109 protein-coding genes, 4 tRNA genes and 1 riboswitch (2 of these 114 cut by a window edge) are annotated in these 112670 nt (G+C 68.3%); of the genes, 61 read left to right on the top strand and 52 right to left on the bottom strand.

The window, feature by feature from the left end; translation table 11 throughout:
- The 9 genes from ppk1 to QSJ33_RS11500 all read left to right on the top strand — a co-directional run.
- Window positions 1-499 carry the final stretch of a polyphosphate kinase 1 gene (gene ppk1, locus QSJ33_RS11540; RefSeq protein ID WP_285726241.1) on the top strand. 1622 nt of this gene lie to the left of the window's left edge, so 499 of the gene's 2121 nt are visible here — the last part of the coding sequence; its start codon lies beyond the left edge, outside the window; its stop codon occupies window positions 497-499.
- Window positions 500-697: 198 nt separating this feature from the next.
- A complete protein-coding gene (locus tag QSJ33_RS11535) occupies window positions 698-1735 on the top strand; it encodes an Mrp/NBP35 family ATP-binding protein (RefSeq protein WP_285726238.1) in 1038 nt (345 codons plus the stop codon).
- A gap of 34 nt (window positions 1736-1769) precedes the next feature.
- Entirely contained in the window at window positions 1770-2213 is a 444-nt protein-coding gene (locus QSJ33_RS11530; RefSeq protein ID WP_285726237.1) for a PaaI family thioesterase, read from the top strand.
- Window position 2214: 1 nt separating this feature from the next.
- The gene (locus tag QSJ33_RS11525; RefSeq protein WP_285726235.1) at window positions 2215-3258 is read left to right on the top strand and encodes a potassium channel family protein; all 1044 of its coding nucleotides are present in this window, start codon (window positions 2215-2217) and stop codon (window positions 3256-3258) included.
- An 11-nt stretch (window positions 3259-3269) separates the two neighbouring features.
- Window positions 3270-5294 (top strand): cation:proton antiporter, encoded by a 2025-nt coding sequence (locus QSJ33_RS11520; RefSeq protein WP_285726232.1) that lies wholly within the window; start codon window positions 3270-3272, stop codon window positions 5292-5294.
- A gap of 74 nt (window positions 5295-5368) precedes the next feature.
- Entirely contained in the window at window positions 5369-6067 is a 699-nt protein-coding gene (locus tag QSJ33_RS11515; RefSeq protein WP_285726231.1) for a TetR/AcrR family transcriptional regulator, read from the top strand.
- Between the two features lie 10 nt (window positions 6068-6077).
- Complete coding sequence (locus QSJ33_RS11510; protein ID WP_285726229.1) at window positions 6078-7058, top strand: HlyD family secretion protein; 981 nt, start codon at window positions 6078-6080, stop codon at window positions 7056-7058.
- Between the two features lie 68 nt (window positions 7059-7126).
- Window positions 7127-8095: an ABC transporter ATP-binding protein gene (locus QSJ33_RS11505; RefSeq protein WP_285726227.1), complete on the top strand. Its 969-nt coding sequence runs from the start codon at window positions 7127-7129 to the stop codon at window positions 8093-8095.
- Complete coding sequence (locus tag QSJ33_RS11500) at window positions 8092-9204, top strand: ABC transporter permease (RefSeq protein ID WP_285726225.1); 1113 nt, start codon at window positions 8092-8094, stop codon at window positions 9202-9204. The genes QSJ33_RS11505 and QSJ33_RS11500 overlap by 4 nt, the downstream gene beginning before the upstream one ends.
- Here QSJ33_RS11500 and QSJ33_RS11495 read toward each other — a convergent pair.
- Entirely contained in the window at window positions 9188-9754 is a 567-nt protein-coding gene (locus QSJ33_RS11495) for a hypothetical protein (RefSeq protein ID WP_285726223.1), read from the bottom strand. The genes QSJ33_RS11500 and QSJ33_RS11495 overlap by 17 nt on opposite strands.
- 123 nt (window positions 9755-9877) lie before the next feature.
- Between QSJ33_RS11495 and QSJ33_RS11490 the strand changes: the two genes are divergently transcribed.
- Both QSJ33_RS11490 and QSJ33_RS11485 read left to right on the top strand, forming a co-directional pair.
- Window positions 9878-10936 carry a prephenate dehydrogenase/arogenate dehydrogenase family protein gene (locus tag QSJ33_RS11490; protein WP_285726221.1) on the top strand — a complete coding sequence of 353 codons (1059 nt, stop codon included), beginning with the start codon at window positions 9878-9880 and terminating at the stop codon, window positions 10934-10936.
- A 76-nt stretch (window positions 10937-11012) separates the two neighbouring features.
- A complete protein-coding gene (locus QSJ33_RS11485) occupies window positions 11013-11348 on the top strand; it encodes a carboxymuconolactone decarboxylase family protein (RefSeq protein ID WP_285726219.1) in 336 nt (111 codons plus the stop codon).
- Window positions 11349-11355: 7 nt separating this feature from the next.
- Here the strand turns inward: QSJ33_RS11485 and QSJ33_RS11480 are convergent, their stop codons facing one another.
- From QSJ33_RS11480 to QSJ33_RS11455, 6 genes are all read right to left on the bottom strand, one after another.
- Window positions 11356-12054 (bottom strand): DUF2461 domain-containing protein, encoded by a 699-nt coding sequence (locus tag QSJ33_RS11480; protein ID WP_285726217.1) that lies wholly within the window; start codon window positions 12052-12054, stop codon window positions 11356-11358.
- 113 nt (window positions 12055-12167) lie between these two features.
- Complete coding sequence (locus QSJ33_RS11475; RefSeq protein WP_285726215.1) at window positions 12168-12746, bottom strand: Fe-Mn family superoxide dismutase; 579 nt, start codon at window positions 12744-12746, stop codon at window positions 12168-12170.
- A 97-nt stretch (window positions 12747-12843) separates the two neighbouring features.
- Window positions 12844-13287 (bottom strand): Dps family protein, encoded by a 444-nt coding sequence (locus QSJ33_RS11470; RefSeq protein ID WP_285726213.1) that lies wholly within the window; start codon window positions 13285-13287, stop codon window positions 12844-12846.
- 9 nt (window positions 13288-13296) lie between these two features.
- Window positions 13297-13845, bottom strand: a complete 549-nt coding sequence (locus QSJ33_RS11465; protein WP_285726211.1) for a DUF3501 family protein — start codon at window positions 13843-13845, stop codon at window positions 13297-13299.
- A gap of 8 nt (window positions 13846-13853) precedes the next feature.
- Window positions 13854-14330, bottom strand: coding sequence for a rubrerythrin family protein (locus tag QSJ33_RS11460; RefSeq protein ID WP_285726209.1), 477 nt, complete (start codon window positions 14328-14330; stop codon window positions 13854-13856).
- 139 nt (window positions 14331-14469) lie between these two features.
- The gene (locus QSJ33_RS11455) at window positions 14470-14934 is read right to left on the bottom strand and encodes a GNAT family N-acetyltransferase (RefSeq protein ID WP_285726207.1); all 465 of its coding nucleotides are present in this window, start codon (window positions 14932-14934) and stop codon (window positions 14470-14472) included.
- 110 nt (window positions 14935-15044) lie between these two features.
- Here QSJ33_RS11455 and QSJ33_RS11450 point away from each other — a divergent pair, with 110 nt between their 5' ends.
- The 3 genes from QSJ33_RS11450 to QSJ33_RS11440 are packed head-to-tail and all read left to right on the top strand — an operon-like array spanning window position 15045 to window position 16415.
- The gene (locus QSJ33_RS11450) at window positions 15045-15233 is read left to right on the top strand and encodes a hypothetical protein (RefSeq protein ID WP_285726205.1); all 189 of its coding nucleotides are present in this window, start codon (window positions 15045-15047) and stop codon (window positions 15231-15233) included.
- 37 nt (window positions 15234-15270) lie between these two features.
- Window positions 15271-15720 (top strand): CidA/LrgA family protein, encoded by a 450-nt coding sequence (locus tag QSJ33_RS11445; protein ID WP_285726203.1) that lies wholly within the window; start codon window positions 15271-15273, stop codon window positions 15718-15720.
- Window positions 15717-16415, top strand: a complete 699-nt coding sequence (locus QSJ33_RS11440) for an LrgB family protein (protein WP_285726201.1) — start codon at window positions 15717-15719, stop codon at window positions 16413-16415. Before QSJ33_RS11445 ends, QSJ33_RS11440 begins: the two co-directional genes overlap by 4 nt.
- 2 nt (window positions 16416-16417) lie before the next feature.
- On the opposite strand, the gene QSJ33_RS11435 is transcribed toward QSJ33_RS11440, so the two are convergent.
- The 13 genes from QSJ33_RS11435 to QSJ33_RS11375 all read right to left on the bottom strand — a co-directional run bounded on the left by QSJ33_RS11435 (window position 16418) and on the right by QSJ33_RS11375 (window position 25289).
- The gene (locus QSJ33_RS11435; RefSeq protein ID WP_285726199.1) at window positions 16418-17176 is read right to left on the bottom strand and encodes a YdcF family protein; all 759 of its coding nucleotides are present in this window, start codon (window positions 17174-17176) and stop codon (window positions 16418-16420) included.
- Window positions 17173-18054: a class A beta-lactamase gene (bla, locus tag QSJ33_RS11430; RefSeq protein ID WP_285726198.1), complete on the bottom strand. Its 882-nt coding sequence runs from the start codon at window positions 18052-18054 to the stop codon at window positions 17173-17175. Before bla ends, QSJ33_RS11435 begins: the two co-directional genes overlap by 4 nt.
- Window positions 18055-18110: 56 nt before the next feature.
- Window positions 18111-18293, bottom strand: a complete 183-nt coding sequence (locus QSJ33_RS11425; RefSeq protein ID WP_285726196.1) for a hypothetical protein — start codon at window positions 18291-18293, stop codon at window positions 18111-18113.
- A 51-nt stretch (window positions 18294-18344) separates the two neighbouring features.
- On the bottom strand, window positions 18345-18821 hold the full coding sequence (locus tag QSJ33_RS11420; protein ID WP_285726194.1) for a YaiI/YqxD family protein: 477 nt from the start codon (window positions 18819-18821) through the stop codon (window positions 18345-18347).
- On the bottom strand, window positions 18818-19348 hold the full coding sequence (locus QSJ33_RS11415; RefSeq protein ID WP_285726192.1) for an NADPH-dependent FMN reductase: 531 nt from the start codon (window positions 19346-19348) through the stop codon (window positions 18818-18820). Before QSJ33_RS11415 ends, QSJ33_RS11420 begins: the two co-directional genes overlap by 4 nt.
- Before the next feature lie 106 nt (window positions 19349-19454).
- Window positions 19455-19802 (bottom strand): GIY-YIG nuclease family protein, encoded by a 348-nt coding sequence (locus QSJ33_RS11410; protein WP_285726190.1) that lies wholly within the window; start codon window positions 19800-19802, stop codon window positions 19455-19457.
- Window positions 19795-20403, bottom strand: a complete 609-nt coding sequence (locus QSJ33_RS11405; RefSeq protein WP_285726188.1) for a DUF2239 family protein — start codon at window positions 20401-20403, stop codon at window positions 19795-19797. Before QSJ33_RS11405 ends, QSJ33_RS11410 begins: the two co-directional genes overlap by 8 nt.
- A 117-nt stretch (window positions 20404-20520) precedes the next feature.
- Window positions 20521-20907 carry a DoxX family protein gene (locus QSJ33_RS11400; RefSeq protein ID WP_285726186.1) on the bottom strand — a complete coding sequence of 129 codons (387 nt, stop codon included), beginning with the start codon at window positions 20905-20907 and terminating at the stop codon, window positions 20521-20523.
- A 90-nt stretch (window positions 20908-20997) separates the two neighbouring features.
- Window positions 20998-21309, bottom strand: a complete 312-nt coding sequence (locus QSJ33_RS11395; protein WP_285726184.1) for a YciI-like protein — start codon at window positions 21307-21309, stop codon at window positions 20998-21000.
- 183 nt (window positions 21310-21492) lie between these two features.
- On the bottom strand, window positions 21493-21813 hold the full coding sequence (locus QSJ33_RS11390; protein ID WP_285726182.1) for a hypothetical protein: 321 nt from the start codon (window positions 21811-21813) through the stop codon (window positions 21493-21495).
- Window positions 21814-21932: 119 nt separating this feature from the next.
- Window positions 21933-23906 (bottom strand): fibronectin type III domain-containing protein, encoded by a 1974-nt coding sequence (locus QSJ33_RS11385; RefSeq protein ID WP_285726180.1) that lies wholly within the window; start codon window positions 23904-23906, stop codon window positions 21933-21935.
- Between the two features lie 83 nt (window positions 23907-23989).
- Window positions 23990-24553, bottom strand: coding sequence for a GTP cyclohydrolase I (gene folE / locus QSJ33_RS11380; protein WP_285726178.1), 564 nt, complete (start codon window positions 24551-24553; stop codon window positions 23990-23992).
- A gap of 58 nt (window positions 24554-24611) precedes the next feature.
- The gene (locus QSJ33_RS11375) at window positions 24612-25289 is read right to left on the bottom strand and encodes a hypothetical protein (RefSeq protein WP_285726176.1); all 678 of its coding nucleotides are present in this window, start codon (window positions 25287-25289) and stop codon (window positions 24612-24614) included.
- A gap of 334 nt (window positions 25290-25623) precedes the next feature.
- Here QSJ33_RS11375 and QSJ33_RS11370 point away from each other — a divergent pair, with 334 nt between their 5' ends.
- The 3 genes from QSJ33_RS11370 (at window position 25624) to QSJ33_RS11360 (ending at window position 30207) form a co-directional block, all read left to right on the top strand.
- Window positions 25624-27834 carry an IPT/TIG domain-containing protein gene (locus QSJ33_RS11370; protein WP_285726174.1) on the top strand — a complete coding sequence of 737 codons (2211 nt, stop codon included), beginning with the start codon at window positions 25624-25626 and terminating at the stop codon, window positions 27832-27834.
- A 45-nt stretch (window positions 27835-27879) separates the two neighbouring features.
- Entirely contained in the window at window positions 27880-28917 is a 1038-nt protein-coding gene (gene purM, locus QSJ33_RS11365) for a phosphoribosylformylglycinamidine cyclo-ligase (protein WP_285726172.1), read from the top strand.
- 168 nt (window positions 28918-29085) lie between these two features.
- Complete coding sequence (locus QSJ33_RS11360; RefSeq protein WP_285726170.1) at window positions 29086-30207, top strand: acyltransferase family protein; 1122 nt, start codon at window positions 29086-29088, stop codon at window positions 30205-30207.
- Here QSJ33_RS11360 and QSJ33_RS11355 read toward each other — a convergent pair.
- Complete coding sequence (locus QSJ33_RS11355; RefSeq protein WP_285726167.1) at window positions 30180-31625, bottom strand: helix-turn-helix domain-containing protein; 1446 nt, start codon at window positions 31623-31625, stop codon at window positions 30180-30182. The two genes, QSJ33_RS11360 and QSJ33_RS11355, sit on opposite strands and share 28 nt — an antisense overlap.
- Window positions 31626-31766: 141 nt before the next feature.
- Here QSJ33_RS11355 and aceB point away from each other — a divergent pair, with 141 nt between their 5' ends.
- Entirely contained in the window at window positions 31767-33410 is a 1644-nt protein-coding gene (aceB, locus tag QSJ33_RS11350; protein ID WP_285726165.1) for a malate synthase A, read from the top strand.
- Window positions 33407-34684 (top strand): isocitrate lyase, encoded by a 1278-nt coding sequence (gene aceA, locus QSJ33_RS11345; protein ID WP_285726163.1) that lies wholly within the window; start codon window positions 33407-33409, stop codon window positions 34682-34684. The genes aceB and aceA overlap by 4 nt, the downstream gene beginning before the upstream one ends.
- A 61-nt stretch (window positions 34685-34745) precedes the next feature.
- On the opposite strand, the gene QSJ33_RS11340 is transcribed toward aceA, so the two are convergent.
- Window positions 34746-35633 carry a dienelactone hydrolase family protein gene (locus tag QSJ33_RS11340; protein WP_285726160.1) on the bottom strand — a complete coding sequence of 296 codons (888 nt, stop codon included), beginning with the start codon at window positions 35631-35633 and terminating at the stop codon, window positions 34746-34748.
- A gap of 93 nt (window positions 35634-35726) precedes the next feature.
- Here QSJ33_RS11340 and frr point away from each other — a divergent pair, with 93 nt between their 5' ends.
- The 36 genes from frr (at window position 35727) to QSJ33_RS11160 (ending at window position 73181) form a co-directional block, all read left to right on the top strand.
- The gene (frr, locus tag QSJ33_RS11335) at window positions 35727-36296 is read left to right on the top strand and encodes a ribosome recycling factor (RefSeq protein ID WP_285726158.1); all 570 of its coding nucleotides are present in this window, start codon (window positions 35727-35729) and stop codon (window positions 36294-36296) included.
- A gap of 444 nt (window positions 36297-36740) precedes the next feature.
- The gene (locus tag QSJ33_RS11330; RefSeq protein WP_285726156.1) at window positions 36741-37469 is read left to right on the top strand and encodes a hypothetical protein; all 729 of its coding nucleotides are present in this window, start codon (window positions 36741-36743) and stop codon (window positions 37467-37469) included.
- Between the two features lie 70 nt (window positions 37470-37539).
- Complete coding sequence (locus tag QSJ33_RS11325; RefSeq protein ID WP_285726154.1) at window positions 37540-38319, top strand: TSUP family transporter; 780 nt, start codon at window positions 37540-37542, stop codon at window positions 38317-38319.
- A 19-nt stretch (window positions 38320-38338) separates the two neighbouring features.
- Complete coding sequence (locus QSJ33_RS11320; protein ID WP_285726153.1) at window positions 38339-38629, top strand: hypothetical protein; 291 nt, start codon at window positions 38339-38341, stop codon at window positions 38627-38629.
- 142 nt (window positions 38630-38771) lie between these two features.
- A complete protein-coding gene (locus tag QSJ33_RS11315; RefSeq protein WP_285726151.1) occupies window positions 38772-40115 on the top strand; it encodes an OmpP1/FadL family transporter in 1344 nt (447 codons plus the stop codon).
- Between the two features lies 1 nt (window position 40116).
- Complete coding sequence (rlmB, locus tag QSJ33_RS11310; protein ID WP_285726149.1) at window positions 40117-40851, top strand: 23S rRNA (guanosine(2251)-2'-O)-methyltransferase RlmB; 735 nt, start codon at window positions 40117-40119, stop codon at window positions 40849-40851.
- A 181-nt stretch (window positions 40852-41032) separates the two neighbouring features.
- Window positions 41033-41119: transfer RNA gene (locus QSJ33_RS11305), tRNA-Tyr, on the top strand.
- 45 nt (window positions 41120-41164) lie between these two features.
- Window positions 41165-41240, top strand: a tRNA-Gly gene (locus QSJ33_RS11300).
- A 60-nt stretch (window positions 41241-41300) separates the two neighbouring features.
- Window positions 41301-41375, top strand: a tRNA-Thr gene (locus QSJ33_RS11295).
- 53 nt (window positions 41376-41428) lie between these two features.
- Complete coding sequence (gene tuf, locus QSJ33_RS11290) at window positions 41429-42622, top strand: elongation factor Tu (RefSeq protein WP_285726147.1); 1194 nt, start codon at window positions 41429-41431, stop codon at window positions 42620-42622.
- Between the two features lie 34 nt (window positions 42623-42656).
- Complete coding sequence (rpmG, locus tag QSJ33_RS11285; RefSeq protein WP_285726145.1) at window positions 42657-42806, top strand: 50S ribosomal protein L33; 150 nt, start codon at window positions 42657-42659, stop codon at window positions 42804-42806.
- Between the two features lie 58 nt (window positions 42807-42864).
- A tRNA-Trp gene (locus tag QSJ33_RS11280) sits at window positions 42865-42940 on the top strand.
- Window positions 42941-43007: 67 nt separating this feature from the next.
- Complete coding sequence (gene secE / locus QSJ33_RS11275) at window positions 43008-43199, top strand: preprotein translocase subunit SecE (protein WP_285726143.1); 192 nt, start codon at window positions 43008-43010, stop codon at window positions 43197-43199.
- A gap of 11 nt (window positions 43200-43210) precedes the next feature.
- On the top strand, window positions 43211-43843 hold the full coding sequence (nusG, locus tag QSJ33_RS11270) for a transcription termination/antitermination protein NusG (protein WP_285726141.1): 633 nt from the start codon (window positions 43211-43213) through the stop codon (window positions 43841-43843).
- A 240-nt stretch (window positions 43844-44083) separates the two neighbouring features.
- Window positions 44084-44515: a 50S ribosomal protein L11 gene (gene rplK, locus QSJ33_RS11265; protein ID WP_285726139.1), complete on the top strand. Its 432-nt coding sequence runs from the start codon at window positions 44084-44086 to the stop codon at window positions 44513-44515.
- 121 nt (window positions 44516-44636) lie between these two features.
- On the top strand, window positions 44637-45329 hold the full coding sequence (gene rplA / locus QSJ33_RS11260; protein ID WP_285726137.1) for a 50S ribosomal protein L1: 693 nt from the start codon (window positions 44637-44639) through the stop codon (window positions 45327-45329).
- 10 nt (window positions 45330-45339) lie between these two features.
- Window positions 45340-45828: a 50S ribosomal protein L10 gene (rplJ, locus tag QSJ33_RS11255; RefSeq protein ID WP_285726135.1), complete on the top strand. Its 489-nt coding sequence runs from the start codon at window positions 45340-45342 to the stop codon at window positions 45826-45828.
- 54 nt (window positions 45829-45882) lie between these two features.
- Complete coding sequence (gene rplL / locus QSJ33_RS11250) at window positions 45883-46260, top strand: 50S ribosomal protein L7/L12 (protein WP_285726133.1); 378 nt, start codon at window positions 45883-45885, stop codon at window positions 46258-46260.
- Between the two features lie 312 nt (window positions 46261-46572).
- Entirely contained in the window at window positions 46573-50967 is a 4395-nt protein-coding gene (gene rpoB / locus QSJ33_RS11245) for a DNA-directed RNA polymerase subunit beta (protein ID WP_285726130.1), read from the top strand.
- 37 nt (window positions 50968-51004) lie between these two features.
- Entirely contained in the window at window positions 51005-55225 is a 4221-nt protein-coding gene (rpoC, locus tag QSJ33_RS11240; protein WP_285726128.1) for a DNA-directed RNA polymerase subunit beta', read from the top strand.
- A 112-nt stretch (window positions 55226-55337) separates the two neighbouring features.
- A complete protein-coding gene (locus QSJ33_RS11235; RefSeq protein WP_285726126.1) occupies window positions 55338-56324 on the top strand; it encodes a GumC domain-containing protein in 987 nt (328 codons plus the stop codon).
- A gap of 37 nt (window positions 56325-56361) precedes the next feature.
- The gene (gene gmd / locus QSJ33_RS11230; RefSeq protein ID WP_285726125.1) at window positions 56362-57408 is read left to right on the top strand and encodes a GDP-mannose 4,6-dehydratase; all 1047 of its coding nucleotides are present in this window, start codon (window positions 56362-56364) and stop codon (window positions 57406-57408) included.
- A gap of 81 nt (window positions 57409-57489) precedes the next feature.
- Window positions 57490-58443, top strand: a complete 954-nt coding sequence (locus tag QSJ33_RS11225; RefSeq protein WP_285726123.1) for a GDP-L-fucose synthase family protein — start codon at window positions 57490-57492, stop codon at window positions 58441-58443.
- 367 nt (window positions 58444-58810) lie between these two features.
- Window positions 58811-60244, top strand: a complete 1434-nt coding sequence (locus tag QSJ33_RS11220) for an O-antigen ligase family protein (protein ID WP_285726121.1) — start codon at window positions 58811-58813, stop codon at window positions 60242-60244.
- Window positions 60245-60407: 163 nt separating this feature from the next.
- Window positions 60408-61940, top strand: coding sequence for a lipopolysaccharide biosynthesis protein (locus QSJ33_RS11215; RefSeq protein WP_285726119.1), 1533 nt, complete (start codon window positions 60408-60410; stop codon window positions 61938-61940).
- A complete protein-coding gene (locus QSJ33_RS11210) occupies window positions 61937-62602 on the top strand; it encodes an acyltransferase (protein ID WP_285726116.1) in 666 nt (221 codons plus the stop codon). Before QSJ33_RS11215 ends, QSJ33_RS11210 begins: the two co-directional genes overlap by 4 nt.
- 198 nt (window positions 62603-62800) lie before the next feature.
- The gene (locus tag QSJ33_RS11205) at window positions 62801-63607 is read left to right on the top strand and encodes a class I SAM-dependent methyltransferase (protein ID WP_285726114.1); all 807 of its coding nucleotides are present in this window, start codon (window positions 62801-62803) and stop codon (window positions 63605-63607) included.
- Between the two features lies 1 nt (window position 63608).
- Window positions 63609-64592, top strand: a complete 984-nt coding sequence (locus QSJ33_RS11200; protein WP_285726112.1) for a glycosyltransferase family 2 protein — start codon at window positions 63609-63611, stop codon at window positions 64590-64592.
- Between the two features lie 29 nt (window positions 64593-64621).
- Window positions 64622-65521 carry a glycosyltransferase gene (locus QSJ33_RS11195; RefSeq protein ID WP_420801397.1) on the top strand — a complete coding sequence of 300 codons (900 nt, stop codon included), beginning with the start codon at window positions 64622-64624 and terminating at the stop codon, window positions 65519-65521.
- Window positions 65521-66354, top strand: coding sequence for a methyltransferase, TIGR04325 family (locus QSJ33_RS11190; RefSeq protein WP_285726107.1), 834 nt, complete (start codon window positions 65521-65523; stop codon window positions 66352-66354). The genes QSJ33_RS11195 and QSJ33_RS11190 overlap by 1 nt, the downstream gene beginning before the upstream one ends.
- Window positions 66351-67367, top strand: coding sequence for a glycosyltransferase family protein (locus QSJ33_RS11185; RefSeq protein ID WP_285726105.1), 1017 nt, complete (start codon window positions 66351-66353; stop codon window positions 67365-67367). Before QSJ33_RS11190 ends, QSJ33_RS11185 begins: the two co-directional genes overlap by 4 nt.
- A gap of 128 nt (window positions 67368-67495) precedes the next feature.
- A riboswitch (S-adenosyl-L-homocysteine riboswitch) is annotated at window positions 67496-67579 on the top strand.
- A 144-nt stretch (window positions 67580-67723) separates the two neighbouring features.
- A complete protein-coding gene (locus tag QSJ33_RS11180; protein ID WP_285726103.1) occupies window positions 67724-68635 on the top strand; it encodes a PfkB family carbohydrate kinase in 912 nt (303 codons plus the stop codon).
- A 29-nt stretch (window positions 68636-68664) separates the two neighbouring features.
- Window positions 68665-69804, top strand: a complete 1140-nt coding sequence (metK, locus tag QSJ33_RS11175; RefSeq protein WP_285726102.1) for a methionine adenosyltransferase — start codon at window positions 68665-68667, stop codon at window positions 69802-69804.
- A gap of 162 nt (window positions 69805-69966) precedes the next feature.
- Entirely contained in the window at window positions 69967-71151 is a 1185-nt protein-coding gene (locus tag QSJ33_RS11170) for a trans-sulfuration enzyme family protein (RefSeq protein ID WP_285726100.1), read from the top strand.
- Window positions 71152-71632: 481 nt separating this feature from the next.
- Window positions 71633-72073, top strand: a complete 441-nt coding sequence (locus tag QSJ33_RS11165; RefSeq protein WP_285726098.1) for a sugar 3,4-ketoisomerase — start codon at window positions 71633-71635, stop codon at window positions 72071-72073.
- Window positions 72066-73181 (top strand): DegT/DnrJ/EryC1/StrS family aminotransferase, encoded by a 1116-nt coding sequence (locus QSJ33_RS11160; protein ID WP_285726096.1) that lies wholly within the window; start codon window positions 72066-72068, stop codon window positions 73179-73181. Before QSJ33_RS11165 ends, QSJ33_RS11160 begins: the two co-directional genes overlap by 8 nt.
- A gap of 34 nt (window positions 73182-73215) precedes the next feature.
- Here QSJ33_RS11160 and QSJ33_RS11155 read toward each other — a convergent pair whose 3' ends face one another.
- Complete coding sequence (locus QSJ33_RS11155) at window positions 73216-73998, bottom strand: class I SAM-dependent methyltransferase (RefSeq protein ID WP_285726094.1); 783 nt, start codon at window positions 73996-73998, stop codon at window positions 73216-73218.
- A gap of 198 nt (window positions 73999-74196) precedes the next feature.
- Between QSJ33_RS11155 and QSJ33_RS11150 the strand changes: the two genes are divergently transcribed.
- Window positions 74197-74949, top strand: coding sequence for a WecB/TagA/CpsF family glycosyltransferase (locus QSJ33_RS11150; RefSeq protein ID WP_285726092.1), 753 nt, complete (start codon window positions 74197-74199; stop codon window positions 74947-74949).
- 120 nt (window positions 74950-75069) lie between these two features.
- On the opposite strand, the gene QSJ33_RS11145 is transcribed toward QSJ33_RS11150, so the two are convergent.
- Both QSJ33_RS11145 and pnp read right to left on the bottom strand, forming a co-directional pair.
- A complete protein-coding gene (locus tag QSJ33_RS11145) occupies window positions 75070-75861 on the bottom strand; it encodes a sugar transferase (protein ID WP_285726090.1) in 792 nt (263 codons plus the stop codon).
- 181 nt (window positions 75862-76042) lie between these two features.
- Entirely contained in the window at window positions 76043-78217 is a 2175-nt protein-coding gene (gene pnp, locus QSJ33_RS11140) for a polyribonucleotide nucleotidyltransferase (RefSeq protein WP_285726088.1), read from the bottom strand.
- Between the two features lie 621 nt (window positions 78218-78838).
- Here pnp and QSJ33_RS11135 point away from each other — a divergent pair.
- The 5 genes from QSJ33_RS11135 (at window position 78839) to QSJ33_RS11115 (ending at window position 84454) form a co-directional block, all read left to right on the top strand.
- Window positions 78839-79918, top strand: coding sequence for a glycosyltransferase family 4 protein (locus QSJ33_RS11135; RefSeq protein ID WP_285726085.1), 1080 nt, complete (start codon window positions 78839-78841; stop codon window positions 79916-79918).
- 124 nt (window positions 79919-80042) lie between these two features.
- A complete protein-coding gene (locus QSJ33_RS11130) occupies window positions 80043-82769 on the top strand; it encodes a polysaccharide biosynthesis/export family protein (RefSeq protein ID WP_285726083.1) in 2727 nt (908 codons plus the stop codon).
- Window positions 82770-82929: 160 nt separating this feature from the next.
- Entirely contained in the window at window positions 82930-83277 is a 348-nt protein-coding gene (gene queD, locus QSJ33_RS11125; protein ID WP_285726082.1) for a 6-carboxytetrahydropterin synthase QueD, read from the top strand.
- Window positions 83277-83777, top strand: a complete 501-nt coding sequence (locus tag QSJ33_RS11120) for a hypothetical protein (RefSeq protein WP_285726080.1) — start codon at window positions 83277-83279, stop codon at window positions 83775-83777. Before queD ends, QSJ33_RS11120 begins: the two co-directional genes overlap by 1 nt.
- Window positions 83774-84454: an HAD family hydrolase gene (locus QSJ33_RS11115; protein WP_285726078.1), complete on the top strand. Its 681-nt coding sequence runs from the start codon at window positions 83774-83776 to the stop codon at window positions 84452-84454. Before QSJ33_RS11120 ends, QSJ33_RS11115 begins: the two co-directional genes overlap by 4 nt.
- Window positions 84455-84507: 53 nt before the next feature.
- On the opposite strand, the gene rfbB is transcribed toward QSJ33_RS11115, so the two are convergent.
- From rfbB to lnt, 27 genes are all read right to left on the bottom strand, one after another.
- Window positions 84508-85479 (bottom strand): dTDP-glucose 4,6-dehydratase, encoded by a 972-nt coding sequence (gene rfbB, locus QSJ33_RS11110; RefSeq protein WP_285726076.1) that lies wholly within the window; start codon window positions 85477-85479, stop codon window positions 84508-84510.
- The gene (gene rfbD, locus QSJ33_RS11105) at window positions 85479-86327 is read right to left on the bottom strand and encodes a dTDP-4-dehydrorhamnose reductase (protein WP_285726074.1); all 849 of its coding nucleotides are present in this window, start codon (window positions 86325-86327) and stop codon (window positions 85479-85481) included. Before rfbD ends, rfbB begins: the two co-directional genes overlap by 1 nt.
- Window positions 86324-86827 (bottom strand): dTDP-4-dehydrorhamnose 3,5-epimerase family protein, encoded by a 504-nt coding sequence (locus QSJ33_RS11100; protein WP_285726072.1) that lies wholly within the window; start codon window positions 86825-86827, stop codon window positions 86324-86326. Before QSJ33_RS11100 ends, rfbD begins: the two co-directional genes overlap by 4 nt.
- A gap of 2 nt (window positions 86828-86829) precedes the next feature.
- Window positions 86830-87573, bottom strand: a complete 744-nt coding sequence (locus QSJ33_RS11095; RefSeq protein ID WP_285726070.1) for a sugar phosphate nucleotidyltransferase — start codon at window positions 87571-87573, stop codon at window positions 86830-86832.
- 344 nt (window positions 87574-87917) lie between these two features.
- Window positions 87918-89456, bottom strand: a complete 1539-nt coding sequence (locus tag QSJ33_RS11090; protein WP_285726068.1) for an Rne/Rng family ribonuclease — start codon at window positions 89454-89456, stop codon at window positions 87918-87920.
- A gap of 232 nt (window positions 89457-89688) precedes the next feature.
- Window positions 89689-90087, bottom strand: coding sequence for an aspartate 1-decarboxylase (panD, locus tag QSJ33_RS11085; RefSeq protein WP_285726066.1), 399 nt, complete (start codon window positions 90085-90087; stop codon window positions 89689-89691).
- A gap of 97 nt (window positions 90088-90184) precedes the next feature.
- A complete protein-coding gene (locus QSJ33_RS11080; RefSeq protein WP_285726064.1) occupies window positions 90185-90724 on the bottom strand; it encodes a hypothetical protein in 540 nt (179 codons plus the stop codon).
- Between the two features lie 30 nt (window positions 90725-90754).
- A complete protein-coding gene (locus QSJ33_RS11075; protein WP_285726062.1) occupies window positions 90755-91117 on the bottom strand; it encodes a hypothetical protein in 363 nt (120 codons plus the stop codon).
- Between the two features lie 95 nt (window positions 91118-91212).
- Window positions 91213-92103, bottom strand: a complete 891-nt coding sequence (gene panC / locus QSJ33_RS11070) for a pantoate--beta-alanine ligase (RefSeq protein WP_285726060.1) — start codon at window positions 92101-92103, stop codon at window positions 91213-91215.
- 53 nt (window positions 92104-92156) lie between these two features.
- Window positions 92157-93020 carry a 3-methyl-2-oxobutanoate hydroxymethyltransferase gene (panB, locus tag QSJ33_RS11065; protein ID WP_285726058.1) on the bottom strand — a complete coding sequence of 288 codons (864 nt, stop codon included), beginning with the start codon at window positions 93018-93020 and terminating at the stop codon, window positions 92157-92159.
- 176 nt (window positions 93021-93196) lie between these two features.
- Complete coding sequence (locus QSJ33_RS11060; protein ID WP_285726056.1) at window positions 93197-96649, bottom strand: ATP-binding protein; 3453 nt, start codon at window positions 96647-96649, stop codon at window positions 93197-93199.
- A gap of 84 nt (window positions 96650-96733) precedes the next feature.
- Complete coding sequence (locus QSJ33_RS11055) at window positions 96734-97630, bottom strand: protoheme IX farnesyltransferase (RefSeq protein WP_285726054.1); 897 nt, start codon at window positions 97628-97630, stop codon at window positions 96734-96736.
- A gap of 19 nt (window positions 97631-97649) precedes the next feature.
- Complete coding sequence (coxB, locus tag QSJ33_RS11050) at window positions 97650-98600, bottom strand: cytochrome c oxidase subunit II (protein ID WP_285726052.1); 951 nt, start codon at window positions 98598-98600, stop codon at window positions 97650-97652.
- A 9-nt stretch (window positions 98601-98609) separates the two neighbouring features.
- Complete coding sequence (locus tag QSJ33_RS11045) at window positions 98610-98924, bottom strand: cytochrome C oxidase subunit IV family protein (protein WP_285726050.1); 315 nt, start codon at window positions 98922-98924, stop codon at window positions 98610-98612.
- Window positions 98925-98934: 10 nt separating this feature from the next.
- The gene (locus QSJ33_RS11040) at window positions 98935-99552 is read right to left on the bottom strand and encodes a cytochrome c oxidase subunit 3 family protein (RefSeq protein ID WP_285726048.1); all 618 of its coding nucleotides are present in this window, start codon (window positions 99550-99552) and stop codon (window positions 98935-98937) included.
- Window positions 99549-101171, bottom strand: a complete 1623-nt coding sequence (locus QSJ33_RS11035; protein WP_285726046.1) for a cytochrome c oxidase subunit I — start codon at window positions 101169-101171, stop codon at window positions 99549-99551. The genes QSJ33_RS11040 and QSJ33_RS11035 overlap by 4 nt, the downstream gene beginning before the upstream one ends.
- Entirely contained in the window at window positions 101168-101998 is an 831-nt protein-coding gene (locus tag QSJ33_RS11030) for an SCO family protein (RefSeq protein ID WP_285726044.1), read from the bottom strand. The genes QSJ33_RS11035 and QSJ33_RS11030 overlap by 4 nt, the downstream gene beginning before the upstream one ends.
- Window positions 101999-102008: 10 nt before the next feature.
- Window positions 102009-102899: a c-type cytochrome gene (locus tag QSJ33_RS11025; protein WP_285726042.1), complete on the bottom strand. Its 891-nt coding sequence runs from the start codon at window positions 102897-102899 to the stop codon at window positions 102009-102011.
- On the bottom strand, window positions 102896-104047 hold the full coding sequence (locus QSJ33_RS11020) for a hypothetical protein (protein ID WP_285726040.1): 1152 nt from the start codon (window positions 104045-104047) through the stop codon (window positions 102896-102898). Before QSJ33_RS11020 ends, QSJ33_RS11025 begins: the two co-directional genes overlap by 4 nt.
- On the bottom strand, window positions 104044-105192 hold the full coding sequence (locus QSJ33_RS11015; RefSeq protein WP_285726038.1) for a quinol:electron acceptor oxidoreductase subunit ActD: 1149 nt from the start codon (window positions 105190-105192) through the stop codon (window positions 104044-104046). The genes QSJ33_RS11020 and QSJ33_RS11015 overlap by 4 nt, the downstream gene beginning before the upstream one ends.
- On the bottom strand, window positions 105185-106588 hold the full coding sequence (gene nrfD, locus QSJ33_RS11010) for an NrfD/PsrC family molybdoenzyme membrane anchor subunit (RefSeq protein WP_285726036.1): 1404 nt from the start codon (window positions 106586-106588) through the stop codon (window positions 105185-105187). Before nrfD ends, QSJ33_RS11015 begins: the two co-directional genes overlap by 8 nt.
- The gene (locus QSJ33_RS11005) at window positions 106578-109589 is read right to left on the bottom strand and encodes a TAT-variant-translocated molybdopterin oxidoreductase (protein WP_285726034.1); all 3012 of its coding nucleotides are present in this window, start codon (window positions 109587-109589) and stop codon (window positions 106578-106580) included. The genes nrfD and QSJ33_RS11005 overlap by 11 nt, the downstream gene beginning before the upstream one ends.
- Before the next feature lie 4 nt (window positions 109590-109593).
- Complete coding sequence (locus QSJ33_RS11000) at window positions 109594-109788, bottom strand: hypothetical protein (protein WP_285726031.1); 195 nt, start codon at window positions 109786-109788, stop codon at window positions 109594-109596.
- A 28-nt stretch (window positions 109789-109816) separates the two neighbouring features.
- Window positions 109817-110380, bottom strand: a complete 564-nt coding sequence (locus QSJ33_RS10995; protein ID WP_285726029.1) for a cytochrome c3 family protein — start codon at window positions 110378-110380, stop codon at window positions 109817-109819.
- A 454-nt stretch (window positions 110381-110834) separates the two neighbouring features.
- A complete protein-coding gene (locus QSJ33_RS10990; protein ID WP_285726027.1) occupies window positions 110835-111458 on the bottom strand; it encodes a Maf family protein in 624 nt (207 codons plus the stop codon).
- Window positions 111455-111955, bottom strand: coding sequence for a GNAT family N-acetyltransferase (locus tag QSJ33_RS10985; protein WP_285726025.1), 501 nt, complete (start codon window positions 111953-111955; stop codon window positions 111455-111457). The genes QSJ33_RS10990 and QSJ33_RS10985 overlap by 4 nt, the downstream gene beginning before the upstream one ends.
- Window positions 111955-112670, bottom strand: partial view of an apolipoprotein N-acyltransferase gene (lnt, locus tag QSJ33_RS10980; protein WP_285726024.1) — the end only. It continues 787 nt past the right edge of the window; the window shows 716 of its 1503 coding nt (coding positions 788-1503); its start codon lies off the right edge, out of view; the stop codon is at window positions 111955-111957. Before lnt ends, QSJ33_RS10985 begins: the two co-directional genes overlap by 1 nt.

Genomic DNA, 112670 nt, shown 5'->3' with positions numbered 1-112670 from the left:
GAACGCCCTGGTGGAGCCCCAGATCATCCAGCTGCTCTACGAGGCCAGCCGCGCGGGCGTGAAGGTGGACCTCATCGTCCGGGGCACCTGCTGCCTGCGTCCCGGCGTCCGGGGCCTCTCGGAGAACATCCGGGCCCTCTCCATCCTGGACCGCTTCCTGGAGCACGCCCGCATCTACCACTTCGCCAACGACGGCCAGCCGGAGACCCTCCTGGCCAGCGCCGACCTCATGCCCCGCAACCTGGACCACCGGGTGGAGCTGGCCTTCCCCCTGGCCGATCCCGTGCTGGCGGCCCAGGTGGTGGAGATGCTGGAGCTGCAGCTCCACGACACCCTCAAGGGCCGGGTGCTGGGGCCGGAGGGCGACGTGCTGCGGCGGGGCCTCGACGACCAGGATCCCCCCCTGCGCAGCCAGCTGCGGATCTACGAGCACACCCTCCTGGCCAGCGGCGTGGGGGCCGTCACCCGGAAGCTGCCGCCCCTGCCGCCGGAGGCCTGAGACCCGGAACGACAAAGGCCCCCCACGAAGGACACCAAGGGCCCTCCGGGCGCACCAAGTCCGCAAAGGGCCGACCGCAGGGTCATCCAGGCCTGCCTTCGTGTCCTTGCGCCTTCTCTTCGCGCCCTTCGTGGTGATCCTTAGGCGCCTGTTCCGACGCCCATCCCCCCGTGGCACACTGGGGGGCTGGAGAGCCGCATGAGCCCGAAGATCAGCCGCGCCGCCCTGTTCGATGTCCTCAACAGCTACCAGGTGCCCGGCACCAGCGCCACGCTGGTGGCGCTGAAGGCGGTGAAGGGCATCGACGTGAACGAGGGCCGGGTCACCGTCATGCTCCAGATGGTGGATGCCTACCAGGACCGGGAGCAGGTCATGAAGCAGGCCCTGGAGGAGCTCATCCTCAACCAGGCCGGCGTCGAGGCCGTGGATGTGGAGATCGCCTGGGAGAAGACCGCCTCGGTGGAGTTCAAGAACCTCATCCCGGGCATCAAGCGCTGTGTGGTGGTGGGCTCGGGCAAGGGGGGCGTGGGCAAGAGCACCGTCACCGCCAACCTCGCCATCGCCATGGCCCAGCGGGGGCTCAAGGTGGGCCTGCTGGATTCGGACATCTACGGCCCCTCCATCCCCATGATGCTGGGCTTGAAGGACTCGCCCCTGGGCACGCCGGACGGCCAGATCATGCCCCTGGAGAAGTTCGGGGTGCGGGTCATGTCCATGGGCCTCCTCATCGAGGAGGACCGGCCCGTCATCTGGCGCGGCGCCATGCTCAACAAGGCCCTCCAGCAGTTCCTGAAGGACGTGGCCTGGGGCGACCTGGACGTGCTCTTCATCGACCTGCCCCCCGGCACCGGCGACACCCAGCTCACGCTCATCCAGAACGCCCAGGTGGACGGCGCCGTCATCGTCAGCACCCCCCAGGACGTGGCCTTCCTCGACGCCAAGAAGGCCATCGGGATGTTCGGCACGGTGAAGGTGCCCGTGGTGGGCATCATCGAGAACATGAGCAGCTTCATCTGCCCCGGCTGCGGCCAGGAGACCCAGATCTTCGGCCACGGCGGCGTGCGCGACGCGGCCACCCGCATGAAGCTCCCCTTCCTGGGCGAAGTCCCCATCGACCTGGCGATCCGGGAGGGCGGGGACAGCGGCCAGCCGCTGGTGGCCGCCCATCCCGACAGCCCCCAGACCAAGGTCTTCCAGGACATGGCGAAGGCCCTCCAGGGGCAGCTCGGGCTCTGATCCCGCGCCGGGCGGCGGCCCGCTACACTGGAGCATGGCCAAGCCCCAGATCCCCGAGACACTCGCTCCGGATCTCCTGGAGCGGCTGCGTGCGCGGTTCCACCCCTGGCCGCTGATCAAGGACTGGGGACTGACCATCGAATCCGTGGCGCCGGGCGTGGCCACCATGCGCCTGCCCTCCACGCCCGCGGTGGTCAACGGCTCCCGGGGGAACATCAACGGTGGCGTGCTGGCCACCATGGCGGACATGGTCTCCGCCCTGGCCCTGAGCACCGCCTTCGACGGGGCCATGCCCTTCGCCACCTCCGACCTCCACATCCGCTACCTGGAGCCGGCCCGCGGCGAGGTGACCGGCGAGGCCCAGGTCGTCCGGCTCTCCAACCGCGGGGCGGTGCTGGAGTGCCGGCTGTCCTGCGGCGGCCAGCCCGTGTCGCTCTGCACGGCCTACTTCGCCATCAAGCCCGGCCTCGGGGGCTGACGTGGGCTTGTCGAAACCCTTCCCCCCCGGGCCGGCCGAGCAGGACGGCCCCCTCCGGCGCCTGCGGAACGCCCTGCTCCTGCTCTTCGCCGTGCTGCTGGCGGGGGCCGTGGGCTACCACCTGCTGGCCCACCTCAATCCCCTCGACAGCTTCTACATGGCCATCACCACCTTGTTCACGGTGGGTTTCCGGGAGATGGGCGAGGTCAACACCTGGACCAAGCTGTTCACGATCTTCTACCTCGTCACCGGCCTCGGCGTGGCCACCTACGCCCTGTCCAACCTCACGGCCCTCCTCCTGGAGGGGGATCTCCGGGGCTACTTGATGGAGCGCCGCATGGAAAAGCGCCTGGACGAACTCAAGGACCACATCATCGTCTGCGGCTTCGGCAAGATGGGCTTCCAGGCCGCCTGGGAGCTGAAGAAGGCCGGCGTCCCCTTCGTCATCATCGAGCAGGACGAGACCAAGGGCCGCAGCCCCCGCTTCGCCGGCGAACTCATCCTCTACGGCAACGCCATGGAGGAGCTCATCCTCGAACGCGCGGGCATCCGGCGGGCCCGGGGCCTCATCACGGCGCTGACCACGGACGCGGACAACGTGCTGGTCACCCTCACCGTGAAGCAGATCCGCCCCGACCTGCCCGTGGTGGCCCGCAGCGCCAAGCTGGGCACCGAACGCCAGCTCCGGGCCGCCGGGGCCGACCACATCGTGAGCCCCTACGAGATCGGGGGCCGCCGCATGGCCGCCCTGCTGCTCACGCCCGAGATGATGAACTTCTTCGACGTGGTGCTCCAGCAGCAGCAGCTGGAGCTGGGCCTGGAGCGCATCGCCATCGCCCGGGGCTCCGCCCTGGTGGGGCAGACCCTCCGAGAGGCCCGCCTGCGCCACGCCACCGGCTCGCTCCTGGTGGGCCTGGTGCATCCCGGTGCCGGCCTGCAGTTCAACCCCTCCGGCGACGAGCGCTTCCAGGCCGGGGACGAGCTGCTGGTGATGGGCCCCGCCGATGCCCTGGAGACCCTCACCCGCCTGGCCCAGGGCGCCTGAGGATCGACGGCATGGAAGCCCATCCCCGGCTCCTCGTGGACCTGGCGGTGGTGCTGGGGGTGGCCTCGCTCACCTCCGTGCTCTTCCAGCGCCTCCGCCTCCCGGCGGTGCTGGGCTACCTCCTGGCGGGCATGATCGTGGGACCCCACGTGCCCGTGCCCCTCGTGGCGGATCTGGCCAACGTGCGCATCATGGGCGAGCTGGGCGTCATCCTGCTCATGTTCTCCATCGGCCTGGAGTTCAGCCTCCAGCGCCTCTTCCGGGCCGGCCCCACGGCCCTCCTGGTGGGCACCCTGCAGGTGGGCACGCTCCTGGTGGCGGGCTTCCTGGTGGCCCGTCTCCTGGGCTGGTCTCCCCTGGAGAGCGCCTTCTTCGGGGCCAGCCTCTCCATCGCCTCGACCATGATCCTGGCGAAGCTTTTCGACGAGCGGGACATCCGCGGCCCGCTGAAGGAGACCGTGCTGGGCGTCCTGCTGGTGGAGGACCTCCACGCGGTGCTCCTCCTGGCGGGCCTCACGGCCGCCGCCTCCCTGGGCGGCCCCAGCCTGGGGACCATCGGGGGCACGCTTCTCCGGCTGGCCGCCTTCCTGGCCCTGCTGCTGGCGGCGGGGCGTTGGCTGGTGCCGCCCGCCGTCCGCTGGGTGGCGGACCACGCCCGCAGCGAGGTGCTGCTGGTGGTCTCTGCGGGGCTCTGCTTCGGCCTGGCCCAGCTCGCGGCCTGGGCGGGCTTCTCGGTGGCCATGGGGGCCTTCGTGGCGGGGATGCTGGTGTGCGAATCCGGCCGGAGCCGCAACGTCGAGCACCTGATCCACCCCCTGCGCGACCTCTTCGCGGCCATGTTCTTCGTGGCCGTGGGCATGCTCATGGAACCGGCGGTCATCCTCCGCGACTGGCCGCTGGTGCTGCTGTTCACGGGCCTGGTGATCACCCTCAACGCCCTCTCGGTCACCCTCGGTGCCACCCTGGCGGGCCTGCCGCCGGGCCTGGGCCTGCGCTCGGGCCTGGCCCTGGGCCAGGTGGGGGAGTTCGGCTTCATCCTCCTGGGGGCCGGCACGGCCCTGGGGGTGGTGGACCCCTCCCGGTACGCCCTGCTGGCGGCGGTCTGCGTGGCCACGGCCCTGACCACGCCGGCCCTGCTCTCCGCCGGAGAACCCGCCGCCGAGGCCCTGGAACGCCGGCTCACGGGTCCCCTGCGCACCTACCTGACCCTCTACCAGTCCTGGGCCCGCACCCTGAAGACCCCGGCCCTCCGCAAGGCCCCCGGCGCCGGGGTCCGGCGGGCCTTCCTCCACCTGCTCCTGGACGGAGGCGGCCTGGGGGCCATGGCGGTCCTGGCCCCCCGCCTCCTCCGCTCCGGCACGGGCTGGCTGGAGGGGCACGGGGCCTTCAGCCACGCCCTGGCCCAGGGGATCGTGCTCCTGGCGGCGGCGGGGGTGGCCGCCCTCCTCCTCCGTCGGATCCTCCTCTGGAGCCGGATCCTGGCCGAGTCCCTCCTGGACCTGCCGGGAGCCGGGGCCCTGGGGACCCGACCCGTCCTGCGCCGGGCCTTCCGGGGCGGTCTCCGGGCCGCGGCCCTGCTCCTGGCGGGCCTGCCCGTGCTGGCCGCGATCCAGGCCCTGTTGCCCCTGGCCTCCCTGGGGGCCCTCGCCGTGTTCCTCCTGCTGGCCCTGCCCCTCCTGCTCTGGCGCCGGGCGCAGCGCCTCCAGCGGGAACTGGAGGCGGGCCCCGAGTGGATGGCCGAGGGCGCCCGGGATCCCTGGGAGGCGCCCCCGGCGTCGGGACCTGCCGTGGTCGAGGGGGGCTGGCGCACCCTGCGGGTCGGCCCCCGGTGTCCCTCCATGGGGCGGAGCCTGGGGGAACTCGACCTCGCAGGCCAGGCCGGGGTGGTCCTGGTCGCCCTGCTGCGGGACGGCCGCCTCCTGGAGCCCCTGCCCGAGGCCCGGCTGGAGGTGGGCGATCTGCTCGCCCTCAGCGGCTCGACGGCAGCCCTGGGAACCGTCGAACGGATCCTGGGGGCCTCGCCCCCCGTCGGTTGATCCGGGCGGCCACAGGCCGCTTGACAGAAGCAGCCTTCGAATTAACTATTTGGTTTAACTGTTTGGTTGAACCGGTGGCCACCTCCCTTTCCGCCCGTCCCGATGATGCCCGCGGCGCCCTCCTCCGGGCGGCCATCGCCGAGTTCGCGGCCCGGGGCGAGGCCGGGGCGAGGACGGACGCCATCGCCCGGGCCGCCGGCGTCAACAAGGCCCTGCTGCACTACTACTTCGGCACCAAGCAGGCCCTCTACGCCGCGGCCCTGGACGCCATCCTCGCGGGCCTGAAGGAGCACTACCTGGGGATCCTGGAGGGGCCGGGGACCGCGGGCCAACGCATGCTCCGTTACGTGCTGGCGAACTTCGACCGCATGGCCGGTTCCCGCGACTACGCACGGGTCCTGGGCCACGAGATGATGCGGGCCCGGGCCGGAGAGTCGGCGAGCGTCCCCCGCATGGTGCAGGCGTACTTCGGCCCCCTGAATGCCGTGGTCTGCCGGACCCTCGACGAGGGCGTGCGCAGCGGCGAGTTCCGGGCGCTGGACCCGGGCCAGACCGCTCTGTCGCTCACCGGCGCCAACGTCTTCTACTTCCTCTCCGCCCCGGTCTTCACCGAGCTCACGGGGCGCGATCCCCGCGATCCGGAGATGCTGGCCCGGCGGCGCGTGGCCATCCTCGACCTCGCCGCGTCCGTCCTCTTCGCAGACCGGGAGGCCGGACAGGGCACCGCCCGGGCCGTCCTGGACGAACCCGCCGGCACCCACCCCGAACCCTGAGGCCCCTCCCGTGAATCCCCGCACCCGCATCTTCGTCCTGCTCGGCGTCCTCACCCTCGGGGCCCTGGGCTACTACCTCTTCTCCACGAACCGCGCGACGGACCTGGTGCTCATGGGCACCGTGGATGCCAACGTGGTGACGGTGAGCCCGGTCATCGCCGGCCGCATCGTCCACCTCGCGGTGCAGGAAGGCCAGGACGTGAAGGCCGGCGACCTGGTGGCCGTGCTGGACAGCGCCGAGCTGGCCTCGGCCCGGGACGCCGCCTCGGCCCAGGCCCTCAGCAGCCAGGGCGACACCGCCGGGGCCGCGGCCAGTGCCCGGGCCACGCTGAGCGCCTCCCGGGCGGCCCTGGCGGAGGCGGTCGCCAACCGCACCAACCAGGAGGCCCTCACCGGCCGCACGGTGTCCCTCGCGGCCACGGGCGTGGCCAGCGCCCAGGACCGGGATGCCGCCGTGGAGGCCCTCAAGGCCGCCCGGGCCCGGGAGCAGGCCGCGAAGGACCAGGTGGCCGCGGCCGAGGCCGCCCTGCGGGCCGCGCAGGCCCGGACCCTCCAGGCCGCCGCCGCCCGGGCCCAGACTGCCCAGGCGGAGACCCGGGTGGGCTACACCCGCGTGCTGGCGCCGGTCTCCGGCAAGGTGACGGTGCTGGCCGCCCGGGAGGGCGAGGTGGTGAATGCCGGCGGCGCCATCGCCACGATCACCGACCTGTCCCAGACCTGGGTCTACGCCGGCGTCCCGGAAACCCAGGCCGACGCCCTGCAAGTGGGCGACGCCGTGGCGGTGCGCATGCCCAGCGGGGCGCGGGTGGAGGGTCGGCTGATCGTGAAGTCGGCGGAGGGCGACTTCGCCACCCAGCGGGATGTCAGCCGCATCAAGCGCGACATCAAGACCGTCCGCCTGAAGCTGCTCATCCCGAACCCCGGGGAGCGGTACGTGCCGGGGATGACCGCGGAGGTGCTCATCCCCCGGGCGAAGCTGGTGCGCCCGTGAGCGGAGCGCGGCCACGACCCTCCGGAGCCGGCAGTCCGTCACCGGTGGCCATCCAGGTGGAGCGCATCGTGAAGCGCTTCGGCGACTTCACCGCGGTTAAGGGCGTGAGCTTCCAGGTGGCGGACGGCGAGGTCTTCGGCCTGCTTGGGCCCAACGGGGCGGGGAAGAGCACGCTCATCCGCATGATGACCACCCTCATCCCCATCACCGAGGGCCGGGCGTTCATCGACGGCCACGACGTGGCGGAGGAGCCCGACGCCGCGCGGCGGTGCATGGGCGTGATCCCCCAGGCCCTCACCAGCGACATTAACCTCACGGTGGAGGAGAACCTCTCCATCTACGCCAAGCTCTACGGCGTGCCCAGGGAGGCGCGGAAGCGGGCCATCGACGAGCTGCTGGAGGCCGTGGACCTGACGAAGTGGCGGGACGCCGAGACCCGCACGCTCTCCGGGGGCATGCGCCGGCGGCTGGAGATCGCCCGGGGCCTGGTGCACAGCCCGCGGATCTTCTTCCTGGACGAGCCCACGACGGGGCTGGATCCCGTCTCCCGTGTGGCGGTGTGGGAGATGCTCGGGAAGCTCAAGGCCCAGCGCGGCCTCACCATCCTCATCACGACCCACTACATGGACGAGGCGGACCGGCTCTGCGACCGCATTGCCATCGTGGACCACGGCGAGCTGGTGGCCCTGGACACCCCGGCGGCCCTCAAGCGCAGCGTGCCCGGCAACAACGTCATCGAGGTGCAGTTCCAGGCGCCGCCGGAGGATCTGCACGGACGCCTGGCTGCCCTCCCGGGCGTCACCAGCGTCCAGGACGAGGGCGCCGCCATGTTCCGCGTGCTCAGCACGGACGGTTCGCGCACCACCACCGACCTGGTGGAGACGGCCGTGCGGATGGGCGTCGAGATCAAGTCCCTCAGCGTGCAGAACACCACCCTGGACGATGTCTTCGTCCACTACACGGGGCGCCAGCTTCGGGACGAGGCGGTGAAGGCGCCCCTGTTCGTCATGCCGCCGCGCCCGGGGATGCAGCCATGAGCCGGATGCTCGCCATCATCGAGCGGGAGCTCCGCAAGTTCTTCCGCTCCCCCGCCCTCATGCTCGCGGCCATGGTCTTCCCCCTGGTGCAGCTCGTCATCCTCGGCAACGCCTTCGGCGGCAAGATCACCGGGGCCCGCATGGGGGTGGTGGACTACGACGGCGGGCCCCAGGCCCTCCGCGTGTGGGAGGCCTTCGATGCCATCGGCTCCAACGCGCGGACCTTCCAGGCCATCCGGTACGCCAGCGACAAGCAGGCCCAGGAGGACGTGCGGACCGGGCGCATCGATGCCGCGGTCGTCATCCCGCCCCAGTTCTCCCGGCGCGTCCTGGCCGGCGAGGACCCGCGGATCGGGCTGGTGGTGGACAACTCCGACCAGTTCCTCAGCAGCAGCCTCGAGGCCAAGCTGCAGGAGCTCACCACGGCCCTGAACCAGCCGCAGGTCCCGCCGCGCGTCACCCGGGCCATCAGCCTGGACCTGGTGGAGCTCTACCCCTTCATCGACTACATGAAGTACCTGCTGCCGGGCTCCATCACGCTGGCCATGTTCGTTTCCGTGATGATCGGCGGCGGCCTGCTCTACATCGACGACAAGGCCCGGGGCGTCCACGAGGGCTTCCTCGTCACCCCCATCACCAAGCTGGAGCTGGTCTTCGGGCTGGTGGCCTCCGGGGCCATCAAGGCCGTCATGGCGGGGCTCGTCATCACCGTCCTGGGGTCCCTCATCTCGGGGCTGGGCGTGATCTTCCAGCCGGCGATCCTGGCCCAGCTCCTGCTGATGATCGCGGCCACGTCCTTCGCCTTCAACGCGATGATGTTCCTGATGATGGTGCGCATCGAGGACCCGCTGGTGCCCCGGGCCATGTTCGGCATCCTCAACACCCTGCTCTTCTTCCCCAGCGGGGCCATCTACCCCATCCACGCCTTCCCGGGCTGGCTGCGGGCCCTGGCCACCGTGGACCCCTTCACCTACGCCGTGCACGGCTTCAAGGCGATCCTGCTCAAGGAGGCGGGGTTCCAGGCCATCGTGCCGGACCTCCTCTTCCTGGTCGCCATCGGGGCCCTCACCCTGACCCTGGCCACGCGCCTCTTCAAGCGGACGCTCTAGCCAGGTCCTGCAGGGTCCGGGCGGCCCGCTTGCACTGGGGGGCGTTCCGGACCGTCCGGGCCTCCCGGTGGCGGTCGAGGGCCGTCCGCACGGCGGCCGCGGCCGGTTCGGGGCAGGGGGGTCCCAGCAGGGGCGCGAAGGCGGCCTCCAGGTCCGGCATCTCGGACCAGCGCCCGCCGTCCGCCGCGAACCAGGCTCGCAGGCTGGCCAGGGCCGCCGACCGGCGATGGCGGGCCGGGCCCTGGGGCAGGAGGTCGCCCAGCAGCTCCTGGGCGTCCAGGGCCGCCCGGGCCGCAGGACGCCCACCGGCGTCCAGGCGCAGGAAGCAGAGATCCAGGTCATCCAGGTCCGAGGGCGGGATCCGCTTGGCCAGGGTGTCCCGCCGCGCGGCCCAGGCCTCCTTGGCATGGCGGAGCCGGCCCTCCAGCCGGGCGGTCCGCCCCTCCACCACGCACTCGGTGACGCCCTCGAGGGCATCCACGAGGACTTCCGCGGGGGTCGGCGCCGGGGGGGCGGCCAGCAGGGCCGCGGGCAGGAGCAGGAGGGCCATGACGGGCTCCGGACGGTCGGACAGCAGGGGTACCGCGGGAAGGGCGGAACCGTTTAGGGGAAATGCATCGCCACGCGAGGGTGTCTGGATAGAATCCGGAATCCCCTTGCTCCAGGAGGCCCCATGCGCGTCGGCATCCTCGGCTTCGGACGCTTCGGCCGCGCCCTGGGGGACCTCCTGGCGGAGGCCGGCCATGCGCATCTGGCCCTCGACCCCGCCGCGGCCATCCCGGAGGGCCGGCGGGCCCGGGACCTGGCGGACCTAGCCGCCCGCAGCGAGGCCCTGGCCCTGGCGGTGCCCATCCCGGCCTTCGGCGCGGCCCTGGCCGCGCTGCGGCCCCACCTGCGCCCCGACCACACCGTCTTCGATGTGGGCAGCGTGAAGGTGGGCCCCTGCCGCCTCCTGGAGGACCAGCTGGGGGCCGAAGTGCCCCACGCCGGCACCCACCCGCTCTTCGGCCCCGTGAGCCTGGCCCGGGCGGAGCGGCCCCTGCGGGTGGTGCTGTGCCCGTCGCCCCGCCACCCGGCGGCGGCCGAGCGGGTGCGCGGCCTGTTCCGGAGCCTGGGCTGCGAGGTGCTGGACCAGAGCCCGGAGGACCACGATCGGGTGATGGCCCAGACCCACGCCCTCACCTTCTTCCTGGCCAAGGGCCTGCTCCAGGTGGGGGCCGGGGCGGAGCTGCCCTTCACGCCCCCCTCCTTCCACGCCGTGGCCCGAACCCTGGAGTCGGTACGGGAGGACGCCGGCCACCTCTTCGCCGCGCTCCAGAACGAGAACCCTTTCGCCGCCGGGGCCCGGGCCGCCTTCCTGGAGGCCCTCCAGGCCATCCACCGCAGCCTGGCGGAAGCCGCGGTCGGGGGGGAAGGGGCGGCCGAGGCCCTGGCCATCCCGGACCTGGGGGCCCGGTCCCCGGCCCTCCAGGCGGTCCGCGACCACCTCGACGCCCTGGACCGGGAGCTGGTGGACCTCCTGGCCCGCCGCACCGAGCTGGTGCTGCGGGCGGGGCGGGCCAAGGCCGACCTGGGGCTCCCGGTCCACGATCCGGCCCGGGAGGCCGCCCAGATCCGGGTCCGCCGAGCCTGGGCCGAGGCGGCGGGCCTGGATCCCCAGGGCATGGAGGAGGTCTTCCGGGCCGTGCTCCGGGCCTCCCGCAGCGCCCAGGGGCGCCCCCCGGGGCCTTGACGCACGGCACTCCCGGCCGGGGCTAGAGTGGACGGAACCCGGACCCTCCGGGTCCACCCTCCGCCAAGGAACGCCCGTGACCGCCCAGCCCGAATCCACCTCCGCCCCGGCTCCCGTGGGCCTCGACGACATCACCCTCCACCTCATCGCCCTGGGCGCCGCCGTGGCCGCCAACGCCGACCGCGCCTTCCGGGCCCATCACGCCCAGCTCACGGCCCTGGGGGCCTCCAGCGAGGACATGATCCAGGCCGTGAACATCGCGCTGCGCGTGAAGGGGGATCCCCACCAGCAGATGCTCAGCCTCGCCGAGGAGAGCCTCGTGAAGGGCGGCGGCTGCTGCGACGGCGGCTGCGCCTGCGAGGCCGCCGGGGGCCAGAAGGGCGACTGCGGCGACGACTGCGCGACCTGCTGAGCCGAATTCAGAACGGCAGGTCCAGGGCCTTGCAGAGGAAGCGGACCAGGGGCGCCGCCGCCCGCAGGGCCTCGGCCAGCCGGGCGGGGAAGTCCGGGGCCAGGACCTCCGCATCCGTGAAGGCCGTGGCCGCGTAGAAGTCCTTGAACTTGAGGTCCTCCGCGCAGGGATGGCCGGGGTCGAAGCCCTGGGGCACCCGCATCAGGGCCTCGCCCTCGATCTCCAGGGTGGCCCGGAGCTTCTTCCAGGCCGCGGATCGCGCCACGATGGCCTGCCGCACCTTGAAGAGGGCCTCGGGCTCGGGATGCCACAGCCCGCCGCCCCCGAAGCAGCCGCCGGGCTTGAGGTGGAGGTAGAACCCCGGGCCGTGGACGCCCCCGGCCTCGGCCGCGCGGTGCCGGAAGTTCACGCCCAGGTGCGTCTTGTAGGGGCTCTTGTCGCGGCTGAAGCGCGTGTCGCGGTAGATACGGAAGAGCGAGCCGCCCGCCGGCCGGGGATCGGCCTCCACGTGCCGGCTGATGGCGGCCAGCGGCCCGCCGAAGCCCCCGATGAGCCGCAGCACCGGGTCCCGGGCCTCGGCCTCGTACCGTGCCTTGTTCGCCTGGAACCAGTCCCGGTCGTTGTGCGCCTTCAGGTCCTTCAGGAACCGGAAGAGGCCGGGGCCCAGGGGGTTCTCGAACTCGGAGGACATCGCCTTCTTTGCCACCTGGACCTCCCGGATGCGCGCCTCCAGGGTAGGACAGAGAGGCAAAGGACGGGCCCCCAGCGGGGGCCCAACCACGAGCGCGCGTTGAGAGGCGCCGAGACGCCCGCGCCCTCTTACTTTCCGAAGCGCTTGCTGACTTCGCTCCACTTGATGTTCTCGACGAAACTGTCGAGGTACTTCGCGCGGGCGGTGCCGTAGTCGACCATGAACGCGTGCTCCCAGCTGTCCAGCACCAGGAGCAGGTCCTGCTCGATGGGCAGGCCCAGGTGGTGCTCGGCCACGAAGTAGGTGTGGAGCTTGCCGTCGCGGCGGTTGCGGGTGAGCAGGGCCCAGCCGGGGCCGCCCATGGCGGTGGCCTTCAGGTCGGCGATGACCTTGTCCTTGCCGCCCGCGGCGTCCAGGGCGGCCTTCAGGCCGGCGCTGATCTCGCTGTCCGCGCCCAGGTTCTCGAAGTAGAGCTCGTGCAGGAAGGAGCCGTTGAAGGCCACGGCCTCGCGGCGCTTCAGCTCGCTGTACTCGTTGTAGGAGTAGTTGGGCTTGGTGTTGTCCGCCGTGGCCAGCTTCTCCTCGATCTCGTTCAGCTTGGCGATGTAGCCCTTGTAGAGGCCGAAGTGCTGGTCCAGCTGCGAATCGCTGAGCCCCTTGAGGGCGCCGCCCTTCAGGTGGTCGTAGTTCTTCACGGGGTAGGCCATGGTCATCTCCTTGGCCGCGCCGGGCGCGGATGAGTAGTTTACCGAAAAAGTCGGGAATCAGAAAAAAGAGGCATGCATCCCCTATCCTGGACCGGGTTCAGGCGAGCATCTCCCGCAGGAACCAGGCCTCCTTCTGGTGGACCTGCACGAAGCGGGTGAGCAGGTCGGCGGTGCCGGGGTCGCCGGCGCCGTTGGCCAGTTCGATGCCCTCGTGCATGAGCGAGATGACGCGCTCCTCGTTGTCCAGGGCCTCCTTCAGCATGGCCTCGGGATCCAGGCGTGCGGCCGGATCGGAGACGGGGGCCTTCGTCTGCGCGGCCATCTGGGCCGGGGCGTGGAGGGGCACGCCGCCCAGCATGCGGATCCGCTCCGCCAGCTCGTCCACGGTGCCGTCGGCGGCGTTGTAGAGGTCCTCGAAGCGCAGGTGGTAGTCCCGGAAGTGGGGGCCGGTGACGGTCCAGTGGTAGCGCTTCGCGTTGAAGGACAGGACGAAGGCCGTGGCGAGTTCGGCGTTCAGGTGGTCGATGACGGTGCGGCTCATGGTGGCTCCTCAGGAAGGCCAGGCGGTCCAGGCGGCGGGCGCGGGCCAGCGGCCGGACACGGCGGCGTGGTTGGAGACGAGGGCGGCGATGCGGCAGCCGTCCGGGATCAGGTAGCGGAGCGCCAGCACGGCGGGGAGGCGGTCGTCGGGGCCGGCGGCCCCGCGGTCCACCACGGGGGCGACCCGGCTGCCGTCCGAGAGTTCCAGCCGCAGCTGGTCGGGGAAGCGCTGGAGGGCCGCCAGCCTGGCGTCCCGCACGGCCTCAGGGAAGCCCAGGAAGAGCGTGGCGACGAGGCTCTGGCCGCCGGGCTCGCGTTGGGGCGCCAGCACAGCGAAGGAGGCCCGGGCCTCGGCGAGGTCCTCCGCGGGGGCGGAATCCAGGGTCAGGCCTTCGGCCCAGAGGGTCTCCACGACCTGATCCTCCACGCTCTCGGCGGTCTCGGGCTGGAAGGTGATGCCCTCCGCCAGGTCCAGCCGCAGGGACGCCTGGCGGTCCAGGAAGGCCTGGCGGGCCGTGTGGCGGGCACGCTCGGTGGCGGGGTCGAAGGCCATGACCATGGGATGCCTCACACGTGCTGGGCGATGTCGGCGGAGGGCTCGCCGAGTCCCGTGGCCTTCGCGCCGGCCTGCAGCTTCTCGAGGGCCTGCTGGAAGCGGCCCGCGTGGAAGCGCTCCACCTTGGCCAGGGTCTCGAACCAGGCGGCGATCTCGGCGTAGCCCTCCTCCCGGGCCAGGCGGGTGAACTCGGGATACATGTCCGTGTACTCGTAGGTCTCGCCGGCCACGGCGGACTTCAGGTTGGTGAGGGTGTCGCCCAGGGGCAGGCCCGTGGCGGGGTCGCCGGCCTTGTCGGCCAGGAACATGAGGTGCTTCAGGGCGTGGCCGGTCTCGCCGTCGGCGCTGTGCCTGAAGAGGTCGGCGACCTCCTTGAGGCCCTCCTTCTCGGCCACCTGGGCCATCCAGGTGTAGCGGCGGTTCGCCTGGGACTCGCCCGCGAAGGCGGCCTTGAGGTTCTCGAAGGTCTTGGACTGGGTGAAGGTCATGGGGGGCTCCTTGGGCCGGACGGTCGGCGACAAGGTAGAGCCATGTCCATGCCAAAGCAACAACCTTATTTTCAACTGTATTTACAGTTGACCTGAACGCCGCGTTCCCCGGCGGTTCCCGACCGGCCGAGAGGGCTTTTCACGACCGGTCGGGAGCGGGCTGCGCCAGGTCCTTCCGGAACACCACCTGCCGCTTGGCCTCCTCGAAGCCCAGCTTCCGGTAGAAGCGGTGGGTGGCATCGCGGGTGACATTCGAGCGCACCCGCAGGCGTCCCAGCCCCCGCTCCCGGGCCCAGGCCTCCGCCGCCGCCACCAGGGCCGCGCCGATCCCGCGGCTGCGCAGGGACTCGTCCACCACCAGGCCCACCAGCTCCGCCTGCTCGCCGGCCTCCAGGCTGAGGCCACGTCCGACCTGGGCCCAGCCCACGACCTGGTCCCCCAGCTCGGCCACCAGCACCGCCTGGGCATTCTCCGCCGCGAGCTGGTAGAGGCGGGCCCGGATGATCCGCGGGGAGGTGGGGTAGCCCAGCTGGTCCGTGAGGAGGGCCAGGCGATCGACATCGCCCGGCAGGGCGGGGCGGATGCGGCAGGACTCGGGCGACACGGAACCTCCGGGGCGGTGGATCCATCATCGCCTTGGCGGGGGGCCGGGCGCGAACCGATCCTTGGGATCGGCGGGCGGGATGTCCCCGCCCCGCCGACGGGGATCCCTCCATGGAACTCACCCTCACGCACCAGGAAGCGGAGCTGCTGCACGACCTGCTGGACCGGGCCCTCCTGGACCTGCGCCAGGAGATCCAGCACACCGACCGCAAGGCCTTCAAGGCCAGCCTCAAGACCGAAGCAGCGCAGATCCAGGCGATGCTCGACCGACTGCCCATCGTCGCCGCACCGCACGCCTGAGCCCATCGGCCCAGAACGCCTCCGCTAGGCTGGAGGCGTGACCGAGCCTGCCGATCCGTCCTCCGGCCCACCCCGCGCCGAGCCTGCCGCCCTGGCCCTGGTCCTGCACCCGGGCCTGCGGGGGCTGGCCCAGGTGGCGGGACTGGCCGCCCTCTGGTGGGCCTCGGACGGGGCCATGCGCGCCCTTCGGCTGCCGGTCCCCGGCAGCGTGGCGGGCCTGGCCGTGCTGGTGCTCCTGCTTCGGAAGGGCTGGCTGCCCCTTTCCTGGGTGGCCGAGGGCGCCGGCTGGCTGCTGGCGGAGATGCTGCTGTTCTTCATCCCCGCGGTGGTGGCCGTGGTGCAGTACCCCGCCGTGATCCTCAAGGAGGGCTGGCAGCTCCTGCTGGTGATCCTCCTGGGCACCGTGGGCGTCATGGTGGGCACGGCCCTGGTGGTGGAGCGGGCCGTGCGGCTGGAACAGCGGCTCCGGCGGCGGGAGGGGCCTTGAGCCGTCTCCCGGCCGGCCTGCCCGCCCTCCTCTGCCTCCTGGCCACCCTGGCCGCCTACCTGGGCGCCAAGCGCCTCTACGCCCGCCTGGGCCGCTGGTGGAGCGCCCCCCTGGTGCTGGCGCCGGCGCTGCTGATCGCCGTGCTCCTGCTGGCGCGGATCCCCTACGCCACCTACTTCGCGGATACGCGGTGGCTGCTGTGGCTTCTGGGCCCCGCCACCGTGGCCTTCGGCGTGCCCATCCACGAGCACCGGGCCCTCATCCGCCGCCACGCCCTGGCCCTGGCGGCCGGCGTCGCGGCCGGCGTGGGCCTGGGCCTGCTCACCAGCTGGGGCCTGGCCCGCCTCTTCCACCTGGACCAGGCCCTCTCCCGCAGCCTGCTCACCCGTTCCGTGTCCACGCCCTTCGCCCTGGCCGCGGCCCCGCGCCTGGGCGGCACGCCGGACCTGGCGGCCCTCTTCGTGGTGGTCACCGGCGTGTGCGGCATGGTGCTGGGCGAGGCCGTGCTGGCCCTCCTGCCCCTGCGCTCGCGCCTGGCCCGGGGCGCCCTCTTCGGTGCCGCGGCCCACGCCGCCGGCAGCGCCAAGGCCCGGGAGATCGGCGCGGAGGAGGGCGCCGTCGCCAGCCTCACCATGATCCTCTCGGGCATCACGCTGGTGCTGCTGGCGCCCTTGCTGTCGCGGTGGCTGGGCTGAAGTCAGCGCCCCAGGCGCCGCCCCAGCCATTCCCAGCAGGCCCGCTGGATGTCGAGGAACCCCTCCTGCTGGGGCACCAGCAGCTGCAGCTGGAAGGGGTGGGGCCGGCCCCGCCAGTCGGCGCCCAGGGGCGTGGCGTCGAGGCCCGCCCGCCTGGCCAGGGCCAGGGCCCGGGGCAGGTGCCAGGCGGAGCTCACCAGCCCCACGCGCTGCCAGCCGTGGCGGAGCTGGAGGCGGCGGTCGGCGAGGATCTCGTCCCGGGTGTTCCAGCAGGGTTCGTCCACCACGAGGATCGCGCTGTCGGGCACGCCGAGCCCCCGCCACAGGGCGCGGGTCTCCTGGCCCAGGTCCCGCGGGCTGCCCAGGCTGTCGCGGCTCCGGCCGCCGGCCACCAGCAGGCGCGCCTTCCCCGCGTGCCAGAGCCGGGCGGCCAGGACGATGCGGTCGCCCGAGAGGTTCGCCTGGGCCCCGCCGAAGGGATCCTGCTGGCTGCCGCCGCCCAGGACGCACACCGCGTCGAAGGGCGCCAGGGCGGCCACGTCCACGGCGGGCACGCCCGCCTCCAGCCGCGCCATGAGGGCACTGCCCAGGTACACGTTCCCGGCCAGCGCGTAGCCCGCCGCCACCAGGAGGAAGAGGACGGCCGGGAGCCGCTGCCTCCGGAGGAGGCAGAGCGCGGCGCTCGCCAGGAGGAACAGCCAAAGCAGGCCCGCGGGCATCCCCAGGAGGCCCACAGTCTTCTCCAGGGCGAGGCCGCTCACTTCCCCTCCCGGAAGGCCTCGGCCACGATCCGGCCCACGTCGGCCAGCACGGCGTCGATCGCCTCGTCCGAGGCATCGGTCTGGGTGAGGTAGGCCGCCACCAGGATGGGCGGGCGTCCGGGCGGCCGCAGGATGGCCACGTCGTTGGTGCTTCCCCGGGGCCCCGTGCCGGTCTTGTCACCCACGATCCAGGTGCCCGGAACCCCGGCCCGCAGGCGCGTGCGGCCCGTGGTGCAGGCGACCATCCAGTCCTCGAGCCGATGGCGGGATCCGGGCTTCAGCGCCGAGCCCAGCAGCATGCTCCGCAGCGAGATCACCATGGCTTCCGGCGTGGTGGTGTCCCGGGGATCGCCCGGGATGCCCTCGTTCAGGGTCGGTTCCGTGCGGTCGAGGCGAGTGGACGGATCCCCCAGGGACCGGGCGAAGGCGGTGACCGCCGGAGGGCCGCCAAAGGTGCCGAGGAGGAGGTTCGCCGCGGTGTTGTCGCTGACCTCGACGGCCGCCGCGCAGAGGTCCCCGACGGTCATTCCTCCCTCGCCCACCCGGGCCTGGGCAACGGGGGCGTAGGGCAGGAGATCGGCCTTCCCGAAGGGAATGCGCCGGGCGAGGCGGGTCTCTCCCCGGTCCACGCGGGCCAGCACGGCTCCGGCCAGCAGGATTTTGAACGTGCTGCACATGGGGAAGCGCTCGCCGGCGCGGCGGGCCAGGCGGCGGCCCGAGCCCGTGTCCAGCGCGGCCACGCCCAGGCGCCCGCCGATGCGGGCCTCCAGGGCCGCGAGCCGGGCTTCGGACCCGGAGCTGCGGTCCGGTCCGGGGGCTGCGGCCCGCAGGGGCAGGATCAGAAGGACGGCGGCGAGACAGCGGGCCAATGGGACCAAGGGGACTCCGGGCGGGGCTTCCCTTCTACCACGGGGCCCGGACCCGGCGCGCGGGCCTACTCCTGGGTGGGGCTGCCCTCGGGGGCCTCGGCGTCCAGCTCGGCGCCCGTCTCGGGTTCCGCCTCGTCCTCCCCGCCGGCCTTCTTCAGGGCCTTCTTCTGCAGCTTCTCTTCCTTCTTCTTCTGGCGCGCCAGGTCCTTCTGCCGCCGCTCGAAGTTGTAGTTGGGCTTTTTGGGCATGGCGCGTCCGATCAGGTGAGAGCGCGAAGCGGGTCCGGCCCTGCCTGGATTCTACCGTCTCCCGCGCCGGATGGCCTGCACCAGGTCGTCGAGGCGCTGCAGGAAGGTGCTGCGGTCCCGCGCCGTGAAGGGCGGAGGCCCGCCCCCCATCTCGCCCATGGCCCGCAGGTGGGCCATCAGCTCACGGCCGGCCAGGGCGTCACCGATGCTGTCCGGCGAGTAGACGCGGCCCTTGGCGTCCAGGGCCCGGGCCCCCTTCTCCAGGCAGCGGGCCGCCAGGGGGATGTCCGAGGTCACGGCGATGTCCGTGGGTCCGATCTGCGCGACGATCCAGTCGTCGGCCCCGTCGAACTGGCCCCGCGCCACGGTCACCGCCTCGAAGCGCGGGTTGCGGGGGATGCGGAGGGGAGCGTTGGCCACCAGGACCACCCGCAGCCCCAGCCGGGTGGCCACGCGGAAGATCTCCTCCTTCACGGGGCAGGCGTCCGCGTCCACGAAGATGCAGATGGCGGGTTCCGCCCCGCTCATGGCGTCCCCGCCGTCACCAGGGCCGCCAGGGCCCGCCGCACGGCGTCGACCTGGGCGGGGTCGGCCAGGCGGCCCTCCCCGTCGAAGCTGGCGCGGGCCAGGGTGAGGCCGAGGGACGCCTCCGGCACCACGCGGGCCGACATCACCGCCAGGGTGTGGGCCAGGGATTCCCGGGCCCTGGCGCCGCCCTCCAGGGAGGGCGAGGCGCTCCAGGCCGCGGCGGGCTTGTCCACGCAGGCCCCGGAGGAGACCACCCACTCCAGCAGGTTCTTCAGGACGGCGGGCATGGCGTGGATGTACTCCGGCGTGCAGACCAGCAGGGCATCCGCGGTCCGGATACGGTCCCGCAGGTCCGCCACGGGCTCCGGAGGGGGCTCCGTGTCCCGCTCGGGGCTGAAGTGGGGCAGGTCGTCCAGGCGCTCCCAGAATTCGATGACGTGGTTCGGCGCCAGCCGCGCGGCCTCCCGCAGCAGGCGGGTGTTCACGGAATCGGCCCGGAGGCTGCCGGAGAGGGCGAGGACCCGCATCAGAGCCCGCCCTCCACCGGGGCCGTGCCTGGAGCGACGACCGGATCACGACGCATGGGATCTCCCTGGGACCCTCCCATTCCAGCACGGCCAGGGCCCGGGGGGCTCACCGGCCGCCGCCCCCGGCCTCCGCGAGCAGCCGGGCCCACTCGGCCTGCCGGGCCTTGAGGGTCTCCTTCAGCACCAGCGGGCTCATGGCCTCCTCGAGCACCTCCAGGATCACATACTCGAAGGCGGCCTCCCCCTCGCGGGCCCAGGCCGCCTGCAGGCCCCGGTCGAGGTGCCGGCCGGCCTGGAGCGCATGCCAGAGCCCATTCCGGGTGGTGTCGAGGTCCTGGGCCGCGCCGGCCCAGGCGCGGCCGGAGGCGGTGTGCCGGACCGCGTAGATGCCGGGGCGCGGCCGGCGCTCCTTGTAGGCCCGCAGCGCCGCCTTGCGGTCGAAGGGTTCAGGCATGGGGCTCCTCCGCCTCCGAGGGGAAGGCCGGCGTCGCCAGGCGCAGCGCATGCGCCCGCACATCGGCGGGCCAGGGCGCGAGGCTCGACGCGAAGGCCTCCCGGTCGCCGGCGAACAGGGCGCGCAGCGCCTCCTCGTAGCCCGGCTCGTCGCCGCCCAGGGCGGACATGAACCGGTAGGCGGCCTCCTGCGCCTCCCGGCGCCGGTCCTGCCCGCGGCCCGCCTGCCGGGCCTGCTCGACGAGCCTGCGCAGGGCCACGGAGGCGCCGCCGGGCTGTGCGTTCAGCCATTCCCAATGCCGGGGCAGGAGGGTGACCTCCCGCGCGACCACCCCGAGCTTCGGGCGCCCCCGGCCCCGCGGGACCGCGGCCCCGCCCGTTTCCGCGGGGGAGGGAAGGAGCCGCGCCGCCACGTCCTCGGCCGTGCCCCGCAGGTCGAGCTCGATCACCCGGCCGGTGGCGTCGTCGAAGGTCAGGAGCGGGGCGGAGGTCCCCCGGTCGTGGACCGCCTTCACGGCGAGGGTCACCTCCGGCAGGGGCCCGGAGGCGAGGCGCTGGGGCCCCTGGAAGGCCGTGCAGGGCCTGGTGCGGTCTTCCTCCATGTCGGTCGCCTCCGTCGGATCGAACGGAGGTAATTTATCCGGATAAAATCATCCCGTCAATTGCATCCGGGTGAAATCATGGCCTTGATCCGGCGCCTGTCCGCCCGTCCGCGAGGCTCAGTCGGCCCGGTCCAGGCACCACTGGACGCCGCCCCGGCAGGCCACGAAGAGGAAGAGGAAGGCGTAGACCAGCGCCATCTCGCCCTGGTTCAGGGCCGGCCAGAACTGGGTCCCGAAGGCGAACTTCCAGTGGAACTGGACGTAGGCCACCGCCATGGTGCCGCTGCACAGGAGGGCCGCCCAGCGCGTCTGCAGGCCCAGCAGGATGGCCAGGCCGCCCACCAGCTCGATGAGGCCGCCGATCCACAGCTGGGAGCCCAGGGCGACGTGCATCGGCATCTGCCAGCCCGTGAGGATCTGCAGGCCGTGGAAGCCGAACAGGAAGCCCGTGACGATCCGCAGCAGGGCATAGGTGGGGTCCGAGAACCGAGCGAGGGCCTTCATCGTCTCCTCCGGGATGGTTGTGCCGACAGTTTGCACCGGCCGGCCCGGAAGGGAAGGCCACGTGTGGGCACCGCCACCGAAGACCCGGTCCTACATGTGGGTGTGGGGGTGGGTCGTGGCGCCTGCCTCCATGCCCACCTCGGTCACCCAGGGGCGCACCTGCCAGTGGCGCACCAGGCCGTGGAGGACATAGGGGTCCGACGCGGCGAACCGCGAGGCCGGCGCGGCCGAATCGCCCTGGAAGAGGAACACCGCCTGGTCCACGGGATCCGCCAGGGTGCCGCCCATCACCAGATCCCCCCGGAGGTGGGCCTCCCGGGCCAGGGCCAGATGCTCCTGGCGGTACTGCTCCCGGCGCTCCACATAGCCCGGGCCGAGTTCATATCTCAGAAGGTAGTACATGGCGCCCCCTTCCCGAAGAACCCGCCTGTTGATGGGAAACATAGGCCTTCGAGGCAGATCCGCCGGGGCGGGGGAGGCGAAATGTTGAGAAGGGCTGGATAAAAAACGACGCGGCCTTGCGGGGCCCCGAGCCGATCCGGAGCGCCGCGAACCTCGATCCGGGGGGGGCGGCCTCCCTCGGGGTCAGGCCTTGTCCTTGGCGCCCTTCGGGGCGGCCTTCGCGGCCTTCTTCCGGCGTTCGGGCTTCCGGGCCGGGGGCTGCGCGGCCTGGTCGAAGAGGCCCTCCAGGCGGATGGCCTTGGCCGACGTGTCCTTGGCCTTGTGGATCTCCCGGAGCACCGAGGCCACCAGGTCCAGGTCCGCCCCGTCGCCCTTCAGCAGCTCCTGGAAGGCCGCGGACTTCAGCGCCTCCAGCCGCTTCGACGACCGCTTCCCCGCCGCCCAGGTGAGCAGCTTGGAGAACAGCTCGTAGCCGAGCTTCAGTTCGGAGGTGGGCAGGGGCATGGGAGCAGCGTAGCGGAAGCCGGTGGTCAGGGCTTGTCCATCCCGGCCCTCACCTGCGCCTGGAGGGTGACTTGGCGGGCCTGGTGGAGGGACTGGTCCGAATGCCCGGGTGGGCCTGTCTACTCGTGCAGGTCCATCAGGTCCGTGGTGTAGACGGAGGGCTTCACGAGGATGTGCAGGTGGTTGGCGCTGTCGAAAGCGGCCTTGAACCAGGGGTAGCTCAGGTTGGTGACGGGCAGGAGGGTTTCGATCCAGCCCTGGGGGGTCTGGGTGTAGAGGCGGAGGTCGGTGGTCGTGGCGAAGACCACGACGGCCCGGGTCCCGTCCGGGGAGAGGGCCACGGAGCCCTGGGGGAAGCCGTTGTGGGCGAAGGAAGCGAGGAGGACGGGTGTCTGCCAGGTGCCGTTCACCTTCTGGACCGCATAGACCACATCGTGCAGCGGGTTGTTCGGGTCCATCACCTGGTAGAAGGACCAGGCCGTGTTCGCGTCGGCCCACACCGCGTCCTCGAAGGCGTAGCCCCCGCCCCAGGGGCGCGTGTCCGGCAGGGGCTGGTAGGCCCAGGTGCCGTCCGCGTTCCGGCTGTACTCGCGGGTGTTGGTCCAGGTGGGGACGAGCACATGGGGAGTGTCGGCGGCATCCAGGAACAGGCGGGGGTTCCCGTTGTAGGTATCCGAAGTGCCCGCCGCCGCGAGGGGCTCCAGGACCCAGGCGCCGGACACCTTGTGCGTGTAGGTCAGGCCCGGGATGATCCCGCCCGTGCCCGTGTCCATGAGCACCTGGGGAGTGCCCGCCTTGTCCAGGCAGAAGGCTGGAGGGGTGCTGCCGCTGGCCGTCATCGCCAGGGCGATCTCGGTGTGCCAGGCGAGGCCATCGGACCAGGCGTGGGTCAGGTCGATGGAGGTGGCCGTGGACGTCAGGTAGAGGGCATGGGGCAGGGACTGGCCATCCAGCGCCAGGAAGCTCCCGGGGTTGGCAAAGAGCACGTTGGTGGGAGCCCAGGTGGTCCAGGTGCCCCAGGCCGCGGGGAAGACGGTGAAGGGCGTGGTCGTGCCCAAGGCCCAGAGGCCGCTGGGGGAGAGCGCGGCCGTGTTGACCTGGGCGCTGGCGCCCGCCAAGGGGGAGATGGACAGGAGGGGGGAGCCGGCCGCATTGGCCGGGACGCCCAGGACCGTCGGGCCCGTGGTGGTGTTCTGGCCATCCGAGACGTTGATCCCGTAGGTGTAGAACCCCATGGGCACCTGGGTGTCCTGGTAGGAGGTCGCCGAGGCGGGCAGGGTGGCCAGGATGCCCGAGCCCCCGGGAGGCGCGGGGCTCCGGGTGATCTGGATCTGGGTGGCGGTCTGGCTGTGGTTGATCCAGGTGAGGTTCACCGCGGCGGGGAGGGCCTGGGCCGCGAAGGCGGTCGGGGCCAAGGGCGGGATGGCGACCCGGGAGGTCGGTCCCGCCACGGCGCTGGCGAGGTCGCCGCGCCAGGCCGTGACCCGGTAGAGGTAGCCCTGGACCTCGGACACGTCCGTGTCGACGTACTGGGAGGCCATGGGGTTCCCCAGGAGCAGGCTCGTCCAGGGCCCGGTGGGATTGCCCGAGGGGTCGCAGAGGGCCCGTTCGAGGACGTAGTGATCCGCCAGCTGGGAGGGAGTGCCCCAGGTGACCAGCACCCCCCCGTCGGCCGGGACGAAGCCGGCGCTCAGGGCGGTCGGCGCATCCAGGGGGAGCTGGATCGCGGCCACATTGGAAGCGGCCCCCTCGAGGCCATTGCGCACGACGAACATGCGGAAATCGAGGGGCTGGAGTTCCGGCGGCGGGGTGGAGAAGGTCAGGGTCCCACGCGTCACGCTGCTGGGGATGAGGGTCGTGTTGATCTGCGAGAACAGGCCGGTGCCGATCCGGCCTTCGAGGTTGAAGCCATCGAAGGTCCCGGCGGGTGGAACCCAGGTGAGGGTGACCTGGAGCAGGATGGGATCGTAGGACGCGCTGAGCTGGACGGGTCCGGGCCCGGCCTGGACAGGGGGCGCAGCGGATCCGCTCCCCCCGCAGGCAGACAACAGCGCCAGGCAGCAGGCCAGGCCCAGGCCCCAGATCCGATTCATGATTGACCTCGCAGGTGAGCAGCGGAGGCCAGCTTACCCGCGTCAAGGGTCCTTTGATCTGGAGGGCCCCGAACGGGCCCGGATCACCCCCTGAACGGGGGCGGCGGGTTCTGGGCCCAGGTCCCCCCCAGCAGGGTGGTCCGCACGGGGACGCCGGGGGTCTTCACGCCGCGGTGGGCCATGCAGGTGTGGACGGCCACGAGCTGGACGCCCCAGGCGGCGGGGCGGAGGTGGGTCTCCAGGGCCTCGGCGATCTGCTGGGCCATGCGCTCCTGCACCTGCAGGCGCCAGGCGTAGGCCTGCACCACGCGCACGAGCTTGCTGAGGCCCACGGTGCCTCCTTCGCCGGGCAGGTAGCCCACGGTGGCGTGGCCCTCGAAGGGGGCGAGGTGGTGCTCGCAGGTGCTCACGAAGGGGATGCGCTCCAGGATGACGGGCACGGGGGCCAGGACACCGGGCAGGGGCCTCAGGTCGGCGGCGGGATCCATGGCGTAGCCCGCCAGGCGCTCGCTCCAGAACTCCGCCACCCGGGAGGGCGTGTCCGCCAGCTCGGGGCTGGCGGGATCCTGGCCCAGGCTCAGGAGCAGGGCTCGGACCGCGGCCTCGGCGGCAGGACGGTCGACCTTCGGGAGGGGGGGCGTGGCCATGGTCCGGACAGTCTACATCCGCGTGGCTCCCCTTCCCGCCCGGAGCTGCCGGCGGGGCTCAGGCCAGCAGGTCCATCCCGGCGGCGGTGGGGGCGGCGGGGACCGCCCGGTAGGCCTGGATCACCTGGGGGGCCTGGGTCTGGAGGAGGCGGGCGAAGTCCTCGGGGCCGGGTCGGCCGGGCTGGGGCTGCAGGTTCGGCAGGCGGGGCACGGCGGCGGCATCCCGCACCAGGGTGGCCCCCAGGTCGGCGGCGTTGAAGGCCGGGGCCCCCAGGGGGTTGACGCCCGCCCCGAAGCGGAGGGCCGTCAGGAGGGCGAAGTCCGCGCTGGCGCCGGTCTCGACGGGGGTCGTGGTCGTCAGGGCCTCCGTGGCCGTGGCGGCCGCGGCCGTGGCGGGGATGGGAGTGGCGGTGCCCGACTCGGCCGGGGCGGCCGTGGCGCTGGAGGCGGTCGTCGTGGCCTGGGCGGGGGTCAGGGCCGCCGCCAGGGCGCTGGTGAAGCTCTGGATGGAATCGGTGGCCGGGATCGCCGGCACCGCTTGGGCTGCCGCCGCCTGGAGGGTGGACTGGACCGCCGATTGGAGCAGGGGCCAGCCCTGGGCCAGGGCCTGGAGCTGGCTCTGGGCCGCCACGCCCGGCGCCTCCGGGGTGGGGGCCTGGGGCTTGGGAATCGCCAGGGGAAGCCTGGGGACATTCAGGAGGGCCGATCCGAGGGCCTCGACGCGGAGAGGATCCATGGCTCCCCCAAGCATAGGCCTTTTCCAGGCGGGGTCCGGTCCTCCGGGCCGACGCCGATTCCGGCCAACTTCGGGGGCGTTCGGGGCATCCAAGGACGAGGAGGCCCCCATGCCCATGGTCCATCCTGCGCCGCGGACCTCCCGGAAGGTGATGCTGGGGGTCTGGATCGCGACCGCGACGGGCTTCCTGATCTGGGTGCTGCTGGGCTGAGGCCCGGGGGCCGACCCGACCCGGGGCTCCGCTGAACCGGCGCATGGCCGGGGCCGCCGCTGGAACGGATACTGAGGCACGGGCGGGCGGGCTCCGGGCCTTCCCCGATGGCCGAGGTGCGTCATGGGTCCTGGGCGTGGCAGGGGCCTCCGCAGGTACCGGTGGGCGCCAGCGGTGACGCTCCTGGCCCTGCTCCTGGGCCTGATGTGCCAGGCCTGCGGCGGCGGGGGTGGCGGCGGTCCGGCCCCCCTTCCGGCGCCCACCCTCGCGAGCTTCAGCCCGACCTCGGGCGTGGTCGGCTCCGCCGTCACCCTCACGGGCACGGCCCTCTCGGGAACGACCCGGGTGGCCTTCGGCGGGGTGCCGGCCACGGCCTATGCCGTGCGGAGCGACACCCAGGTGCAGGCCACGGTGCCCCCCGGCGCGACCACCGGGCCCATCGCCCTCACCACGGCGGGCGGCACCGCCACCACGGCCACGGCCTTCACGGTGGCCGTGTCGCCAACGCCCACGCTCACGGCCTTCAGCCCCCCGTCGGGCCCCCCGGGCACCGCCGTGGCGCTGGCGGGCTCCGGCTTCCTGGGGGCGTCGGCGGTGACCTTCGGCGGGGTGGCGGCGGCCTTCACCGTGGTCGACGACACCCGGATGGACGCCACCGTTCCCGCCGGGGCGGTCACGGGTCCGGTGGCCGTCACCACCCCCGGGGGCACGGCCACCGGCGCCGCGGTCTTCACGGTGACGGCCACGCCCACCCTGGACCTCAGCATCGAGGGCCTCTACCTCACCCAGGGCACCCAGACCTACCCGGCGACGGTCGGCCTGGTGGCGAACCGCAGCGCCTGGGTGCGGGTCTTCGCGAAGGCCAACGAGGCGAACGCCGCGCAGCCCTCGGTGCGCGTGACCTTCCAGACCGGCAGCGCGGTCCACACCCTCGACATCCCCGCCAGCGCGACGGCCGTGCCCACCCGCATCAACGAGCCGGACGCCGCCGCCTCCTGGAACGCCGCCGTGCCCGCGAGCTGGATCCAGCCCGGCCTGACCGTGCTGGCCCAGGTGGATCCCGGCGGGGTCTACCCGGAGGCGGACCGCACCAACAACCGGTTCCCCCCCGGCGGCACCCCCCTGGCGCTGGCCGTGGAATCGCTGACCGCCTGGCGGATCCGCCTCCTGCCCGTCACCACGGGGGATGGCCGCACGGGGGCGGTCGACGCCAGCTCCGTGGCCTCCTACCTGACCCTGGCCCGGCGCATCCATCCCGTTCCGGATGCCCTCGACGCGGACGTGGGGCCGCCCCTGACGAGCTCCGTGGGCGTCCTCACCAGCGACGCCACCGCCTGGAGCACGGTGCTGGACGAGGTGACGGCCCGGTGGAACGCGGACGGGCAGCCCGCCCACTACTTCGGCGTGGTGAACCCCGCCTACAGCTCGGGCATCGCCGGCCTGGGCTGGGTGAAGCAGGCCGTGGCCCTCGGCTGGGACAAGTCCGCCAGCCGGGCCGGGGTGCTGGCCCACGAGGTGGGGCACAACTTCGGCCGGTTGCACGCGCCCTGCGGGGCCGTGACGGACGCGGACCCCAGCTACCCCACCACCGGCGACTACGCGGGGGGCCACCTCGGCGTGACAGGGTGGGATGCCACCGCCAGCACCCCGGCACCCAAGGCCGCCGCGGCCTACGCGGACATCATGGGCTACTGCGATCCGGACTGGGTGAGCGACTACACGTACAAGGGCGTCCTCCTCTACCGGAAGGTCTACCCGCTGCAGGCGGTCCCGGCCCCGGCGATCGAGGGCCTGCTGGTGTGGGGCCACCTGGAGGGGGACCGGATGGTGCTGCAGCCGCTGATCCCGGTGAAGGCCCCGCCGGCGCCGCCCGCCCCCGGCCCCTTCCGCTGGGAGGCCCGGGATGCCGCCGGCGCGCTGCGTCTCGCGGCGGACTTCCAGGCCCAGGAGGTGGCGGACGCCCCGGGCGGGAGGCTGCGGAGCTTCAGCTTCATCGTCCCGCTGGGCGCCGTGGCCCCCGGGGACCTGGCGAGCGTCCACGTGCTGGAGGGGGGCGTCGAGCGGGCCCGGAGCGTCCGTCCGGCCGCCCTGCCCCTGCGGGCGGGGGCGCCCGAGGCCCCCGTGCAGGTCACGGACGAGCGGGGTGCCGTGGCGCTGGTCTGGGATGGGGCCCGCCATCCCCTGGTGGTGGTGCGGGACGCCGCCACGGGCGAGCTCCTGGGCTTCCAGCGGGGCGGGGCCGGCCGGGTCTGGACGGACCGCCGGGACCTGGAGTTCCTGGCCTGTGACGGGGTGCAGGTCCAGGGGGTTCGCTGGATGCGGCCTTCGCAGTAGGAATGCCCCGGCCTTGATGCGAAAATGGCGGATTCGGGGGGTGCCATGAGCGAGGCCAAGGTCACGTACGCGTCCAGCGGGGTGGACATCAGCCGCCAGGACGACGCGCTGCGCCGGATCAAGCCCCTCGTGAAGGCCACGAAGACCCCCGGGGTCCGCAGCGACCTCGGCCTCTTCGGCGGCCTCTTCGACGCCCGCTTCCCCGAGGCCAGGCCCATCCTCGTGAGCAGCATGGACGGCGTGGGCACCAAGACCAAGGTGGCCGGCCGGGCCGGCATCTGGGACACGGTGGGCCAGGACCTGGTGAACCACTGCATCAACGACATCCTGGTCCAGGGCGCCCGGCCCCTGTTCTTCCTGGACTACGTGGCCGCCCAGCGCCTGGAGCCGGGCACCGTCGAGCAGATCGTGAAGGGCATGGCCGAGGCCTGCAAGGCCGGGAGCTGTGCCCTCATCGGTGGCGAGATGGCCGAGATGCCGGGCGTCTACGCCGAGGGCGAGGTGGACGTGGCCGGCACCATCGTGGGCGTGGTGGACGAGGACCACCTGCTGCCGCGCCTGGACGCCATGGCCGCGGGCGACGTGCTGATCGGCCTGCCCAGCTCGGGCCTCCACACCAACGGCTACTCCCTGGCCCGCAAGGTCTGCTTCGAGCTGGAGAAGCTGGGCGTGGACGACCCCCTGCCGGGCACGGGCCGGACCGTGGCCCAGGCCCTGCTGGCCGTCCACCGCAGCTACCTGGCCCCAGTGCTGCCCCTGGTGCAGGCCGACAAGCTGGTGGCCATGGCCCACATCACGGGCGGCGGCCTCACGGACAACCTGCCCCGGGTGCTGCCGAAGCACCTGGATGCCGTCATCGACACGGCGAGCTGGGAGATCCCGGCCCTCTTCCGCTTCCTCATGGAGAAGGGCGGCCTGGCCCTCGACGACGCCCGCCAGGCCCTGAACCTGGGCGTGGGCATGGTGCTCGTGGCCAAGGCCGACCAGGCCCCGGCCGTGCTCGATGCCCTCCACGAGGCCGAGGAGCCCGCGTGGGTGCTGGGCGAGCTCGCCGCCGGGACCGGCGTGGTGAAGTACCGCTGATTTTTTTAACCGCGAATGGCGCGAATCGCCCTCCGGGCGCGCGAACGGGGATTGGCCGGGCAGCAGCGCGCTCTTGATTCGCGTTCCTTCGCGTCCTTCGCGGTTTCTTTCTTGGGTTGGAAGGTGAGCCCGTATGCTGGTCGGAGTCCCAATCCACCAGGGGGTTCCGTGTCCGAGCCGTCCGTGAAGGCGCCCGCCCGCCTGGGCTTGCTGGACCCGCTGCGGGGTCTGTTGGCCGTGTGCGTGGCGGTGTACCACCTGGGCGTGTGGTTCAACATCTCGGAGTCCGGCGGCGGGGCCAACATCGCCATGGCCCGGCTGGGCAACTACAGCGTGTCGGGCTTCTTCGTGCTGAGCGGCTTCCTGCTCTTCCGCACGGCACCCTGGGAGCGGCTGCGCCGCGAGGGGCTGGGCCGCTTCTGGCTGCGCCGGTTCCTCCGGCTGGCCCCGATCTTCTACCTGGCCTGCGCCCTGAACCTGGCCTTCCGCCTGGGGATGGGCCCCGAGCCGACCGGACTCCGCATCCTGCAGAACGCCACGCTCCTCTTCGGCCTCATCCAGCCCAACCTCGCCCTGGTGACCGGGGGCTGGTACGTGGGGCTGGTGGCCCTGCTCTACATCGCCTACCCGGCCCTGGCCTGGCTGCGGGCGAAGGGCGGGCTCCCCTTCCTGGCAGCCCTGGCCCTGGGGCTCTGGCTCTGGAGCCTGCCGACCACCCTCCACGGGGTCATGGGCCAGCCCCTCTGGAACCGCTTCCACACCTACGTCCTGGCGCCCAACCAGGTCTTCCTCCTGGCCTGGGGCGGGCTGCTGGCGGGCCTGCATGCGGATGCCAAGCGGCGGTTGCCGGCCGCCCGGGCCCTGCTCCTGGCCCTGCCCCTCCTCTGGATCCTGGTGAAGCCCACGCCCCAGTTCTTCGACCACCTGGCGGCCCTCACGGGCTGGGGCCGCTACCGCTACCTCCTGGTCGTCACGGGCCTGGTGGCCCTGGCGGCCTTCAGCCGCAACCTGGGGCCGGACACATTCCCGCCAGGGCCCCGCGGACGGGCCCTGGCCGGCCTGACTGCGGGGCTCTCGCGGCTGGGGGACTGGAGCTACGGGCTCTACCTGCTGCACCCGTTCACCTATCGCCTGGTGGCGCCGCACCTGGGCGGCCTGCCCGGGTTCGCCTCGGCCCTGCTGCTGGCCGTGGCCGCCGCGGCCCTGGCGCACCGCTGGATCGAGGAGCCGCTGGGGAAGCTGGGGCGGGGCGAACGCCCGCCTCAGGCGCCGGACTCGATCCGCGCGTAGAAGCTGGTGCGGCGGAGGTTCTCCTCCACCTTGAGGGCCTGCTGGAGGGGCGGGAAGGCCCGCTGTTCGCAGTCGGTGCGCTCGCAGAGGCGGCAGGTGACGCCGATGGGCACGGGGGGCTGGTCCAGGCGCACGCCGTCGGCATAGACCAGCTCCTTGGCGTGCCCCATGTCGCAGCCCAGCCCCAGGGCCTGGGTGGCGTGCTGGCCCCGGTAGCCGCCCGTGTCCTTCTGGATGGTCCGGGCGATGCAGAAGTACTTCCGGCCGTCAGGCATGACGCTCACCTGGGTGCGGACCAGGCCCGGCGTGAGGAAGGCGGCATGGGCGTTCCAGCGGGGGCAGGCGCCTGAGAACCGGGCGAAGCGGATGCCCGTGGCGGAAAAGCTCTTGGAGATGTTCCCGGCGATGTCGATGCGGAGGAAGTGGAAGGGCACGCCCTCGGCGCCGGGCCGGCGGAGGGTGGTGAGCCGGTGGCAGACCTGCTCGAAGCTGGCCTGGAAGCGCCGGCCCAGGATCTCGATGTCGTAGCGTTCGGCCTTCGTCGCCTGGAGGAAGCGCTCGTACGGCATGAGCACGGCCCCTGCGAAGTAGTTGGCCAGGGCCACCCGGGCCAGGGCCCGGCTGCTGGACATGCGGAGCAGGGGATGGTCCGCCAGGGCGTCCAGCAGGGCACTGTGGTCCAGCAGGGCCAGCTGGTGGGCCAGCTGGAAGGCCCGGCTGCGGAGGGGCAGCAGCTCCGAGAGGCTGATGAGCCGGCGCTCCGGGTCGTAGCGGCGGAGGAGGCCCGGGCCGTCCGCCGCCCGGTGGACCCGCACCTTCAGGCCCCGGGCCTCCACGGCGGCCACCAGGCCGGGATAGAGGGCGTCCGGGTTCAGGTGCCCCTCGGCCCAGAGGGACTCGGCGGCGGTCTCCAGGTCGGGGAAGTGGTTCATGGCCTGCTGGATGAAGTCGTTGACCTCCTCCGAGGGCAGGCGGGTGGCCTCGGGATCGAAGCCCTGGCCGTCGCTGAGGCGGGCGGACAGGCTCTCCAGGCCCTCCTGGGCGTGCTGGTAGGCGCGGTAGAGCTCGAAGACCCCCCGGGCCAGCTGGGGGCTGTTCTGGACCAGCTCCCGCACTTCCTGGGCCTGGAGGCCGAGGGGCTCGAAGAGCGGATCCCCGAAGGCCTCCAGCAGGTCCTCCGCCAGCCGCTGGTCCTGCTCGGGGGCCAGGGCCTTCAGGTCCAGATGGAACTGCTGGGCCAGGCGGATGAGCAGGGGGGCCGTGAGGGGCCGCTTGTTGCCCTCGATGAGGTTCAGGTAGCTGGGGCTGATGCCCAGGGATTCGGCCAGCTGCACCTGGCTGAGCCCCTCCTGGCGACGGAGGAGGCGGATCTTGGCGCCCAGGCGGGCGGCGGGCTTGGCGGGAGCGGCGGCGGGCATAGAATCCCCTTTTACATGAATTGACAAGATGTGACGAACAAATTGACTGAAATATTCAGATTAACCCCAATCAAACCAGCTACTCATTGCTCGAGTGAATTGTAGGTCAATCTTTGACATCAGGCCACCCGGAGGCAACCCATGTCCACACCTCTTTTCCCCGCAGGCGTCGAATGGGACGGCCCCCTGGGTCCCCGCGACGACGGCTTCGGGCCGGAAGATGCGGCCCTCCTGAACCCCGCGGCCCTGGCCTTCGTGACGGGCCTGGTCCGCGCCTTCCGGGCCCCCCTGGACATCCTGCTCGCCGAGCGCCGGGAACGTCAGCGCCGCTTCGACGCGGGGGAGCGGCCCCGCTTCCTGCCGGCGGGGCATCCCGCCCGCTCCGGCGACTGGCAGGTGGCCCCGGCCCCGGCGGACCTCCTGGACCGCCGGGTGGAGATCACGGGCCCCCCGGAACCGAAGATGCTCGTCAACGCCCTCAACAGCGGCGCGAAGGTCTACATGGCGGACTTCGAGGACAGCCTCGCGCCGCTGCCCGCGAACCTGCTGGAGGGCCAGGCCGCCCTGCACGCCGCCGTCCGCCGCCGGCTCTGCTTCCAGGATGCCGCCAGCGGGAAGGGCTACGCCCTGAAGGACCGCACGGCGGTGCTCATGGTGCGGCCCCGGGGCCTCCACCTGGAGGAGCGCCACCTGCGGGTGGACGGTCGCCCGGTGCCCGCCTGCCTCTTCGATGCGGGGCTCTTCCTCTTCCACAACGCCCGGGAGCTGGTGGCGCGGGGGACCGGCCCCTACCTCTACCTGCCCAAGCTGGAGGACCCCGCGGAGGCCCGCTGGTGGAACGAGGTGCTGCTCCTGGCCCAGGCGGCCCTGGGCCTGCCCGAGGGCACCGTGCGGGTGACCCTGCTCATCGAGACCCTGCCGGCGGCCTTCCAGATGGAGGGCCTCCTCTACGAGCTCCGCCAGCACGCCACGGGCCTGAACCTGGGCCGCTGGGACTACATCTTCAGCTTCATCAAGACCCTCCGCGCCGACGCCTCGGCCCTGCTGCCGGACCGCGCCCAGATCGCCATGACCCAGCCCTTCCTGCGGGCCTACGCCCGGCGCCTGGTGCAGGTCTGCCACCGCCGGGGCGCCCACGCCATGGGCGGCATGAGCGCCTTCATCCCCGTGAAGACCGATCCGGCGGCCCATGCCCGGGCCATGGCCCAGGTGCAGGCGGACAAGCTCCGGGAGGTGCAGGACGGCTGCGACGGCACCTGGGTGGCCCACCCCGGCCTGGTGGCCGAGGCCCAGGCGGTCTTCGACGCCCACATGCCGGAGGCGAACCAGCTGCCCCGCATCCCCGAGGGCGAGGTGGCCGAGGCCGACCTGCTGCGCATCCCCGAAGGCACCCGCACCGTGGCCGGCCTGCGCCACAACCTGCGCGTGGGCCTCCGCTACCTGGAGGCCTGGCTCCGGGGCCAGGGCTGTGTGCCCCTGGACCACCTCATGGAGGACGCCGCCACGGCGGAGATCTGCCGCATGCAGGTCTGGCAGTGGCTCCACCACGAGGCCGTGCTGGACGACGGGGAGCGCCTCTCGCCCTCCCTCTTCCACATGTGGATCCAGGAGGCCCTGGCGCAGATTCGGGCCGAAGTGGGCCTGGACGCCTTCCTGGACGGCCGCTACGGCGACGCCGCCGACCTCTTCGAGACCCTCCTGCTGGACCCCGATCCCGCGCCCTTCCTCACCCTCCCGGCCTACGGCCGCCTGCTCCAACCCTTCATCCTCGAGGTGACCGCATGAACGCGCCGCTCTTTCCCGTCCCCCCCATCGACGACGACTTCCTCGCCACGCGGTGGGCCGGCATCACGCGCCCCTACGGCCCCGACCAGGTGCGTCGCCTGCGCGGCAGCGTGCGCATCGAGCACACCCTGGCCCAGCTGGGCGCCCGCAAGCTCTGGCGCCTGATCCACGGCGAGGGCTACGTGCATTCCCTGGGCGCCCTCAGCGGCGGGCAGGCGGTGCAGATGGCCAAGGCGGGCCTCAAGGCCATCTACTGCTCCGGCTGGCAGGTGGCGGCGGACGCCAACCTCTCGGGCCAGACCTACCCCGACCAGAGCCTCTACCCCGCCAACTCGGTGCCGGCCCTGGTGAAGCGCCTGAATGCCGCCCTCCTGCGGGCGGACCAGATCGACAGCGCCGAGGGCACCCCCACCCGCGACTGGATGCTGCCCATCGTTGCGGACGCCGAGGCGGGCTTCGGCGGGCCCCTGAACGCCTTCGAGCTGATGAAGGGCATGATCGAGGCCGGCGCCGCGGGCGTGCACTTCGAGGACCAGCTCTCCAGCGAGAAGAAGTGCGGCCACCTGGGCGGCAAGGTGCTCATCCCCACGGGCCACTTCATCCGCACCCTCGTGGCCGCCCGCCTGGCGGCGGACGTGCTGGACGTGCCCACCCTCGTCATCGCCCGCACGGACGCCGATTCCGCCCGCCTCATCACCTCCGACGTGGACGAGCGGGACCGGCCCTTCCTCACGGGCGAGCGCACGCCCGAGGGCTTCCACCGCATCACCGGCGGCGTGGACATGGCCATCGCCCGGGCGAAGGCCTACGCGCCCTACGCGGACCTCATCTGGTGCGAGACCTCGACGCCGGACCTGGAGGAGGCGCGGAGGTTCGCCGAGGGCGTCCACGCCGAGTTCCCCGGCAAGCTGCTGGCCTACAACTGCTCGCCCTCCTTCAACTGGAAGAAGAAGCTCTCGGACGCCGAGATCGCGGGCTTCCAGCAGGAGCTCGCGGCCCTGGGCTACAAGTACCAGTTCGTGACCCTGGCGGGCTTCCACAGCCTGAACCACGGGATGTTCGAGCTGGCCCGCGCCTACCGCGACGAGGGCATGGCCGCCTATTCCCGCCTGCAGGAGGCCGAGTTCGCCTCCGAGGCCGCCGGCTACACGGCCACGAAGCACCAGCGCGAGGTGGGCACCGGCTACTTCGACGAGGTGGCCCAGGCCGTCAGCGGCGGGTTGGCCTCCACCCTGGCCCTGGCGGGCTCCACTGAGGCCCAGCAGTTCCACTAGCCCCGTCCGTACACCGAGAGGCCGCCCGCTCGGGCGGCCTCTCCGCGTACCGGGGATGGGGCTACTTGGCGGCCGCGGCGGCCTTCTTCTCGGCGAGGGTCTTCTCGTTGATGACGGTCTTGCCGTCGGTGGGCTTGCCCTCGGCCTTCTTCCCGGCGGGGGCGAGGCGCTGGCCGATGTGGTGGTAGGTCAGGTACTCGCCGAAGAAGACAGCCATGGTGTCCGTGCGGTCCTTGAAGAAATCGAAGCCGTGGGCCTTGCCTTCGCTGGCCAGGACCTCCACGCCGGGCAGGCCCTTGATGGCCTGGGCGTTGTCGAAGGCGCCCTTGTCGTCCGCGGCGGCCAGCACCAGCACGGAGGCCTGGCCCTTGAGGATGGCGGCCTTGAGGTCGGCCGAGGCCTGGTCCCCGAAGGCCGGGTTGCCGGCGGGGCTGAGGCTCAGCACGGCCACGGGATGCACCTTGGGTTCGGCGAGGAGCACGGAGAAGGCCCCCACGCTGGCCCCGGCCAGGCCGAGGCGCCGGCCGTCCACACCCGGCTGCTTGCGCGCCCACTCGGCGGCCTGGGCGAGATCGGCGGGGATCTTGTCGAAGCCCACCGCCTTGGCGGAGGCCGCGAAGTCGTCGGTGACCTTCACCTCGGCACCGTCCTTCTGGGTGCTGGCGCCGTGGCCGCGGAGGTCCAGGGCCAGGGTGCCGATGCCGCGGGCGTGGAGCTTCTCGGTCAGGGGCGCCCACCCGGAGCGGTCCGAATGGAACTGGTGGGCCAGGATCACCACGGGCACCTTGCCCTTGGCGGGCGGCAGGGCCAGGGTGCCCTTCAGCACGAAGCCGTCGGCGGTGGTGAGGGTCATCTCCGTCGCGGAGGGATCCGAGATCCGGGTCGCAGCCTGGGCCGGGGCGGCCAGGGCCACGAGGGCGAGGGGGACCATCAGGCGGGAAGGGCGCATGGGGACCTCTGGGCTTGGGTGCCACACTGTATCACGCCTAGCCAATGGACTTTGGACGGTATAAAAGAGAGCTTCCAGACTTCCGAGGTACCCATGCCCGCCATCGACACCATCCTCCAGGAAACCAAGCGCCGGATGCACGGCTCCCTCGACGCGCTCAAGAAGGAGATGGCCACCATCCGCACCGGCCGGGCCAACGCGAGCCTCCTGGACAACGTCCACGTGGAGTACTACGGATCCATGGTGCCCCTCAACCAGATGGGCACGGTGTCCGTGCCGGAGTCCGGGATGCTGGTGGTGACCCCCTTCGACAAGAGCGCCATCAAGGCCGTGGAGACCGCCATCCTCAAGTCCGAACTGGGCATCAATCCGTCCAACGACGGCAACGTGATCCGGCTCCCCATCCCCATGCTCACGGAGGAGCGCCGCAGGGAGCTGGTGAAGGTGCTGCACCGGCTGGGCGAGGAGATCAAGACCGGCATCCGCAACATCCGGCGGGACGCCAACGAGGACATCAAGAAGCTGGAGAAGGACAAGGAGGTCCATCTCTCCGAGGACGCCGCCAAGAAGGCCCTGGACGACATCCAGAAGCTCACGGACGCCCACATCAAGGACGTGGACGAGGCCCTCAAGCACAAGGAAGCGGAGATCCTCAAGGTCTGACCCCGCCGGGTGGCGGAGCGCGCTGCAGTGCAGCGCGCGGAGCCGGGACCCGGCGAGGGTCAGAGTCACGTCGGGGTGGGACGGATCCGCATGCGTGGCCGCGCTGCAGTGCAGCGCGCGGAGCCGGGACCGCGAACCGGATGCGGGTCGCGAGTGGACCGTCCGGGGGACGGTCCCGAGCGGGGGACCCGCACCGGTGAGCATCACCTGGGGTGGAGAATGGCCTCGCGAGTGGACCGTCCGGGGGACGGTCCCGAGCGGGGGACCCGCACCGGTGAGCATCACCTGGGGTGTAGAATGGCCTCGCGAGTGGACCGTCCGGGGGACCCGCACCGGTGAGCATCACCTGGGGTGGAGAATGGCCTCGCAAGTGGACCGCCCCCGCAGGTTGCCGACTTGTCCAGGCCCGGCCAAGATGGGGCAAACCCTCTCCCGCAGGCCTCCATGCGCCCTTCTGTCCGCCTCCTTCCCGCCCTGGTGTTCGGCCTCCTGGCCGGCTGTGTCCGGCCGCCGGAGCCCAACCCGCAGCTCCAGCCCGTGCAACCGGTGGACCGCTGGCTGCGGGGGAAGGCCTACCTGAAGGAGGCGCAGGGCGGGCTGGAGGTGCGGGCGGCCTTCGAGGAGGCCGGCCCGGGCGCCCTCCTGTTCGACGTGGTGGTGGCCAACCGCGGGACCGCGCCCGTGCTCGTGGCGCCGGAACGCTTCCAGTGCGTGCTGGGCGACCTGCCCGAGGGCTCCCTGGCGCCGCGGGAGTATGCCGCGGTGGATCCGGAGGTGATGATCCAGCAGCTCGGGCGGGCCAGCGCCGCGGAGCAGGCGGCGAAGGGGACCACCAGCGCCTTCCGGGGGCTCTTCCTCCTGGCGGACCTGGGGGACGCCCTCTCGGCCAGCACCCAGCGGAGCGCCCGGGAGCAGCGGGAGGTGCGCCAGGAGAGCCGGGAGACCACCCGCGACCTGGATGCGGCGGACCGGCAATCGGACGCGCGCCTCTCGGGACTCGAGGGCCAGCGGCGCCACTGGGAGGAGGACTGCGTGCGGAAGACCACCCTGGACCCCGGCTACGGCCTGCGGGGGAAGGTGGTGTTCCACCTCGATGCGCGGCGGGCCGGCAAGGTCGCGCTCCGGCTCCCCCTGGGCCCGCAGACCTTCCAGTTCGATTTCCGCCCCCGGTAGGGCTTGCTAGGATGCCCTAGGTCGGCCGTACGGAATCCGGGCCCGACGCCTGCTTCCGAGGTCCGATCCCATGCCGTCCCTGCCCGCCCTGCTCCTCCTCATGCTCGCCGCGCTGCTGGCGGGCTTCATCGATGCGGTGGTGGGGGGCGGGGGGCTCATCACGGTGCCGGCCCTCCTGCTGGGCTTGCCCGCGGGCACGCCGCTGCCCACGCTGCTGGGCACCAACAAGGTGGTGGCCGTGACCGGCACCACCCTGGCGGCGGGCAAGTTCGTCCGGGCCAGGGCCCTGGACTGGCGGGAGATGGTGCTGCCCGTGCTGGCCTCGGGGCTGGGCTCCGCCGGCGGCGTCTGGCTCACCTACCACATGCACGCCGATTTCCTGCGGCCCCTCATGCTGGGGCTCCTGGTGGCCATGCTGGCCTTCACGCTCCTCCGGCCCGACCTGGGGAGCCTCCATGCGCCCCGCTTCGGCCTGGCCCACCAGCGGGGGCTGGCGGCGCTGATCAGCGTGTGCCTGGGCTTCTATGACGGATTCTTCGGGCCGGGCACGGGCTCGGTGCTGATCTTCCTCTTCGTGGCGGTGCTGGGGTTCGACTTCCTGCGGTCCTCGGCCCTGGCCAAGGCCGTGAACTGGGCCTCCAACATCACCGCCATGGGCCTCTTCGTCCTGCGGGGCAGCTGGCTGCCGACCGTGGCCCTCAGCATGGCCGTGGCCAACGGCGCCGGGGGCTACCTGGGCGCCCACGTGGCCCTCACCCGGGGCAGCCGGTGGGTCCGGGCGGTGTTCATCGCCGTGGTGGGGGCCCTCATCCTCCGGCTGGGCTGGCAAGTCCTTCGCGGGACCGCCTGACCGGGTATCCTGGACCCCCATGCCCGCCCCCCGTCCGCGTCCCTTCGGCTGGGACCTCCTCCTCCGAGCCGTGCGATTCTTCTACCTGCTCTGGGGTGGGATGCTGCTGTCCACCCTCGCGTTCTACGGGCGGCTGCGGCTGCCCGCGGTGTTCTGGCACTGGCCCGACCTCTGCCGGGTGGTGGTGGGCCCCTGGGGCCGGGCCCTGGCCCTGGGGCTGGGGCTGGTGATGTGCCTGGCGGCCCTGGCGGAGGTCTGGGAACTGGTGGACCGCCTCCTCGTGCGGGTCATGGGCGAATCCGACCACTGAGCCGGTCCGCTGAAAACCAGCTTGGTATCCCGATCCCTTTTGGCGATGCTGGGGGGATGGCCGTGAACCCTTCCCGGGTTCGGGCCATTCAACGAACGTGGCTTCGAAAGGCGGTGGTATGAGGCAGGGGATCCGAGGTGTGATGGGGGCGGGACTGGCGATGGGCCTGGTGGCCCTGCCGGCGGCGGCCCAGGGTGTGGCCCTGGCGGCTTCCGATCCCGTGGGCATCGCCCGCAGCGGGGTCCAGGTGGCCTACGGCTACAGCCTGGAGGCCGCGAGCCTCAACCCGGCCCTCTTGGCCTCGCTCAAGGAATCCCGGGCGGCCTACCTGGCGGCGGGCATGGAGCTGCAGGACGCCCAGGTGAGCCTCGAGTCGAACCAGAAGACCTGGTACAGCTCGGACCGGAACCGGGGCCTCGCGGGCTTCGGCGCGGCCTTCCGCGTGGCGCCGGCCCTCACGCTGGGGCTGAAGCTGGACACCCCCTTCCAGCGCCACGGCCAGTTCGCTCCCGATGCGCCCAACCGCTTCATGGGCGACGCCCTCGACCTCTCCGGACGCCGGCTGGAGGCCCAGGCGGCGTGGGCCATCACGCCCGGGTTCTCCTTCGGCATCGGCCTGGGCGCCACCCACCTCCGCTTCGAGTCCGGCTCGGTGGTCCGTCTCGGCGTGCCGCTGGATCCCACCCAACCCACCTCGGCCACCAACCCCGTGAGCGGCGTCGTGGAGCAGGGCGTCGGGCAGAGCGGATCGAAGACACTGCCCAGCTACAGCCTGGGATTCCGGTGGGCCCTCAGCCCCCGGTGGACCCTCGGGCTCGTCCACCAGTCGGGCTACAAGACGGACCTGGATCTCTCCGCCAGCCTCCGCGGCGGCATGCTCGGCCTCTACGCCAACGACGGCATGAGCGCGCCCCTGCTGGGCACCGCCACCCGCGCCGCCGCCCTGCTGGGGCTGACCACGGCCGGGGCGGGGAACGGCCGGCTGGAGCTGCCCTCCACGACCACCTTCGGCGCGCGCCAGCGGGTCAATTCCCTGATCACCTGGGAGGGCGACCTGCGGTGGACCGCGGCCGGCCTCCAGGTGCCGGGCTTCGCCCAGGTCGGGACGCCCTCCGGCATCGTCACCCCGCCGGCCACCATCGCCCGGAGCAAGGGGCACCTGGGCGGCGGCCTCTCCGCGGAGGTCGAGCTGGGCAAGTTCTGGACCCTGCGCGCCGGCGCCTTCGTGGACCAGGCTTCCGTGGACGAGGCCCTGGTCGAGCCGCTCGTGGGCGGCTCGCGCCAGGCCAGCTTCTCCCTGGGCGCCGGCTACCGGGTGTGGGGCGGCGAGGTGAGCCTCGGCTACCAGTTCCGCCAGGCGAAGGACCAGGACGTCACCAGCCTCGACGGCGTCTGGAGCGCCGCGGGCTTCCGCGCCACAGGCAGCCGCACCCGCGTGGAGGGCATGGGACACCTGTTCGCCATCGGGTTCAAGCGGAGCTTCTAGGATGCTCTTCCTGGGGCCCCACGCCTGCGAGGAGGCCCTGTCGCGGGGCGAACTGCACACCCTCTGGATCGCGCCGGCCGCCTGGGGGCGCGTGGCGCGGCTCGTCTCCGCGGCCCGCGAGGCGGGCGTGGTGCTCCGCCGCGAACCCATGGAGGCGCTGGACCGGAGGGCCCAGGGCCAGCGGCACCAGGGCGTGCTGGGCGAAGGCGGGGCCTTCGCCTACACGGCCTTCGAGGACCTGGCCGGAGCCCTGCGTGCCCGGGGGGAGGCCGCGCTGGTGCTGGCGCTCGACGGCGTGACGGACCCCCACAACCTGGGCGCCATCCTGCGCTCTGCGGCGGGCGCGGGCGTGGACGGCGTGATCCTGCCCGAGCGCCGTTCCGCCGCGGTGAACGAGACGGTCATCCGCGCCAGCGCCGGCACCGCGGGCCGCGTACCCGTCTGCCGCGTCGTGAACCTGGGCCGCGCCCTCGACGACCTGAAGGAGGCCGGAGCCTGGATCTACGGACTCGCCGCGGGCGAAGGGAGCCGGAGCTACCTCGACGAGCCCTTCGATCGCGCGACCGTGCTGGTGATGGGCGCCGAGGGCGAGGGCCTGCACCTCAAGATCCAGGAGCGCTGCGACGGGCTGCTGCACATCCCGATGCCCGGCGGCATCGAGAGCCTGAACGTCTCCGCCGCGGCGGCAGTGGCCCTTTTCCGGGTGCTGGCCCGCCGAGGACCCCATGGGGCCTGAACTTTTCCCTTGTGAGGCCCATGGGGGCGTGATACCTTTCGAGTTCCCTGTCAGGAGAGCCCTGCCTCGCAGTGCCCCCTGACCCGGAGCCCCGACAGGGGTTCCGGATGGTCGCCACGCCGGTTCGCCGGCCGGCGCCCGGACAGCGTTGACAAGCCCCCCTGGGGCACTGGCAAGCAATGCCGAGATGGCCGAGTGGTTAATGGCAGCAGACTGTAAATCTGCCGGGCACCGCCCTACGGAGGTTCGAATCCTTCTCTCGGCACCAGTCAGCCGGTCCTCCGGCGGCTGGACCCCGTCCGGGGCGTTCCACGCGGGAATAGCTCAGTTGGTAGAGCGTCAGCCTTCCAAGCTGAATGTCGCGGGTTCGAACCCCGTTTCCCGCTCCAACCTTCCGTCCTTCCGGCGGCAAGGCCCCACCCCGCCGCAGTCTGGCGGGAAGGTTCAAGGCCCACATAGCTCAGCGGTAGAGCACTTCCTTGGTAAGGAAGAGGTCACCGGTTCAAGCCCGGTTGTGGGCTCCACCCTTTGCACCGTTCAACCCCCATTCTTCTCTCTCACCCCTCAGGAGGTTTCCGTGGCCAAAGAGAAATTTGATCGTTCGAAGCCGCACGTCAACATCGGCACCATCGGCCACGTGGACCATGGCAAGACCACGCTGACCGCCGCGATCACCTTCGTGCTCGCGAAGAAGTTCGGCGGCGAGACCAAGTCCTACGACCAGATCGACTCCGCGCCCGAGGAGAAGGCCCGTGGGATCACGATCAACACCGCCCACGTCGAGTACCAGACCGAGAAGCGCCACTATGCCCACGTGGACTGCCCCGGTCACGCCGACTACGTGAAGAACATGATCACCGGCGCGGCCCAGATGGACGGCGCGATCCTCGTGGTGGCCGCCACCGACGGTCCCATGCCTCAGACCCGCGAGCACATCCTGCTGGCCCGCCAGGTGGGCGTGCCCTACATCGTGGTGTTCATGAACAAGGTGGACATCGCCGACCCCGAGCTCACCGAGCTGGTCGAGATGGAGATCCGCGACCTGCTGTCCTCCTACCAGTACCCCGGCGACGAGATCCCCATCATCAAGGGTTCCGCCCGTCTGGCCCTGGACCACGCCGACACCCCGGACCATCCGGACTGCGCCTGCATCCATGAGCTCATGGCCGCGGTGGACGCCTACATCCCCGATCCCGTCCGCGCCATCGACAAGCCCTTCATCATGCCCGTCGAGGACGTGTTCACGATCACCGGCCGCGGCACCGTGGTGACCGGCCGCATCGAGCAGGGCATCGTGCGGGTGGGCGAGGAAGTCGAGATCATCGGCCTCAAGGACACCGTGAAGAAGGTCGTCACCGGCGTCGAGATGTTCCGCAAGTCCCTGGACCAGGGTCAGGCCGGCGACAACGCGGGCATCCTGCTCCGCGGCGTGGAGCGCAAGGATGTGGAGCGCGGCCAGGTGCTCGCCAAGCCCGGCAGCATCACCCCCCACACCAAGTTCAACGCCCAGGTGTACGTGCTGACCAAGGAAGAGGGCGGCCGCCACACCCCCTTCTTCAACAAGTACCGCCCCCAGTTCTACTTCCGCACCACGGACGTGACGGGCTCCATCGAGCTCGAGGCCGGCCGCGAGATGGTCATGCCCGGTGACAACGTCACCCTGACCGTCGAGCTGATCCAGCCCATCGCCATGGACAAGGGCCTGAAGTTCGCCATCCGCGAAGGCGGCCGCACCGTCGGTGCGGGCAACGTGGGCGAGATCCTGGCCTAGGCCAGGACCCGCCCTCCCGAAGAGGAGGTCCCCGATGCGCGAGATCGTTCACCTGCAGTGCCAGGACTGCAAGCGCAAGAACTACAGCACGACCAAGAACAAGAAGACCACCACCGGCAAGCTCGAGTTCAACAAGTTCTGCCGGTTCTGTGGTGGTGTGAAGGTGCACCGCGAGGCCAAGTAGCCTCCGGTCCCGAGGAGGCCGCCCGGACCGCACCCAGCGGAACCCGGGCGGCCGCCACAGGGGAGTAGCTCAGCTGGTAGAGCAGCGGACTCCAAATCCGCAGGTCGCGGGTTCGAACCCTGTCTCCCCTGCCATTCCGGCCCCGGCGCAATCGCTCGGGGCCAGGTTTTTCAAGAACGGACACCATCCGAGGGGTTCAGCGTGATCGGAGCCATCAAGCAGCAGGCCAGGGACCTCAAGGCCGAGCTCGACCGTGTTGACTGGCCCAGCAGGGACAAGGTGATGTCCTCCACCTGGATCGTGGTGGCGATCTCGGTCTTCGTGGGGGTGTTCCTCTGGGCCGCCGATTGGGTCCTGGCCCGGGGTTTCGCCCTCTTCTTCCCCCGCCACTGAAGGAGGCCGCCATGACCGATCTCGTGAGCACGCCCCAGGCTTCCGCGGACCCGATCCAGGGCCGTGAGCTGAAGTGGTTCATCATCCACACCTACTCCGGCTACGAGGCCAAGGTGATGGAGCACCTCCGCCAGCGCATCAAGATGGAGGAGCGGGACGGCAGCTTCGGGGACATCCAGATCCCCGAGGAGACCTACGAGGAGATGAAGGTCGACGCCAAGTCCGGCCGCAAGGAGCGCGTCGTCAAGAAGCGCAAGTCCTTCCCCGGCTACCTCCTGGTGCAGATCCAGGTGGAGCGCAAGCCCGACGGCTCCGTGGAGATGGCGGACGCCGACTGGCACCTCGTGCGCAACACCCCGAAGGTCACCAGCTTCGTGGGGGCCAACAAGAAGCGGCCCACGCCCCTGACGGACGAGGAGGTCCGCCAGATCATGCACCACACCGAGGAGACCCAGGAGAAGCCCAAGCCCAAGTACCACTTCGAGAAGGGCGAGAAGGTCCGCATCATCGACGGACCCTTCGCCAACTTCGAGGGCGACGTGGAGGAGATCCACGAGGAGCGCTCCACCATCAAGGTCATGGTCACGGTCTTCGGCCGCTCCACGCCGGTGGAACTGGACTTCATTCAGGTCGAAAAACGGTAGTGCTGTCCGGGGGACCGCGCTGCGCGCTACACCCCCGGAGCCCCCGCGCCCTCATCCGGCGGAGCCGGACTCGGGCTTTTGCAATCCACTTAAGCTTTTTCTGCCCTTTTTTGTTAGACTTTTCAGTCCCGGTCCCTTCCGACCGGGACCTTTTCAACCCGGCTGGGCGGTCCTGAGGATCCCCACCCACCAAGGCGGCCGTTGCCGGCGATTGCCGGAATCCACCGCGGGAGCACACCCATGGCAAAGAAGATCACCGGCTACATCAAGCTGCAGTTGCCCGCGGGCGAGGCCACCCCGGCCCCTCCCGTCGGTCCCGCGCTCGGCCAGCACGGCGTGAACATCATGGAGTTCGTGAAGCAGTTCAACGCGAAGTCCGTGGGCGCGGTGGAGAAGGGCACCACCCTCCCCGTCGTCATCACCGTCTACGCCGACCGCAGCTTCAGCTTCATTCTGAAGACCCCGCCCGCCGCCGTGCTGATCAAGAAGAAGATCGGCCTGGACAAGGGTTCCGCCACGCCCAACAAGCAGAAGGTCGGCAAGATCACCAAGGCCCAGCTCGCCGAGATCGCCAAGGTGAAGATGCCCGACCTCACCGCCGGCAGCCTCGAGGCCGCCGTCCGTTCCATCGCCGGCTCCGCCCGTTCCATGGGCGTCGAAGTCGTCGATTAGGCCCCTCGCGTGGGTTCCGGCCCACGCGCGAAGTTCGCACCACCTGTTGGAGAGCCGCGCCGTGCGGCGATCCCGGCCACCGCGACCGTCATCGCGGGAGATCGTTCGAGTAGGAGCCAATATGGCAAAACCTGGAAAGAAGTACCGGGCTGCCGCGGCCAAGATCGAAGATCGCCCCTACGAGCTCAAGGACGCCCTCAGCGTGATCAAGGACTCGGCCTTCGCCAAGTTCGACGAGACCGTTGAAGTGCACATGAGGCTCGGCGTCGACCCCCGCCACGCGGACCAGATGGTCCGTGGCACCATCGTGCTGCCCCACGGAACGGGCAAGACGATGCGGGTGGCGGTCATCGCGGGTGGCGAGAAGGTCAAGGAAGCGGAAGCCGCCGGCGCCGAGATCGTGGGCGGGGATGACCTGGTGGAGAAGATCGCCGCCGGGTTCCTCGACTTCGATGCTCTGGTGGCGACCCCCGACATGATGAAGGGCGTCGGCCGCCTGGGCAAGGTGCTGGGTCCCCGCGGGCTCATGCCCAACCCCAAGACCGGCACCGTGACCTTCGACGTGGCCAAGGCCATCAAGGAGATCAAGGCGGGCAAGGTGGAATACCGCGTCGACAAGACCGGCATCATCCATGCCCCCGTCGGCAAGCTGTCCTTCGGCGTCGAGAAGCTGGAGGAGAATGCGAAGGCCCTCATCGACGCCGTGCACAAGGCCAAGCCTTCCACGGCGAAGGGAAAATACGTGAAGACGATGTACATCGCCTCCACGATGGGTCCCTCCGTCTCCCTGTCCACCGCCGGCGTCGAGAAGTAGGAGGCCGACCATGGAAAAGAACCAGAAGATCGCTGAAGTCGCCGAGCTCAAGGAGACCTTCGCCACCGCCACCTCGGCCGTGGTGATCGAATTCAAGGGCCTCGTCGTCGAGAAGGACACCGCCTTCCGCAAGAGCGTCCGCGAGAGCAGGGCCCAGTACCGGGTCGGCAAGAACACGCTGCTCCGCCTCGCCGTCAAGGACACCACGTTCGCGCCGCTCGGAACCTCCTTCAAGGGCAACAGCGCCGTGGCCACCACGCACGACGATGTCGTCGCGCTGGCCAAGGCCGTCAACGGCTTCCTGAAGGACAACCCGGCCGCCGTCTTCAAGGCCGGCATCATGGACGGCAAGCAGATCAGCGCCCAGGAGCTCCAGGCCCTGGCCGAGCTGCCGAGCCGCGACGTCCTCATCGCCAAGCTGCTCTACCTCATGAAGTACCCGATCTCCGGGCTCGCGGTCGCCCTCGAGGGCATCCGCAAGCAGAAGGCCGGCGAGTAGCACCGCATTCCAACCCCGAAACCCGAAACCCGTTTACGCATGCAGGAGGCCAACATGGCTCTCACCGCCGATCAGCTCATCGCTGAAATCGAAACCATGACCGTCCTCGACCTGGCCAACCTGGTCAAGGCCCTCGAGGAGCGCTTCGGCGTCTCCGCCGCCGCCATGGCCGCTCCCGCCGCTGGCGGCGCTGCCCCGGCCGCCGCTGCCGAAGAGCAGACCGAGTTCAACGTCATCCTCGCGGATGCCGGTGCCAACAAGCTGAACGTCATCAAGGCGGTCCGCGAAGTGGTCGCCGGTCTCGGCCTGAAGGAGGCCAAGGACCTGGTCGACGGCGCTCCCAAGGCCGTAAAGGAGGGCGTCGCCAAGGACGAGGCCCAGAAGATCAAGGAAAAGCTCGAGGCCGCTGGCGCCAAGGTCGAGATCAAGTAGCCTTATTCCAGTATTAACGCAAAGCGCGGGGTGTCTCGTACACCTTGCGCTTTGCGGTTTCGTCTCGTACTGGTACGATTATTCCTTCCGCCTGGCCCTCCAGGTGGGATCTCTGCCTCGCAAAAGGCCCCCGGTTGCGAACACCCCTCCGCAGCAGCACCGACATCGCCACTGGGCCCCTCCATCCGCCAACCGGCGGTGGGGCGGCCATCGGCGCGTACCGGGGCCTCCACGCCTGAATCCCTTCTCCGGGGCCGCGGCTCCGGAGCGCGCAGTTCTTGAGGGTTCCGCCTACTTCATCTGGAGCGAACCATGAGTGTTCAGCAGAACATCTACCGCCAGCGCCACGACTTCTCGAAGATCCGCTCCCTGGTACCCATCCCGAACCTGATCGACATCCAGAAGCGGAGCTACGACGAATTCCTCCAGATGAACCTGCTCCACAGCGAGCGGGACCCCCGCGGCCTCAAGGCCGTGTTCGAATCCATGTTCCCCGTGCACAACGGGAAGAATCCCGACGGCTCCGACGCCACCCTCGAGGTCGAGTTCCTCGACTACACCGTGGGCCACTGGGCCTGCAAGTGCGAGAAGTACCTGGGGCTCGAGCACCTCCGCACCCAGTGCAAGCAGTGCGGGCACAGCATCGTCTCGGACCACCCGAAGGATCCGACGGTGGACTGCCCCAAGTGCGGCACCCGGAACAAGAACGCCGCCACCATCTGCGACGTCTGCCAGGAACCCGTGTCCATGAAGCAGAAGATGGGCATGGACGAGTGCGTGGAGCGTGGCGCCACCATGGCAGCCCCGCTGAAGATCCGGGTGCGGCTGAACCAGTTCGACCGGGACGACAAGGGCAACCGCCGCTTCAAGCAGAGCCAGGATTCCGAGGTCTACTTCGGCGACCTGCCGATCATGACCGACCGCGGCACGTTCATCATCAACGGCACCGAGCGCGTGATCGTGAGCCAGCTGCACCGCAGCCCCGGCGTGTTCTTCAGCATCGCGCCGGACAAGAGCCTCTACAGCGCCCAGATCATCCCCTACCGCGGCTCCTGGATCGAGTTCGAGCTGGACTCCAAGGGCCTGCTCTACGCCCGCATCGACCGCAAGCGCAAGTTCCTCGGCGCCACCTTCATGCGTGCCCTGGGCCTCTTCAGCGAGGACCTCAGCGCCAACGAGGCCATGCTCCGCCACTTCTACACGCCGGCCACCTTCTTCCTGAAGAAGGGCAAGCTGAGCGTCGCCCCCGGCGAGTTGCTCGTCGGCAAGAAGCTCGGCGAGCCGGTGAAGCACCCGAAGACCAAGGAAGAGATCATCGGGAAGGACAAGAAGATCAGCCGGCGCCTCCTCGAGCAGGTCGAGAAGGCCGGCATCAAGGACGTGCCCGTGGAGCGGGAGATGCTCGACGGCGCCGTCCTGCTGCAGGACGTGGTGAACATGGAGACCGGCGAGGTCCTCATGGAGGCCAACGAGCCCTTCCTCCAGACGCACCTGGAGATGTTCCTCGCGAACAACATCCCCTCCTTCGACGTCTTCTTCCCCGAGAACGACGCCACCGGCAAGGTCTTCTCCGAGACGCTGGCGAAGGACCACACGGAGGACAGCGAGGAGGCCGCCAAGGAGCTCTTCAAGAAGATCCGTCCCGGCGAGCCCGCCACGATGGAATCCAGCAAGAAGCTGCTCTACGGCATGTTCTTCGACCCCCAGAAGTACGACCTCAGCAAGGTGGGTCGGCACAAGATCAATGCCAAGCTGAGCCTCAACACCGACCTGGACTTCCGCACCCTGGGCACGGACGACTTCGTGGCCACCGTGCACTACCTCCTGCGCCTGAAGAAGTACGACACCACCCGGCAGGAGGTGAACGAGATCGCCCCCGTCCGCGCCGACGACATCGACCACCTGGGGAACCGGCGCGTCCGGTCCGTGGGCGAGCTCCTGGAGAACGGCTTCCGCGTGGGTCTGGTGCGCGTGCAGCGGGCCATCAAGGAGAAGTTCAGCATCGCGCAGGATCCCAACAGCCCCCTGCAGGCCCACGACCTGATCAACAGCAAGCCGGTCATCGCGGCCATGAAGGAGTTCTTCGGCTCCAGCCAGCTCTCCCAGTTCATGGACCAGACGAACCCGCTGTCCGAGATCACCCACAAGCGCCGCCTCTCCGCCCTCGGGCCCGGCGGCCTCAGCCGCGACCGCGCCGGCTTCGAGGTGCGCGACGTGCACACCTCGCACTACGGCCGCATCTGCCCCATCGAGACGCCGGAAGGCCCGAACATCGGCCTCATCTCCTCGCTCTCCTGCTACGCCCGCATCAACGAGTTCGGCTTCATCGAGAGCCCCTACCTGAAGGTGGAGAACGGCCGCATCGTCAACTTCGCCAAGGTCACCAGCGTGGGCGACTCGAAGTTCGAGTACATGCAGGTGGTCCGCCTGGACGAGCTGGAGGCGGAGAACAAGAAGCTCGCCAAGGCCGGCAAGCGCCCCGCCAAGATCGAGATGCACGCCTTCTACCTCTCCGCGTGGGAGGAGGACGAGCACGTCATCGCCCAGGCCAACGTCCGGGTGGACGACCAGGGCATGATCCAGGACGAGGACGTGACCGCCCGCGTGGCCGGGGAGACCAAGATCGTGCCCCGCGAGAAGGTCACGCTCATGGACGTCAGCCCGAAGCAGGTGGTCTCCGTGGCCGCCAGCCTCATCCCCTTCCTCGAGAACGACGACGCCAACCGCGCCCTCATGGGCGCCAACATGCAGCGCCAGGCCGTGCCCCTGATCCGCACCGAGGCCCCCATCGTGGGCACCGGCATGGAGTACGTGGCGGCCAAGGATTCCGGCGCCTGCGTGGTCTGCCGCCGTTCGGGCATCGTGGAGACCGTGGATGCGAACCGCATCGTGGTCCGCGTCGAGGATGATCCCGACACCGAGGGCATCGAGTCCGGCGTGGACATCTACACGCTCGTGAAGTTCGCCCGCAGCAACCAGAACACCTGCCTCAACCAGAACCCCCTCGTGAAGAAGGGCGAGTACGTCACCGAGGGCCAGATCCTCGCGGACGGCCCCTGCACCGACCACGGCGAGCTGGCCCTGGGCCGCAACCTGGTCGTGGCCTACATGCCTTGGCGCGGCTACAACTTCGAGGACGCGATCCTGATCTCCGAGCGCGTGGTGAAGGAGGATCTCTACACCACGATCCACATCGAGGAGTTCGAGGTCCACGCCCGCGACACGAAGCTGGGGCCCGAGGAGATCACCCGCGACATCCCCCAGGTGCGCGAGGAGGCCCTCAAGAACCTCGACGACAGCGGCATCATCCGCATCGGCGCCACCGTGCGCCACGGCGACATCCTCGTGGGCAAGGTCACCCCCAAGGGCGAGACCATCCTCTCCCCCGAGGAGAAGCTGCTCCGCGCCATCTTCGGCGAGAAGGCCAGCGACGTGAAGGACGCCAGCCTCACGGTGCCCCCGGGCATCGAGGGCACGGTGGTGGACGTCAAGGTCTTCACCCGCAAGGGCCAGGAGAAGGATCTCCGCACCCAGCAGATCGAGCGCGACCAGATCTCCAAGTGGGAGAAGGATCTCTCCGACGAGGAGCGCATCATCCGCGCCGAGGCCAAGAAGAAGATCGTGGCCCTGCTGAAGGGCAAGGAGCTCTCCGAGACCCTCACGGACGACAAGGGCCAGAAGGAGCTGCTGCCCAAGGGCAAGAAGCTCACCCAGAACATGCTGGAGGCCGTGCCCTACCACCGCTTCCGCCAGGTGTCCGTGGCCGCCGGCAAGGCCCGCCTCGAGCAGCAGGTGCTGGACATCCTCGACAAGACCGAGAGCCAGCTGAAGGTCCTGCGCGACATCCTGAACGAGCGCATGGAGCGGCTGCTGAAGGGCGACGAGCTCATGCCCGGCGTCCTCAAGACCGTGAAGTGCTACGTGGCCGTGAAGCGCAAGCTGCAGGTCGGCGACAAGATGGCCGGCCGCCACGGCAACAAGGGTGTGGTGAGCCGGATCCTCCCTGTGGAGGACATGCCCTACCTGCCCGACGGCCGACCGGTGGACATCGTTCTGAACCCCCTCGGCGTGCCTTCCCGTATGAACATCGGCCAGGTGCTCGAGTGCCACCTCGGCTGGGCCGGCAAGACCCTCGGCGTCCACTTCTCCACGCCGGTCTTCGACGGCGCCCGCGAGGCGGACATCAAGGGCTTCCTCACCCAGGCCTGGGAGAAGAACCACAAGCTGGGCCCCGACGTCACCGGCAAGACCATGCTGTTCGACGGCATGACCGGCGAGGCCTTCGAGCAGCCCGTGAACGTGGGCTGCGTCTACATGCTCAAGCTGCACCACCTCGTCGACAACAAGATCCACGCCCGGAGCATTGGACCCTACTCGCTCATCACGCAGCAGCCCCTGGGCGGCAAGGCCCAGTTCGGCGGCCAGCGCTTCGGCGAGATGGAAGTCTGGGCCCTCGAGGCCTACGGCGCAGCCCATGTGCTGCAGGAACTGCTCACCTACAAGTCCGACGACATGCACGGCCGGACCCAGATCTACCAGGCCATCATCAAGGGCGAGACCATCAAGGATCCCGGCCTCCCCGAGAGCTTCAACGTGGTGCGCAAGGAGCTCAACGCCCTGTGCATCGACGTGGAGATGCTGACCCGCGAGGAACTGGACCCGCTGCTCATGTCCGCCGAGCCCGAGGCCTTCACCATCGAGGGCTGAGCCCTTTCCTGCGAACCGAGACGAGAGAGAGGCCCCCATGTTCCAAGAACCCCAGAACATCAACGCCTATGAGTGCATCCGCGTCACCCTGGCCAGTCCGGACAAGATCCGGTCCTGGTCCCGGGGCGAGGTCACCAAGCCGGAGACCATCAACTACCGCAGCCTGAAGCCCGAGCGCGACGGCCTGTTCTGCGCCCGCATCTTCGGCCCCGTCAACGACTGGGAATGCCTCTGCGGGAAGTACAAGCGCCAGAAGTTCAAGGGCGTCATCTGCGACAAGTGCGGCGTCGAGGTCACCAAGAAGTCCGTGCGCCGCGAGCGCATGGGCCACATCCAGCTGGCCTCCCCGGTCAGCCACGTGTGGTTCTTCAAGGGCGTCCCCAGCCGCATCGGCTACCTGCTCGACATCCCCCTGAAGGATCTCGAGCGCGTCCTCTACTTCGAGGCCTACGCCGTCACCGAGTCCGGCGAGACCAGCCTGAAGGAAGGCGAGATCCTCAACGAGGACAAGTTCCGCGAGTGCCGCAGCCTGTACGGCGAGGGCTTCAAGGCCCAGATGGGCGCCGAGGCCATCAAGGAGCTGCTCAAGCACGTGGACGTGGAGGCCCTGGCCATCCAGCTGCGCCATGACATGAAGGTCGAGGCCTCCAGCCAGAAGCGCAGCAAGATCGCCAAGCGCCTCAAGGTGGCCGAGTCCTTCCAGCGCTCGGGCAACAAGCCCGAGTGGATGATCCTCGACGTGATGCCCGTGCTGCCCCCCGAGCTGCGCCCCCTGGTGCCCCTCGACGGCGGCCGCTTCGCCACCTCCGACCTGAACGACCTCTACCGCCGCGTCATCAACCGCAACAACCGCCTCAAGAAGCTCCTGGAGCTCAAGGCCCCCGACGTCATCGTGCGCAACGAGAAGCGCATGCTGCAGGAGGCCGCGGACGCCCTCTTCGAGAACGGCAAGCGCGGCCGCCTCCTCCGCGGCGTCAGCAACCGCCCCCTGAAGTCCCTCAGCGACGCCCTCAAGGGCAAGCAGGGCCGGTTCCGCCAGAACCTGCTCGGCAAGCGCGTGGACTACTCGGGCCGCTCCGTCATCGTGGTGGGTCCCGACCTCAAGCTGCACCAGTGCGGCCTGCCCAAGAAGATGGCGCTCGAGCTCTTCAAGCCCTTCATCTTCAACCGGCTCGAGCACAAGGGCTACGCCGCCACCATCCGCCAGGCCAAGGAGATGGTGGAGGAGGGCCGCTCCGAGGTGTGGGACGTCCTGGAAGAGGTGATCAAGGACCACCCGGTCCTCCTCAACCGCGCGCCCACCCTGCATCGCCTGGGCATCCAGGCCTTCCAGCCGGTCCTGGTGGAAGGCAAGGCCATTCGCCTCCATCCCCTCGTCTGCACCGCCTTCAACGCGGACTTCGACGGCGACCAGATGGCGGTGCACGTGCCCCTCAGCCCCATGGCCCAGATCGAGGCCAAGGTGCTGATGATGTCCACCCAGAACATCCTCAACCCCGCCAACGGCCGCCCGAACGTGGTGCCCAGCCAGGACATCGTGCTCGGCGGCTACTACCTGACCAAGAAGCGCATCGGCCGCAAGGGCGAGGGCATGGTCTTCGCCAACGTCAACGACGTGGTGGCGGCCCACGGGTCGGGCGTGGTGGACACCCACGCCATCATCCAGATCCGCTACACCGGCGAATGGGTGGACACCGAGGCCTGGCACGCGAAGGATCCCAAGAAGAACTCCGAGCAGGAAGTCTTCGAGTGCCCCGCCGAGACCGTCCACAGCCAGCTCAAGACCACCACCGTGGGCCGCGTGCTCTTCAACCGCGCGCTTCCTGACGAGGTGCCCTTCGTCAACGGCCTGCTCAAGAAGGAGGGCCTGCTCTCCCTCGTGAACCGCGCCTACAAGCTGAACGGCCCCGAGGTCACCATCCGCATGCTGGACGCCATGAAGGACACCGGCTTCCAGTGGGCCATGCGGGCCGGCGTGTCGGTGGGCATCGACGACCTGGTCGTGCCCGACACCAAGGGCAAGCTGCTCAAGGGCGCCAGCGACGAGGTGCGCGCCATCGAGAAGGAGGCCTACGAGGGCCGCCTGGACGCCTCCACGCGCTACAACCGCATCCTGGAAGTCTGGTCGAAGACCAGCGACCAGGTGGCCAGCGACATGATGAAGGAGCTGGAGAAGCGGAACGAGAACGACAAGTTCCTGAACTCCATCTACATCCTGGCCGACTCCGGCGCCCGCGGTTCCAAGACGCAGATCCGCCAGGTGGCCGGCATGCGCGGCCTCATGGCCAAGCCCAGCGGCGACATCATCGAGACGCCCATCACCGCGAACTTCAAGGAAGGCCTCTCGGTGTTGCAGTACTTCATCTCGACCCACGGCGCCCGCAAGGGCCTCGCGGACACCGCGCTGAAGACGGCCGACTCCGGCTACCTCACCCGCAAGCTGGTGGACGTGGCCCAGGACGTCATCGTCAACGAGGATGACTGCGAGACCATCAGCGGCATCGAGGTCGAGGCCATCGTCAACAGCGACGGCACCATCCGCGCCCGCCTCCGCGACCGCATCATGGGCCGCGTGGTGCTCGAGGACGTCGTCGATCCCTACTCTCACGAGGTCATCGCCGCTTCCGGCACCCTCATCGGCGAGGAGCTGGCCTTCAAGATCGAGACCAGCGGCATCACCAAGGTCAAGATCCGCTCGGCCCTCACCTGCGAGGCCCGGCGCGGCATCTGCGCCAAGTGCTACGGCCTGAACCTCAGCACCGGCCGCCTGGTGGATCTCGGCGAGGCCGTGGGCGTCATCGCCGCGCAGTCCATCGGCGAGCCCGGCACGCAGCTCACCATGCGGACCTTCCACGTGGGCGGCGCCGCGAGCCGGACCTCCGAGAAGAGCACCCACGAGGCCCAGATCGCGGGCATCGTGAAGTACGAGGGCCTGAAGGACAAGACCGTCGTCAACCGCAAGGGCGAGACCGTGGCCCTCACCCGCAACGGCTACCTCCTGGTGACCGACGCGGACGGCAACGAGCGCGAGCGCTACAAGATCACCTCCGGCGCCATCCTGCGCGTGAAGGACAAGGAGAAGGTCGAGCCCCGCACGGTGCTCGCCGAGTGGGACCCGTACAACGACGTGGTGCTCACCGAGGTGGGCGGCGTGGCGGACTTCAAGGAGTTCGAGCTCAACGTCTCCTACCAGGAAGAGAAGGATCCGATCTCCGGCAACTTCCGCAAGAAGGTCATCGATCCCACCGACGACAAGATCCACCCCCACATCAACATCAAGGGGGACAACCACAAGGTCCTCAAGCGCTACAACATCCCCACCGGCGCCTACATCGAGGTGGAGGAGGGCCAGGACCTGCTGCCCGGCGACGTGGTCGCCAAGACCCCGCGCCAGCAGGCCAAGACCTCCGACATCACGGGCGGCCTGCCGCGCGTCACGGAGCTCTTCGAGGGCCGCAAGCCCAAGGACCCCGCCATCATCAGCGAGGTCACCGGCATCGTGAAGTACGGCAACCGCGTCCGCGGCAACCAGAAGGTCACCGTGGAGTCCGAGGCCGGGGACAAGGGCGAATACCTGATCCCGCGCGGGAAGCACATCCAGGTGCAGGACGGCGATGAGATCCGCGCCGGCGAGAAGCTCACCGAAGGCGCCGTCAGCCCCCACGACCTCCTCAAGGTCCAGGGCGACCGGGCCCTCCAGGCCTTCCTCGTCAACGAGGTCCAGGAAGTCTACCGGGCCCAGGGCGTGACGATCAACGACAAGCACATCGAGGTGATCATCCGCCAGATGATGCGCTGGGTCCTCGTCACCGACGTGGGCGACACCCCGATGATCGTCGAGGAGAAGGTGGACAAGCACCGCTTCAAGGAGATCAACGAGCAGGCCCTCAAGGACGGCGGCAACCCCGCCACCTGCGAGCCCCTGCTGCTCGGCATCACCAAGGCCGCGCTGACCTCCGAGAGCTTCATCTCCGCCGCCAGCTTCCAGGAGACCACCCGCGTCCTCACCGAGGCCGCCCTGGAAGGCCGCGTGGACTACCTCCGCGGCCTGAAGGAGAACGTCATCCTGGGCCGGCTCATCCCCGCCGGCACCGGCATGGCCCACTACCGCAACCTGGAGATCGAGGAGGGCGAGTACCCCGAGCCCACCCTCAACGAGTTCCAGACCGGCGAGGACTTCGACGACGAATACGCCCGCATGGCCCAGCACGTCGAGGAACTCCAGGGCATGAGCGAAGTCGACGGCGAGGATATCTAGGGTTTTTCCTTGCAGAACACTGGAAGGGCGGGCCTGGTCCCGCCCTTTTTGTGCCAACGGTTACACCGTGGAGACTGCGAATCCTGTCCAGGTTCTGGTAGCCTAGTCGCTTATGTCCGATGCCCGCGAAGCCCCACCAGCCCTGGATCTCAAGGCCAGCCTGAAGCGGCCCCTGAAGGTGGCCCTGGCCGTCGGCGTGGCCACCGCCCTGATCACCCTCTTCATGCCGAACTACTACCGTTCCGAGGCCCGGCTGCTGCCCGTGGATGCCAAGGGAGTCGGCGGCCTCGGCAACCTGGCGGCGGCTGCGGCGGCCTTCGGGGTGAGCGTGCCGGGGGGCGAGGGCACCGACGCCAATTTCGTGGATGTGGTGAACAGCCGCTGGCTGCGGGAGCAGCTGATCCGGACGGAATTCCAGTACCACCTCCGCACCTGGCGGTTTGGCGGAGAACAGCTTCGCAAGGGCACCCTGTACGAATACCTGAAGGCCACGAATATGGATCGCGCGGTCAAGGATCTCAATCCCATCCTGTCCGCCTCTCGCGATATCAAGTCCAAGATCATCACCATCAGCGCGGAAACCAAATCCCCCGAGCTGTCCCAGGCGATCGTCCAGCGGGCCCAGCAGCTCCTGGATGACTTCAACCTCCAGAAGACCCACACCCGGGGGGGCGAGAAGGCCGCCTTCGCTGAGGCCCGTCTTCAGGAGGCCCGCCGGCGCCAGGACGAGGCCGAGACGGCCCTTCGCCGGTTCCTCGAGGCCAACCGCAACTACCAGACCAGCGCCGATCCCGGCGTCCGCCTCGAAGGCAGTCGCCTCGAGGCCGAGTTCCGCCTCCGCCAGCAGCTGGTCACCACCCTCGCCCTCAACCGCGAGCAGGCCCTGCTGGAGGAGAAGAACGACATCCCCATCCTGAACGTGCTGGACCCCGGCAACCTGCCCATCGACAAGAACCGGCCGACCCGGTCCACCATTGTGCTTCTCGTCATGGTGCTGGCGGGCGCCGGGACTTGGATCTGGATGAACTGGGAATGGGTTCGGTCCCGGGTGCTGGAAACGGACGAGACAGTGCCTCCCACCCCCGAGGCGGGCTCTTGAAAGGGCCGGTTCCCCGGAACCTGGCGATAGGAGAATTATGAGTACCAAACCCATCGCGCTCATCACCGGTGTGACCGGCCAGGATGGAAGCTATCTGACTGAGCTGTTGCTGTCCAAGGGCTACACCGTCCACGGGATCATCCGGCGCTCCTCGCTGTTCAACACCGACCGCATCGATCACCTGTATGTGGATCCGCACCAGCATCCGAACCTCTTCCTGCACTACGGGGATCTGTCGGATGCAGGCGCGCTGCGGGATGTGCTGGAGGACATCCAGCCAGACGAGATCTACAACCTCGGCGCCCAGAGCCATGTGCGCGTCAGCTTCGACCAGCCCGAATACACAGTCGATGTGGTGGCCGTGGGGGTGATCCGATTGCTGGAAGCCATTCGGAGCTACCAGAAGCACAGTGGCCGGAGCGTCCGGTACTACCAGGCCGGCAGCTCCGAGATGTTCGGCAGTGCCAAGCCCCGCCAGCACGAGGACACCCGCTTTCAGCCACGCAGCCCCTACGCCTGCGCCAAGGTCTATGCCCACTACCAGGTGATCAACCACCGGGAAAGCTACGGCCTCTTCGCCTGCAATGGCATCCTCTTCAACCACGAGAGTCCCCGCCGCGGCGAGACCTTCGTCACCCGCAAGATCACCCGCGCGGCCACCCGCATCAAGCTGGGCCTGCAGGACAAGCTCTTTCTCGGCAACCTGGATGCCAAGCGGGACTGGGGCTTCGCGGGCGACTACGTGGAAGCCATGTGGCGCATGCTTCAGCAGGACGCTCCGGACGACTACGTCGTGGCCACGGGCGAAAGCATCAGCATCCGCGACTTCCTGGACCTGGTGTTCGGCCGCCTGGACCTGGACTGGCAGCGGTACGTCGAGATCGATCCCCGCTACTTCCGCCCCGCCGAGGTGGATCACCTGGAGGGCGATCCCGCCAAGTCCCGCAAGCGGCTGGGCTGGGAACCCAGGACCGATATCCGGACCCTGGCTGCCATGATGGTGGATTCAGATCTCAGGCTGGCGGAAAAAGAGGTGGTTCTTCGGGCAGCCGGGCATGGCGGGACCTCGAGGGTGGGGTTCTAGGCGGGTTCGGAACCGTGTCGGAGGGCCCATCAGACGGGAACGATGGCGCGCTCCTTCCAGGAAGGCAAAGGGGGAGGCGGCTTGGAACGCGATTCGAGAATCTTCATCGCCGGGGCGCGGGGGCTGGTCGGGTCCGCGGTGGTCCGGCGCCTGCGGCAGGAGGGGTACGACAACCTCCTCGCACCCACCCGGGATCAACTGGATCTGACCCGCCAGTCGGCGGTCGATGCCTTTTTCGAGCGCGAACGGCCCGACTACGTCTTCCTGGTGGCCGGGAAGGTGGGGGGGATCCACGCCAACAGCACCTATCCTGCCGATTTCATCCGGGACAACCTCCTGATCCAGGCGCTGGTCATTGATGCGGCCCACCGGTTCGGGGCCCGAAAGCTCCTGGATCTGGGGTCTTCCTGCATCTATCCCAGGCTGGCCCCCCAGCCCATGACTGAGGACTGCCTGCTGACCAGCGCCCTGGAGCCCACCAACGAGTGGTATGCCATCGCCAAGATCGCGGGGCTCAAGATGTGCCAGGCCTTCCACCGGCAGTACGGCTTCAGGGCCATCAGCCTGATGCCCACGAACCTCTACGGGCCCGGGGACAACTTCGACCTGAAGAACTCCCATGTGCTGCCCGCCATGCTGCGGAAGTTCCATGACGCGAAGGCATCGGGGGCTTCCGAAGTGGTGCTGTGGGGGACCGGCTCGCCCAGGCGGGAGTTCCTCTACGTCGACGACTTGGCCGATGCCTGCCTGTTCGCCATGCAGACCTACGAGGGCGAACAACTCCTCAACGTGGGGACGGGGGAGGACCTGGCCATCCGGGAACTCGCCGAACGGGTGGCCGAGGTGACCGGCTTCACGGGCCGCATTACCTGGGATTCATCCATGCCTGATGGCACCCCCCGGAAGCTGCTGGACGTTTCACGCATTCACGCGCTGGGGTGGAAGGCGAAGACTGACCTTCCTGACGGAATTCGTCTTACCTACCAATGGTTTCTCGAAAATAAGACAAACATTTCCAGCAATATTGTTAGCTAAGGAATGATTACCCATCTCTTCCTTTGGGTTCCAAGAGTGGGCTGACTGCGTCGTTCGATGATCTTTGAACCTGTTGGTATGCCACACTGCGATCAATTAATAATCACGTGAGTAGGAAGTGGACGCCGGAAGGATGCGAACCAAAAAAGGGCATGGCAGTCTCGGGTCCATTAGATGGTGAGCTCATCCTCAAACACTCTCACCCCAGAGGTGTCCTCCGGTAGCCGTCGCGATCTGACTCAATTGCAACTGGGTATCCCTGAACTTGATAGGCCAAGGAACAGTGAGTATGGAATAGCTAGACCTTTAGGGCGCCAGGAATGGATGGTGAGGTTGAAAACAATCTCATGAATGAAGATGAAGGAAAATGAACAAAGAACTGATCAGTCATCAACTTTCCCACCCACTCACCCTGGGAGGAGGGGCCTTTCATTTGTCTCAACCAGAAAGCCGGAACAGGAATGTTGGTTCTTCAGTTATAAGGGAGAATCAAATCTTTCTAAAGCTGGTTGGGCTATTAAAATTAATTTTATTATTGTTGGTGGTTATTTCCTTCTCAACAGACATCAGACTTTCTAGTGGATTGTCGGTCGATCCCAACGCTCGACCTACCTTTCAACTATTTGAATTTTTCGCAATTCCATTATTTTTTATTTTAATGGCAGAGTGGCTGATCGAACAAAAACGGAGCAAATTGTTTCTAAAGACAGATTTATTGTTTTTGTCGTTTGTAGTATGGGCATCATTGATATCCTGGAATGCGTATGATCCCTACCATGCACTTTCTCGCGCCAAGGATTTCTTCTTGGCGTGGGTCCTCTTTGCCTCGGTACGAGGCCTAAACTCGGATCAGTTACGCAAGGTGATGGTGCTTGTAATGATCCTGGCTGTCGGATGGTCTCTTTTTGGCGCCATGCAAATGCTGCAATTGGATCCTTGGTTTGGCAGCGATTTTGGGAAATTATTTAAAATTGCAGTTAGCTGGAAAACGGTCGTAAACCCGATTACGGGTGAAATGAAGGACTCGGCCTTTGCGCAAGGAATCTATCTTTATCCACAGGACTTTACCTACTACATATTGATGCCATTGTTTCTATTTGCCGGCTTGGCTAAGCGAAATAGGAGGTGGATCCCTCTTTTTATATTGGTTTTGGCGGCAATGGTGGGCAGTGGGTCAAAAACATTTTATGTAATGGTGTTGTTATACTTTATGTGGGCTGCACTTAGGCGATTAAAGATTCAAAGTCTGCCGGCGATCCTTATGTGCGCGACTGCTGTTGTATCGGCACTTGTTGTTGGGACTTTCGCATTAAACCCTGAATATTATATGGAGGCGATAGGTACATTGGTCTGGCGTTTCGAGCAGTGGTCAGACACAATAAATATGTTATTTCATGCTCCATATGTGTTTATTAGTGGTCATGGCACGGAGTATTTGCAACAAAATTTTTCAAGATTTAATTATCCTAACCCGCACAATGCATGTCTATATTTTCTGATTGAATATGGCGTTATTGGCTTCTTTCTGATGGCTTGTTTTATGTGGTTTAGTTTGAGAGGGTGTCATTCTCGACTTCGGGTACTACCGGCTGGCGCTAAGGATACTCAAGGGACTTCATGGATCACTGGACTAGAGCCTATGATGTATTCCGGCTTATTGTTCACACTGGCGATGGCCATACTTGACGATTATTTTGTTCAAACACAGTTAACTGCGTTATTTATGTTTTACTTGGGAGTGTTGTCAGGTCTACTTTGGAGGGTGCGGGTGAATGCCCCACGGTATATGGAGAATCCCTAAAGCAAAAATGCTGAGTTGACGGTAAATATTTAAATAATAATATCTTTACATTGGTGATAATATTTTTATAAAATGACTAAAGATTATAGTTCGAACTTAATAAAGTCGGCTGAGGAATGAGTGTAATTTGTGTTTACAGTTTTTGTTCTCTAGATGGGATGTTATGAGGAATCGCCTTGCATCAGGCCAAAATTTGGGATCTAACAGTGGCTCAAGCGAAGGAGCGCGTAAATCAATATCAAATAATGTAAAAGCTGTTGTGCTTCAAGTTATATTCAATGGTGTGCTTGTCTTTATCTTGTATCGATATCTGTATTATAAACTCGGTGTTGAACAGATTGGCATCTGGTCCCTGGTGCTCGCGACTACCTCGATTTCACGATTCGGCGATATGGGGTTGTCGGCCGGGGTGGTCCGGTTCGTTGCCCAGGCCTTGGGGCAGAACGATGGCAAGCGTGCCGCCGACATCATCCAGACGGTGGTCCTGACCATCGGGGTCAGCATGGCCGTCCTGCTGCTGGCCGGGTATCCTCTGTTCACCCGGGCCCTCCATTACGTCATGCCCGCGCGCAGCCTGCCTGTGGCGGTGTCGATCCTGCCTTATGCGTTGGCTTCCCTGTGGTCCCTTCTGGTGGTGGGCGTACTCAGCGGGGGGCTCGATGGGTGCATGCGGATGGACCTGCGGGGCCTCCTGATGGGGGGCTCTTCGGTGGTCTATCTGGGGTTCACGGTCCTGCTGGTTCCCAGGATGGGGCTGCGGGGAGTGGCCCTGGCCCAACTCATTCAGACAGCTGGTCTGGCGGTGATCATGTGGGGAGTGCTCAGGCGCCAATTGCCTGATTTGCCCTGGGTTCCCTGGCGTTGGCAGTATCGCGTGATCCGGCAGATGTTCAGCTACGGGGCCAATTACCAGGTGATCACCTTCGCCGGCATGTTGTTCGATCCGGTGGTGAAGGGGCTGATCAGCCGGTTCGCCGGGCTGGGAGCGCTGGGTTATTTCGAAATGGCGAACAAACTCATCTCGCAGGGACGTTCCATCATCGTCGAGGCCACCCGGGTGCTTGTCCCGGCCATGGCCGCCCTCCAGGAGCGGGATCTGGACCAGGCCACGGAACTGTTCGTCAGGTCCCATCGGCTGACGTTCTATGTGTCGGCGGTCTTCTACGGTCTGCTGGGCGTGGGGCTCACGGTGGCCAACCTTCTCTGGATCGGGCACGCCGAAGTCCTGTTCGTGCAATTCGGGCTTCTGATGAACCTGGGGTGGTACGTCAATACGATCATGAAGCCGGCCTATTTCGCCAACATGGGGTCGGGGGACCTGAAATCGAACGTCGTCAGCCATCTGATCGTCCTCTTCCTCACCCCCATCCTGGGGGCAGGACTTGGCTTCTACTTTTCCGGCCTCGGAGTGGCAATGGGGACCGCGATCAGCCTGATCCTAGGGAGCCTGTACGTGCTGGTGTCGTACTTCCATCACGCAGGATTGAACTGGCGGAAGAACCTGATCCCGAAGGGGATGACCCTCCTTTTCCTGTCGAGTCTGGGCTTGCCGGTGCTGTCAAACCTTGGAGTGGGACAATCGGAAGGGTTGGCGAGGGCAGCCATCTTCGCGGGGCTGGGCTGCCTGCCTCTCCTGGTCCTGGCCTGGGTGAATCCGGAGCGGTCTCTGCTTTTCCGAAGAGGGGAGCCGACATGAACATCGGGTGGATCAAGGCCTTGAGGTTTTCAGAAATCAGGTATGACCAGTGGCGCCGATCGGTCGGGGCCTTGCCCCAGGAGGACATGGACCGCCTTCGGAGGCGAGAGCGCATGCACCGGGCCCTGACCTTCCTGCGTGCGATGGTCAGGCTCCCCATCTCCATCCTGAGGGGCGTCGGCCACGGGGTGGCGATCCTCGACGAATTCGACAGGCTGCATTTCTCCCCGCTTCGAAAGGTCAGGCGTGGCATGGACTGTGTCATCGACCGCCAAACCTGGCTGGTGAACGGCCACAGCATCCGGATGGGGGACTTCGTCAAGTTGAGTGCCTTCTCGACCATCATGGCGGGAGAGAAGGCCAAGGTCGAGATCGGGGCCAACACGATCATCGGGCCGGGCGTGGTGATCGTGGCCTTCAACCACGGCACGGAACCGAATGGGATCCCGATGCGCTATCAGGACTACAAGGACGAGGAATCCAATTCGATCGTGATCGGCGCCGACGTCTGGATCGGGGCGAATGTGGTGGTGCTCCCCGGCTCACGGATCGGAGATGGCAGCATCATCGGAGCCGGGACCGTCCTCAAGGGCACCCTTCCGCCGGGCACACTGGCCTATGGCGAGACCAAGGACCGATTGCGGATGGTCCCCCGACGTTGAGGCCGCAACCGGCCCCTGCGGTGCCCGCCCCAAAACGCTTCACTAGGACGGAAATCGGACATGACCCCACAACCATCATGCAGGATTTGCGGAAGTGCCTACGGGAAACGCGAGGCCATCGGCCCATTGACCGATCGACGGAAGGGTCTGGAAGGTTCCTGGAGGCTCCGGCCTTGCGGCGTCTGCCATGCGATCGGGATGGATCCCCTTCCCACAGACGAGGAACTCTCGAGCTACTACGCCTCCTATGACCAGGACGAGCGGGTCGACCTCTCCCGGAAGTGGACCTCCGGGTATCCCCGGCTCAGGAAGGCCTTTCATTGGCTGAGCGGTGACGTCGATCCGAGAGACTTCGTGAAGGTCCCGGCCGGGGCTCGGGTGCTGGATTACGGCTGTGGCCATGCCGGCTACCTGCGGGACTTTCATGATCGCGGCGTGTCCATCACGGGAGCCGAGATCGCGGGTCATCTGGTCGCGGCCTGTCGCGAGGCCGGGTTCGACGTGCGGAAAGTGGAGGGATTCACCGAGATACCCTTTGCCGATGGAGAATTCGACATCGTCTATCTGATGCAGGTGTTCGAGCACCTGAGGGATCCCCATCAGTTCATGGAAGAACTGGCGAGAATCCTGAAGCCCGGGGGCAGTCTCTACCTTGCGCTGCCCAATGCAGCGAGTGCGTGGAGGAAGGTGTTCGGTCAGAACTGGGTGAGTGGCTGGTTCGCCCCCTTCCATCTCTTCCACTACGATCGGCAGGCCCTGGCCAGCCTCGCCCGTCAGCACCAGTTCCAGGTGGTCGAAGGTTGGTCCCGCACACCGTCCTCCTGGTTCCGCCTGAACCTCAAAGCCTGGGTCCATGCGGATGACAACCGCGTGGACTGGCGCAGGAGCTGGCTGGACAACCGGTTTGTGGCTTTTCCCCTGATGCTGCTGTTGCGCCTGATCGAGATCCCCCTTCGGGAGCGGGACTGCCTGGTCCTCCACCTGAGGAAGAACGGCGATTCCTGAGATGGAACGTGATGAGATCGAAACCAACCGTGCCGCGAAGGCGGGTCATCTCCCGGGGGGACGCGCCTTGAACCCGAAGGTGGCCGTCCTGTTGACCTGCCACAACCGCCGGGAAAAGACCCTGGCGGGTCTCCGGGCCTTGCTGGAGCCCGCGCCTTCTTGTGCGCCGGACCTGTCGGTCATCCTCGTCGACGATGGCAGTACGGACGGGACTGCCGAAGCCGTCGGGGAGGCTTTCCCCGGGGTGAAAATCCTGCGGGGCGACGGGGCGCTCTACTGGGCCGGCGGCATGCGCCTGGCCATGGCCGAGGCCGATCGCGAGGGTGCGGATCTGCTGGTCTGGCTGAACGACGACACGATCCTGTTCCCGGGGGCCCTGGACCGGTTGCTGCAGGCATGGAAGGAAACGGATCGATCCGGGGTGAAGCCCATCCTGGTCGGCGCGACCTGCGACCGTGACCGGCAGCGCACCACCTACGGCGGTGTCCGTCGCGGACCAAGCTGGCGGCGCCTGAAGTTCTCCACGCTGTCTGTTCCCGAGGCTGGACCCTGCCTCTGCGACACGATGAACGGCAACTGCACCCTGATCCCCATGGAACATGTCCGTCGGCTCGGAGGCATTCATCCGGTCTACCGGCATGCCCTGGGGGATTTCGATTTCGGGTTGAGGGCCACGGCTGCGGGTATCCCGGTGCTGCTGATCCCCGGATGGGTTGGGACCTGCGACTGGAACAGCCCGGCTCATTCCATGCACGACAGCAGCCTTCCGGTGCTCCGGCGTTGGCGACTGGCCATGGGGATCAAGGGCCTTCCCCCGCGGCAATGGTGGCATTTCGTCCGCACCCATGGGGGGGCCCTTTCACCCCTGTTCTTTGTCTGGCCCTATGTCCGTCTGTTGAGTTCGGGCGCCTGGGCGGATCTTCGCCATGGGCTCGGGAGACTCACGAACGGCACCAGGCGGCACCCTCCTGTGGATGAGTCATGACGAAGTGTGAATACCGAGATTCCCTGATCATGGACCCCGCGCCCATCGCCCTGTTCTGCTTCAACCGGCCCGCCCACCTGCGGCGGGTGCTCGAAGCCCTCCGGGCCAATGCCCTGGCTTCCGCCTCCACGCTCTACGTGTTCTGCGACGGCCCCCGGCGCGCCGAGGACGAAGCGCTCGTCTCGGAGGTCCGCCAGGTGGCCCATGCGGCCGCGGGTTTCGCCAGGGTGGAAGTCCGGTGCTCGGCGGTGAATCTGGGACTGGCGGGCTCCATCATCTCCGGGGTGACCGAGGTGGTCGCGCGGCATGGCCGGATCATCGTGCTCGAAGATGATCTGGTCACCTCTCCGTTCTTCCTGACCTACATGAACGAGGCCCTGCGGGAGTACGAGCCGGTCGATGCGGTGGCGAGCATCCATGGCTACCTGTATCCCATCTCCCGTCCGCTTCCGGAGACCTTCTTCCTGCGGGGGGCCGACTGCTGGGGGTGGGCGACCTGGGCCAGGGCCTGGTCCCAGTTCGAGGCCGATGGCTCGAAGCTCCTCCGGCGGCTGGATGAATCCGGCGAAGGGAAGGCGTTCGACTACGGGGGGACCTACCCCTATCGAAGGATGCTGGAGGACCAGATCGCGGGACGCAACGATTCCTGGGCGATCCGCTGGCATGCTTCCGTGTTCCTGAACCATGGCCTGACGCTCTACCCCGGACGCAGCCTGGTGTTGAACATCGGGAACGATGCCACCGGAACCCACTCCAGGAGGACCCGTTCCTTTGATGGGGGGCTCTCCTCCTCCCCGATCCGGGTCGAGCCCGTGCCGGTCACGGCTTGCCTGGAAGCCGAGCAGGCGTTTTCCGATTTCTTCCGGGGCCAACGGGGGGGCCTGCTGAAGCGCCTGGCGAGGCATGTCCTCGGGCGATGGGGGTCGTGATGCGGGCCTGGATCAAGCAATACATCCCCCCGGTACTGCTTCCCTCTCTCCGGAGGATCGCTTCCGAGGGGGTCTGGTTCACCGGGCAGTACGCCACCTGGCCGGAGGCCTCCGCGCGCGCGGAAGGGTATGACTCCGGCAGCATTCTGGAGCGCGTCAGCCACGCCACCGAAAAAGTCGCGGCGGGTGAAGCGGCCTGCGAGCGGGATTCCTTCCTGTTCCCCCGGATGATCTTCCCCTTTCCGATCCTGTCGGTGCTCCTCCGAGCGGCAATCGAGGGTGGAGGAAGGCTGTCAGTGCTGGATTTCGGCGGTTCACTCGGCAGCACCTTCCGCCAGTGCGCCTCCTTCCTGGAGGGGGTCCAGGTGGATTGGCGGGTGGTGGAACAGTCTCATTTCGTCGAACGCGGCAAGGCCCGGTTCGAGACTGAGGCCCTCCGTTTCTACCCTTCGATCGACGAGGCGGTCGCGGCTGGGCCTGTGGACGTCATTCTCCTTTCGAGCGTGCTCCAGTATCTGGAACGGCCGATGGAAATCCTGGGGAACCTGGAGGCGGTTCCATCGCGGTTCCTGCTGATGGACCGGACGCCCTTCAGCGACCGGAAGGACGATTTCCTGGTCGTCCAGCACGTGTCCCCTCGGCTCTATCCAGCAAGCTACCCGTGCTGGGTGTTCTCCCGGGAAAGGATGATCGGCTATTTTTCGAGGCGCTGGGGAAGGCCCGAGGAATTCGAAACGGAGGAGGGGCAGGTCCGTGGCGGAAGGACGCCGATCGTGTTCCGGGGCTGCTTCATCCGGCGGGCGATGAGCAAGGCTGGCGAGGATGGCGTATGAATGCGATTGAAACTGGCCGTCCGGCGACGATCCGGACAGAGCACTTCGTAACCCTTTTCGATCACAAGTTTCTCCCTTATGGCGTGGCCCTGTATTCCTCGCTTGGGGAGCACGTGCCGGACTTCGTGTTGTGGATCCTGTGCATGGATGCGGAGGTGGAGGATTCGCTGAAGCGGCTCGAGCTCCCCAATGTTCGGCTCATCCCTCTGCGGGAAGTCGAAACCGAAGGCCTTCGCGCGGTGAAGGCGGGCCGGTCCCGAGGGGAGTATTGCTGGACCCTGACGCCGTTCACCCCGTCCTTTGTTTTCGCGCGGGATCCTGGGGTCGAGCGGGTGACCTACCTGGATGCGGACCTCTTCTTTTTCTCGAGTCCGAAGCCGCTGTTCGACGAATTCGAAGCCAGCGGCGCGCAGGTACTCATCACCGACCACGGCTTCGCACCGGAGTACGACACCTCAGAAAAATACGGGAAGTACTGCGTGCAGTTCATGACCTTCCGGAATTCGCCGGGTGGGCGGCGGGTCCTGGACTGGTGGCAGGCGCGCTGTCTGGAATGGTGCTTCGATCGGGTCGAGGAAGGGAAATTCGGTGACCAGAAATACCTGGACGACTGGTCCGTGCGGTTCGCACAGGAAGTACATGTCCTGGCCCAGAAGGAACTGGCCTTGGCCCCCTGGAATGCGCGGATGTTCCTGGAGGGGAAAGGGGAAGCACGGACTCCGACCTTTTTCCACTTCCACCGGTTTCGCATCGTCACGCCCAACCAGATGATGGTCTACCGGGGATATCGGGTCGGGATGGAAGCAGAGCGTCTGTACGAGCGGTATGTCGAACGGATGACGGAGGCCCTGTCGCTGCTCGCCAAGGTTGGCATTCCGGTTCCCGTGCTTCCGCTGGGCAGGAACGCGCTCGAAAGGGCCAAGCGACTCATCCTCTTCCTGATGAGAAGCATCCGATTCCACCCCTTTCAACTCGACCCTGGAACCACCGCCCTGCCGCCGAGGAAGGACTGAAGGCTGGCTCATCTTTCCTTGCATGCCTGCCTAAATGGTCTATTCACCATGCTTAAGAATTCATCCCGGATGCGGAGGGATTGGGCCTGGATCGTGATCGTTGGGCCAAATTCTTCTGATACCATTCCCTTTCCGAGGAGCGTTGCGAGGCAACCCGGTTGCCCCAGGCTCGGAGCCGGCTGATCCGGAAGCTACAACGGCGCTCACCCGACAAATCAAACGGATTTGAATGGGTGAGTGGAGGGGGTCTGCCGTTCCGTCCGTTTCCGCCCCCATTCCCGTGCTCCTGCCCCAACCTTGGATCGCGAGTCGGGGCGCTTCTTGAACCTGCCCTCTTTCTGCCTCTCGGAGCCGCCATGAGCCTGCTCGTCGTAGGAAGCGTCGCCTTCGATGACCTGGCGACACCCTTTGGTTGCCGGGAGAACATCCTGGGAGGTTCCGCCAGCTATTTTTCCCTGAGTGCCAGCCACTTCCGGCCTGTCGAGATCGTGGCGGTGGTGGGGCAGGATTTCGGGCCCGAACACTTCAAGGTCTTCGAAGGCCGTCCCATCGGGCTGGATGGGCTCGTCCAGATGCCTGGGCAGAGTTTCCGGTGGAAGGGGACCTACGGCCAGGATCTCAATGAGGCCCAGACCCTCGAGACCCATCTCAATGTCTTCGCAGGGTTCCGCCCCGTGCTCCCGGAAGGGTGCCGGACGGCTTCCTTCCTGTTCCTGGGCAACATCGACCCCACCCTCCAGCTGGACGTGGTGCGGCAGATGGCCCAGCGTCCCCAATGGATTGCCCTGGACACCATGAATTTCTGGATCGAGGGCTCCCATGACGCCCTGCTGGACGTCCTGAAGACCATCGACATCCTGCTGGTGAACGAGTCCGAAGCACGCAGCCTCAGCGGCGAGCGGAACCTGGTGAAGGCCTACCGGAAGATCCGGGCTCTGGGACCGCGCATCCTGGTGGTCAAGCGGGGCGAACACGGTGTCTCGCTGTTCACGCCCGAAGGCTATTTCATGGCTCCAGCATTCCCCCTGGAAGAGGTTCAGGATCCCACCGGTGCCGGAGATACCTTCGCGGGCGGTTTCCTGGGCTACCTGGCTTCCGCGCAGACCTTCGATCTTCAGAGCTTGAAGCGAGCTGCGCTCGCCGGCACTGTCATGGCCAGTTTCACAGTGGAGGCCTTCGGCACCGCCCGTCTGCAAGAGCTGACCTCCGAGAGCATCCAGGAACGCATGCGCCTGTTCTCGGACATGATTCACGTCTCTCACCACTAATCCTCAACGATTCAAACGGAGAAAGCACGATGAAGACCGGCAAGCACCTCTTCACCTCTGAAAGCGTCACCGAGGGCCATCCCGACAAGATGGCCGACCAGATCTCTGATGCGGTCCTCGACGCCGCCCTCAAGGACGACTCCCATAGCCGCGTGGCCTGCGAGACCCTCCTGACGACGGGCCTGGTGCTCGTTGCCGGCGAGATCACGACCGATACCTACATCCCGGTGGCCCAGCTGGTGCGGGATGTGGTCCGCGACATCGGCTACGACCACCACGACAAGGGATTCGACTTCAACACCTGCGCCGTGATGGCCACCATCGACCGGCAGAGCCCGGACATCGCCATGGGAGTCGACACGGGCGGGGCCGGGGACCAGGGCCTCATGTTCGGCTACGCCTGCCGCGAGACACCCGAGCTGATGCCCGCCCCCATCCACTACGCCCACCTACTCACCCGGAGGCTGTCCGAGGTCCGCAAGAACGGCCAGCTCCCCTGGCTCCGGCCCGACGGGAAGTCCCAGATCACCGTGGAGTTCGACGGGGACCGGGTGCGCCGCATCCACACCGTCGTGATCTCCACCCAGCACGACGAGCACATCACCAACGCCACCATCCGGGATTGCGTCCTGAAGGACGTGATCAAGGCGGCCCTCCCGGCCGACCTGCTGGATGACCACACCATCTATCACGTGAACCCCACGGGGCGCTTCGTGGTGGGCGGGCCCATGGGGGACACGGGCCTCACGGGCCGGAAGATCATCGTCGACACCTACGGGGGCAGCGGCCACCACGGCGGCGGCGCCTTCTCGGGGAAGGATCCCAGCAAGGTGGACCGCAGCGCAGCCTACATGGGCCGCTACATCGCCAAGAATATCGTAGCCGCGGGCCTGGCGGACCGCTGCGAGATCCAGCTGGCCTACGCCATCGGCGTGGCCGAGCCTGTGTCCATTGCGGTGGACACCTTCGGCACGGGGCAGGTCTCGGACGAGGCCATCGTGAAGGCCGTGCGCGAAGTCTTCAGCTGCACGCCCCGGGCCATGATCGAGGCCCTGGACCTGCGCCGTCCCATCTACCGCGCCACGGCGGCCTACGGCCACTTCGGCCGCGACGAGTTCAGCTGGGAGCGCACGGACAAGGCAGCCGCCCTCAAGGCCGCCGCGAAGTAGATCAAAGTGGTTGGAACCAGGGCGAGGCGAGCCTTACCGGCCTCACCCTGGTTCCTCCCCTCCCCGATCATTGGAGCGGTATCGAAGGGCTGGCGCCTGACCGCGGACCGGGCCATTTCCCGAAACCATGAACACCCACATCACGTGGGCTATGGAGCAACCATGGACACCCGCAATAAAGGCTTCAACACCAAGCTCGTCCACGCGGGCATCGCTGAGGATGCGCATGGCAGCGTGGTGACACCCATCTACCAGACGTCCACCTTCGCCTTCCGCAATGCCCAGCAGGGCGCGAACCGCTTCGCGGGCACGGAGGACGGTTACATCTACACCCGCATCGGCAATCCCACCACGGCTGCGCTCGAGGAGAACGTCGCCCAGCTCGAGAACGGCTTCGGCGCCACCGCCATGGCCAGCGGCATGGGAGCTGTCAGCACCGTGTACCTCGCCCTGCTCAGCGCCGGCGATCACATGGTGAGCACCGACAGCGTGTACGGCCCCAGCCGCGGCCTCATGGAGAAGCACATGAGCCGGTTCGGCGTCGAGTCCACCTACGTGGACACCTCGGATCTGGAGAACCTCCGCAAGGCCATGAAGCCGAACACCAGGCTGGTCTACGTGGAATCCCCCTCCAACCCCGCCATGTCAGTCACCGACATCGCCGGTGCGGCGGCGATCGCCCACGCGGCCGGGGCCCTGTTGGTGGTGGACAACACCTTCGCCAGCCCCCACCTGCAGAAGCCCCTGGATCTGGGCGCGGACCTGGTGCTGCACTCCGTCACCAAGTTCATCAACGGCCACGCCGATATCGTGGGCGGCATTGTGGTATCGAAGACCGAGGCCCTGCACAAGCAGATCCGCAGCATGCTCGTGAACCTTGGCGCGAACATGGACCCCCACCAGTCGTACCTGGTGAGCCGCGGGCTTAAGACCCTGGCCCTCCGCGTGGAGCGGGCCGAGGAGAACGCCCGGAAAGTCGCCCCCTGGCTGGAGGCCCATCCCCAGGTGGCCTGGGTCCGCTACATCGGCCTCCCCAGCCATCCCCAGCATGACCTCGCGAAGCGCCAGATGACGGGCTTCGGCTCCATGATCGCCTTCGAGCTCAAGGGCGGCCTGGAGGCGGGCCGCCTCGTCATGGACAACGTCCAGCTGGCCGGGCTGGCCGTGTCCCTGGGCGGCGTAGAAACCCTCGTCAGCCACCCCGCGTCCATGACTCACGCCAGCATGGCCCGGGAGAACCGCCTCGCGGCTGGCATCTCGGACGGACTGGTGCGCCTCTCCGTGGGCATCGAGGATGTAGAGGATATCCTCACCGACCTGGACCAGGCCCTTGGGCGCATCGGATAGGACCAACTGACTGATCCAGCCGCATTGTGGCGCGGCGAACACCGCAGGGGATCCGCCGTGCTTACCTCCCCGGCTGCGAGGTGGGCGAGGGCGGCAATATGATCCTGGATGTTGGTCATCGTATGAATAGAGGTTTAAGAGGGGAATCGAGCACATGGGAACTGCCGGGCCGGGGGGGACGGCGGCTCGCCTGTTCCCTCGGACAGCGCCAGGTGCGCAGTACATGTGTCGGATTGGAAAGCCATTTCTGTTCCATCGATTGGCCGGTATCGAGGACCATTCGCCGGCACGATCGACACAGGTCAGGAGAAATTGACCTCCATCAAGGAAGAGTCCAGGGATGATTGAAGGTTATGAGACCCATGAGCTACCTGTTTGCGAAGTGGCCCCCCTGGGCTCGAAGGGTCGATTGCAGCGGGGCCTCGCCGGAGAGGTGGACGGATCCTCCGGTTAAGCCCAGCAGGCCTGAATACAAGTTCGAATGCCGTTGGTGAAACCGGAGAATCCAGTGTCCTTGGACCAGTGTCAGCTCATTGAGTTCCCTCAGATTCGGGACCCCAGGGGGGCCCTCACCTTCCTCGAGTGGAACCGGCAGGTGCCCTTCGAGGTGAAGCGGATCTTCTACATCTACGACGTGCCCGAGGGACACGGCCGTGGCGCGCATGCCCACCACGATCTCCACCAGATGCTGATCTGCCTCTCAGGAGGACTCACTGTGCATCTGGATGACGGACGGTCCAAACGAGCCGTATGCCTCGACAAACCCTGGCAGGGGCTGCACATCCCTCCCCGCATTTGGGCCGCCGAGGACAGCTTCCTGAAGAACACGATCTACATGGTGCTCGCGAGCGATACCTACAAACCTGAGAGCTACATCCACGATTACCAGGCATTCCTGGAGACGGTGAGGACCCATGACTGAGCAGATCCCGTTCCTGAGTGTCGGTTCGACCTACACGGAGCTTCAGCCAGAGCTGGATGCGGCCATTCAGAGGGTGCTCCAGAGCGGATGGTACCTGCTGGGCGGGGAGTTGAAGGCGTTCGAGGACGAATATGCCCAGTTCACCGAAAGCCAGCACTGTGTGGGGGTGGCCAACGGTCTCGAGGCTCTGGTCCTCGCGCTGAAGGCCGTGGGAGTCGAACCGGGACAGGAGGTCCTGGTTCCTGCCAACACCTACATCGCGACCTGGTTGGCCGTGTCCTATGTGGGGGCCACCCCGGTCCCCGTGGAACCCGTTCCCGGCACCTGGAACCTTGACCCGGGGCGCCTGGAAGAGGCTCTGACCCCGAAAACCGTGGCGGTCCTCCCGGTCCACCTCTTCGGCCAGCCTGCTGACCTGGATCCGATCCTGGGCTGGGCGAAGGCCCATGGGCTCAAGGTGGTCGAGGACGCGGCCCAGGCGCATGGCGCACGGTACCGGAATCGTCGGATCGGCGCCCACGCAGACGCGGTGGCCTGGAGCTTCTACCCGGGCAAGAACCTCGGCTGTTTTGGGGATGGCGGTGCCGTCACCACAGATGATGCAGGGGTCGCCGACCGGATCCGGGTACTTCGGAACTACGGAAGCCGGCAGAAGTACTACAACGAAGTGAAAGGCCACAATTCCAGGCTGGACGAGATCCAGGCAGCTGTCCTGCGCGTGAAACTCCGGCACCTGGACGCCTGGAATGCGAGACGGAAGGCCTTGGCGGCACGGTATTTTTCAGGGCTGCAGGGGCTTCCGGGACTGGGGCTCCCTGGTCTGCAGGCCGGGGCCGAACACGCCTGGCACCTGTTTGTTGTGGACCATCCCCGGCGTGACGAGCTCCAGACCTGTCTGGCTGCGGAGGGGATCCAGACCCTGGTGCACTATCCCATCCCGCCTCACCTTAGCGAAGCCTATGCTTCGGATGGATCCTGGAAGGCCTTTCCCATCACGGAGGCCGCAGCCGAGTCCCACCTCAGCCTGCCCATCGGGCCGCACTTGACCGAGTCGGAAGTGGATCGGGTGGTGTCGGTGATCAGAGACTGGTGTCACGGTACGGGCTGACACAGGGCCTTATCCTATCCTGGGCCAGGCCTAGCTAGGCCTGCACTTCTGGCGCCTTGCGGCAGAGGATGACATTGTTGAGATACAACTCCGGCCCCTTGGGCAGGATGAGGTCGAGCAGCAGGACCACGATATTCATGGGAAGAAAGATAAGCGGGGCGATCAGGAAGTTCAGCCTCCCTTTTCTGGGAAGAAGGTAGTGAAAAACATAGTTCTGAAATAATTGCGTCAGCGTCAGAAGGTAGGATCCGGTCCGTTGATGCTGGATAATCTCGAATCCGTGGCCTTCGAGCAGGAAGACTAAGCCGAACGAGGAGTACCGGGCGAAGTCGTGAGGAACCTCGTGCTCTCCCCAGCAGAAGGGAACCGTCACCAGGAGGTGCCCACCGGGCTTCAATACCCGCTGAATTTCATTCAAGACTTGATCCAAGTTGAAGATGTGCTCAAAAGTCTCGAACGAAACCACCCAATCGTAGGATCCATTCGCGAAGGGAAGGCTCTTCCCGTCATAAAAGTAATCTATCCGGCTTCGATGATGGTTATGGCCGCTGATTTCTAGATCACAACCGATATAGGCCGATACATTTGGAAAGAGGGTCTCGTAGGGCTTGGATCCGCACCCCACATCGAGCAGGGTCCCCTGCGCGGAACTGGACAACAACTTGATCGCGTTGTGGAGTCGCCGTCGCGTGATGTGGTAGGGATTGATGAAGAACCCAAGCAGCGAGGCATCAAACATGGCCCCACGCAGGTAATCCAGGAGTGGGCGGCGGAGTAATCCTCCCGGGGACGAAGCAGGTTTCTGGGCAAGCCGCATGGACTTCTCCAACATGTTTCTGGATGTAACAAGGTCGAGACGGGCAAAAGGCCACTGTCATGATTTGCGGAGTTTCGGAATTCGGAACGCGAGATAAGGTGATGGATTGATCTTCAATTGAGAGTCAGGGATCACTAGAGCTTATGGTAACCTCTGTGGGCAGGGATTTGCTCCAATAAAGGTATGTTTGGGGAATTGATGATATCCAATCGCATTCTTGGTATGAGGGTCGATCCCGTCACCCTTGAAGAAACGATAAATCACATTCTTGCCTGGGCGGTCGAGAGACAAGGCCGGATGGTGTGTGCTGCGGATGTGCACTTGGTCATGCGCCACCGCGATGAAGCAGATTTTCGAGAAACAATGACCCAGGCTGACCTGGTGACCCCAGATGGAATGCCTCTGGTCTGGCTCCTTCGTCGACAAGGATTTCCCGGTCAGGAGAGGGTCTGCGGTCCAGACCTCACCCTTGAGCTCTGTGGTGTTGCGGCTGAAAAAGAAATTCCAGTGGGCTTCTATGGGGGGCGGCCTGAAGTGCTTCAGGCACTTGTCTCTAATCTTCGGTCCCAATTTCCATCGTTAATGGTGGCCTATTCGTACAGCCCTCCCTTCCGACCACTTACGGCAGCGGAAGACGAGGCGGAAACGATTGCCATCAATGAAGCAGGAGTACGACTACTCTTTGTCGGATTAGGGTGCCCGAAACAAGAGAGGTGGATGGCCGCACACAAAGGACAGATCTCCACCGTGATGCTTGGCGTGGGGGCGGCCTTTGATTTCCATGCAGGGAGCATCAGGCGTGCTCCCTCATGGGTGCAGCGGATCGGTCTGGAGTGGCTCTTCCGGGTGGGGGCTGATCCCAAGCGACTGGCAAAACGAGCATTCCAGTACTATCCAAGATTCATTTGGCATGTAATGACGGAGGGATTAAAACGAACTGGCAACCGCTAACCGACTAGGTTGTCGGGGGAGTCCGGTTTTCTCAAACTCATAAATGGCCAAGCAGATGTGCAAGTCGATAGCCAGGGCCTTCCGATGATGGAATTCTAAGGGTGCTCGTTAGGAAGACTTTCAGAGTCCTTTCCCTTGGAGGATTACCTTAATTCCTCTTCCAATGATGCCCAAGTCAAGCCACAGCAGGCCAAGGGCAGAGGATTTGAGATACCTATCGATGTATTCGTACTCATAAACAGGGTTCCCCATCTCCGGGGTGCCCTTGTTGATGTGGCCGAGCCCTAGGAGGCCGCCCTTGATGAGGAAGCGGGTCACGTTCCCTTGCTGGCGGTCCCGCTCATAGTGATGCACGGCCAAGGGGCGGGGCCCGATAATACTCATGTCACCCCGCAGGATGTTGTAGAACTGCGGCAGTTCGTCCAGGTAGAACTTCTTCACTATATGCCCGACATGGGTCCGGCTGTCGGGGGTCCATTCTGCCGAAAAAGCATGCCAGTCGCCGCGCTTGGCACCCTCCGCGTCGATGTATTTCACCTTGATTAGGCGAATTTTGTACTTTGGGAAAACCTTGCCACCGCTCACGGCGTTGTAGCTGAAGAACAAGGGGCCCCTGTTCTCCGGAATCAGCCAGCCCTCGATCACGTAGGCGATTTTGAGGGCAACCAGGATGGGAGAGGCGAATAGCAATAGAACGGATGCAATGATTTTATCGAAGAGAACCTTCAACAGACGAGTCTTCAAGGGCGTTTCAAGAGCGAAGATGTGGCTGTATTTCACCTTGATAGCTTCATCCGGAGGTCGATACGGGAAGGCTTCCTTGGGTTCGGACGGGGCGGTTTGAGTGGTGGTCATGCCGTTTCTAGCCTCAATGATTTGGTTCAGCGCAAACGGGACAAGGGGCTGTTCCATGGTTCCGTGAACCGTCCGTTATCGCAAGCCAAGAGCTGCTGGAACTCCTGCCGACCAAAGGGATGTGATCGGCAGGCCCCGCTTTTCGGGCCTTTTCGGGGGGGATTACGCACCAAGACCTTGGCGGCTTCACAGGTCGAAGTGCCAAGGCCTTGGAAGGGTCGCCTGAAGGGGATGGGGGCTACCGCCGGGGCCTTGGCCGCCGCTCGCGGCGGGGCTCTTCGCCGCCTTCGGCGGCGGGCTCGTCCTCCATGCCTTCGGGCTTGGGGATGAGGACCTTGCGGCTGAGCTTGATCTTGCCGCTCTTCTCGTCGATGCCGATGCACTTGACCATGACTTCCTGGCCCTCGCTCAGCTCGTCCGCGGGATCCTTCACGCGGTGGTGGGCCATCTCGCTGACGTGCAGGAGGCCGTCCAGGCCGGGGAGGATGGTGACGAAGGCGCCGAACTCGACGACCTTGGCGACGCGGCCCAGGTAGGTCTTGCCAACCTCGGCGGTCTGGATGAGGTCGCCGATCATCTTGAGGGCGATCTGCAGCTTCTCCTGGGTGGGGCCGGCGACCTGGCAGAGGCCGTCGTCGTCGATGTTCACTTCGCAGCCGCTCACCTCGATGATGTTGCGGATGGTGGCGCCGCCCTTGCCGATGACGTCGCGGATCTTCTCCTTGGGGAGCTGGATGCTGTGCATCTGGGGGGCGTTGCTGGCGTAGGCGCTGCGGGGGGCGGCTAGCACCTTGCCCATCTCGTGGAGCAGGTGCAGGCGGCCGGCCTTGGCCTGGTCGAGGGCCTTGGTGAGGATCTCGGTGGTGATGCCGCCGATCTTGATGTCCATCTGGAGGGCGGTGATGCCCTTCTCGGTGCCGGCGACCTTGAAGTCCATGTCGCCGTAGTGGTCCTCCTGGCCGGCGATGTCGGTGAGCACCACGAACTTGTCGCCGTCACTCACCAGTCCCATGGCCACGCCCGCCACGGGGGCCTTCAGCTTGATGCCGGCGTCCATCATGGCGAGGGTGCCGCCGCAGATGGTGGCCATGCTGCTGGAGCCGTTGCTCTCGGTGATGTCACTCACCACGCGGACGGTGTAGGGGTTCTCCTCGGCGGGGGGCAGCACGGCGAAGAGGGACCGCTCGGCCAGCATGCCGTGGCCGATCTCGCGCCGGCCGGGCCCGCGGTTGGGCTTGCACTCGCCCACGCTGTAGCCGGGGAAGTTGTAGTGGAGGTAGAACTTCTTCTTGTACTCCTCCTCGAGGCCATCGATGATCTGGATGTTGTTGATGGTGCCGAGGGTGGTGGTGACCAGGGCCTGGGTCTCGCCGCGGGTGAAGAGGCAGCTGCCGTGGGCGGCGGGCAGGACGCCCACCTCGATGTTGAGGGGGCGGATCTGGTCGAACTTGCGGCCGTCGAGGCGCACGCCCTGCTTGAGGATGGCGTTGCGGAAGAGGGTCTCCTTCAGCTCGTCGAAGCAGGCGACCACGTCCTTCTTCAGCTCGGGCTTCTCCGCCGTGAACTGGGCCACGGCCTCCTTCTTGAGGAGGTCGATGGCCTTGTAGCTCTCGATCTTCACCTTCATGGTGAGGGCCGCGAAGAGCTTCTCGGCGTAGGCGGCGGCGACCTCCTTGTAGAGCTCCTCGTTGCGGGCGGCCTTGGCGGCGGCCACCTTGGGCCTGCCGACCTTGGCCTGGAGTTCCTGCTGGAGCTTCACCAGGACCTTGACCTGCTCATGGCCGAAGGCCAGGGCCTTCACCATGTCGGCCTCGACCACTTCCTGGGCGCCGCACTCGACCATCACCAGGGCGTCGGCGGTGCCGGCCACCAGCAGGTCCAGGTCGCTCTCGGCGCGCTGGTCCACCGTGGGGTTCACCACGAGCTGGCCGTTCACGCGGCCCACGCGGACGCCGCCCACGGGGTTCACGAAGGGGATCTCGCTGATGATGAGGGCCGCGGAGGCGCCCACCATGGCCAGGGTCTCCGGGGCGTGCTGGCCGTCGTAGCTGATCACCTGGGCGGTGATCATGGTGTCGCCGTTGTAGCCCTCCTCGAAGAGGGGGCGCAGGGGCCGGTCGATGAGGCGGGAGGTGAGGGTCTCCTTGGTGGTGGGACGGCCCTCGCGCTTGAACCAGCCACCGGGGATCTTGCCCGCGGCGTAGACGGCCTCGCGGTAGTCCACGGTGAGGGGGAAGAAGTCGATGCCCTCGCGGGGCGTGCCGTAGCACACGGCCACGAGGACCATGGTGTCGCCCTGGCGGACGATGACGGCGCCATGGGCCTGCTTGGCGATGCGGCCCGTCTCGAGGGAGATGGGCGTGCCGCCCAGGTCCACGGAGATCGTGGTGGGGTTGAACTTCAGTGCATTCATGGAGGCTCCTGGGCCACGCGGGCCCTTGCGGCTCCCCCCGAACCCGGGGCGCTCGGCCCGGGGCTCCTGCGATCGCTCCATGAAACCCTACCCTGGAACCCTCGAAGGGGTGGGAGCTGGGCTTCCTGCAGAGGTCGCCGCCGAGGGGGAGCAGGTGAAAATCGGCAGGTTTGAGGATACCACCCCGGGCGCCGAAAAGGCGGGAACGCAGTCGGTCCAGGCCGGACGATCCGTCCGACCGGACCTTCAACCCCTCTCTTTGCAGCTGGTCAGATGGGAAGGGAACGGAACGACCGTTCGGAGGTGGATTTGCCACCGTTCGGCCGTCTCCAGGGGGCTCCGGGGCCCACAGGCCTCACGATGAATGCCGATCGCGCGACCGTCCCCCGGGGTCGCGAGCCGCCCTTCCTGCAAGCCCGTTGAAACCCCCGCATCGACAAGGCCTGGAGCCGAGATCGCAGCCCCCGGAGTTCCTGGTAAGAACCGAATTCCACCAGGGCCGGTTCCGAAATTTAACCTTGCCGTTCCACGTGATTTATAGGATATTGCTAACCTCTGTTCGGCAGCTGGGCCCCGATTCTTGCCATGGCTGTCTGCAATTTGTCGTTTGTTGAGGCTGTTGTGCATTCGACCTGGATCCAGGGCATTGTCGGTTTCGCGGTGGGAATGGGCCTGTCCCTGGGACTGATGGCCCTGGCACCCCGGCTGGGCTGGGTGGACCATCCCGACGAGGGTCGGAAGCGTCACCGTCGTCCCACGGCCCGGACCGGGGGGGTGGCCCTGTGGGGCGTGCTCGTGCTCGCCCAGGTCCTGGGCTGGCTGCCCTGGCCCATGCACACCTTCGACTGGCTGGGGATCCATGCCATGGCCCTGGTGGGGGCCCTGGATGACCGCTTCAACCTCCGGGCGCGGTACAAGGCCATCGTGGGGCTGGCCGTGGCGACCCTGCTGGCGGGCCATGCCGCCCTGCTCCTCGCCGGCACCACCTCCCAGGTGGAGTTCCTGGATCTACCGATCCCCAGCCGCCCACTGCTGCTCTTCCCCTTCCTGTTCGCCTGGTTCTGGAGCATCCCCCAGGCCTACAACCTCATCGACGGGATCAACGGCCTGTCCATGGGCTTCGGGCTGCTGGTCCTGGGCGCCCTGGGCTGGCACCAGGGGGCCCAGCCCGCCGTGCTCTGGGGCGGCCTGCTGGCGGTGCTGATGCTGAACTTCCCGAAGGCGAAGCACTTCCTCGGGGACTGCGGCGCCCTGATGCTGGGCACCCTCTTCGCCACCCTCAGCGTGAAGCTGATGGTGGCCCGCGACGCGGATCTGCCGGCCTGGGTCTTTGCCTATCCCATCGTGGACGTGAGCCTCGTGGTGGCCATCCGCCGCTGGAAGGGACAGCCCCTCGGCGTCGCGGATCGCAGCCACCTCCACCACTGGATGATGGACCGGTTCCACCAGCGGTCCTGGGCGGCGACGCCCATCCTCCTGGCCTTCGCGCTCCTGCCCATGGTGCGGGTGGCGGACTTCCCCGGGGCCCGCGTGATCTCCCTGTTCGGGGTGGCCATGCTCGGGCTCCTGGCCCTCAAGGCCTTCATCGACCGCATCCTGCCGGAGGCCCAGGCGGTGCCGGCGGCCCAGGTCCGGCGGGAGATCCCCTTCATGGCCAGCGCCGCCAGCCGGGAGCCGTCGGGCACCCACCGCATGCCCTGAAGCTCGGGCATACTCTCCCGGGGGAGGAAGGTCGATGGGCCTGCCTCGGGCACGGCCGGCCCCCGGCCCGGAAAGGAAAGATTCGATGAGGCATGTCGTTCGGAAGCTCGGTCTGGCAGGTCTGGTGGCGACGGCACTCGCCGGCCAGGTGCCCCAGGGGATGGACCTCCAGGCGTTGAAGCAGATGGCCACCTCCCAGGGCGTCACGGGGGCCACGGAGGCGGTGCCCGCCTCCCGGACGACGCTGCCCGCCGCGACGGCCCCGGATCGCATGGACGAGGCCCGTCGCCGGGAGGAGGACCGCCTGGACCAGGAGATCCGGGCCATGAAGCGTCGCGAGAAGGGGCCCCGCCGCTTCGCCGCCGACCTGTTCGAGATCCGCCAGGTCGGCACCGCCGCCACGGACGGGGGCATCGCGGAGGACTACGTGCTGGGGACCGGCGACCAGCTGGCCCTGAACGTCTTCGGCAGCGCCACCTTCGAAGTCCCGGCCCAGGTGGACGGCCGCGGCGAGATCGTCATCCCCAAGGTGGGCACGGTCAAGGTCGGGGGCCTGACCCTGGCCCAGGCCAAGCGGGCGGTGCAGGGCACCGTCAGCCGCAACTTCTCCCGCACCAGCGTGGACCTCCAGGTGGTGAAGCTCCGGGAGGTGCGGGTCTTCGTCATGGGCGAGGTCTACAAGCCGGGCAGCTACCTCGTGTCGAGCCTCAGCTCCCTGATCAACGTGCTGGGCCTGGCGGGCGGCCCCACCGCGGCCGGCAGCTACCGGGACATCCGGGTGATGCGGGGGGGGCGGGCCGTGACCCACTTCGACCTCTACCCCTTCCGGGCGGAGGGCCTGGGCAATCCCAATGTGGCCCTGCAGAGCGGGGACACCGTCTTCGTGCCCCTGGCCCAGAACCAGATCGTCCTCGAGGGCGCCTTCCAGCGGGTGGTGGCCCAGCCGGGGGACGCCACGAAGAAGGCCGAGGCCGACGAGGCCAACGCGGATCCCCTCAAGGCCCAGCGCGACCGGCTCCGCCGGGAGATGAAGGCCATCGAGGCCCGGCTCGCCCCGGCCCAGGTGGCGCCGGCGGTCCAGGAATCCGAGACCGCCGGACGGGAGGCGATCCCCCGCACGGCCGTGCAGGCGCCGGCCCCGGAGCTTTCCCTCACCGAGCGGGCCAACCTGGAGGACCGTCTCCTCTTCCTCAAGCGGCAGCTGGCGGCCCTGCAGGACGCCCCGCCTGACGATCACCGGCTCCGGCTGGATCCCGAGACGGGTCTGCCCTATCCCGCCCAGGACCCCCTCACCCCGGACTGGCTGCGTCGCTGGGACCAGCAGGGCGTGGCCCCCATGATGCAGTTCGAGATGCGCGCCGGCGAATCGGCGGCCGACGCCCTGCGGTTCGCGGGCGGGTTCGCGCCCGAGGCCGGCCCGGGCACCCTGACGCTGCGCCGCCGGACCGCCGCCGGCGTGATCACCGGGGAGGACGTGCCGGTGACCGGGGCTGCCGCCGTGATCCTCCAGCGGGGCGACGTGCTGTCGGCCCTCCCCCAGCGGGAGCGCACCGGGGCCGTGGTGCAGGTGGTCGGCTGGGCCCGGGTGCCGGGCTTCTACGCCCGCACCCAGGGCCTGCGGGTGGGCGACCTGCTCAAGCGCGAAGCCCAGGTGCTTCCGGACACCTACCGGGCCCGCGGGGAGGTGGTGCGGACCCAGGTGGACGGCACCACCCAGTACTTCTCCTTCGACGTGGACAAGGCCCTGGCCGGGGATCCGGCCCAGGACCTCGTGCTGGAGGACCGGGACCGCGTGGAGCTCTACCGCGTGGAGGACCTGCGCATCCCGATGATGGTGAAGGTCCTGGGACCGGTCACCCGTCCCGGCACCTTCGCCTTCCACGAGGGCATGCGGGCCTCGGACCTGATCTTCCGGGCCGGTGTGCCGCTGAAGTCCGCGGACCGCCTGGTGGCCGAGCTGGCCCGCAGCAGGGACGGCAAGCCCAGCGAGGTGATCCACCTGGACCTGACGAAGCTGCTGTCCACCGAGACCGCCAGCCCCGTGGCCCTGGTGGACGACACCGTGAATCCCCGGTTGCGGCCCGACGACCAGATCAGCCTCTTCGAGAAGCCGGACTTCAAGGTGCACCGCACGGTGCGCATCAGCGGCCAGGTGGCGCGGCCCGGCTCCTACGCCCTCGACACGGACCGGCCGACCCTCAGCGACCTGCTGAAGCGGGCCGGGGGGCTCACGCCCGACGCCATGCCCCAGGCGGGCATCTTCCTGCGCCGCATGAGCACCGCGGACGCCAGCCTCCAGCGGGCGGCGGAGGAATCCGGCCTCTCGGGTGCCGATCCCACGGCCAAGGGCATCAACGAGATCCTGGAGCGGCTCAACGAGACCAAGCGCCAGCCCAACACGGGCCAGCTGCTCAAGAACCCCGTGCTCCACGGCCTCCTGGCCGGGAACCTGAACCGCATGGTGGTGGACTTCGGCGCCGCGCTGAAGGGCGATGCCCAGGCGGACGTGGAGCTTGAGGACGGGGACGAGGTCATCATCCCCCGGGCCACGGACGGCGCCTACGTGGTGGGCGAGACCGCCAGCCCCTTCGCCACCTACAAGGTGCATCCGGGCATGAAGGTCTCCGACATGCTCAAGCTGGCGGGCGGGATCACGCGCAACGCGGACACCTGGAACATACGCCTGCTGAAGGCCAACGGCCGCATCGTGGACAGCTGGGTGATGAAGCAGCCCGTGGGCCCCGGCGACACCGTGCTGGTGCCCCAGCGCTTCCGCCGCGACACCAGCTGGCAGGAGAACCTCCAGGCCCTGACGCCCATCGCCCTGATCCTGAACGCCATCAAGCTCTGACGTCCCCCATGAGCGCCGCCCGTCCGGCTGGCCGCGGATGCCCATCCGCTGGCCGGCCGGGACCGGCCGTCGACGGGTGCCGCGGCCGGCCCTGGAGGAGCGCGGGCTGGAGTACACTGGAGGGCCCCGCGCCGCGGGGCCTTTTCATACGGACGTCCCGATGATCCTGCGCAAGGAATACTGGTTCGAAGCGGCCCACTTCATCTACAACCACCCGGGGAAGTGCCGGAACCTGCACGGCCACAGCTACAAGCTCTTCGTCTCCGTGGAGGGCACGCCGGACGTGGCCACGGGCATGATCATCGACTTCGACGACCTCTCGAAGGTGGTGGTGGAGAAGGTCATCGGGCGGCTGGACCACCGCTTCCTCAACGACCTGATTCCCCTCTCCACGGCGGAGAACATCGCCGTGTGGATCTGGGAGCAGCTGAAGCCGGACCTGCCGCAGCTCTGCCAGGTGGAGGTCTTCGAGACCACCGACAACTGCGTGATCTACCGGGGGGCCTGATGCGACGCTGGCTGGCGCTGGTCCCGGTCCTCCTGCTGGCGGGCTGCGACGCCCTGAACCCCGCGCTCCAGTACCAGGAGGCGGCTCGCCAGCTGCGCTTCAGCCTGGACCGGGTGGAGCCGCAGCTGGAGCTGGCCTACCCCCTGGAGCGTTCCCGCCTCCGGCTGCGCCTCGACCTGGGCGTGGACAACCCCACGGACGTGCGCCTGCGGACCCGGCGGGTGGCCGGGGACCTGCACCTCCTGGCCCAGGGCGGGGACCATGCCCTGGGTACCGTGGCCTTCCCCGAGGGGATGGACCTCGCCCCGAAGGGCCGCAGCACCCTGAGGGCCGAGCTGAGCTTCGGCTACGGCGACCTCAAGGCTGCCTGGGGCCCCCTGTCCGGAGCCGTGCTCCACCGCGAATCCGCCACCTGGACCCTGGCCGGGGAGGCCCGTTTCGAGGTGCTGGGCCTCGAGTTCGGCGTCCCCTTCCGGACCCGCACGTCGAGCGGGTCGTGATCCGGGCGGTCGTCTTCGATCTCTGGAACACCCTGGTCTACAGCCCCGGGGGCAGCCCATTCCAGCGCCTGAAGCCCCTCCTGCGGCCTGAGCAGGCGGTCCGGCACGCCGAGCTGATGCGGGACGGCATGGCGCGGCCCTACGGCTCCGTGGCGGCCTTCCTGGCGGCCTGGCGGGACCGGATCGCCCTGGACCCGGACCAGGAGGCGGCCATGGCCCAGTCCTTCCTGGAATCCGGCGATCAGGCGCTGTGCTTCCCCGGCGCCTCCGAGGCCGTGGAAGGCACCCGGGGCCTGGCGCGGGTGGCCCTCCTGTCCAACACCCAGGACTTCGGGCTGGAATTGCTCGACCGCCTGGGCATCAACGCCCGCATCCGCACGCGGATCCTCAGCGCCGACCTGGGCGCCCTCAAGCCCGAGCCCGCCGCCTTCGAGGCCGTGCAGCAGCGCCTGGGACTCTTCCCGGGCAACCTGGCCATGGTGGGCGACAGCTGGACCGACGACGTGGAAGGCGCCCTGGCCGCCGGCTGGACCGCCATCTGGGTGAACCGCGACGGCAGGCCCCGGCCGAACCATGATCCCGACGCCCCCCTCTACGAGGTAAGCAGCCTGGACGTCGTCCCGCAGCTCATCGGGGACCTCCAGGCGGGCATGCGCTGCCCTACCTGCCTGGGGTGATCCTGGGTTTGAGAAATCTGCAGGCGAGGTGTCTTCGCGATTCAGGTAATTGGTCAGGCTAGGTACCAACGCACCGTGTTTTGGAGCCCTTCAGGGAAGGTGATATCTGGTTTCCAGCCCAGCATTGCCTGGATTCTAGTCGCATCGATGGCGTACCGCCGGTCATGCCCGGCCCGGTCCTTCACGAAGGTGAGGAGCTTGCGGCTGGTGCCTTCGGGGCGGCCGAGGTGGGTGTCCACGGTGTCGCAGAGGAGGTGGAGCAGGTCGAGGTTCTTCCACTCGTTGTCGCCGCCCACGCAGTAGGTCTCGCCGGCGACGCCCTTCTCCATGACCAGCTCCAGGGCGGCGCAGTGGTCCTCCACGTAGAGCCAGTCCCGCACGTTCTGGCCGTCCCCGTAGACCGGGATGGGTTCGCCCTTGGCCATGCGCGAGATGGCCAGGGGGATGAGCTTCTCGGGATGCTGGCGGGGGCCGTAGTTGTTGGAGCAGTTGGTGGTGACCGTGTTGAGCCCGTAGGTGTGGTGGTAGGCCCGGACCAGGTGGTCGCTGCCGGCCTTGCTGGCGCTGTACGGGCTGTTGGGGGCGTAGGCCATGGCCTCGTGGAACTTCCCCGTCTCGCCGAGCGAGCCGTACACCTCGTCCGTGCTGATGTGGAGGAAGCGGCCGTCCTTCTGCCCGGCCCAGGCCTGCCGCGCGGCCTCCAGCATGGCAAAGGTGCCCAGGACGTTCGTCTGGATGAAGGCCGCGGGCCCGGTGATGCTGCGGTCCACGTGGCTCTCCGCCGCCAGGTGGAACACCTTCCGGATGCCGTGCCGCTCGATCAGGTGGCGGGCCAGCTCCAGGTTCTGGACGTCCCCGACGACCAGCTCCACACCCTCGAGGCCGTCGATCTGGGTGCGGTCGGCGGCGTAGGTGAGCTTGTCGAGGACCACGATGCGGTCCTGGGGATGGGTGCGGTGCCAGCGGTGCACCAGGTTGCTGCCGATGAAGCCGGCGCCGCCGGTGATGAGGATGGTCTCGGACATCAGGCTTCCCCAGTGAGTTCGGGATGGGCGAGCACTTCGGCCAAAGCCTCGTGCCAGTGGGGCATGAGGTCGGGGCCCAGGCTCCGGCGGCGGGCGCCGTCGAGGACGGAGTAGGCGGGACGCTTGGCAGGGGTGGGGTAGTCGGCGGTGCTGCAGGGGCTGAGATTCGCGGCGATCCCCTTGGCCTCGAAGATCGCTTTGGCGAAGCCGTGCCAGGTGGTCTCGCCGGCGCAGGTGGTGTGGACGAGGCCCTGCCAGCCCTCCTCCGCGGCCACCTTGAGCTGGCGGGCCAGGGCCCGGCAGGTGGTGGGGGCGCCCCGCTGGTCGTCCACCACCCGGAGGTTCCGGCCCTGGGCCGCGGCGTTCAGCATGGTGGCCAGGAAGTTCTTCCCCCAGGCATCGTAGAGCCAGCTGGTGCGGGCGATGAGGTGCCGGCTACACCGGGCCGCCTGGCGCTCGCCCTCCAGCTTGGTGCGGCCGTACACCGACACTGGGTTCGTGGCGTCGTCCTCCCGGTAGGGGCGGGTGCCCGTGCCGTCGAAGACGTAGTCGGTGCTCACCTGGACCAGCAGGGCCTTCTGCGCCTCGCAGGCCTCCGCCAGCCAGCCCACCGCCGTGGCGTTGATCAGCTGCGCCAGCTCCGCCTCAGACTCACAGCGGTCCACCTGGGTGAAGGCCCCGCAGTTGAGGACCACCTCGGGGTGGACGCTGGCCACCACCTCGCGGATGGCCTCCTCCCTGGACAGGTCCAGGATCGATTCCTCGGGGAGGACCAACTCGTGAGCCGTCCAGGTCCGCCGGATGGCAAGGGCCAGCTGCCCCGAGGCGCCGGTGACGAGGGCTTTCATGCCAGGTGCGCCCTTCGTGCCTTTTCGTCCAGGACGAAGGGATTCTCTGGGTCGTCCTCGTGGCGGATCTCGTCGATGGGCTGCTGCTTGCCCTGCCCCATGAAGAGCCGGTCGGGGCAGTTGATCACGAAGCCGGGCTCATGGCTGATGCAGCGGTAGCAGTGCACCACGCCCTTGGGGATGAGGACGGAGCCGGGGTTGTTCGCGCCCATGGCCACTTCCATGCGATTCCGGTAGGTCGGGCTCTCCGGCCGGTTGTCCCAGAGGGTAAGCTTGAAGTCCCCGGGGCCCACCCAGCAGAAGAGGTCGGCCTGGTCCACGTGCTCGTGAGGCCCACGAAGGATTCCAGGCAGCGACAAACTTACGTAGGACATTTCGGGCCGGAACCAACTCGGAAGATCGTCGTTACGGAAAATTTCGGCTAACCAGCCACGTTCGTCAATAAATTTTCTTATGGTCCTGATGTCGACGCCTTCAATGGGACCCTTTGTGAATTCCATATCTAGCTCCTTCCCCGGGCCTGGGCGAAAGGTACAGGCTCCTTGTTCGCCAGATCGTTGGCCAAGGCTAGGCTGGAGAAAGTACCAGCGTCGGTCCACCATCCGTGGAAGGTCCCGAAGCTCAGCTCACCCCTGGCAATGTAGGCATTGTTCACATCCGTAATTTCCATTTCGCCACGCCCTGAAGGCTTCACTGTCCGAATGATGTCAAACACTGCCGCATCGTAAAAGTAGATGCCAGTGACAGAAAGATTGGACTTGGGGTTCTTTGGCTTCTCCTCGATGCCCAGTACGCGACCTTCTTTCACCTCGGCTACGCCATAGCGCTGCGGATCTTCCACTGGTTTAAGCATGATGCGGGAGCCCTTCCCTTGCTTCTCGAAGGCCTCCACCTCCGGTCGCAATCGATCTTGAAATATATTGTCGCCAAGGATCACGCAGATTGAAGATCCGCCAGCGAAGTTTTCCGCAAGTCCCAATGCCTGGGCGATCCCGCCTGCCTCATCCTGCACCTTGTAGGTGAAACGACAGCCAAAATCACTTCCGGAGCCCATCAGGGCCACTACATCACCCATGTGCTCGGTCCCAGTCACAATCAGGATCTCCTCGATGCCAGCCTCCCGGAGCTTCCACAGCGGGTGCCAGATCATGGGGGCCTGACCTACAGGCAGCAGATGCTTGTTCGTCACCTTTGTTAGTGGGAAGAGACGAGATCCTGTTCCTCCCGCCAAAACGATCCCCTTCATGGATGGCTCCTAAGGTGTAAGTCCGGAGAACCTGACTGGTGTTCTATCCGGATCAGTATGGGTATTGTGAAGAATATTATAGATAACCACCAGGTTAATCGGCGCAGGTGCATTCTGTGCACTGCGGCAATAAAGCTTCAGACTCCGAAATGTGGTGGTGAATAGAAAGAATAATGGCGAATCCATCTCGGATCCATGGTGGTTATTCTCCTTGTTTTCAATTCTGCTGGAACACACCGCATTCACGGGCACTAGCCAGTATCCAGGTGTCCTTTTCGATTCCATGGAATGGGTAGGGCTGGTGGGTTGGAGCCCCGAATTTTTGGATTAGTTGGTGTTAGCTCTCACGCGGAGGCGCTGTCCTGTTCGCTGAGGTCGAGGTCGAGGACCACGGCTTGGCGGGGGGCATCGGCCCGCTCGATCCACTGCACCCGGGCGCCGAGGAGGCGGGCCAGCTGGAGGAGGCCTTCGCGGGCCTCGCTGTGCAGGCTCGCCGCCAGCTCGGGATGGAGGGTGAGGCGCACGTCGGCGCCGCGGAGGCGGTCGCCCTGGCGCACGAGCTCGCGGTAGGCGCGGAGCAGGGCGGTCTCGGGGCTGACCAGGCGGCCGGTGCCGCTGCAGGCGGGGCAGGGCTGGGTGAGCTGGCGCTCGAGGGAGGGTCCCGTGCGCTTCCGGGTCATCTCCACGAGCCCGAACTCGGAGATCCCCCCGGCGCGGGCATGGTTGCGGTCCCGCTTCAGCTCTTCCTGGAGCCGCGCCAGCACCGTGTCCCGGTGGGCCGGGTCCACCATGTCGATGAAGTCGATGACGACGATGCCGCCCAGGTTCCGCAGGCGGAGCTGGCGGACGATCTCGGGGACGGCCTCCAGGTTGGCGAGGAACACGGTCTCCTCGAGATCCTTCTTCCCCACGAACTTGCCGGTGTTCACGTCCACGCTGACCAGGGCCTCGGTCTGGTTCAGCACGATGGAGCCCCCGTGCTTGAGGAAGACCTTGGGCTGCCGGGCGGCCTCGATCTCGGCCTCGATGCCGAAGGCGTCGAAGATGGGCAGGTCGGAGGCGAAGCGCTTCACGCGGTTGGCCCACTCGGGATGCAGCTTCTCCACGAAGCCCACGACCTCGCGGTGGACGGCGGCGTCGTCCACCCAGAAGCTGGCCACCTCCTCGCGGAAGATGTCGCGGAGCACCTTCTGCAGCAGGCGCAGGTCCTGCCAGACCAGGCGCGGGGCCTGGAGGGGCGCGGCCTTGGCCTGGATCTCCTCCCACATTTGGCGGAGGAAGGTCACGTCGCCGACGAGGTCCTCGTCCCGCTCCCCGATGGCGGCGGTGCGGACGATGAAGCCCTCGCCCGGCAGGGCGTGGCTCCGGATGAGCTCCCGCAGGCGATCGCGCTCCTCGGGATCGGTGATCTTCCGGGAGATGCCGATGTGCTCGATCCCGGGCATGAACACCAGGAAGCGGCCCGGGAAGCTGAGGTGGCGGGACAGGCGGGGCCCCTTGGAGCCGATGGGGTCCTTCACCACCTGGACCAGCGTCTCCTCGCCCTCCTTCAGGGGCGGCAGGGGCGCGGGGGCGGGCGGCAGGTCCTCCACGGCGCCCTCCTCGCCGGCCTCCCCCTCGTCCTCGGGGGCGAGGTCCGCGGCCAGGCGCTGGGACACGGGATCGTCCAGGTAGAGGAAGCCGTCCTTGGCCCCCCCGATGTTGACGAAGGCGCTCTGCATGCCGGGCAGGAGCTTGGCCACCCGGCCCTTGTACACGTCGCCCACCTGGCTCTTGTTCATCGTCCGCTCGACGAACAGCTCGCAGAGCTGGCCGTTCTCAAGCAGGGCGATGCGCGTCTCCAGGGGGGTCGCATTGACCACCAGGGACTTGCGGACTTCCATGGAACCAACCTTTCAGAACCGTGCGCGGAGGCGTCCTGCCTTCCTCGCGGGCCCCGGGGCCGTACCAGGCCGCAGGGGGATGCTTCTTTTCTACCATACCCTTTGGATGCCGGCCCGGGGGCCAAAGGTTCCGGTTCCGGTGTCAATCTCGGAGAGGCACGGAGACTGGATTGGCGGGATTAACTGAATGATTCAAAAGATTTAAAAAAACTCCGGGAACCCTCGCCCGGTTTCAGTCCGGGAAGGCGTGGGTGCAGAGGGGGGTGCGCTCCTGGGTGCGGCGCTCGGTGATGCGGTTGCGCTCGTCCACGAACACCACCTTCGGGGCGTTGGCCTCGCTCTCCTCGGCGGTCATCCAGCCGTAGGCGGCGATGATCACCAGGTCGCCCTTCTGCACCAGGTGGGCGGCGGCCCCGTTGATGCCGACCTCACCCGACCCAGGCGTCCCCGGGATGACGTAGGTGGCCAGGCGCGACCCATTGGTCACGTCGTAGATGTCCACCTTCTCGTTCTCCAGGAAGCCGGCGGCTTCGATGAGCAGCGGGTCCAGGGTGATGGATCCCACGTAATCCACATCGGCCCGGGTCACCGTGGCGCGATGGATCTTGCCGAGCAGGAAGTGACGCAGCATGCTCCCTCCGGTCCAGGCTCCCTCCGGAGTCCCGGCCAACGGACAAGCATGGCGCCAGGTGAACCCTGGGTCCAGCCTCGATTTTTTACGAGCAGGCCTAGTTGAACAGCACGACGTGGAGGTTGATGCCGACCCCCACGTGGGGCGGCGGCACCGGGGGGGGCGCCAGGGGGAGGCCGAAGGCCCCCTCGATGTCGATCCGCGCCTGGGGATCTGTGATCCGGCGCAGCAGCCACCGGCCATCCACGAAGACGTAGCAGCGGGAGGGATCCCCGGGGATCAGGGCCACGTAGCGCCGCTCGCGGGGACGCCAGTAGCCGGCCATCCAGGGGGGCGCCAGGTAGCGTCCGGGGTGGCGCCGGTCCTCGTACCGGTAGCGCTCCGGCCGCCGCCCTTCCCAGCCATGTTCCCGGCGGTCTTCGCGGCGATCCTCCCGACGGTCCTCCCGGCGATCGTCCCGGCGATCGTCCCGACGGTCCTCGCGACGATCATCCCGGCGATCTTCGCGGCGATCGTCCCGCCGCTCATGGCGGTCCTGCCAATCCCCACCCCGGTGATCGTCGGACCGGGCCAGGGCGACCGCGCCCTGGGCCAGCAGGGCGAGGATCAGGGTGGAGCTGAAGAGGCGCATGGACATGGGGCGTGACTCCGAAGGGAAGGGACGGGGCTAGTTGAACAGCACCACGTGGAGGTCCACCCCCACCCTGGGCAGGGGGATCGGCGGCGGGGCGGCGGGCCGCTGGAGGGAATCCCTGACCTCGGCCTGGAGGCTGAGGCTGAATCCCGTCCGGAGCTCCCAGCGGCCGTCGATGAGGAAGTAGGCCCGGTCCTGGTGGCGCGGATCGATGGCGATGTAGGGCCGCTCGGGGACCCGGGGGCCGAACTTCTTCGCCAGCCCCGGGGGCAGCCCGCCCTTCTTGGCCAGGCCGGGGGGCATGCCCCCCTTCTTGGCGAGGCCCGGCGGCATGCCGTGGCCGTGGCCCTGGGGGGTCGCCAGGGCAGCGAGGGTGAGCAGGGCCGGCACGAGCATGGAGCCTCCCGGGGGGTCTCCGTCCAGGCTAGGCCCTCCCGGCCGGGACGTCCATGCACCGAAAGGTCTACGGGGGCGGTACCCCCTCGAGGGAATCAGCTCTTCTGGGGGCTCAGGCTGACGTTCAGGCCCGCCTCCTCGGGGGAGGGCGCCAGGATGACGTTGTCGATGAGCCGGGTGTCGCCCACGTAGGCGGCCACACAGAGGGCGACGGTGCGGTTCACGACGCCCTTCAGGGGCTCCAGGGTCTGGGCGTCCACCAGCTCGAGGTACTGGACCTTGTCCACCTTGGCCAGCGGGGCCTTGGCCAGCTCGATCAGCTTGGCGGTCCGGCGCTCGCCGCCCTCGAAGGCCTCCCGGGCTGCCAGGAGCCCCTCGCTGAGGGCCAGGGCGCGCTTCCGGCCGGCCGGGTCCAGGTAGGTGTTCCGGCTGCTGAGGGCCAAGCCGTCGGCCTCCCGCACCGTGGGGACCACCACCACGTCCACGGGCAGGTTGAGGTCCCGGACCATGCGGCGGATCACCACCGCCTGCTGGTAGTCCTTCTGGCCGAAGAAGGCCAGGTCAGGCTGGACGATGTTGAAGAGCTTGGCCACCACCGTGGCCACGCCCCGGAAGTGCCCGGGCCGGAACTTCCCGCAGAGGGGCTCGGCCAGGCTGCCGGGCTCCACGTGGGTCTGGAAGCCCGTGGGGTAGATCTCGGCCACTTCGGGAAGGAAGAGCACCGAGGCGCCCGTCTCCAGGCAGAGGCTCTGGTCCCGCTCCAGGTCCCGGGGGTAGCTGGCCAGGTCCTCACCGGGGCCGAACTGGTTGGGATTCACGAAGATGGAGACCACGGTGGCATCGCACCGGGCCGCGCTCTGACGGATGAGGGCCCCGTGACCCTCGTGGAGGAAACCCATGGTCGGAACGAAGCCGATCCGCTGGCCCTGTTCCCGGAGGGGTTTCAGGAGGGCTCTCAAATCAGCGATGGTACGCACAACGCGCATGGCCAAAAAACGACTCCCTTACGATGGCGCCGCTCAGAATACCAAGGCTCGGGTCAGGGATTCCACTGGGCCACGGCCGGACGGACGGCTTCTGGAAGGGTATAGGATTCCCGGGCATCGGGGAAGCCTCCCGCCCGCACATCCTCCGCCCAGGCGGCCAAGGCGGCGCGCAGGTCTTCGAATCCCTGGGCATAGCGCCGGACGAATTTGGGGCCGGGGTCCGGGGACAGCCCCAGGACGTCGTGGAAGACCAGCACCTGGCCCGAGCAGTGGGGGCCGGCCCCGATGCCGATGGTGGGGATGGCCAGGGTCTCGGTGATGCGGGCCGCCAGATCCGCCGGGATGCCCTCCAGCACCAGGCTGAAGCAGCCGGCCTCCTGCAGGCGCTGGGCATCCTCCAGCATTCGGATGGCATCGGCCTTGACCCGCCCCTGCACCTTGTAGCCGCCCATGGCGTTGAGGCTCTGGGGCGTGAGGCCGAGATGCCCCATGACCGGGATCTCGGCGTCGATGAGGGCGTGGATCATGGGCAGGCGCTTGGCGCCGCCCTCCAGCTTGACGCCGGCGGCCCCCCGCTGGAGGAAGCCCCCGGCGTTCCGCAGCGTGTCCTCCACGCTCAGGTGGAAGCTGAGGTAGGGCATGTCCGCCAGAAGCAGGGCCGTGGGGCGGGTGCGGGCCACGGCCTCCAGGTGGTGGTTCATCATGGCCATGCTGACGGGCAGGGTGTTCTCGAAGCCCAGGCAGACGTTCCCCACGCTGTCGCCCACGAGGAGCATGTCCACGCCCGCCGCGTCCGCGATGCGGGCCGTGGGGGCGTCGTAGGCCGTGGTCATCACCAGGCGCCGCCCGGAATGGGCCCAGGCCTGGATCTGGGGGATGGTGACGCGGGCGTGGGCGTCCGGGGACTGGTGGCTCATGGGGTCTCCGCTGGAAGGTCGAAGCCGTGGGCCCCTATGAGTACACCAAAAGGCCGCGAGCGGCGGCACAGGATTCCAGGGGAGCTGGGGAACCCCGGAGGGGCCGCCCGGTTGGAAAACATCTTGTCAATACAAATTAGTCCTTTAAATTCAATTTCTTGACTTTGTCAATCTTGTCATCGCCCGGGCTGCGGCGGTTCGGGTTCGGGGTAGGCCGGCAGGTTCATCTGGGTGGGGGTGTAGTCGACCATGGGGTCCGCCCGGTCGGGACGGACGAACCGCAGGCCCACGGCCGCCACGGTCTGCTGGAACTGGTAGAGGTCCGCCCGGCCGAGGAAGCTGGTCTCATGGCTCTCGGGCAGGCGCGCCCAGAGCTGCTGGAGGCTGGGGAAGGCCTCCTGCATCCGGGCGCGGGCTCCCAGCTTCTCGCCCCGCTGCAGGAGCAGGGCCGCGCCCTCGGAGCTGGCCTCCAGGACCTGGGCGGGGAAGTCCAGGGCCCGGGCCGCGGCGAGCACTTCGCTCCAGGCCTGGAGGGTCTCCTGGGCCACGGCCTCCGAGGGCGGGGCGGTGGAGAGCAGGAAGGCGTGGGCCCGGTGCCATTCCAGGTCCAGGAGCCGCGAGTCGGAGCCCTCCACGGGACCCTTCAGGTTCTCCAGGATGGCCCAGCCCTGCTCCGGGGCCTCCTGGCGGGCCCGCTGGGCCTCGCGGGCCTCGGCCTGGGCGAAGCGCAGCTGGGCGATGCGCTGGCGCCACAGGAGACCCGTGGATTCGTACTGGGCGGCGGCCTCCCGGTAGAGCCGAGCGGCGTCCCGCCAGGCGCCCCGGAAGCGGGCCACTTCCCCCTGCAGCAGGGTCTGGTCCCCCCGCTCCTCCGGCGAGAGCACGGCGGGCTGGGCGGCCAGCGCCGCGAGCTGGGCGTGGTCCGCGGCCACCGGATCCCCCAGGGCGGCCAGGGTGCGGGCGCGCCAGCTCTGGGTCGTGGCCACCAGGGCGGCGTCGCCCAGCCGCTGGGCGTGCTGGAGGGCCCGCTCCAGGTGCGAGAGGGAGGGACCGAGGAACTGCTGCAGGCCCCGGATGGCCCCCAGGGCGAAGTGGGCCTGGGCCTGGAGCGCCACGTCCGACTGCAGCCGCGCCGTCTGGAGGGCCTCCTGGAGGAGCTGGAGGCAGGGTTCCGGCTGGCCCTGGGCGAACAGGACCTGGGCCAGGGCGATCTGCACCGGGACCAGGCTGCGGTAGTCCTGGCCGTGCTCCAGCAGCCGCTGGGCGGACTGGAGCAGCGAGGCCGCGCGCCGGAACTGGGACTGCCCGGCCAGGGCGCGGCCCAGGGCCAGGAGCAGGGCCGCCTGGTCCTGGGGGGAGGCCTTGCCGCCGCCCCCGTTGAGGAGCTGCAGTCCCTCCTCCAGGGCCCGGACGCCCTTGGTCAGGTAGCCCTGGAGCAGGTGAAGGGAGCCCAGGGCCAGCCTCAGGCGGGGCTGTTCGGGATGGAGGGGGTGGTCCGACAGGCGCTCCGCGGCCCCGTGGATGGCCTCCTGGGCCTCCGCCGGGCGCCGGAGCAGGAGGTCGATCATGGCCTGCTTGCGGAGGAGCCGGGCCTCGGCGAGGCGCTCGCCCCGGCGCTCGGCGACGGGAATCCGGTCCAGGGCCTCCCGGGCCTTCCCGAGGGCCTCCAGGGCCAGGGCCGCCGCGGGACGGGCCGCATGCTCCCCCTGGGGGGGGAGCGCCCCCTGGGAGCCGGTGCTCCAGGCATCGGCCAGGTATTCGTAGAGTTGGGCCTCCTCGGCGGGACCGGGCTGGAGCTCCAGGGCCTGGTCCACGATGCGCTGGGCCTCCTGGGGGGTGGCCGTGGGCTCCCGGCGGATGGCGGCCAGGACGGCGGCCAGGGCCGTGGCCTGGTCCGAGGCCAGGGCCTGGAGGGTGACGGAGAAGGCCAGGGCGCCGCCCTGCTCCTGGATGGCCGCGAGCAGGGCGCGGGCGAGCCGCTTCAGCTCCGGCTGGGGGGTGTGGGCCAGCACCAGCTCCCGCCAGCGCGGATCGGGGATGGCGGCGTCGTTGCGCCGGAGCTGGACCAGCCGGGAGCCGACGGCGCCCTGCAGGGCGTCCTCCAGGGGGTCCCCGGTGAGGCCCAGGAGGCGGCCCAGGGAGCCCGTGGGGAGGGGCCGGTCCGCCAGGGCGAGGAGGCGCACCAGGGTGGCCGAGGCCGGGGGGAGGCGCTGCAGCCGGCCGAGGAAGATCTGCCGCATGAGGTCTTCCTCGGCCCGGGGCGCCGGCGGGTGGTCCGTGGCCAGGGCCCAGGCCCCGTCCTCCCACACCAGGGTGCCGTCCTGCAGGGCCAGCTCGAGGAAGTTGCGGAGGAGCCCCGGGTTGCCCAGGCTCCGGTCGAGCAGGTCGCTCACGTAGTCCGCGGGCAGGGTGTGGCAGGTGAGCAGGTCCTCCAGCAGCTGCCGCAGGTCCGCGTCCTCCAGGCGGTTCACCCCGAGGAGGGCGGCGGCCGGCTCGGCGCGGAGCTGGGCCACCAGGGGCCGGAGTCCCGCGCCGTGGGCGCCGGTGGAGAGGGAGAGCAGCCAGGGCGTCCTGGACCCGTGCACCAGCTCCCGGACCAGGGCCAGCACCTCCGGGGTGGCGCGATCCAGGCCCGAGAGGTGGATGAGGCGGGGATGCATCACCGAGGCGAAATCCAGGGCCTCCAGGGCCGCCTTCAGCTCCTCGGCTTCCGGGCCGGCTTCCTGGCGGTTGAGGGCCCGCCCGCCCGTGAGGAAGGCGAAGGCCTGCACCCGCAGGGCCAGGGCCTTGGCCGAGGCGGGGTACCCGGCGTAGAAGTCCACTTCGCTGCCCTGGAGGACGGCCTCCACGAGGCGGCCCAGGAAGCGGCCCGCGGATTCCTCGTGGGAGGCGGCGAGGTGGTGGACCCAGATGCCCTCGCTCTCGGCCACGGCGCAGGACCAGGCGGCCAGCTCCTCCTTGCCGACGCCCTCCTCGCCCTGGAGCAGGATGATGCGCTCCATGGGGATCGGGGCGCTGAGGCCCAGGACCAGGGACTTGAGGTAGGTCAGCTCCTGGCTGCGGCCGCGGATGGGACGGGAGACCAGGTCCGAGAGGTCCCGGGGCTGGGCCCAGGGCTGCTCGTCCGAGAGCGGCGGTTCCGGAGCCGCGGCCGGCAGCAGCCCGGACAGGTGGTCCAGGCCCCAGGGGGCGGCCCCCAGGACACGGGGGGCGAGGATCAGGCCCGGGCGGAAGGTGATCACCTCGGGATGGAGGAACCGCGGGTGGGGGCTGGCGGCCACCACCTCCCCCAGGCGGCGGAGGAAGGCCTCGCGGGGGCCGGGCCCCCACTCGGGCCAGAGCCGGCTCAGGGGCGCCCCCTGGATGGCCTGGAGGTGCCAGGCCTGCTCATCGTCGTAGCCGAAGTGGACCTGAACGGGGTCCAGCGGTCCGGCATCGAGGAAGCGGCCCAGGACCGCCTCCCGGAGCTGGTCCAGGTCCCGGTCCGGGGGGCGGGGCGTCCAGAGCTGGAGGAGGAACCGGGCTCCGTCGTGTTCCCGGCGCATGAGGTGCCAGGCGCATGCCTCGCCCTGGGCCAGCTCCGCCAGCCAGGCGAAGCGGTGGGCGCCCAGGAAGCGGGTCACGTCCATGGCCGGTGTCCTGGCGGCGGTGCGGCGGTTCCGGGGGGCATGGCGGGAGTCTACCAGAGCCCCGGGGCGGCCTCTCCGGCGCCGCTAGCGCGCCAGGAAGGGATCCAGGATCACGGCGGCGGTGAGGAGCAGGGCGAAGAGGTTGATGTTCATGAACACGCGGCGGAACAGCCGGGCGTCCAGCTCGGCCTTCCCCAGCAGCGGCAGGGAGCCCACGAGCAGCCAGAAGGCGGCGCCCGCCAGGAGGAGGAGAGCCGGCAGCGTGCCGAGCACGCGGAACACGGGCAGCAGGCCGCAGGCGGCGGCCGTGCCGCAGATCCAGGTGAAGGTGAGGCGGGCCAGGCGGCGGCGGCCGAAGACCTTCACCAGCGTGGGGAAGCCGGCCTCCTCGTAGCCCTCCGCGTGGAGCGCCACCAGCAGCCAGAAGTGGGGCACCTGCCAGATGAAGAAGACGAAGGCCAGGGCCAGGACGGTGGGATCCTTCACGGCGCCGCCGGCGGCGGCCCAGCCGATGGCCGGGGGCAGCGCGCCGATGAGGGAGCCGGGCACCACCGCGAAGGCGCTCACCCGCTTCAGGGGGGTGTAGAAGCCGTTGTACCAGGCCAGGGCCAGGGCCCCGAGCCAGGCCGAGGCCGGGCCATGGACCAGGTACAGGAGGAGGAAGCCCGCCAGGGCCAGCCCCACGGCGATGGCCGTGGCGCCGGCGGGGGTGAACTCGCCGCGGGGCAGCGGCCGGTGCCAGGTGCGGGGCATCCGGGCGTCCAGGTGCCGCTCCTGCACCTCGTTGAGGGCGCTGGAGCCCATGGCCAGGAGCAGGATGCCGAGCAGGGTCGTGGCCAGGCCGGCATCCGCCCCCCGGCGGAAGGCGATGTAGCCGGCCGCGGCGGTGAAGGTGGACGCGCCGGAGATGCGCAGCTTGGTCAGCTCCAGGAGGGAGGCGGCGAGGCCGGGCTTCCGGACGGGGATGGCGGCTGCGGTCAAGGCGGCTCCGGGGCGGGTGCTACTTCAGGGTCTTCAGGTAGCCGACGACGTCGTCGAGCTCCCTGGGCGCCAGCGGGGTGGGCGGCATGGAGGGCGGGTACCCCCGGACCACATCCTTCATCGGGTTCACGATGGCCTGGCGCAGGTAGGCCTCATCCACCGTGACGGTGCGGGCGGCCTTCCCGCTCAGCACCACTTCCTGCTTGCCGAACAGGCCCTTGAGGGTGGGGCCGACCATGGGCTTGCCGTCCACGGAGTGGCAGTCCAGGCAGCCCTTGGCGGTCAGGACGGCCAGGCCGGGATGCGTGAACTCGGCCACCGGCTTCGGCGGGTCCGGGACGGGCTTGGGTTCCGGCGCGTCATCGCCGCCGAAGTACCAGGCCTTGAAGGCGTCCTCGGGCACCACCACGACCTTGCTGAGCATGAGGCTGTGGTCCACGCCGCAGATCACCGTGCACTCGATGTCGAAGCTGCCGAGCTTGGTGGCCTCGAACCAGGTGGTGTTGGTGTGGCTGGGGACCGCGTCGACCTTCAGGCGGAAGGCGGGCACGAAGAACCCGTGGACCACGTCCAGGCTGCGGACCTCCACCTTCATGGGCTTGCCCAGGGGGGCGTAGAGGATCTTGCTCTGCTTGCCGTTGGGGTACTCGAAGGACCAGCTCCACTGGCGGGCGTTGACCTTCACGGCCATGGCGTCGCGGGGTGCCTGGCGCATGTACTCGTAGTTGGTCCAGCCGTAGTAGAAGATCGTGAGGAACATCACGAGGGGGATGGTGGTCCAGAGGATCTCGAGGCCGGTGTGGCCCTCGATCTGCTCGGCCTTCGGGTGGCGCTTCCGGCTGTAGCGGATGACGAAGTAGATCATCAGCGCCGTGATGAAGATCAGGAACGCCACAGACAGGCCGAACACGTAGAAGAACACCGCATCCGATTTCTGGGCCGAGGTGGAGGCTTGCGTGATCCAATCCATGGCGGGTCCTCAGCGGAAGGCGACGTCGGAGAACAGCAGGGCGAAGAAGATCAGGAGCGTGCCCAGGGTGACCAGGACCACGCCCTTGAGAAGGGCGCCCTCGTACTTCAGGTGCATGAAGAAGTAGAAGACGAGCCCGGCCTTGATGGGCGTGAGGATGAGCAGGCCCCAGACGGCGTAGCTCTGGCCGAAGTGGCTCATGAGGACCAGGAGGCCCGTGAGGACCACCAGGGCCAGCCAGACCTTCACGAAGGTGCCGTAGCCGGGATGCTCGACGCCGTGGTCGTCGGCGTGTTCGGAGGATGCGAGGGAATGATCGCTCATGAGTCGGTCCTTACGCCGCGAGGTAGAACAGCGGGAGGAGGAAGATCCAGATCACGTCCACCAGGTGCCAGTAGAGGCCCCCGTTCTCCAGGTGCACGTAGCGGTCCTGGGTGATCTCGCCCTTCGCCACCATGCGGAGCATGTAGCCCAGGACGGAGAGGCCGGCGATGACGTGCAGCCCGTGGAGGCCCGTCATGGTGAAGTAGAGCCCGAAGAAGACCTGCTCCCCGTGGGGCAGCGTGGCCAGGTGCGCCGAGTTCGGGTAGAGGCCGTGGTGGAACTTGGTGGCCCACTCGAAGGACTTGATGACGAGGAAGACCAGGCCCAGGCCCAGGGTGGTGGCGAGGAAGGCCATGGTCTTGCGGCGGTCGCCCCGCTGGATGGCCACGATGGCGAGCACCACCGTGAGGCTGCTCGTGAGCAGCACCAGGGTGTTGGTGATGCCGAGGGTGGCGTTCAGCTCGGCCCCGGCATGGTGGAACTCGGCCGGATACTTGGAACGCATGTAGGAGTAGGCGATGAAGAGGCCCCCGAAGAGGACCATCTCGGTCACGAGGAAGAGCCACATGCCGAGCCGGGCGCCGAAGTCGTCCCGGTGGATCGCGTGGGCGTGGGAGGACTCGCTCATGCCTCGTTCTCCTGGGGGAAGTGGTAGGGATCGGTGGTGATGGTCGGGATCTCCTCGAAGTTCTCGACGGGAGGCGGGCTGGGAATGGTCCATTCCAGCGTCACGCCGCCCCAGGGATTGTCCTCGGCCTTCTCGCCCTTGAGGGAGGCGTAGACCAGGGTGCCGAAGAACATGAACAGGCCGAGCACCAGGAACCAGCTGCCGACGGTCGCGATCTCATGCCCGGTGTTGAACTGGGGCAGGTGGTGGAAGTAGCGGCGGGGCATGCCCATCATCCCCAGCACCAGCATGGTGAAGTAGAGCATGTTGAAGCCGATGAAGAGCGGGACCCAGGAAGCGTAGATGGCCTTCTTGGAATACATCTTCCCGAACATCTTGGGGAACCAGTACAGCAGCGCCGCGAAGAAGGCGAACCCGGTGCCGCCGAACATCACGTAGTGGAAGTGGCCCACGATGAAGTAGGTGTCATGGATGTGGACATTGATGGCCAGGGCCCCTTGCATGACCCCCGTAAGCCCCCCGATGCAGAACAGGAAGATGAAGGTCAGGGCGAAGAGGAGGGGCGGCTGGAAGTCGATGGAGCCCTTGTAGAGGGTACTCACCCAGTTGAAGACCTTGATGGCGCTGGGCACGGCCACGATCATCGTGAGGAGCGAGAACAGCATCACCGAGAAGGAGCTGAGCCCGCTGGTGAACATGTGGTGGGCCCACACCAGGCTGCCCACGCCGGCGATGCTCATGCTGGAGAAGGCGATGGCCTTGTAGCCGAAGATGGGACGGCGGGCGAAGGTGGGCAGGATCTCGGTGATGGCGCCCATGGCCGGCAGGATCATGATGTAGACGGCCGGGTGGCTGTAGATCCAGAAGAGGTGCTGGTAGAGCAGCGGATCGCCGCCCTTGACGGGATCGAAGATGCCGATGCCGAAGGCCCGCTCCAGGATCACGAGCACCAGCGTGATGGCGAGGATCGGTGTGGCCAGGAGCTGGATCCAGCTGGTGGCGTAGAGCGACCAGCTGAAGAGGGGCATGCGGAACCACTTCATCCCCGGGGCCCGCAGGCGGTGGATGGTGGTGATGAAGTTGATGCCCGTGAGCATCGACGAGAAGCCGAGGATGAAGGCCGCGAACACGGCCAGCGACACGTTGGTGCCCGTCCGCATGCTGAAGGGCACGTAGAAGGTCCAGCCGGTGTCCGGTGCGCCGCCGCCGGTGAAGAGCGACAGGATGGCCAGGATGGCGCCCGACATGTAGAAGTACCAGGAGGCCAGGTTGAGCCTCGGGAAGGCGACGTCCTTCGCCCCGATCATGATGGGCAGGAAGAAGTTGCCGAAGACCGCCGGCAGGCCGGGCACCACGAACAGGAAGATCATGATGACGCCGTGGACCGTGAACAGGGCGTTGTAGGTCTCGGCGGTGATCAGGTTCTGGAACCGGGTGAGCTGGACCAGGCGCATGACGAACCCGATCCCGACACCGACGAAGAAGAAGCTGATCATCGAGTAGAGGTAGAGCATGCCGACGCGCTTGTGGTCGGTGGAGGTCAGCCAGGCCATGAGGCCCTTCCGGGCGCCCGTGTCCTCGAGGTAGCTGGGCTGGACGGTGGTGGCGTGGGTGCTCATTCGCCCTCCTCGGACTTGGCCTTCCCGCGGCCCTTGAAGACCAGGACGAGCACGAAGATCGCCGCCGCGAGAAGGGTGATGGCCGCAGCCACCTTGGTGAAATCAAGGACGTACTTGCGACCGTGGGGGTCGTAGCTGAAGCAGAAGCTCAGCAGCTTGTTGATGGACGGATGGGCCTCGCCCCGGGCGGCCTCCTGCAGGGCCATCTGGAGGTCGGCCGGCAGGTAGGTGATGCCGTACATGTAGCGGGTGACCTGGCCCTTGGGGCTGAGGATCATGAGGGCGCCGGCATGGATGAAGTCGTCGCCCACGCGCTTGTACTTGAACCCGACAGCGTCGGCCAGGGCCTTGGTGGTGGCCGCGTCCCCGGTGAGGAAACGCCAGGCACCGGAGGGGAAGGGCCGGGTCATCTCGCCCAGGTAGTTGGTGCGCTTCTGGGTGGCCATCTCCGGGGTGTCGCGGTCGTCGAAGCTGACGGTGATCACCTGGAAGTCCTTGCCGGGCTGGGCGTCCACCTTGTTCAGCACCTCGACCAGGCCGTTGAGCTGGGGCGTGCAGATGCCCGCGCAGCGGAAGTAGTTCATGGTGAGGATGGTGGGCTTGTCGATCAGGCTGCGCAGGGTGACGGGCTGGCCGTCCTCGCCCTTCAGGACGAGGTCTAGGGGCACGGTCTGGCCCAGCTTCTCGTCCACCCCGACCTCCTGGGGCGAGAAGGTGGGTGCCGCCGGCGGGGCCTGCGGGGCCGGGGCCTGGGCGCGGAGGCCGGGGCCAACCAGGAGCAGGAGACCCAGGGCGAAGGTGAGGCGTCGTGTCATTCCAGCTGGCATGGGTGTCTCCTCAGCGGCCCGTCAGGGCGGACTGGAGTTCCTTCCACTGCGCCGGGGCGTAGGTCACCACCGCGGGGGCGAACCCGTTGCCGGGGACGCCGGCGGCCACGGCTGCGGCAAAGGCCTTGTCGTCCTCGCGCCAGCGGGGGATCCCGGCCAGGGTCTGGGCGGCGCGGGCGGGATCCAGGACGGACTCCCGCAGGGCCGGGTTCTTCGACACGTCCGGGAGGGCCGGGGCGGGGTGGAACTCCGCCTCGATCCGCTTCTCGGCGAAGGCCACGGGCACCTTGTTGGGGATGGTCTCCCCGGCGCTGGCGAAGAGCTTCGCGAGGGCCTCGAGGGCCTTGGGGTCCTCCGGCCCGTGGTCGAAGGCGCCGAGGGACTGCACCACATGCACCAGGGCCATGCGGTCCTTCTTGCTGAGGTAGTTGTAGGACACCATGCCCGTGCCCTTCACGCCTTCGTCGAGCGTCTTGTAGATGTTCTCGATGCGGTAGCCGTTGGTCCACCCCGCCTGCTGCGTGAAGTTGCGGGGCTTGGGGTTGAGGCCGGCGCCGCCGGGGCCGTTGCCCTTGCCGTCCGGTCCATGGCAGGTGGCGCAGGTCTGGGCGAAGATCGCCTTCCCGCGGGTCATCAGCTCGGGATTGGGCGTCATCACGGTCCTGGGGTCGATGGGCGGCAGGACCACCTGGGCCGTGGCGGGGTAGTCCGTGGGATCCAGCCACCCGGTCTCGCCCTGGGGGGCCTCCACGGCGGCGGCCTCCTCGGGCACGTTGACGTTGCGGGTGCCCGGCACGACCAGGAACCCGAAGAGGGCCATGATGGCGATGAATCCAGCCACCACGAGCAGGGCCGAGATCAGGCGCTTGAGTTCGGAGGGGGAGACGTACTTGTCGATCATAGACGGAACTCCAGCCCTTCCTTCAGGAAGGGGTCACCGACCGGCATGTCCTCGCCCTTCTGCTGGGCGCCGCGCACCCAGAGGAGGGCGCCGCTCAGGAACAGGAGGGCGAAGCTGGCCTCGGGCCAGGAGAAGTGCGGACCGCCGGGGAGGATGGGGAAGATCAGCCAGTAGATGTCCAGGATGTGGGCCGCCAGCATCAGGACGGCCACGCGGCGGAGCCGGGAGCCGTCGCCCTTGGCGTCCCGGGTGACCAGGGCGAAGAAGGGCATCACGAAGTGGAGGAAGGCGAGCAGGACCGTCACAACGTGCCAGCCGCCGGTCAGCCGGGTCTGGAAGTAGACGACCTCGTCGGGCAGGTTGGCGTACCACATCAGCATGTACTGGGCGAAGCCGATGTAGGACCAGAACACCGTGAAGGCGAAGAGGAAGCCGCCCAGGTTGTAGAGGTGGTCCTTGCGGACGCCCTCGAGGCGGTCCTGGTCCTTGAGGTGCAGCACGGCCAGGGAGGTGGCGGCCAGTCCGCCCAGGAAGGCGCCGGCGAAGAGGTAGACGCCGAAGATGTCGCTGTACCACTCGGGCGTGAGGCCGGAGATCCAGTCGAAGGCCACGAGGGTGATGGCGAGGGCGAAGATGGCCATGAAGGCCGGCGCGAACTTGCGGGCCCGGATGTTGAAGGCGGGATCCTTCGTCTGGTCCTGCTTCAGCGAGCCGCCCACCAGCACCGCCAGCCCCAGGATGAGCAGGGCCATCACGAGCACGGTGCGGACGGAGACGAAGGGCAGGCTCAGCCAGAAGGCCTTGCCGGCCAGGATCTTGTTGTGGAGGGCCTCGGGCCGGGTGCCGGGGAAGAGCACCGGCAGGGCGCCGATGGCGAGGAGGCCGATGGGCACCACGGGGATGAGCAGGGTGGCGATGCGCTCGGGGATGCGGCGGATGGGCACGCTCCACTTGGCGTTCACCAGGTGCTCCAGGGCCACGAGGAAGAGGGCCCCCACGCCCACAGTGAAGAGGAGGACGAACCAGAGCAGCCAGTTGGCCCAGAAGCGCTCGGGGCTGGCCTTCAGGAAGGCCGCCACGACGCCCACGGCGCCGATGGCCAGGGTCCCCCGCAGGAGGTTGGTGGTCGATCGGTTCTGCTGGCTCATCGGGCGCCCGCCTCCTTCACATCCTGGTCCGTGGCGTTCTGGGCGCGCTGCAGGGCGCGCACGTAGTCCACCACCGCCCAGCGCTGAGTCTCCGTGAGGTCCGCGGCGTGGGAGGGCATGGCGTTCTTGCCCATGGTGATGACCCAGAAGATCTTGCCGTCGGGGTAGTCCCGGAACTGCTGGGCCTGGAGGTTCGCGGGCTTGGCGCCGTAGGCCGCCGTGAGGGTCGGCACGCCATTCCCGAGGGCGCCGTGGCAGAGCTCGCAGCGGTTGTGGAAGATCTTCTTGCCCATGGCCAGCACTTCGGGGGAGCGGGGCAGGGGGTTCACCAGGCTGGCGGCCTCGTCCTGGGAGGCCACGCCCAGGGGCAGATAGCCGCGGGCGACGGTGCCGGCCACGGGCATCCGCATGCCGAAGCCGTCCTTGAAGAAGGGATCGGCCTTCTGGGCGTTCAGCCGGGGCTGGTCCTCCATGTGGGACATGGGGGCCAGCACGGGGAAGAGCTTCACGGCCCCGAACATCGCCAGCCCGGCCACCACGCAGGCGGCGAAGATGCCGCCTGCCACACGGAGGATGTAGTCGGCGGAGAGGAAGGGCCCGCGGTCCGGCTCCGGCAGGACCTCGATCTGCGTGGCACCGGCCGCCAGCAGGGCCGCCTTGGCCGCCTCGGCGTCGAAGCCCTCGCCCTCGGACTCGATGGCTAGGGCATAGCGGTCGCGGGTGATGGCCTTCATGGCATCCGAGGAGAGGACCGGGTGGCCGAAGAAGGGCAGCTTGTTCAGGAGCAGCAGCATGCCCAGGCCCGCCGTGAAGGTGGCGAAGAGCACCGTCACCTCGAACATGATGGGGACGAAGGCCTCCCAGGAGGAGGGCGCCTTGCCGCCGGTCACGATGGGGTAGTCGATGGCGCTGATCCAGTATTCGAAGCCGAAGGCGGTGATGGCCCCCAGGATGCCCATGACCAGCACCATGCCGCCCAGGGGCGACCGGCGGAGGCCCAGGGCGTCGTCGATCCCGTGGATCGGATAGGGCGTGTAGGCCTCGAGGGTGCCGAGCTGCTTCCCGCGCACCTTGGGGATGGCCCCCATGAGGGCGTCGGGGCTGTCGAAGAGGCCGAGAACGGCGAAGGACTTCCCGCTACTCATGGTCGTCTCCGTGGTGGGACGGCTGGGCGCCCGGCAGGATCGCCTTCACCTCGGTGGTGGCGATGACGGGGAGCACCCGCGCGAACAGGAGGACCAGGGTGAAGAACAGGCCGAAGGAGCCCAGCAGCACCCCGAAATCCACCATCGTGGGCTTGTAGATGCGCCAGGCGGAGGGCAGGTAGTCCTGGTGCAGGGAGATGACGATGATGACGAAGCGCTCGAACCACATGCCGACGGTCACGGCCAGCGCCACGAAGATCATCCAGAAGTAGCTGGTGCGGCACTTCTTGAACCAGAGCAGCTGGGGGATGAAGATGTTGCAGCTGATGGTGAGCCAGCCCGCCCAGCCGTAGGTGCCGGAGATGATGTTCATGAAGGTGTGGTGGAGGTACTCGTTCATGGAGTACCAGGCGGTGAAGCCCTCCATCATGTAGCTGTAGCCCATGAGGCAGCTCATGCCGAGGATCACCTTGTTCATCACGTCCAGGTGGCGCATGGTGATCAGGTTCTTGAGCTGCATGGTCTCGCGCACGACCACCAGCACGATCACCACCATGGAGAAGCCGGCGAAGATGGCCCCCGCCACGAAGTAGGGGGGGAAGATCGTCATGTGCCAGCCGGGCACCACGGAGGTGGCGAAGTCGAAGGACACCACCGAGTGCACCGAGAGCACCAGGCCCGTGGCCAGGCCGGCCAGCAGGAGGTAGGCCTTCTCGTAGTGCTGCCAGTGGGAGGCGGCTCCGCGCCAGCCGAGGCTCAGGACGGTGTAGATGGTCTTCCGCACCTTGCTGGTGGTCCGGTCGCGCATGGAGGCGATGTCGGGCACCAGGCCCAGGAACCAGAACATCAGCGACACGGAGAAGTAGGTGCTGACGGCGAACACGTCCCAGAGCAGGGGGGACCGGAAGTTGGTCCAGACGCCCCGCTGGTTCGGGTAGGGAAAGAGCCAGAAGGCCAGCCAGGGGCGACCCACGTGGATGAGGGGGAAGATGCCGGCGCACATGACGGCGAAGATCGTCATGGCCTCGGCGAATCGGGCGATGGCGTTGCGCCACCGCTTCCGGAAGAGGAAGAGGATGGCCGAGATCAGCGTACCGGCATGGCCGATGCCCACCCAGAACACGAAGTTGATGATGTCGAAGGCCCAGAAGACGGGGCTGTTGTTGCCCCAGACGCCGATGCCCGTGGCGATGGTGTAGCCGATGAAGCTGAAGCCGATGACCAGCGCGGTCAGCGTGATGGCCAGGCCGATGTACCACTGCTTCGGGGGGCGGAGGTCCGGGAAGGCCAGGACCTGGTCGTCCAGGCTGCCCGGGGTGACCACGCCCTCCGTGAGCGGGGGCTCGAGCAGGCGCTCCGGGATGGCCCCGGTGCGGATGGCGGCATCAGAGCTCATGCTGACCTCCCTCGATGGCGGGGTTCTTCAGGTCCGCCAGGTAGGTGATGGCGGGCTTGACGCCGAGCTCCTCGAGGACCTTGAAGCTGCGGTTGGCCTTCACGAGCTGGGACACCTTGCTGTTGGGATCCTTCAGGTCGCCGAAGACGATGGCGTCGGAGGGGCAGGAGACGGCGCAGGCCGGGGTGATCTCGCCGTCCTGGAGGGGCCGGTCCTCGCCCTTGGCGCGGATCTTCCCGTCCTCGATGCGCTGGACGCAGAAGGTGCACTTCTCCATGACGCCCCGGGGACGGACCGTCACCTCGGGGTTGTAGATCAGGCTCTCGGGCTCGACCTTGTCCGCCGTGTACTCGAGGAAGTTGAAACGGCGCACCTTGTAGGGGCAGTTGTTGGCGCAGTAGCGGGTGCCCACGCAGCGGTTGTAGACCATCTGGTTCAGCCCCTCGGGGCTGTGGTTGGTGGCGTTCACCGGGCAGACGTTCTCGCAGGGCGCGTCGTCGCAGTGCTGGCAGAGCATGGGCTGGTGGACCACCTTCGGGTTGTCCACGTCGCCCTCGTAGTAGCTGTCGAGGCGGATCCAGTGCATCTCGCGGCCCCGGGTGACCTGCTCGGGACCCACCACGGCCACATTGTTCTCGGACTGGCAGCCCACCATGCAGCCGCTGCAGCCCACGCAGGCGGCGAGGTCGATGACCATGCCCCACTTGTGCTGCGGGAATTCCTGGTCGGGGTAGAGGGTGACCAGTTCGGGGCCCTTCTTGCGGTCCCTGGCCTCCTGGGCGTATTCGGCCAGGCTCCAGGACTGGACGATCTCGCGGCCGTCCAGGCGGTGGTGGGCCTGGGTGCGGGAGAGGGGCTTGCTGCCGCCGGCGGCGGCGACCTGCACCCCGGAGCGGAGGTTCGGTGCGGCGGGATCGAGGGCCATCAGGGGGAAGGCGTTGACGCCCTTCCCGGCGGCCATCTCGCCGGTGGTCCGGCCGTAGCCCAGGGCCAGGGTGACGACGCCCTTGGCCTGCCCGGGCTGGAGGACGACGGGCACGCGCAGGGTCGTCCCGTCCACCGTGAGGGTGGCCAGGTCGCCGTCGTTCAGCTTGAGGCGCCTGGCGTCGGCCACGGAGAGGAGCAGCGGGTTGTCCCAGGTCATCTTGGTGACGGGGTCCGGCGTCTCCATGAGCCAGCCGTTGTTGGCGTAGCGGCCGTCATGGGTGGCGAAGCCGGGGACGAGGACCAGCTCCAGGTCGCCGCCCTGGGCCGCGAGGGCCTGCTTCGCGGCGGCGGCGAGGGTCGCGCCCTTGAAGACCGGGGCGGGAGCGGCCTTGCCGTCCTTCACCAGGCCGTCGTGGAGGGCCACCTCGAAGTAGCGCTCGAAGGCCACGGGGCTGCCGGCGGGGTAGACCTCCTTCTGCCAGCGGGCCTTCAGGTAGGCGTGGTAGTCGGCGGGCACCGCCGCGCCCAGGCCCTTGAGGGCGGCCAGGAGGACGTCCTCGCCCTGCCGGGTGTCGTAGAGGGCGCCGATGGCGGGCTGCTGGAGGATGAAGAGCTCGCCGCTGCCGAAGTCGTTCCAGGACTCCAGCCAGTGGTTCACGGGCAGGAGCAGCTGGCACTGGGCGGCGGTCTCGTCCTCGGCCAGGCCCATCCAGGCGCGGAAGGGGACCTTGGCCAGGGCGTCCTTCCAGGCCTGGGCCCGGGGGAAGGCGTAGGCGGGGTTCACGTCCCAGAGGAGGACGGCGGCGTAGCGCCCGGCGGCCATGCCCTGCATGGCGGCGTCCAGGTCCTTGACCGTGGCCAGGGGCTCGGCGGCCCGCAGCTCCAGGGCCTGGGAGCCCAGCATGGCGTTCAGCAGGTGGGCGGCCTGGTGGGCCTCGGCGGACATCTCGGCGCCGCAGAGCACCAGGGCCTCGCGGCGGGCGGATGCCAGGTCGTTCACGAGGTTCTTCCACGCCTCGGCGGGGATGTCCACGCCCTGGGGCACGCCTGCGGGCACGGCGGACAGGTCGGCGCCGGCGGGCAGGCCCAGGCCGCGGGACTGCAGCGCCTTCGCCAGGGCGAAGGCCACGGCGGCGATCCGGGAGGGCCGCACGGGGAAGCGCTGGTCGGCGTTGGAGCCGGTGATGCTCAGGGGGCCCTCGAGCACCCACAGGCGGTTGGTGGCCTGGCCGGGCTCGCTGAGGCGGCGCTTGGCGCCGAAGGCCGCCAGGGCCTCGGGGTCCTCGCCGCTGAGGAAGTCGGCGCCCAGGGAGAGGACGACCTTGGCCTTCTCCAGGCGGGGAGCCACTTCCACATCCGTTCCGAAGACGGCGCGGGCACCCTCGGCGGCACCATCCCCACGGACGGGCTCCCAGGCCAGGTGCTCCAGCGTGGGCAGGGCGGCCTTCAGGTCGGCGAACAGGGCCTTCCGGCTGGGGGAGGCGACGGCGCCGGTGATGAGCAGGACGGGCTTGCCCGCGGCCTTGGCGCCCGCGAGGGCAGCGGTCATCCGGCTGTCGGCCTCGGCCCAGGCGAGGGGACGGCCCTCGGCCTTGGGGGCGCGGAGGCGGTCGGCATCGTAGAGGCCCATGATGTCGGCGATGGTGCGGGGGCTGGTCTTGCCCTTGAAGCCCGGGTGCTCGTCGTTGCCCGTGATGTGGATGGGCCGGCCCTCGCGGGTCTTCACCAGCACGGAGTAGGCGCGGCGGCCCTCCTGGCGGGCGCTGGCGTAGTAGTTGGCCACGCCGGGGATCACCTCCACGGGGCGGCGGGTGTAGGGGACGATGGTCCCCTGGCCCTTCCGGTCGCAGGCCACGGTGGCGGCCAGGGCGGCGGCGCCGCCCATGAGGCCCAGGAAGCCACGGCGGGAGAACTCGGAGGGGGCCGGCAGGTCGGCCACGTCCACGGCGCCGGGGAGGAACTCGTCGTGGGCCGCCTTGCGGGCCTCGGGCGTCTCCTCGCGCTCGCCGAGGGTGCGCCAGTAGCGCGGGATCTCGACCGGGGGCTCGGGGGAGGGGGGGATCTGGGTCTTCATCGGATCATCCACGGCGCTTGACGGAATGGGTGGGCGGGGTGAGGGCGAGGCGGGCGGGCGCCTCCGCGGGCGGCGCCTCGGGAGGCGTCTCCTTGCCGGCCCGGAAGGCCACGTTCACGGCCTGCCGCCCCAGCAGCAGGGGGCCGGCCACGAGGGCCGCCAGCCGGCCCAGGATTTCGCGTCGGTTCGAGGTGCCCATCATCTACTCCCGTCGGGGTCGGATCGTGCTAGCGGTGGCAGGCGGAACAGTTCTCGGGACCCCGGGTGATCTTGGAGTCCTTGGGCAGGGCGGCGTGGGGATCCCGGTGGCAGCCCAGGCAGTTCGCCATGCGCATGCCCATCTCCCGGGTGATCACCGGCATGGTCTGGACCTCGCCATGGCAGGTCTGGCAGGCGATGCCCGCGTTCACGTGGGGGCGGTGGTCGAAGAAGACGTGGTCGGGCAGGGTGTGGACCCGCTGCCAGAGGATGGGCTTCCCGGCGTTGTAGAGCTGGGTGAGCTTCTGGATCGCGGGCCGGTCCGTGCGGGTCACCTTGTGGCAGCCCATGCAGACCTCGGCGCTGGGCACGCCGGCCGAGCGGGAGCGCTCCGCCCCCGAGTGGCAGTAGAGGCACTGCATCTTCATGGTCCCGGCGTGCAGCTGGTGCGAGAAGGGGATGGGCTGCTCGGGGGCGTAGCCCTTGGCAAACCGGTCCGGCTGGGTGAACCAGCCCACCGCCAGGACGGTGGAGAGGACGGCCACGGCGCCCACCGGCAGGACGAAGCGGAACGCTCGGTCGAATGGATGCATGCACTACCTCACGGAAGGTGCGTTGGGGCCTGGGGCCGGGGGGCCCGGGTCCGGATGGGGGGGCCTGGAAGGGCACCGGCCGCACCCGGAGCCGCGGCGGGAACGGAAGGTCCCCTGGGCGGCGGTCCGGTTCGTTCGACTGTCGAGTAAAGCGGGAAGATCCAGCAGCTTCCCACGCCAGGGCCGCCCGGGGAAGAACCCCGTTTCAGGACACGCAGCGCGAGCAGACGCTGTCCCGATCATAGTGCATACGAACTAGATTGTTTATCCGTTTTTTCTGAACCGTGGTGAGCTTATAAAAGGATTCTGGGGTGTTTTATAAAAGGCTCCAGGGGAGGGCGATTTCATCCATGCGTGACATTGGTCACACGGGAATTTCGGCCACACCTCGCCTCCGGGGACCCCGCCGGGCCGGTTGATGCCCCTTCCATCCGGAATTTCGGGCCCGGAACGCTCAGTCGGGGAAGCGGACCCACGCCTTGAGGACGCCCAGTTCCAGGAAGAGGGCCCCCATCCGTTCGACCGGAAGGCCCATCACCGTGGAGAAGCTGCCCTCGACCCCCTCGATGAAGAGGGCGCCGATGCCCTGGATGGCGTAGGACCCCGCCTTGTCCATGGGCTCCCGGGTGCCGACGTACCAGCGGATCTGGGCCTCGGTCATGGGGCGGAAGCGGACCTGGGCCGTGTCCACGAAGCTGTGGACCTCGGCGTTCCTCCGCAGGCAGAAGCCGGTGTGGACCTGATGGGCCCGGCCCTGGATCAGGGTGAGCATCCGGACCGCATCCTCCACGTCCACCGGCTTGTTCAGGGTGTGGTGGTCCACGGCCACGGTGGTATCCGCGGCCATCACCCAGCGGCCGGGATTCCTCCGGGCGACGACCTCGGCCTTCAGTTCCGCGAGGCGGAGCACCAGGTCCATGGGCTCCTCGTCCAGGAGGGGGGACTCGTCCACCGAGGGTGCCTGGAGCTCGAAGGGGATGCGCATCGCCTCCATCCAGTGGCGCCGCCGGGGGCTGCCGCTGGCGAGGATGAGGGGCAGGAGGGAGGCCAGGGGCGTGCCCGGGAAGGTGTCGGTCATCGGAGCCCCCTGCGCTTCAGCTCATCCACCCGCACCCGCATGTGGACGCTGTCCATCTCCTCGCCCCGGGCGAAGCCGAAGCGCGGGTAGAAGGGCGCGGCGTCGCGGGTCTCCAGCACGAACCGCTGCACGTCCCCCACCCAGGGATGGCGCAGGGCCCACTGCACGAGGACCGTGGCGATGCCGAGGCCCATCATGTCCTGGGCGGTGACCACGTCGTAGAGCTTGGCCTCGTAGGCGTGGTCGGACCAGACGCGGGTGGCGCCCACCAGACGGCCGCCCTTGGACCCCTCGGGCACCAGGCGGGCCGTCAGCATCCGGGAACAGGCCAGCAGGCGCCGCCACTGTTCGATGGTGCGGTGGGAGGTCCAGTACACGTCCTCCGCCTGGAAGAAGATCTGCAGCTCCTTCGGCTCCACGGTCCAGGACTCGTCGAAGAACGCCACGGTGCCGTGGGGCGTCGAGAGGGGCTCTGGGACGAGGAAATCGCGATCCATCAGGCTTTCCGGGGCTGGGCCCTCCATCCTATCAGCAAGGATCCGGCGGCGAGACCCGCCAGGAGGAGGCGCTGCAGCCAGGGGGACCGGGCCGGCGTGTGCACGGGCCGCCAGTCCAGGGACCGGGCGTAGGCGCCCTCCGTCAGGGGGTGCCCCCACAGTTCGAAGCGCCCATCTTCGCGGAAGATCCCGGACTTGCCCGTGAGCGTGGCGCGCACCAGGGGCACGCCGAGCTCCACCGGCCGGAGCCGGATCTGGGCGGCGTGCAGGTCCGTGGCGATGCTGCGGTCGAACCAGCCGTCGTTGGTGTGGTTGGAGAGGAGGTCGGCCCCGCCCAGGTCCAGGCCCTGCCGGGCGCGCTCCGGGTCCAGGGCCTCGCTGCAGATGAGGGGCGCCACCCGCACCCCGCCGGAGCCCGGCACGGCAAAGGCACAGCCCGGGGCCAGCCGGCCCGGCTCCTGGGAGATGAAACCGAGCTTCGCGTCCATCCAGGTGCGGAACCAGTCCGGCCCCGGGATGCGCTCCCCGAAGGGCATGGGCTCGGTCTTGGCGAAGACGAAATCCGGCTGGCCCGCGACTTCGCCCCGCACCAGGTTGTACGGCCCGCCTTCGGTCCCGTAGAGCCAGGCCACGCCGCGCCGGGCCGCCTCGGCCTGGAGCCGCGGATCGGGCTGGCGGTCGTCCCGGCCCAGGACCGAGCTCTCGGGCCAGAGCA

Origin of the sequence: Geothrix rubra, from assembly GCF_030268065.1 — a bacterium.
GTDB classification, from domain to species: Bacteria; Acidobacteriota; Holophagae; order Holophagales; family Holophagaceae; genus Geothrix; species Geothrix rubra.
This window is presented reverse-complemented; position numbering and strand designations above follow the sequence as displayed.

Excerpts from the sequence above, each read along its gene's own strand:
- QSJ33_RS11155 (WP_285726094.1), bottom strand. The coding sequence starts at position 73,998 with ATGCGGCTTGCCCAGAAACCTGCTTCGTCCCCGGGAGGATTACTCCGC.
- QSJ33_RS11405 (WP_285726188.1), bottom strand. The coding sequence starts at position 20,403 with ATGGAGGAAGACCGCACCAGGCCCTGCACGGCCTTCCAGGGGCCCCAG.
- rpoC (WP_285726128.1), top strand. The coding sequence starts at position 51,005 with ATGTTCCAAGAACCCCAGAACATCAACGCCTATGAGTGCATCCGCGTC.
- QSJ33_RS11465 (WP_285726211.1), bottom strand. The coding sequence starts at position 13,845 with ATGGTCATGGCCTTCGACCCCGCCACCGAGCGTGCCCGCCACACGGCC.
- aceA (WP_285726163.1), top strand. The coding sequence starts at position 33,407 with ATGAACGCGCCGCTCTTTCCCGTCCCCCCCATCGACGACGACTTCCTC.
- QSJ33_RS11075 (WP_285726062.1), bottom strand. The coding sequence starts at position 91,117 with ATGCTCGTGCCGGCCCTGCTCACCCTCGCTGCCCTGGCGACCCCCCAG.
- QSJ33_RS11330 (WP_285726156.1), top strand. The coding sequence starts at position 36,741 with ATGCGCCCTTCTGTCCGCCTCCTTCCCGCCCTGGTGTTCGGCCTCCTG.
- QSJ33_RS11120 (WP_285726080.1), top strand. The coding sequence starts at position 83,277 with ATGCGACGCTGGCTGGCGCTGGTCCCGGTCCTCCTGCTGGCGGGCTGC.
- panB (WP_285726058.1), bottom strand. The coding sequence starts at position 93,020 with ATGAGCCACCAGTCCCCGGACGCCCACGCCCGCGTCACCATCCCCCAG.
- QSJ33_RS11100 (WP_285726072.1), bottom strand. The coding sequence starts at position 86,827 with ATGGAATTCACAAAGGGTCCCATTGAAGGCGTCGACATCAGGACCATA.
- nusG (WP_285726141.1), top strand. The coding sequence starts at position 43,211 with ATGACCGATCTCGTGAGCACGCCCCAGGCTTCCGCGGACCCGATCCAG.
- rfbB (WP_285726076.1), bottom strand. The coding sequence starts at position 85,479 with ATGTCCGAGACCATCCTCATCACCGGCGGCGCCGGCTTCATCGGCAGC.
- QSJ33_RS11180 (WP_285726103.1), top strand. The coding sequence starts at position 67,724 with ATGAGCCTGCTCGTCGTAGGAAGCGTCGCCTTCGATGACCTGGCGACA.
- QSJ33_RS11200 (WP_285726112.1), top strand. The coding sequence starts at position 63,609 with ATGGAACGTGATGAGATCGAAACCAACCGTGCCGCGAAGGCGGGTCAT.
- QSJ33_RS11045 (WP_285726050.1), bottom strand. The coding sequence starts at position 98,924 with ATGAGCGATCATTCCCTCGCATCCTCCGAACACGCCGACGACCACGGC.
- QSJ33_RS11040 (WP_285726048.1), bottom strand. The coding sequence starts at position 99,552 with ATGAGCGAGTCCTCCCACGCCCACGCGATCCACCGGGACGACTTCGGC.
- rlmB (WP_285726149.1), top strand. The coding sequence starts at position 40,117 with ATGCTCTTCCTGGGGCCCCACGCCTGCGAGGAGGCCCTGTCGCGGGGC.
- QSJ33_RS10995 (WP_285726029.1), bottom strand. The coding sequence starts at position 110,380 with ATGCATCCATTCGACCGAGCGTTCCGCTTCGTCCTGCCGGTGGGCGCC.
- QSJ33_RS11385 (WP_285726180.1), bottom strand. The coding sequence starts at position 23,906 with ATGAATCGGATCTGGGGCCTGGGCCTGGCCTGCTGCCTGGCGCTGTTG.
- QSJ33_RS11490 (WP_285726221.1), top strand. The coding sequence starts at position 9,878 with ATGCGCGTCGGCATCCTCGGCTTCGGACGCTTCGGCCGCGCCCTGGGG.
- QSJ33_RS11470 (WP_285726213.1), bottom strand. The coding sequence starts at position 13,287 with ATGAGCCGCACCGTCATCGACCACCTGAACGCCGAACTCGCCACGGCC.
- QSJ33_RS11235 (WP_285726126.1), top strand. The coding sequence starts at position 55,338 with ATGTCCGATGCCCGCGAAGCCCCACCAGCCCTGGATCTCAAGGCCAGC.
- queD (WP_285726082.1), top strand. The coding sequence starts at position 82,930 with ATGATCCTGCGCAAGGAATACTGGTTCGAAGCGGCCCACTTCATCTAC.
- QSJ33_RS11005 (WP_285726034.1), bottom strand. The coding sequence starts at position 109,589 with ATGAAGACCCAGATCCCCCCCTCCCCCGAGCCCCCGGTCGAGATCCCG.
- rpmG (WP_285726145.1), top strand. The coding sequence starts at position 42,657 with ATGCGCGAGATCGTTCACCTGCAGTGCCAGGACTGCAAGCGCAAGAAC.
- aceB (WP_285726165.1), top strand. The coding sequence starts at position 31,767 with ATGTCCACACCTCTTTTCCCCGCAGGCGTCGAATGGGACGGCCCCCTG.
- QSJ33_RS11215 (WP_285726119.1), top strand. The coding sequence starts at position 60,408 with ATGAGGAATCGCCTTGCATCAGGCCAAAATTTGGGATCTAACAGTGGC.
- QSJ33_RS11165 (WP_285726098.1), top strand. The coding sequence starts at position 71,633 with ATGCCGTTGGTGAAACCGGAGAATCCAGTGTCCTTGGACCAGTGTCAG.
- QSJ33_RS11025 (WP_285726042.1), bottom strand. The coding sequence starts at position 102,899 with ATGATCGACAAGTACGTCTCCCCCTCCGAACTCAAGCGCCTGATCTCG.
- QSJ33_RS11145 (WP_285726090.1), bottom strand. The coding sequence starts at position 75,861 with ATGGAACAGCCCCTTGTCCCGTTTGCGCTGAACCAAATCATTGAGGCT.
- QSJ33_RS11375 (WP_285726176.1), bottom strand. The coding sequence starts at position 25,289 with ATGGATCCTCTCCGCGTCGAGGCCCTCGGATCGGCCCTCCTGAATGTC.
- QSJ33_RS11520 (WP_285726232.1), top strand. The coding sequence starts at position 3,270 with ATGGAAGCCCATCCCCGGCTCCTCGTGGACCTGGCGGTGGTGCTGGGG.
- QSJ33_RS11415 (WP_285726192.1), bottom strand. The coding sequence starts at position 19,348 with ATGCGGGTCCTCGCCCTCTCCGGCAGCCTCCGGGCCGATTCCGTGAAC.
- gmd (WP_285726125.1), top strand. The coding sequence starts at position 56,362 with ATGAGTACCAAACCCATCGCGCTCATCACCGGTGTGACCGGCCAGGAT.
- QSJ33_RS11355 (WP_285726167.1), bottom strand. The coding sequence starts at position 31,625 with ATGCCCGCCGCCGCTCCCGCCAAGCCCGCCGCCCGCCTGGGCGCCAAG.
- QSJ33_RS11315 (WP_285726151.1), top strand. The coding sequence starts at position 38,772 with ATGGGGGCGGGACTGGCGATGGGCCTGGTGGCCCTGCCGGCGGCGGCC.
- coxB (WP_285726052.1), bottom strand. The coding sequence starts at position 98,600 with ATGGATTGGATCACGCAAGCCTCCACCTCGGCCCAGAAATCGGATGCG.
- rfbD (WP_285726074.1), bottom strand. The coding sequence starts at position 86,327 with ATGAAAGCCCTCGTCACCGGCGCCTCGGGGCAGCTGGCCCTTGCCATC.
- rplK (WP_285726139.1), top strand. The coding sequence starts at position 44,084 with ATGGCAAAGAAGATCACCGGCTACATCAAGCTGCAGTTGCCCGCGGGC.
- QSJ33_RS11030 (WP_285726044.1), bottom strand. The coding sequence starts at position 101,998 with ATGCCAGCTGGAATGACACGACGCCTCACCTTCGCCCTGGGTCTCCTG.
- QSJ33_RS11400 (WP_285726186.1), bottom strand. The coding sequence starts at position 20,907 with ATGAAGGCCCTCGCTCGGTTCTCGGACCCCACCTATGCCCTGCTGCGG.
- frr (WP_285726158.1), top strand. The coding sequence starts at position 35,727 with ATGCCCGCCATCGACACCATCCTCCAGGAAACCAAGCGCCGGATGCAC.
- QSJ33_RS11150 (WP_285726092.1), top strand. The coding sequence starts at position 74,197 with ATGATATCCAATCGCATTCTTGGTATGAGGGTCGATCCCGTCACCCTT.
- QSJ33_RS11080 (WP_285726064.1), bottom strand. The coding sequence starts at position 90,724 with ATGTCCATGCGCCTCTTCAGCTCCACCCTGATCCTCGCCCTGCTGGCC.
- rpoB (WP_285726130.1), top strand. The coding sequence starts at position 46,573 with ATGAGTGTTCAGCAGAACATCTACCGCCAGCGCCACGACTTCTCGAAG.
- folE (WP_285726178.1), bottom strand. The coding sequence starts at position 24,553 with ATGGCCACGCCCCCCCTCCCGAAGGTCGACCGTCCTGCCGCCGAGGCC.
- QSJ33_RS11535 (WP_285726238.1), top strand. The coding sequence starts at position 698 with ATGAGCCCGAAGATCAGCCGCGCCGCCCTGTTCGATGTCCTCAACAGC.
- QSJ33_RS11410 (WP_285726190.1), bottom strand. The coding sequence starts at position 19,802 with ATGCCTGAACCCTTCGACCGCAAGGCGGCGCTGCGGGCCTACAAGGAG.
- QSJ33_RS11000 (WP_285726031.1), bottom strand. The coding sequence starts at position 109,788 with ATGGGCACCTCGAACCGACGCGAAATCCTGGGCCGGCTGGCGGCCCTC.
- QSJ33_RS11420 (WP_285726194.1), bottom strand. The coding sequence starts at position 18,821 with ATGAGCGGGGCGGAACCCGCCATCTGCATCTTCGTGGACGCGGACGCC.
- panC (WP_285726060.1), bottom strand. The coding sequence starts at position 92,103 with ATGCGCGTTGTGCGTACCATCGCTGATTTGAGAGCCCTCCTGAAACCC.
- QSJ33_RS11460 (WP_285726209.1), bottom strand. The coding sequence starts at position 14,330 with ATGACCTTCACCCAGTCCAAGACCTTCGAGAACCTCAAGGCCGCCTTC.
- rplJ (WP_285726135.1), top strand. The coding sequence starts at position 45,340 with ATGGAAAAGAACCAGAAGATCGCTGAAGTCGCCGAGCTCAAGGAGACC.
- QSJ33_RS11205 (WP_285726114.1), top strand. The coding sequence starts at position 62,801 with ATGGATCCCCTTCCCACAGACGAGGAACTCTCGAGCTACTACGCCTCC.
- QSJ33_RS10985 (WP_285726025.1), bottom strand. The coding sequence starts at position 111,955 with ATGGATCGCGATTTCCTCGTCCCAGAGCCCCTCTCGACGCCCCACGGC.
- QSJ33_RS11170 (WP_285726100.1), top strand. The coding sequence starts at position 69,967 with ATGGACACCCGCAATAAAGGCTTCAACACCAAGCTCGTCCACGCGGGC.
- QSJ33_RS11190 (WP_285726107.1), top strand. The coding sequence starts at position 65,521 with ATGCGGGCCTGGATCAAGCAATACATCCCCCCGGTACTGCTTCCCTCT.
- QSJ33_RS11395 (WP_285726184.1), bottom strand. The coding sequence starts at position 21,309 with ATGTACTACCTTCTGAGATATGAACTCGGCCCGGGCTATGTGGAGCGC.
- nrfD (WP_285726036.1), bottom strand. The coding sequence starts at position 106,588 with ATGAGCTCTGATGCCGCCATCCGCACCGGGGCCATCCCGGAGCGCCTG.
- QSJ33_RS11095 (WP_285726070.1), bottom strand. The coding sequence starts at position 87,573 with ATGAAGGGGATCGTTTTGGCGGGAGGAACAGGATCTCGTCTCTTCCCA.
- QSJ33_RS11060 (WP_285726056.1), bottom strand. The coding sequence starts at position 96,649 with ATGGACGTGACCCGCTTCCTGGGCGCCCACCGCTTCGCCTGGCTGGCG.
- QSJ33_RS11325 (WP_285726154.1), top strand. The coding sequence starts at position 37,540 with ATGCCGTCCCTGCCCGCCCTGCTCCTCCTCATGCTCGCCGCGCTGCTG.
- QSJ33_RS11340 (WP_285726160.1), bottom strand. The coding sequence starts at position 35,633 with ATGCGCCCTTCCCGCCTGATGGTCCCCCTCGCCCTCGTGGCCCTGGCC.
- QSJ33_RS11320 (WP_285726153.1), top strand. The coding sequence starts at position 38,339 with ATGCCCGCCCCCCGTCCGCGTCCCTTCGGCTGGGACCTCCTCCTCCGA.
- QSJ33_RS11495 (WP_285726223.1), bottom strand. The coding sequence starts at position 9,754 with ATGGCCCTCCTGCTCCTGCCCGCGGCCCTGCTGGCCGCCCCCCCGGCG.
- purM (WP_285726172.1), top strand. The coding sequence starts at position 27,880 with ATGAGCGAGGCCAAGGTCACGTACGCGTCCAGCGGGGTGGACATCAGC.
- QSJ33_RS11195 (WP_420801397.1), top strand. The coding sequence starts at position 64,622 with ATGGACCCCGCGCCCATCGCCCTGTTCTGCTTCAACCGGCCCGCCCAC.
- QSJ33_RS11035 (WP_285726046.1), bottom strand. The coding sequence starts at position 101,171 with ATGAGCACCCACGCCACCACCGTCCAGCCCAGCTACCTCGAGGACACG.
- QSJ33_RS11390 (WP_285726182.1), bottom strand. The coding sequence starts at position 21,813 with ATGCCCCTGCCCACCTCCGAACTGAAGCTCGGCTACGAGCTGTTCTCC.
- QSJ33_RS10990 (WP_285726027.1), bottom strand. The coding sequence starts at position 111,458 with ATGACCGACACCTTCCCGGGCACGCCCCTGGCCTCCCTCCTGCCCCTC.
- QSJ33_RS11090 (WP_285726068.1), bottom strand. The coding sequence starts at position 89,456 with ATGGAAGTCCGCAAGTCCCTGGTGGTCAATGCGACCCCCCTGGAGACG.
- QSJ33_RS11020 (WP_285726040.1), bottom strand. The coding sequence starts at position 104,047 with ATGAGCCAGCAGAACCGATCGACCACCAACCTCCTGCGGGGGACCCTG.
- pnp (WP_285726088.1), bottom strand. The coding sequence starts at position 78,217 with ATGAATGCACTGAAGTTCAACCCCACCACGATCTCCGTGGACCTGGGC.
- QSJ33_RS11450 (WP_285726205.1), top strand. The coding sequence starts at position 15,045 with ATGGAACTCACCCTCACGCACCAGGAAGCGGAGCTGCTGCACGACCTG.
- QSJ33_RS11500 (WP_285726225.1), top strand. The coding sequence starts at position 8,092 with ATGAGCCGGATGCTCGCCATCATCGAGCGGGAGCTCCGCAAGTTCTTC.
- QSJ33_RS11220 (WP_285726121.1), top strand. The coding sequence starts at position 58,811 with ATGAACAAAGAACTGATCAGTCATCAACTTTCCCACCCACTCACCCTG.
- metK (WP_285726102.1), top strand. The coding sequence starts at position 68,665 with ATGAAGACCGGCAAGCACCTCTTCACCTCTGAAAGCGTCACCGAGGGC.
- QSJ33_RS11210 (WP_285726116.1), top strand. The coding sequence starts at position 61,937 with ATGAACATCGGGTGGATCAAGGCCTTGAGGTTTTCAGAAATCAGGTAT.
- QSJ33_RS11530 (WP_285726237.1), top strand. The coding sequence starts at position 1,770 with ATGGCCAAGCCCCAGATCCCCGAGACACTCGCTCCGGATCTCCTGGAG.
- rplA (WP_285726137.1), top strand. The coding sequence starts at position 44,637 with ATGGCAAAACCTGGAAAGAAGTACCGGGCTGCCGCGGCCAAGATCGAA.
- rplL (WP_285726133.1), top strand. The coding sequence starts at position 45,883 with ATGGCTCTCACCGCCGATCAGCTCATCGCTGAAATCGAAACCATGACC.
- QSJ33_RS11160 (WP_285726096.1), top strand. The coding sequence starts at position 72,066 with ATGACTGAGCAGATCCCGTTCCTGAGTGTCGGTTCGACCTACACGGAG.
- QSJ33_RS11475 (WP_285726215.1), bottom strand. The coding sequence starts at position 12,746 with ATGGCCTACCCCGTGAAGAACTACGACCACCTGAAGGGCGGCGCCCTC.
- panD (WP_285726066.1), bottom strand. The coding sequence starts at position 90,087 with ATGCTGCGTCACTTCCTGCTCGGCAAGATCCATCGCGCCACGGTGACC.
- QSJ33_RS11015 (WP_285726038.1), bottom strand. The coding sequence starts at position 105,192 with ATGAGTAGCGGGAAGTCCTTCGCCGTTCTCGGCCTCTTCGACAGCCCC.
- QSJ33_RS11185 (WP_285726105.1), top strand. The coding sequence starts at position 66,351 with ATGAATGCGATTGAAACTGGCCGTCCGGCGACGATCCGGACAGAGCAC.
- QSJ33_RS11425 (WP_285726196.1), bottom strand. The coding sequence starts at position 18,293 with ATGCCCAAAAAGCCCAACTACAACTTCGAGCGGCGGCAGAAGGACCTG.
- QSJ33_RS11370 (WP_285726174.1), top strand. The coding sequence starts at position 25,624 with ATGGGTCCTGGGCGTGGCAGGGGCCTCCGCAGGTACCGGTGGGCGCCA.